This window comes from Thalassovita autumnalis (assembly GCF_001458255.1).
In the GTDB taxonomy this organism is placed as follows: Bacteria; Pseudomonadota; Alphaproteobacteria; order Rhodobacterales; family Rhodobacteraceae; genus Thalassobius; species Thalassobius autumnalis.
Window position 1 is genome coordinate 1 of record NZ_CYSB01000026.1, and the last position, 111,296, is coordinate 111,296.

Here is a 111,296-nt window from a genome sequence, read left to right on the forward strand (position 1 = left end):
CACAAAAATCACAAAAAAGATCAAAAAATAAATGAATTCAATAACATAGAAGGAGAAAGAAAGAGCGGGAATGGCCTAGGACTCATCAAGCCAATGGCAAACATCACGAATCCATCTGCTGCTGTGCAGAATCTCTGGCGACTCTGCCCCAGACTCGGGACCAGATTCCCCTATCGGGCGCCTTTCCTGCCCGGAATCGGCGCGACTCATGCCGTCGTTTCGGCGACTCAGCTCCCCTCCTTCCCGCTATTACCAGTTGATATGAGCCCCTGATCCTACCTACAGCCCGTTAAAGCCCCCTTAATCCCCGCAAAGAACGCGTGTTTTGCGGGCAATTCCCCAAAATCCGCGCCAGAAGCCTTCGCTTCACTGCCGCATTTTGCGTCACTCCACAGGCAAATCGCTGAAAAATGCATCGCGGCCCCGTGTTTTCCGCAATTCAGCCACCAACGAACTGCCCAAAAGCTCAGCAACAGGTTTGGCTGAGCCCACCTGCGGGGATGTCGACGGGGAAACGTTGGAAACGCAGGTGTGTGACGGCCAATCGAATTGGAAGCTCGCAAAAGCCGCCACACGGATCGCAACAACAGTTGCGGGGTCAGGTAAGGCCAAGCCCCCCTCGGACGCAAGCCCCGAGGGACGTCGGGCCCGGTCAAACACGCGCGCCCCGCTGGAGGTTTACATGAAACTCTTGAAATCCACCCTCGCCGGTTCGCTGGTCTTTGCATCGCTGACCGCTTCGGCCATGGCCGCAGAAGACACCATTAAAGTGGGCGTGCTGCATTCGCTGTCGGGCACCATGGCCATTTCGGAAACCACGTTGAAAGACACCATGCTGATGCTGATCGATCAGCAGAACGCCAAAGGGGGCCTTTTGGGCAAGCAGCTGGAAGCGGTTGTGGTTGACCCGGCATCGGACTGGCCGCTGTTTGCGGAGAAGGCCCGTGAGCTGCTGACCGTGCATGAGGTTGACGTGATCTTCGGCAACTGGACCTCGGTGAGCCGTAAATCCGTGCTGCCGGTGATCGAAGAGCTGAACGGCCTGCTGTTCTACCCGGTTCAGTATGAGGGCGAAGAAAGCTCCAAGAACGTGTTCTACACCGGCGCCGCCCCGAACCAGCAGGCGATCCCGGCCACCGACTACTTCCTGGATGAACTGGGTGTTGAGAAATTTGCGCTTCTGGGGACCGACTATGTCTATCCCCGCACCACCAACAACATTCTGGAAAGCTACCTGAAGGGCAAAGGCATCGCCGACAGCGACATCTTTGTGAACTACACCCCCTTCGGTCATTCCGACTGGTCCAAGATTGTGGCGGACGTTGTGGCCCTGGGCGCGGACGGCAAGAAGGTCGGCGTGATCTCAACCATCAATGGCGACGCCAACATCGGCTTCTATAAAGAACTGGCCGCTGCCGGCATTTCCGCGGATGACATTCCGGTTGTTGCCTTCTCGGTTGGCGAAGAGGAACTGGCAGGTCTGGACACCTCAAACCTGGTGGGTCACCTGGCCGCCTGGAACTATTTCCAGTCGGCGGATGCTGAGGTGAACGCCTCCTTCGTGGAAACCTGGAAAGCCACCATGGGTGAAGAGCGTGTGACCAACGACCCGATGGAAGCCCACTACATCGGCTTTAACATGTGGGTGAACGCGGCCACCGCTGCGGGTTCGACCGATGTGGACGCCGTTCGTAGCGCCATGTACGGCCAGGAATTCCCGAACCTGACCGGCGGCACCGCGGTGATGCTGCCAAACCACCACTTGGCCAAGCCGGTGCTGATCGGTGAGATCCAGGAAGATGGCCAGTTCGACATCATCAGCCAGACCGCCGAAGTGCCAGGTGATGCCTGGACTGACTTCCTGCCGGAATCGGCTGTGCTGAAGTCGGATTGGAAGGACCTGGGCTGCGGTATGTACAACACCGAGACCAAGACCTGCGTTCAGACCCTGTCGAACTACTAAGACAGACGCGAAGCGGATCAACGGGAGGGGGCAAAAGTCCCCTCCCACACGACAGCCCGCACCCCAGACGGAAGTTCCCCCGACATGAGACATATATATGTGGCGATCTGGGCCTTCGCGGCCCTGCTGATCAGCTGTGTCAGCCTAAGCGCTGAAACCGCCGACCACCCCGCCATCCAGCCCCTGCTGCAGGAACATCAGGCGGTGATTGCAAAATCCTCACGCAAGACCATTGGACCGGCCATTGACGCGATTGCCGGCAGCGGCCTGCCACAGGCGCAAAAGGTGCTGCAGGTCTGGGCGGCCAAGAACATGTGGATGCGTAAATCGGACGGGGTCTTCTTTATCGGGGAGAAGGTTGAAGGAAAGACCTATCGCCTGACAGATTTTGACAGCGGCGCTGTGGTTGGGGAGTTTCAGAAAGGGGATCTGAAACAGCTAAAGCCCAACAGCGGCATTCGCGCCCTGATCGGCACAGCACTGGTACAGTTTCAGCTGAGCGATCCCGATCCCGTGGCCCGCGCAGATGCGCTGCAGTCTATTGCCCGCGATCCATCAGCGGATCAGCTGACGCCATTGCGCGGATCGATTGCCAGCGAGGCGGATCCAGCATTGAAGGCGCAAAAGCTACGGCTGGAACGGTTGCTGACCATCCGGTTTGGCGCCAGCGATGCAGAACGTATCAGCGCGATTGAGGATATGGCAGGCGATTTGGGCGTGGATCTGCGCGCCACGCTGAACCCGGTGCTTGCCACCACCCGCGAAGCAGCCACCACCCTGCCCAGCGCCAATATTGCTGGGGTCCTGATCCCCGGTGAAGGAATTTCGCGGGATGAGGCCTACGCCCTCCTCGTCGCCAATGATCTGGCGCCAGCGCAGATCAGCAGCGATGACATGCGCACTGCCTTGGCCGCACATATAGATGGCGGGCGGGTGGCAGATGTACCTGTGGCCCAGCTGAATGATCCCGCAATGCGCGCCCGTGCCTATGCCAGCCTAGCCGCTGAGGGCAAAGTGCCGCCATTGGTCAGCGACGCCGATGTTGCGGCCTCGCTCAGCGCCCATGTGTTTTATGACCGCTATCTGGATCCCGCCGCCCCGGTGACCGAAGCCGCCGCCAAGGCGCTGAAGGACATTGAGCTGAAGGTGGGCGTCAACCAAGCGCTGGATCTGGGGCTGGATGCGCTCTCGCTCGCGTCAATCTACTTCCTTGCGGCCATCGGATTGGCGATCACCTTTGGCGTGATGGGCGTTATCAACATGGCCCATGGTGAGTTTATCATGATGGGCGCCTACACTGGTTATGTGGTGCAGCAGTTTGTGCCCGATCACACCCTGTCGATCATCTTGGCCATTCCGCTGGCCTTTGCTGTGACCTTTGCCGCCGGTGTGGCGATGGAACGGTTGGTGATCCGCCACCTCTATTCCCGCCCGCTGGAAACCCTGCTGGCCACCTTCGGCATTTCCATTGCGCTGCAACAGCTGGCCAAGAACATCTTTGGCACGCAGGCCCGCCCGCTGACCGCCCCCGGCTGGCTGGATGGCGCTTGGGTAATGAACGATGTGGTGTCGATCAGCTACATCCGTATCGCGATCTTTGTGCTGGCGCTGATTTTCCTCTGCGTATTCCTGTTCATCATGAAACGCACCCGCCTTGGGTTGGACACCCGCGCGGTCACACAGAACCCGGGCATGGCAGCCCAGATGGGGATCAACCCCGGCCGGGTGAACATGCTGACTTTCGGCCTCGGCTCCGGCATTGCGGGCATCGCGGGGGTTGCGATCGGGTTGTTTGCCAAAGTCACCTCAGAACTGGGCAGCGATTACATCGTGCAAAGCTTCATGACCGTTGTGGTCGGCGGCGTTGGCAACATCTGGGGCACGCTGGCGGGCGCGGCGATGATCGGTTTCCTGCAGAAAGGGATCGAGTGGATGAACCCGTCAAACACATTGGCGGCACAGACCTACATGATCATCTTCATCATCATTTTCATTCAATTCCGGCCCCGGGGCATCATCGCCCTGAAAGGCCGCGCGGCGGGGGATTGATCGATGGACCTATTGACCAAGGACAGCCCCCGAACCGCACGGGTGCTTACTCTCACCACATTCACATCCGGAGGCCCCGCATATGCAGCGTAGTTTCATTGCACGGAACCCTTCGGTTCTGATCTTCCTCAGCCTCTTGGCGCTATTCACCCTGGTGGTCACCGTCCTAAGCGAAGGTGTGGGCTCTGGCCTGATCTCCACCTCCTTCATCAAGACATTGGGCAAAACGCTGTGCCTCTGCCTGATCGCCGTTGCGATGGATCTGATCTGGGGCTTTGCTGGCATCCTCAGCCTGGGTCATTTCGCCTTCTTCGGGCTGGGCGGTTACATGATCGGCATGTGGCTTATGTATGAGCGCACCCGCCTTATCGTGGTTGACTCCCTCAGCCAGACTGAAATACCGCCAACCGAGGCCGAAGTGGTGGATGCCATTGGCACGCAGATCTTCGGCGTTGTCGGTTCCTCTGAGTTTCCGCTGATCTGGGGGTTTGCCGACAGTCTGACATTGCAGCTGATGTTGGTCGTGCTGGTGCCGGGCCTTCTGGCGCTGGTGTTTGGTTGGCTGGCCTTTCGCAGCCGCGTCACTGGCGTCTACCTGTCGATCCTGACGCAAGCCATGACGCTGGCCCTCGCGCTCTACCTGTTCCAGAACGACAGCGGGCTGCGTGGCAACAACGGGCTGTCCGGATTGCAGAACCTGCCCGGTGTCACCGCCTCACAGGATCTGGTTTCACTCTGGTTCCTCTGGGCCTCAGCCTTTGCGCTTGGGGCGGGCTATCTGCTGGCAGCTTGGGTGGTCTCGGGCAAGTTCGGCTCGGTCATTCGTGGCATTCGGGACAATGAGGCGCGGGTGCGTTTTCTGGGGTATTCGGTGGAGGCCTATAAGCTGGCCATTTTCACCCTCACCGCCTGTATCGCCGCCATTGCCGGTGCGCTCTATTATCCGCAGGCGGGCATCATCAACCCGGCGGAAATTGCGCCGATCGCTTCGATCTATCTGGCGGTTTGGGTCGCCATCGGCGGACGTGGTCGGCTGTATGGCGCGGTTATTGGCGCCGCGTTTGTCAGCCTGCTCAGCACCTGGTTCACCGGTGGGCAGGCCCCGGATCTGCCGCTTGGGTTTTACACGGTCAAATGGGTCGACTGGTGGCTGGTGCTGCTAGGCCTGTCTTTTGTGGCCGTCACCCTCTTTGCGCCAAAAGGCATTGGCGGTCTGATCGATCTGATCGCCCAGCGCGCGAGTAAGAAGGAGACAGGCCAATGAGCATGCTTCTGGAGGTTTCCGGCGTCTCGGTCAGCTTTGATGGGTTCAAGGCGATCAACAACCTCAGCTTCAACATCGGATCGGCAGAGTTGCGGGCGATCATCGGCCCCAACGGGGCGGGCAAGACCACCTTCATGGATATTGTCACCGGCAAAACCCGCCCTGACGAAGGCCGGGTGATCTGGGGTGAAAAATCCGTGTCCCTGCTGAAAATGTCCGAGGCGCAGATCGCCCAATCCGGCGTGGGGCGCAAATTCCAGAAACCCACCGTGTTCGAAGACCAGACCGTGCAGGAAAACCTGCTGGTCGCGCTGAAGAAACCGCGCGGCTGGCTGGCGGTGCTGGGCTATCGCCCCACGGTGGAGGATCTGGGCCGTGTCGATGCCTTGGCCGAGGAGATTGGGCTAACCGATCAGCTGTCCCGTCTGGCGGGGGAGTTGAGCCACGGCCAGAAACAATGGCTGGAAATCGGCATGCTGCTGGCACAGGAGCCGCGCCTGTTGCTAGTGGATGAACCCGCCGCGGGCATGACGGTCACCGAACGCCAGCACACCACGGATATTCTGGTCGAAGCGGCCAAAACCCGCGCCGTGGTGGTGGTGGAACATGACATGGAATTTGTCCGCCGCCTCAACTGCAAGGTCACCGTGCTGCATGAAGGCAGCGTGCTGGCCGAAGGCTCTCTGGACCATGTGACCGCAAACCAAGACGTGATTGACGTCTATCTGGGACGTTAAAGATGCTGACACTTGAAAACCTGACCCTGCACTATGGCCATTCACAAATCCTGAACGATGTCTCGCTGGAGGCGCTGCAGGGTGAGGTCACTTGCCTGATGGGCACCAACGGTGTGGGCAAGACCAGCTTGATCAAAGCGATCTCAGGCACCCATCCCCGATCAGGGGGCGACATGGCACTGGCGGGCGAAGGGTTGCCCGTTCTGCCGCCCCATGCATTGGCCCGCAAAGGCATCGCCACGGTGCCACAGGGGCGCGATATCTTCCCGCTGCTGACGGTCACCGAAAACCTGGAAACCGGCTTTGCCTGCCTGCCGAAGGATCAGCATTTCATTCCAGATGAGATCTATGAACTGTTCCCGGTGCTGAAAAAGATGAGCAACCGGCGCGGCGGCGATCTGTCTGGCGGGCAGCAGCAACAGTTGGCAATTGCCCGCGCGCTGATCACCAAACCCAAGCTGCTGTTGCTGGATGAACCAACGGAGGGCATTCAGCCCAATATCATCCAGCAGATCGGTGAGGTGATCAAACTGCTGCGCGCACAGGGGAACATGGCGATTGTGCTGGTCGAGCAGTACTTTGATTTCGCCTATGATCTGGCGGATCGCTTCTATGTGCTGCGCCGGGGCGAAGTGATCCTGAACGGGCGCAAAGACGAGCTGAGCCGTGACGCAGTGCTGGCGGGCGTTTCCGTCTAACAGGAAAAGCCGCCCCGAATCAGGGGGCGGCTTTGTAACACCGTATTGGGGCTGCTTTAGACAGTGCCGCCAAGCGACCCTTCAAGCTGGGCCATTTCCTGACCACCCGCCATCAGATCCTGCAGCTCCTCGGCCGAGATTTCACCGCGTTTGGCGGTACCCAGCGTCTGACCGCGGTTCAACACGGTGAACCGATCGCCAACCGCCAGCGCATGGCGCACGTTATGGGTGATGAACACCACGGCGATGCCCTGCTTGCGCACCTTGTCGATGGTGGCCAGAACATTGGCGGTCTGACGCACCCCAAGGGCCGAGGTTGGTTCATCAAGGATCAGAACCTTGGCGCCAAAATGCACCGCACGGGCAATCGCCACGGTCTGACGTTCACCGCCCGACAAGGTGCCCACTGCCTGATCCGGGCCGCGCAGGTTGATGCCCATTTTTTTCATCTCGGCCATGGTGACCTGATTGGCCTTGTCATGATCAAAGAAGTTGAAGGGCCCGATCTTCTTCAGGGGTTCATTGCCCATGAAGAAGTTGCGGCTGACCGACATCAGCGGGATCATCGCCAGATGCTGGTGCACCGTGGCAATCCCCGCCGCAATAGCATCGCGGGGATCTTCGAACTTCAACGGCGCCCCTTCAAAGTAGATCTCCCCCGCGGTGGGTTTGTGCACCCCCGACATGGTTTTGATGAAGGTCGACTTGCCCGCGCCGTTGTCACCCAACAGGCAGTGGCATTCACCCGGATAGACATCCACCGACACACCCGCCAGCGCGATGACTGAGCCGAAGTGCTTTTCGATGTTCTTCATCTGGATGATCGGCGCGCTGGGGGCGGGATCACCGTGATGGAATTGGGTATCCTCAGTCATCTCAACGCTCCCCGGTGATCATGCGACGGATGTAGGTGTTCAGGATTACAGCCGCCAATAGGATCAGCCCCAGGAACACCCGGAACAGCGAGCTTTCGACCCCGGCAAAGAACAGACCCTGCTGCACCACACCAAAGATCAACGCGCCCAGCGCCGCACCGATGACGGATCCATATCCACCGGTCAGCAAAGCGCCCCCGATGACCACGGCAATGATCGCCTCAAACTCTTTCAGCAGACCACGGTCAGCCCCGGCCGAACCAAACTCCATCACCTGACAGGTGGCGAAAACGGTGGCGCAGAAGGCGGTGAACATGAACATCAGGATCTTGACCTTGTTCACCGGCACACCCGAGTTGCGCGCGGCCTCAGCATCGCCGCCTGCGGCGAAGATCCAGTTGCCGAATTTGGTCTTGGTCAACAGGACATGGCCAAACACGATCAGCGCCAGCGCCCAGACGATCAGCATCGGCACGCCATCCACAATCGGCTGACCAGCACGGGTGCCGCGCTCAAAGGTGGCGATGATGCCGGCGTCGCCCAGCCACTGGAACAGCCCGGTCAGGATTTTGCCGCCAAACAAGGCCGCCAGCCAGTCGCCCTCGGCCACGTCTTTGATGCCGCCGATGATGGTTTTGCGCTCAATGGTCTGCGGGAAGTAGATGGTGAAGCCGCGCAGAATAAACAGGAAGGCCAGCGTCACGATGAAGCTGGGCAATCCGGTGCGCACCACGATGAACCCGTTCACCGCGCCCAGCGCCGTACACAGAACAAAGGTCACGATGATGGCCATCCAGACAGGCCAACCCAGCGTGACCGAAAAGATGGCGATCATCATGCCGGCGAAACCGATCATGGAGCCAACAGACAGGTCAAATTCACCCGCGATCATCAGCAGACAGGCGCCGACGGCGATGATCATGAACTGGGCCGAGACCTGGCTCCAGTTCAGCACGCCCTGGGAATTGAACATGCCGCTGTCGAAGGCAAAAACCAGGAACAGGGCAAAGACGATGATGGTGCCGACGATGCCGCCCAATTCGGGTCGGATCATCGCTTCGCGGAAGCGAGAGCGCGACTTGATACGCTCATCCAGCTCCGGCGCAATATTCTGTGCGTCAGACATTGAGGCCTCTTAATCCAGTCATCCTTGGTCAGGATGGAAAAAGGGCGGCCAAAAACTTGCTTGGCCGCCCAAGGGGGGAGGAATTAGCGGTATTCGCCTGCGAAGGCTTCTACCTTCTCCAGACCATCAGCGGTTACGAAACCGGGGCCGGAGTTGATGTTGTTGCCGGGCAGAACGCCATAACGGTGGTAGTTGGCCAGAACAACAACCGGCAGGTAGGCCTGCAGGAAGGGCTGCTGGTCGATACCCCAGTTGATCACGCCGCCTTTGATGCCTTTGACGATCTCTTCGCCCAGGTCAAAAGTGCCGAAGTAGATGTCGCCGGCCAGGCCGTTTTCATCCAGCGCCAGCAGAGTCGGATCTGCCGAGGTCGGGCCGAGGGTCAGAACCGCATCGGTGGCCGGGTTGGCCGACAGATAGGCCTGCACCTTGTTTTTGATTTCGGCCGGGTCCTGACCGGAATCGATCATCTGGTTGCCCAGATCTACACCCAGACCATCTGCAAAACCCTGGCACCGCTCGGTCGAGGAGGGCGAGGAAATGTAGTGGTTCACACAGAGGAAGGAGGCAACGCCGTCGCCTTTGGCCTTCAGACCAGCCGCATAACCCGCGTCATATTCAGGCTGACCGACATACATCAGCGCGCCCACTTCGCGGGCCTGCTCGGGCGTGCCCGAGTTCATGATGATCACGTCAACGCCGCTGTCGACCGCTGCGCGGATCGGGCCGGACAGAACGTCATAGTCCGACAGTGTAGTGATGATGCCATCGGGGCCAGAGGCCGCAGCCTGTTCGATGATACGCGCCATGTCGGCCAGGTCGCCGGTCGGCGGGTTGCGATACTCAACCTCAACGCCCATCTGGTCACCGGCCAGCGCGATGCCGTTCTTGATGGTGTTCCACCAGCTGTCGCTGTCAGGGGCGTGGCTGACAAGAATGTATTTCTCGCCCTCAGCCGAAGCGGTGGTCGCAGCCATCAGGGGTGCGGCAACCAGCGCTGAGGCCAGCGCAAACTTTTTGATCAGTGAAGTCATGTGTTCCTCCCAGTTTCACTGTTGTGACTCATGGGCCGCCCTCCCCGGCTGCCCAATCGACTCAAATTAAACCATAGCCCGCACAAATTTGCAACCGGTTGCAAAAGAGATCGTAAAATGGCGTTGAATTGGCACTGTGCATTGTGTGTTTTCGCTTTGCTTCTGCAGGCTCAGAGGGCGGCCAGTGGCACCCATGTGCGCGCGGCGTCAGAGGCACGGATGGCCGCCACCACGCGATTCACCTCATGGCCATCGCGGAAGCTGGGCCAGATCGATGTGCCGCGATCAATCGCTGTCAGGAAGTCTTTGGCCTCGATCAGAATCTGATCCTGATAGCCAGTGCCATGCCCCGGCCCCTGACAGAAGGGTTCATAATCAGGATGCGCCGGGCCGGTCAGGATCTTGCGAAAGCCCTGCGTCGCCTCCGGCCCCTCACGCAGGTAGAGCCACAGTGCGTTCTGATCTTCCTGATCAAACCGTATCGCCCCTTTGGTGCCAGTGATTTCATAGGCGTAGCCCATTTTACGGCCCGTTGCGACGCGGCTGAAATACATCTGCCCCATCACCCCGTTTTCAAACCGGCACATCACCTGGGCATGGTCGTCATTGTCCACAACGCCCCCCGGCCGGTCACGATGCACGGTTTCCGCCATGCCCATGACCTCGGCAATAGGGCCCATCAGAGCAAGCGCGGCGTTGATCATATGCGGCGCCAGATCCCCCAAGGTGCCATTTGCGGCCCCAGAGGTGCGCCAAGTGGCCGGTGTGTCGGGATCTGCCAGAAAATCCTCGGTATGTTCGCCGCGGAACCAAGTCACCTCACCGATCGCGCCTTCGGCCAGTAGCTGACGGGCATATTGGCTGGCCGGGGTGCGGATATAGTTGAAGCCAACCATGTTCACCACACCTGCCGCCTCGGCCGTGGCGACCATGCTGGCGCTATCTTCCAGCGATGCGCCCAGGGGTTTTTCGCAAAACACCGGCTTGCCTAGGGCGATCGCCGCTTCGGCAATGGCGCGGTGATGGGCCTGCGGGGTGGCGATCACAACGGCCTCCACCGCCGGGTCTGCGACCAGCACGCGCCAATCCTCAGTGGCCCGGTTGAACCCAAACGCGTCGCGATACCCTGCGGCACTTTCGGGCGAGGAGGCGCAGATCATCTCCAACCGCGGGCGCAGCCGGGTGTTGAACACGGGACCAACAGCCGCCATCGCGACCGAATGGGCCTTGCCCATGTAGCCGCCGCCACAAATGCCGATGCCGATCTGGGTATTCGCGGATTGGGTCATGGCCCCACCTCCAAAACAGGACGCGTGCAAAATCATTTTGCAACCGGTTGCACATTTTGTATCTTCCGATTCGAAATCCGGCAAGAATGATTTTGCGCCACCCGTGCAGTTGCCCAGAGCGAGGAGCCCAGGATGCATATCCCACCCCATGACAACCAGAACCAAGCCATTGTGGATGTCGATCACCCGCTGGTGCCGCTGAACTACTTCAACATCGTCAAATTGCAGCGCGGTGAAAGCTTTGACAGCCAGGTCGCCGGCTATGAAACCTGCATTGTGCCCGCCACCGGCACCGTGGATGTCGACGTTGACGGCGCGCGCTATCCAGCCCTTGGCAATCGCGGCGTCGATGTCTGGGATGGGGAGCCTGAGGGCGTTTATGTGCCGGTTGGCGCCAAGGTGCGCCTGACCTGCGTCAGCGACAATGCCGAGGTGTTCATTGCCGGCGCCAAATACGACAAGGTGTTGGAACCCTTTGAGGTGCGCGGCGACGGCATCGATCTGGTGCAATACGGGTCGGATTACACCAAAACCCATCGCAAGATCAAACACATCCTTGGCGCCGAGCACCATGATAAGGTGGGCCGCCTGCTGGTCAGTGAACTGTTCACCGTCGGTCAGGGCGGCTGGTCCGGCTTTCCCAGCCACAAACATGACACCGACCGCCTGCCCGAAGAAACCCGGCACGATGAAACCTACAACTTCCGCTTCCGGCCCAACTACGGCTCGGGCATGCAGATGCTGCAGCGCGAGGACAACAAACCGGGCGATGCCTACCATGTGATGGATGGCTCCACGATGCTGATCGACAAGGGCTATCACCCCTGCGCGGTGCTGCCGGGCTATGAGATGTACTATTTCACCATTCTGGGCGGCGAGAGCCAGCGCAGCCTGAAACAGTACTTCCAACCCACCCATGAGGAACAGCTGCACACGATTCCCGGCATCATGGATATGGTGGCCAAGTTCAAATAGGCGGAACGCCATCTGAATCACAAAAACTAACGATTTAACTCAACGCGTTACGCCCCGGGCGTGGCGCGTTTTATTTTGTCATCATTGACAATATACCTCAAATAATTAATTGTCACTTATGGCAATAAACTATCGGAGGGCCCAATGCCCCGCCCCAGCATGAAAGATCAAAGGTCCGAAGAGATCCTGGATGCCTATCTGACCTGCGTTGCCCGCTTTGGTCTGGAAGGCGCCACGCAGGAGCGGATCGCGGCCGAAGCCGGCGTCAAACGCCCCCTGCTGCGCCACTATCTGGGCAACAAGGATCAGATGATTGATGCGCTGGCTGACCATGTCATCAGCAGCTTTGATCTGGCCTCGGATGTCATCGGCGCCGAACTTGCCGCGCTGGATACGCCGCAGGATCTGGTTGCCATGCTGTTTACTGACCGCGGCGCCCATGATCCGCGCTACCTGCTGGCCTGGCAGGCGCTGGCCATCGCGGTTGCCGATCACCCGCATATGCGCGAACCGCTGCTGGCCAGCATGCAGCGCTTCCTGACCATGTTGCAGAACACGCTGGCCCGTATCGTGCCCAGCGCCCCCACGGTGCAGATCAACGCCGTGGCGCAGGGCATATCAGCGCTGTTCATCAATGCCGATTCCTTCACGCCACTGGGTCCGCCCGCCGCCTGGCGCGCCGAAACCCAAGAAGCCGCCATGCTGCTGGCCAGCACCCTCACCTCCCACACATCGGAGGCCTGACCATGACGAAATCCCGAATGATCAACTATATCGCCCTGCCCGGCCTGCTGGTGGCGGCGGTGCTGGGCCTCTACTGGGTCTGGGGGCTGATGTTCCTGTGGTGGCTGGTCCCATCACTGCAATCGGGTCGCGCCCATCTGATCACTGAGGTCTGCCGCGACGAAGATCCGATCCTGTTTTGGGCTGTGATCCTGCTCTGGGCCGCCTTTGGCCTGATGATGATCGCCGCCAGCCTGTTTCCTGCCTACGCCATCTGGCTGGTCTGACCCTCAGACCGCCGCAGCCAAAGGAAAGTCCCATGTCGACGATGTATCATCACCTCCCGGTGGAAGCTTACACTTCACAGGAATGGTTTGACCGCGAACAACGTCTGATCTTTTCCCGCAGCTGGCGCTTTGCCGGTCTGGTTGAGGATGTGCCGGGCCCCGGACATTACATTTCGGTGCAGGCCGGGCTGAACAACCTGTTCATCGTCATGGGCCGCGATCACCGTCTGCGCGCCTTTCACAACATCTGCCGCCATCGCGGCACCCAACTGATCCGCGCCGTGGGCAAAACCCAGAAGGCGCTGACCTGCCCCTACCATGACTGGACCTATGATCTGGAAGGCAACCTGATCTCAGTTCCGGATGAAGAGCGTGAGTTCCCCGGCGGCGTCGACAAAAGCTGCCTTGGGCTGAAACCCGCATCGGTCGATGTCTGGCGCGGCATGCTGTTTGTGCACCCCGATCCCAATCCGCCCAGCCTGGCGGAATGGTTTGGGGCGGTGGATCCGCATCTGGGCCCGCACGACCCGAATGAACTGGTCGAATATGAAGAGGCCCGCAGCAGCTATGACATCAAGGCAAACTGGAAGATCGTCGTAGAAAACTACATTGACGTCTATCACCTGAGCCACCTGCATTCCGATACATTGCACATGTATGACCACGCCAAAGCCAAGTTCGGCTGGGAAGGGCCGCATTACCATTTCTGGGAACCCCCTAGTGCGGACTATGCAAAGAATCTGGAAAAGAACCTGCCAACCCCCCGCGTGATCCCGGAACCTCATGTGGGCGCCTGGGTGCCGATGCTGTTCCCCGGCATTGGCCTGGGCGCCAGCGAGGAAAGCTGGAACCTGTTCATCATCACCCCGCTTGGCCCAGACCTGACACGGATCGAAAACCGTTCCAAACTGGCCGATGCCTCATCCTGGGAATACTCCAAACAGCAATGGTCCTCCTGGTCCTTCTGGAAGGATTTTGGCGGTGCGAAATACAAAGGGGAGGATGCCCAGGGCGAAGACGATCCCATGGCCTCGCGCGATTTCACCGCCGAAGATGTCTATGCCTGCGAACAGCAGCAGAAGGCGCTGACCAGCCCCTATCTGGAAATCGGCCCCGCGGCCAAAGGCGAAAGCCCGATCCTGATGCATCAGCAGGCGGTGCTGGAATTCATGGAAGCACAAGAGAAACGTTCCTGACGTGATGGAAGGCCGCATGGTACAAACCGATTCCTTCCGCATTTTGCCGCATTTTAGCTGGCCCGCGATCCATGCGCTGGACACCGTGCTGGGCTATCCCAGAAGGGGGCGGATCGATGCGTGACTTTCACCCATTGCGCCTGTCAGAGGTGCGACCAGAAATCGAAGGCGCTGCAACCTCGTTGATCTTTGACGTGCCACAGGACCTGCAGGCCACATTCCAGTGGCAGGCGGGGCAACACCTGACCCTGCGGTTCATGATCGATGGGGTTGAGGAACGGCGCAGCTACACCATTTCAAACCCGCCCTGGGCACCGCTGCGGATCACGGTGAAGCAGGTGTATAAAGGCAAGGTTTCGCACCATGTGGCCGGGCTGGCGCCGGGTGACACGGTTGAGGTCATACCCCCCTTCGGCAGCTTTTGCCTGACACCACAGCCCATGGGGCGTCGGACGCATTATTTCTTTGGTTCAGGCAGTGGCATCACCCCGCTTTTTGCGATGATCAACGCCGTCTTGCAGGAAGAGCCCTATTCGGTGGCGCATCTGATCTATGGCAACGCCGATGAGCCCAGCATCCTGCTGCGGGAAGAGTTGGAGGCGCTGCAAGACCGCCATGGCGATCGCTTCACCTTGCGCCATGTCATTTCAAGCCCATCGATGTGGAGCTGGTTCAGCCCCTGGCGCAAGGGTCGCGTGGACAAAGACGCCATCGCTGCCGCCATCGAGGAAACCCCACCCGAGGCGCAGGATGTGCAGTATTGGATCTGTGGCCCCGGTGCGATGAACCGAGATGTGAAAACGGCGCTGATGTCGATGGACGTACCCGACACCCGCATCCATATGGAAAGCTTCGGCGGCACGGAAGCTGAGAATGATGGCGTCACCGGTGTCAAGGCAACGGCCACCGTGCGCCTGGACGGGGCCGACCACCAGATCGCCATGGCTGCGGATCAAACGCTGCTGCAGGCGTTGCAAGCGAACGGCCTGTCCGTCCCCTACAGCTGCCAGTCGGGCGTTTGCGGTGCTTGCCGCTGTCAGGTGACCGAAGGCACCGTTCACATGCGCAACCGCATGGCCCTGGAGGATGCAGATATCGCCAATGGCGCCGCGCTCAGCTGTCAAAGCTTGGCAACAAGCGAAACACTCGGCGTCAATTTTGACCGCTGATCGGGCAGATGTGCGTTTTCCTGCCGCCGGGTCGAAAATAGGTACGACAACACTGCCGTTGATGGTAATGCAGATGCATGTCTAGCAAGCTTCCCGTCTCCGCCAGAGAGTTCTTTAACGATGATAATGCCAACGTCGGCTTCAATCGGCTGTGGTTCAATATGATGCGGGCGCATCGCCATTTTTACCCGGTGATCACCAAGGCGCTGAAGGCACACGGCCTCAACGATCCGATCTGGTATGAAATCCTGCTGCAAATCCATCGCGGCGGTCCCGATGGCAAGCTGATGGGGGAGATTGAGACAGAATTGTTCCTGCCGCAATACGCCCTGTCCCGCCATGTTTCACGGTTGGAAAAAGCCGGCTTCCTGCGGCGCGAGTTCATCGCTGACGGCCGCCGCAAGCAGGTGCTGTTTCTGACCAACAAAGGCGTCGATCTGCATGGGGCGGTCTGGCAGACCTACCATGATGCCATGCAGGACATGTTGGCAGATCGGGTCAGCAGTGACGAAGCCTATGAGGCGGCGCTGACCCTCATCAAACTGCTGCCCGGTGGTGAATTCATAGGGCATAAACAGGACTAAAGGCCCGCAACCAAAGAAAAACCCCGCCTTACGCTGCTCACCAACGACTCCTAGCAGCGGCTAAAAGCTGAAGCATTTCCATTTTGTTAACTGGAGAAGTGGTGCCTCAAGAGGGACTCGAACCCCCGACCTTGTCCTTACGAAGGACCTGCTCTACCAGCTGAGCTATTGAGGCACTTGGTGGCGGGGCTATAGCACCCCGACCGGTCTGGGAAAAGACCTATTTTGATCCGTCATTTGCGGCCTGACGGGGGGTGTCAGGGTCATCGATCACGTGATCTGTCGGCATCGGAATGATCTCAGCCTCTGACACATCGGCGACGTCCGGCGCGGGATCATCCTGCGCAGGTTCTGCCGCCTCAACCGCCTCGGGCGAGGCAGCCTCTTCCAGTGCGCCAACGATTAGGGGCAGCATCTGCACGCCCGTGGCACTGTCCACCGCACCCGCAGGTGGCACCTGCCAGCTGAGCGTATCAAAGGCCTGACAGTTTTCGCAGACCGGCGCCCAATCGCTGTGGATGTTGTGGCAGTTGGTGCAGACCCATTGCGGACCGCGCGGCGCATTGAGAGCCCGGGCCAGCCAGCCCTTCACCACCGTATCCGAACTGCCTTCGCCGCGCTCAACCGCCGCCATGATGGTCAGGGCGCGGCTGTCGGGATCTTCGCTGATCAGATCACCCAGTGCCTTGCGGGCCGCGGGGAAATCTTCGGCAGCGATGTTCAATTCGGCCAGCACCAGTTTGCTTTCGCGATGCTCCGGCTTCAGACGCAGGAGCGGCTGGAACCGTTTCAAACGCTCGGCCGGGCTTTCCTCCGGCGCGATGGCTGCAAAAGCGGCGGCCAGATCGGGATGCGGCTGCGCCTCCCAGGCTTTCTTCAGCAGTTTGACGGCTTTGCGCCCCTGACCCTTTTCGATCAGGCTGCGCGCGGCCAGCGCGGCGGCCGGCACCAGATCGGGCGACAGGCGGTTGGCCTCCACCGCAGCTTCCAGCGCTTCGGCGCTTTCATCCGTGTCCAGCACGGCCTTGGCCGCAGACAGCGCCAGCACCGCATCGCGCCGTTTGTGCACATCACGCGGCAGACTGCCCTGTTTCAACTTCAGTGACAGGGTTTCACGCGCGCCGGACCAATCCTGCGCCCGCGTTTGCAGGTTCAGCAGGGTATCCTGCACCTCAACATGTTTGGGTTTCAGCGCGATGGCCTTTTCCGCCAATTGGCGCGCCACCACTTCTTCGCCAGCGGCCAGTTTCTGTTTCATGATGCCCCGCACGCCGACAAAACGGGTGCTGTCATCGCTGAGCAGGCGTTTATAAACCTCTTCGGCCTTTTTGCTGTCGCCGGCCATTTCCGCAGCTTGGGCGGTCAGCAGGTTGGTCAGTTCTGGCTTGCCCAGAAACTTCTCCGCCTTCGCGGCTTTGCTCATCGCGACGCGCGGCTCGCCTGAGGCGAGGGCCATCATGCCTTCGGTCAGGGCTTGATAGCCTTTGCGTTCGCGGTTGCGGTCGAAATAGCGGCTCAGCGCGGTTTCATCCCCGTTGATGAACTTCAACAGCGCCACAGTCAGCGAGGCCAGTTTCAACAGCACCCAGAGGGAGATCAGCAGCACCGCCAGACCGATCACCGTTGCCAGTGGGGTCAGCGTGATTTCGGTGCCCATCAGGGCAATCCGCACGCCGCCTTCGATCTGCATCAGGTAATCCGCGCCAAAGGTAACTGCCGCCACGAGGAGGACAAAAACAACAATCTTGATAAGCGACCAGAGCATGGGTTCCTCCTCAGTTGGTCATCACGGACTGGCGCAAAGCGTCCAGCGCGGTGAGGGCGTCAGCACGTTTTGCCGCATCGCCCAGCCAGGGGGCGATCGCGCCCGCTGCAGCCTCTGGCAGGCTGGTCAGCTCAGCCATGGCGGTGCCCAGATCGGCCGCAGTCAGCGCGGCCTCAGCCCGTGACAGGATCGCATCTGCGCTATCGCCTTCCTGCGGCGTCAGGGAGCGCACGCCCAACTGATGACGCAGGAAATTGGTCACACCGCTGCCACCGTTGGCACTGTTATCTGCCGCCAGCGCGGCGCGTGCGGCATCGGGGAAACTGATCTGCAAGGCGGCCAGCGTCGGTACGCCCGCTTGCAGGCTGTTCAATGCTTCAGGCACCGTGACACCAGCTCCCTCCAACGCGGCTATGGCAGCCCCCAAGGGCAACCCGCCGTCCACCGCCTGGGTCAGCAACGACAGGGCATCGCGGGCCGCGGCTGTTTGCGCATCCACCTCCGCAGTGGCCCGCAGGGCGGCGCTTTCGGCCAGTTTTTCCTCAACCTCAGCACGTTGCTGGGCCATTGCGGTTTGCAGCGCTTTCAACTCACGCTCATAGGCCGCGATGGCCTCTGGCGCCAAATTGTCGGCGATGGGCCGCTTTTCCAGATCCCCGATAAGGGCCGAAAGCATCTCAATCCGGGTTTCATGTGTGGCCAGCTGCTGCGCCTGCGCGGCCATAGGCGCATTGAGCGCGGCAACCTCCGCCGTCAGATCCGGCGGCAGGGACAGGTTGGCCAGTTTTGCCTCCAGCGCGGCTACCGCTTCGGTCTGGGCGGCCAGATCTGCAAGGATCTGCTGCTGAACCGTGTCATCCTGCCCACCAATGCCATTGGGGAACAGGAACAGCGCCACACCAGCGCCCAGCGCTGCCGCTGCAACGCCACCAAGAAAGACTGGCACGAAACCACGTTTGGGTGCAGCTGCCTCTACAGGTGCTTTTTCAGGCAAATCCGCAGGGGTTTCTGGGGCGGCTTCAGCCGCTGCGCCCTCATCAGCGACGGCACCGTCTACCTCTGGCGCGTCAGGCTGAGGCGCCTCATCCCCCTCTGCTGACCCTTCTGCCGGGTCATCCGTCGGGTCATCCAAAACAACGGCATCTTCAATGACATCCCGTTTGGGATCGTCGGTTTCGGAGTCTGTGCCACCGGCGGAGGTCTTGGGTTCGGACACCTGGGCCTTCCTTTCGAATCTCAAAAATCAAAACACATCTACTGATGTAAGGTTACCGCTGCCGGATTTCACCCTCAAGGCGCTGCACTGCGGCCATCAGTCTCTGCACTGCGGCAGCCATCGCATCTGCTGTCGGATTGGGCAATATGTGACGCTGCACCGCTTGCAACGCCCCCAGTTCCACATCAGCGGCGGGGCTGATCGCGGCAACGAACAGGGGCGCGGTTCCTTCCATCTGCTGACACTCTGCCAGCAACAGCGCTGCCGTGCGCGGGGAAAAAATCGGCAAAATCACCGGTTCTGTACCGGAAAGCAGCGATTTCGCCGCCGCAGACAGGGGCATGACAATCTGTTCGTAGATCACCCTGCCCTTGGTCGGAATGCCTGCCGCGGTCAGGCGCTGCGCCAGATCCCCACGGGTGTGGCGGCCATGCAGATGCACCAGATCGCCGGTAAGGTTCCCCGCCTGATGGTCGGCCAAAATCCGCCGGAACAACGCCTCCGCATCCCCATCCGCCTGCACCACGCGGTATCCCGCCGCTGCGGCCGCGCGGCCCGTGGCTGCCCCCACCACATAGGCTAGCCGTCTCTGCCCCGCAGGCGCTGCCGCAACACCGTTTCGGGAAGTGAAAATCACCGCCTGATCCTCAGTCAGATCTGGCAGATCTGGTGCAGCCAATGGCACGATCTGCAACAGGGGGGAGGTCACAATCGGCGCATCAAACCCTGACCTGCGCAGCAATGCGGCAAATCGGTCTGCCCCCTCTTGGGGCCGGGTCAACAGAAGCTGTGCCATTTCGACCGCCGGGATTGTTTGAACCTCCTTGCGGTGTTACCTGCGAGAGGATCTTCTTGCAACGGTGAGGGCGGAGGCCATGGGTGGCACGCTGACAGTCTTGGGTTTGGAAAGCAGCTGCGATGACACGGCGGCGGCTGTGGTGCGCCACACCCCCGGTGAGATGCCGGACATTCTGGCCTCCACCGTCTATGGCCAGACAGATCTGCACGCGGCCTTTGGCGGCGTTGTGCCGGAAATTGCCGCCCGCGCCCATGCCGAAAAACTGGATGTGTCGGTCAAACAAGCGATGGAGGCTGCGGGCCTTGGTTTCGATGCGATTGACGCCATTGCGGTGACCGCCGGCCCCGGGCTGATCGGCGGCGTGCTGTCCGGTGTAATGTGCGCCAAGGGGCTATCGGCTGCCCTAGGTAAACCGCTGATCGGGGTAAACCATCTGGCGGGCCACGCGCTGACGCCGCGGCTGACCGATCAAACCGAATTTCCCTATCTAATGCTGCTGGTGTCTGGCGGGCATTGCCAGTTCCTGCTGGCCCATGGACCTGAGGAGTTCACCCGCCTTGGCGGCACCATCGACGATGCGCCGGGCGAAGCTTTTGACAAAACCGCCCGTCTGCTGGGGCTGCCGCAGCCCGGGGGGCCTTCGGTGGAACAAGCCGCGAAATCCGGCAATTCAAAGCGCTGGCGCCTGCCGCGTCCGCTGTTGGACCGGCCCGGCTGTGACATGTCCTTCTCGGGCTTGAAAACCGCCATCCTGCGGGCGCGGGATGAGGTTGTGGCGGCCAAAGGTGGATTGACCGAACAGGACCGCAGCGATCTGGCGGCAGGGTTTCAGGCAGCCGTGACCGACGTGTTGGCCGAAAAGACCCGCCGCGCACTGCAGCTATATCTGGCGGAAAACCCGTCCACCCCCACCATCGCTGTCGCCGGCGGTGTGGCCGCGAACCTGGCCATCCGCAGCCGGCTGCAGGAGGTCTGTGCCGAATTTGGCGTCGCCTTCACTGCGCCGCCGCTGGCGCTGTGTACGGACAATGCCGCGATGATCGCCTACGCGGGCATGGAGCGGTTTCGCGCCGGGCATAGCGATGACATGACGCTAACCGCGCGCCCACGTTGGCCGTTGGACAAAAAGGCCCCGGCCCTTTTGGGATCGGGCAAGAAAGGGGCAAAGGCATGATTGCGGTTTGCGGTTCTGGCGCGTTTGGTACTGCGCTGGCCATTTCGATCGCCGCCAAAGGCACCAAGGTGTTGATGTGGTCGCGCGACGCAGAGCATGTGGCCGAAATGGCAACGGCCCGCGAAAACACCCGCCGCCTGCCCGGCCTGCCCTTCCCCGACACGTTGCAGGTCACAGCGGATATCAATGATATCCCGGTGGGCATCCCCGTGCTGCTATCGATACCCATGCAAAAGCTGCGCGATATGATCGGAGCCCATGGCGCCGCGCTAGAAAGTCGCCCGCTGGTCGCCTGCTGTAAAGGGGTGGAGCTGACCTCGGGCCTTGGTCCGACCTCCTTGCTGAGCGAATTGATCCCCTCGGCCACGCCTGCGATCCTGACCGGCCCCAGCTTTGCCGCTGACATTGCCCGTGGCCTGCCCACCGCCGTCACATTGGCCTGCGCCGATGCCGATCTGTGCAAGGATCTGCAGGAACAGCTGACCACCCCCACCCTGCGGCTTTACCGCACCACAGACACCACCGGGGCCGAGCTGGGCGGCGCGTTGAAAAACGTCATCGCCATTGCAGCCGGCACCGTCATGGGGGCAGGTCTGGGCGAAAGCGCACGGGCCGCGATCATGACGCGGGGCTACGCCGAAATGCAGCGTATGGCGCTGGCGCTAGGGGCACGGCCGGAAACACTGGCGGGGCTGTCGGGCTTTGGTGATCTGACGCTGACCTGCACCTCGGCCCAATCGCGCAACTACAGCTTTGGCCTGTCACTGGGCCGCGGCGAAGGATTTGACGGCTCCATCACCGTGGAAGGTGCCGCTACCGCCCGTGCAGTTCTGAAACGCGCCAGCGACATGCAAATCGATATGCCCATCACCAGCGCCGTTGTTGCGCTTCTGGAGGGGCACCATGACCTACGCGACCTGATGGACAGGTTGCTTTCCCGACCATTGAAGGAGGAATGAATGCTCATCGCACTGATCGCCAAGGACAAGCCCGGCGCGCTGGAAATCCGCAAAGCCAACCGCGAAAGCCACATCGCTTATCTGAAAGAAACCGGCGTTGTCGCACAGGCGGGCCCGTTGCTGGATGGGGACGAACAGATGTGCGGCTCGCTCATCGTGTTGGATGTGGCTGATATGGCTGCCGCCGAAGACTGGGCCGCGAATGACCCCTATGCCAAGGCCGAACTCTTCGCTAGCGTAGAGCTGATCCACTGGAACAAGGTAATTGGCTGATGCGCTACTGGCTGTTCAAATCTGAACCCTCCACCTGGAGCTGGGACCAGCAGGTCGCCAAGGGTGAGGCGGGCGAAGAATGGGACGGCGTGCGCAATTACCAAGCGCGCAACTTCATGCGCGACATGAACATCGGCGACCGGGGCTTCTTCTACCACTCGCAGAAGGAAAAATCGGTCGTCGGCATTGTTGAGGTCTGCGCCGAGGCGCATCCTGACAGCACCACGGACGATGATCGCTGGGAATGCGTCGACATCAAAGCAGTCATGCCGGTGAAAACGCCGGTCACCTTGGATGAGATCAAAGGCGACGAGCGGCTGGCCGAAATGGTGCTGGTCAAAAATTCCCGCCTGTCGGTGCAGCCAGTCACCGCCGAAGAATGGCAGGTGATCTGCCAGAAAGCCGGGATCGAGGCCTGAGCGGGCGCCTAAATAATGGGCAAACCCTCTAGCCAGACGGCGCAATTTGTCTAAGCTTTCCCAAGCAGGCAACGACCTGCACCCTCTGGTTTAATCAGAGGGGACCAATAGGAGGGACATATGATGGAATTGATTTCAGTCGTAGCAGCCGCAGCGGCCAGCTACATTTTCGGCGCCATCTGGTACATGAGCCTGGCCAAACCCTGGATGGCCGCGTCAGGTGTGAAACTTGGCGAAGATGGGCAGCCAGAAAACCGATCAAACCCAGTACCTTACATCGTTTCATTTGTCTGCGCGATCATCGTTGCGGGCATGATGCGTCACGTTTTTGCACTGGCAGGCATCGATGAGTTGGCGAAAGGTCTGGTTGCCGGATTGGGCATTGGCCTGTTTCTGGCGACCCCATGGATTGCGACCAACTACACCTTTGCTGATCGCCCCAAGGCGCTGATCGTGATTGACGGCGGCTATGCCACAATCGGCTGCGCGGTCATGGGCGCCGTTCTGACGCTGCTCTGAGTGCTTTGTGAAATGGGTCGGGGGCCTAAGAGGCCGCCGACTCCACTGCCTTGCAGATCTGGGTGATCACCGCATCCAGCTTGCCCTGATCATTGGCTTCGCCCATCACACGGATCAACGGCTCGGTGCCGGATTTGCGGATCAGCAGACGGCCATCGCCGTTCAGCTGCTTTTCACCATCAGCGATCGCCTGCTGGACCTGATCTGCCTCCAGCGGGGTTTTGCCCGCAGCGTAGCGCACGTTGCGCAGGATCTGCGGCACCGGGGTGAACACCTGCGCCAATTCGCTGGCTTTCTTGCCGGTTTCCACCATCGCCTTCATGAACTGAAGGCCTGCAATCAGACCATCACCAGTGGTGGCGTAGTCGGTCATGACGATATGGCCGGATTGCTCACCGCCCAGCGCAAAACCGTTTTTACGCATGCTTTCAACAACATAACGGTCGCCAACCGCGGTGCGTTCCAGATGGATACCCTCATCCCGCAGGAAGTTTTCCATGCCAAGGTTCGACATCACGGTGGCTACCAGCGTGTCGCCCTTCAACCGGCCTTCGCGCTTCCAGGAGGAGGCGATCAGCGCCATGATCTGGTCGCCATCGGCCTGTTCGCCGTTTTCATCCAGAATGATCACACGATCCGCATCACCATCCAGACAGATGCCCAGATTGGCCCGCACTTCGCGCACTTTGGCCGCCGCAGTTGCGGTGCTGGTTGAGCCGCAGTTTTCGTTGATGTTATGGCCATTCGGGGTCACGCCCACCGGGATCACCTCAGCGCCCAATTCCCACAGGACCGCAGGCGCGGCTTTGTAAGCGGCACCATTGGCGCAATCCAGCACCACACGCAGCCCATCCAGACGCAGCGAATTGGGGAAGGTGGTCTTGGCATATTCCACGTAGCGGCCCAGCGCGTCATCAATCCGCTTGGCGCGGCCGATGTTCTGGGGGGCCGCCAGTTCCACGCCTTCGTTGAGCAGCCGCTCAATCTCAACCTCAGCCTCATCCGACAGTTTGAAGCCATCAGGGCCAAAGAACTTGATGCCATTGTCATAGGCCGGGTTGTGGCTGGCCGAGATCATGACGCCCACATCGGCACGCATCGAATGGGTCAGGAACCCAACCGCCGGTGTTGGCATCGGGCCCAGCAGCAGAACGTTCATCCCCGTGGAGGTGAACCCAGCCGTCAACGCGTTTTCCAGCATGTAGCCCGACAGACGGGTATCTTTGCCGATCACCACCCGGTGTTCCTGCTGATCGCGGCGGAAATAACGCCCGACAGCCGCACCCAGCCGCATCGCCAGTTCGGCTGTCATTGGGGGGGTATTGGTCAGTCCGCGCACCCCATCGGTGCCAAAAAGAGAGCGTTTGGTCACTGCAACAACCTTCGGTCTATGATTGATTAACGCCTTCCTAAGCAGCCGCGCGACAGCTGTCCAGCGCCTCGGCAGAAACGCGCCGGAATGCGCTGGAGCTTTGTTTCAAAGCGTTACAGACCCGCTTGCGCCCGCTGCTGAGGCCAAATGGCAAAAGGCCGATCCCAATGGATCGGCCCCTGTCCCAGTCACCCCCAAAGATCCACCCGTGGAACGGATGACGGTTGCGGGGGTTATACCGGCTTTGCCCCCCTGCCCCAAACGGCAAGTTCAGACAAAACGGTTAAAATTCAGCGAGATAACCCGCGCCCTCAACCGTAGATCGCTTCTTTGCCGAAGTGTTTGACCAGCATGTAGTAGACAACCGCGCGGTATTTGTTCCGCTCGGACCGGCCATAGGTTTCGATCACGTTATCAATGGCTTCCATCAGTTGCGGGCCATCCTCCAGCGCCAGTTTGCGGATGAGGAAGTTGTTTTTCACAGTCTCCAGCTCACTCGGCTGGCTGGCCGCCACGGTCGAGGCATCAGCATTGTAAATTGCTGGTCCACAGCCAATGGTTACCTTCGTTAGAAGGTCCATATCTGGCTCCATGCCGCATTTTTCCTTCAGGTCCGCCGCATATTGCGCGATCAAATCGTCCCGTTTGCCCATTGTCTTCTCCTGAATTGGGGCAATGCCCCGTCCCAAACTATGACTGAAACGCTAGCGCCCCACCCGCCACAGCAAAAGGAAAACTTCGGCTATATTTTCCCCGTCAGGTTTGACCCGCCCCAACGCTACCCAAATGCCCTCTTGCGCCCTGCCCTATTTCGACGACACTCGCCCCCTGGAATGAGGGAGCGGACCAATGGCAAAATGGGGCATTGTTGGATCGGGGTTCATCACCAGGGCCATGCTGGACGCAATCGCGCTGAACGAAGGCTCCACCGCGCAGTGCATTTTCGGCCGCTCTGCTGAAACCCGCGATGCGCTTCAGGCGGAATAGGGCATCGCCCATGCCACCGACTCCTACCACGACCTGCTGCGAGATCCTGAGGTTGAGGCGGTCTATATCGGCCTGCCCAATCACCTGCACAAAGACTACAGCCTAGAAGCTTTGGCCGCTGGCAAACCGGTGCTGTGTGAAAAATCGCTGACCGTCACCATGAGCGATGCCGCGGCATTGGTGGCCGGGGCGGAAAAGGCCCGAACGTTTTTTGCCGAAGGGCTGATGTACCTGTCCCATCCCATTCATCACAAGCTGCTGGATCTGCTGCGCTCCGGCCGGTTTGGTCAACTGCGCCATGTGCAGGGGTTTTACGCCGCCGATATCTGGCAAGTGGTGAACCCAGCCGGTGGCGGCACGCTTTACAATCTTGGTTGCTACCCGGCGTCGCTATTGCATCTGGTGGTGCAGGCCATGTGTGGAGAGGATGCCTTTGCAAACCGTCAGCTGCAGGCCAACGGCAATGCCGGGCCAGATGGCAACCTGCGGGACTCGGCTGTCACGGTGCGCTTTGACAATGGCGTTCTGGCCACGCTGCACTCCACCGATGGCTATGGCATGGCCCATGAGTTTACCATCGCCACCGATCTGGGCACCCTGCGGTTTGACAGCAACCCGTGGCTGCCAACGCCGCAGGGCAACAGTTTCACCTGGACCCCTTATGAGGGCACGCCCGAGCGGTTTGTGGCAGACAGCGGATATGACGCGTTTTTCCATCAATTACAGATGGTTGAGGCCGCAATGGCTGCTGGGGAAACGCAAGCCAAACGCCCCTCCCCCAGGTTGCGGGATTCAGCTGAGATCATGCAGTTCCCGACCGATTGGCAGGCCGCCGCAACCACCTAGATTACGGCAGCGTCACCCCTTTTTTGCGGCCATGATCGGTACGACGGTCCAGCACCCTATCCTGGTTCGCCCAGCGATCGATGATCTGATAGGCGCCCTGGCATTTGGCCATCGCAATCTCACCCGCCGCCAATTCACCATGTCGGGTGTGCAACCGTTCGTGCCGCAACAGCGCCCGCACCATACTGTCCCAGCGCACCCGCAATTCGGGCGGCAGGTCGTCCAGCCGGGTGTGGCGCGGCATTTCAATTGTCTGGGTCACCGTGATCTCACATCTGTCCGTCCAGGACACCCACCACTGCGCATAGCCCCAGTAGCTGCGCGGCCCCTTACGGCGCAGTTCCCGGCGCAGCCCATCCGACGTCAGGGCTGAGACATCGTAATAGGTAATCTCTTCAGTGATCTTCGGTTTTTTGCCTGTCTCAGCGCTTGCAGAAACAACAACGGCGGCCCAAAGGACCGCCGCTGTCATAACTGTAAGAACCGAAGGCTTCATCGCTCCGGCCCACCGCATCAGTAACGGTAGTGTTCCGGCTTGAACGGGCCTTCCGGGGTTACACCGATGTAGGAGGCCTGATCCGAGGTCAGCTTGGTCAGCTTGGCGCCAACTTTGGCCAGGTGCAGGGCTGCAACCTTTTCATCCAGATGTTTGGGCAGGATGTAGACTTCGTTTTCGTAGTCATCACCTTTGGTGAACAGCTCAATCTGGGCCAGTACCTGGTTGGTGAAGGAGGCCGACATCACGAAGGACGGGTGACCGGTGGCGTTGCCGAGGTTAAGCAGACGGCCTTCGGACAGCAGAATTATCCGGTTGCCAGCAGGCATTTCGATCATGTCGACCTGTTCTTTGATGTTGGTCCACTTGTGGTTTTTCAGGGCAGCAACCTGAATTTCGTTGTCGAAGTGGCCGATGTTGCCAACGATCGCCATATCCTTCATCTCGCGCATATGCTCGATACGGATGATGTCTTTGTTGCCGGTTGTGGTGATGAACACGTCTGCGTCCAGCGATTCTTCCAGCAGAACAACTTCGAAACCGTCCATGGCCGCCTGCAGCGCGCAGATCGGATCCGCTTCGGTCACTTTAACACGGGCACCAGCACCGGCCAGCGAAGCAGCGGAGCCTTTGCCAACGTCGCCGTAACCACAGACAACAGCAACCTTACCGGCCAGCATGGTGTCGGTGGCGCGGCGGATGCCGTCGACCAGCGACTCTTTACAGCCGTATTTGTTGTCGAACTTCGATTTGGTGACCGAGTCGTTGACGTTGATTGCAGGGAACGGCAGCTGACCGTTTTTCTGCAGTTCATAGAGACGGTGCACACCAGTGGTGGTTTCTTCGGAAACACCCATGATCGCGTCGCGGGTTTTGGTGAACCAACCGGGGCTGGCTTCCATACGTTTTGCGATCTGTGCTTTGATCACCGCTTCCTCTTCGGACTGCGGCACCGGAATGATGTCTTCGCCAGCTTCGGCGCGGGCGCCCAGCAGCACGTAGAGCGTTGCGTCGCCGCCATCGTCCAGGATCATGTTGGGGCCATCAGCGAACAAGAAGGACTTGTCCAGATAATCCCAATGCTCTTCCAGCGTCTGGCCTTTGATCGCAAAGACCGGAATGTCAGCGGCAGCAATGGCAGCAGCGGCGTGATCCTGGGTGGAAAAGATATTGCAGGAGGCCCAGCGCACATCGGCGCCCAGAGCAACCAGAGTCTCAATCAAGACAGCGGTTTGAATGGTCATATGCAACGACCCGACGATGCGCGCACCTTTCAGCGGTTTGCTGTCGCCGTATTCTTCCCGAAGCGCCATCAGGCCGGGCATTTCGGTTTCCGCGATATCCAGCTCTTTACGACCAAACTCGGCCAGGCTGATATCCTTTACAATATAGTCGTTTGCCATTGCGGGGGTTCCTTGCAAAAAATCACTGAAAGGCAGATAGCACTCGACCTATACCCAGACAACGAGTCTTTCGGATGTCTGGGCCAATCTTTCTTAGCTTTTTACGCCAGCAGGGGCGATTTCACTGTTCGAATTCCAGTGTTTGCCAGTTGCCATGATGCAGGCAAGGCCGTCCGCACGGGTGATGAACACGGTGAAACTGCCCGAGTTAGGCGAAGTCCAGACTTCCAGCAGCTGCTGTGGGTTTTGCAAACCACCGCCCGAAAGCTGTTCGTTGTACTTCTTCTTCAGGTCTTCGACCAGAATGGCGCGTGGCAGGCATTTGGTGCCTTGGGCCTGTGCAGCAGTGGTGGTGGCGGTCAGGGTGACACCGGCAACCAATGCGGCGGCAAAGGCGGGGAGGGGGGTCTTCGAGAACATAACGCAACACTCCTTTGTAAGGGCCCGATGCTGACGGAGACATCGCCAGGGAGGGAAGCGGTGCCGAGGGAGGGAGGAGGGGTCTCAGCATCGGGCTCACTTAAGTTATACGTCTCAGAGCCCAATTTTTCTTGCTCTCTTAGGGATACGCGACGGGAAAATGACGTATTTTCCGACAAGTGACGAAGCTTTGACGCCGACCAAGCGCCTATTTCCCTCAGGTAAGCCGTTGCGAATAAAGCACCTTATTTTCCAGCATACTTTCGTATGGGGCGCTATCCCAATTAGACAGACGAATTTCAGATTCATCTCTTACGGGAGGAGTTTTCCTGTGATTTAAACGATCGGTTTGCGACCACAGGGCGAATTCAGCTTTCCAGATCAGTATTAGGTGGTTCGTAGCCAATCCAGCTGCCGCCGGTGGCAACCACACAGGACTGTCCGTCCGGGTGGGTGATAAAGATGGTAAAGCTGCCGGAATCGCCAGAACTCCAGATTTCCAACAGTTGTTGCGGGTTCTGCAGACCGCGGCCCAGCAGATCCTCACCATAGCTGCGCATCAGATCTTGCACCAAGGCATCGCGCGGCATGCAGCTCGGCGGCGCAGCGTTCTGGGCAAAGGTGGGTGGGGCAAGCGCAGCGGTGCCAAAGACCGCCGCAGTGGTGATCAGACGTTTGAACATGACGTGTTCCTTTCCAGTTTGGGTTCAGATCCCGATCCCTCGGGCGCCGGACCACCTGTCCGGCCGTCTGATCTATATGTGGGGTCGCAAAGGGGGATTTGCGAAACACGCGGCTACACGTCCCTGTGCTTCATTTGAAACATTCATGACGCTGAGCGGCCGACATTGCACCGGGCAGGGCAGGGCGCTACCACTGTTCCAATAAAGTGAAGGACACCCCAAATGGCCGCAAAAGCCCCCCGCGCCTGGCAACGTATGCTGTCCGGGCGCCGTCTTGACCTGCTGGACCCAACCCCGGTGGATGTAGAGATCGAAGATATCGCCCACGGCCTAGCCTTTGTGGCGCGCTGGAACGGGCAAACTCAGGGGGATTTTGCCTATTCTGTGGCCGAACATTCGCTGCTGGTCGAACAGCTTTATGGCCGTATGTACCCCGGCCAGCCAGTGAAATGGCATCTGGCCGCGCTTCTGCACGACGCACCGGAATATGTGATCGGGGATATGATTTCCCCGGTGAAGGCCGCCGTTGGCCCCGGCTATGATGAGTTGGACAAACGACTGACCGCCGCCATTCACATTCGCTTTGGCCTGCCCGCCGCCATCCCGATAAAGGTGAAAAAGCAGATCAAACGCGCCGATAAGGTCAGCGCTTGGATGGAAGCCACACAGATCGCAGGTTTCACTGAGGCGGAGGCGAACAAGTTCTTCGGCAAGGTCGATCCGGCGCTGATCGACGGGTTGTCGATCCAGCTGCGGCCCCCTGTTGAGGTTCGGGCAGAGTTCACCGCGCGGCATGAAACATTGCTCAATGCGTTCTAATCTGACCATCCGCCCACCTGTTGGTTTTGACACCGGCCCGATGGCGCGGCTGCTGTCCGAGATCATCAGGGCAGGGGGCGCCACCGCGCGGACACAGGAGGTCACAGCCACCGACATGGCCGTAATGATCGCCAAAGACGCGGATCGCTCAGCCTGGTTTGTCGCTGAATCCGCGGGTGAGATTGTCGGTTTTCAGCACGTATCCCCCTATCCCGGTCTGCCAGCGGAAGCCTGTGATATCGCCACCTTTGTGCAGCAAGGGCGGCAGCAACTCGGCGTTGGATCAGCCCTGTTCAGCGCCACATCGCAGGCGGCGCGGAATCTGGGATATGCTTGGATCTGCGCCTGTATCCGCACCGACAACGCGGGCGGGCGCGCCTATTATCAAAGCCGTGGGTTTCGCGACTATCAGCTGATGTCTGGGGTAGCGCTGGCCGATGGGCACGTGGTGGATCAGATGCTGACCCGGTTTGATCTGGACTGATCAGGGTCGATCGTAACTCGTTAACCTTCTCCTTTGGCATAGCACCGTAGATTTACGGAGCATTCGGCACGGCGATTGCAGACTGTCTGGCACGGTCGCCTCTCTCTGCTCTCCTCCGTCCCGGTGACCGACTGGAGTATGTGTTATGTCCACTCAACTACTGGCGTTGGCCGCGGGGTATTTCCTGTGCAGCGCCGCTGCCGAAGAACAGGTGTTGCCCAAAGCCAAGATCGATGAGTGCAACGCAATTTACACCCAGCTGAAGCTGAGCTTCACCGATGTCGCCACATTGGATGAATTCATGGCCTTGCTAGAAAGTGACCGCGCCGCAGTCAACCAACAGGGCTATGCGGGCTATGTCAGCTGGGTCGAAGACAACCCCGAACTGGTGGCCGAACTGCGCGCTGAGGCCCAGTTGAAACTGCTGAGTTTCAATTTTTAGGTAATCTAAAAACGCATTAGGCGGCCCCGCGAAGGGACCGCCACTGAACAGGTCAAGGAACCTGGGCAGGCTCAGGACCCGTTAATCTGCAACGCTCAGCATGGAAAAATTTGCGTTCTCAGCAGTTGGGAGCGCGCAGGTAAGGCTGGTTGCCTTTTCAAGCGTGCCCAGCTGCTGAGAGCGTGAATTTCTCCATGCCCTCCGGGTGCCTCCTATTTTGACGCTGCCGGCGTTATATTGCCTTGAAATAGAACCACTATTCCTGCGGCCTTATGCCTTGTCAGCCCCAAAATAGGAGGCACTGAGCATTGCCCATTAATGGGTCCTGAGCCTAGAACCCGTCCAGATACTGAGCCAAGGTGTTGAAGGCGCCATAGAAGGCCATGTTGTCGACCACCAGATCCTCCTCAGTGATCAGGTCGCCATAGACCGTGATCGTGCCCAGATGATCGCCATCATGCGCACCGCCATTGCCGCCCTGGTTCGAGGTCAGGGTGATCACGCTGTAATCAAAGACCCCATCTTCATCGAAATCGACCTGCTCCACCGAGGCATCCACGGTGTGGCCGCGAATGACGATCTGATCCCCCTCTTCGAAACTGAAATCCGTGATCACCTCATCGCCAATGGCATCGACCCAGTGGTCATGGGGATTGTCGTTTTCACCCGCCACCCCGCGCCAATCAATCCGGCCGTTTTCTTGCGTGTGCTTGCGGGCAATCTCCTCGGTAGCGTTGATGTCCAGCCGGAAGAAGAAGGTATCCGCCCCAGCGCCGCCGGTCATCACATCATTGGCATCCATGAAGGGCTGATCTGGGTTATAGGTCGGCAACTCAGGATCCTGCGCGATCACCGGCTCGCCGGCGTCGGAACGGCTGAACAGGAAATCATCTCCCTCACCGCCATCCAGAATATCGCTGCCAAAGCGGCTGATCAGACGGTCATCATCTTCGCCGCCAACCAGCGCGTCATTGCCGTGGCCATCGACCAGACGGTCATTGCCGGATCCGCCAAGGATCTCATCATTGCCGTCGCCGCCAATCAGGCGATCATTGCCGGCATCACCCTGCAGCAGGTCATCGCCGTCCCCGCCGTTGACCCGGTCATCGCCATCCCCGGCCATCACCGCATCATTGCCGTCGCCACCGCCGATCCTGTCATTGCCACTGCCGCCAAGGATCTGGTCATTGCCATCCCCACCCCAGAGCCGATCATCACCGCTGCCGCCATCCAGAAAATCGTCGCCCTCACCACCGGCAAGGCGGTCATCCCCTTCGCCACCATAAAGCTGATCCGCGCCATCACCGCCGCGCAGCGTGTCATTGCCAGCGCCACCCAGCACGACATCATCGCCATCGCCGGCATGCACCCGGTCATTGCCGCTGCCGGCATCCACAATATCGTCACCGCTGCCGGCGTGAACGCGATCGTCCCCCTCACCCGCCAGCACCACATCGTTGCCGCCACGGGCAATCAACCGATCATTGCCGCCCTCGCCTTTGATGAGATCTGCGGCCTCTGTGCCGCGCAGTTTTTCCGCCAATGTCGATCCCGTCAGCGTCACCAGAGTGTCAGGCAACCCCTCCGGAAACAACGTTTCCAAAGTCCAGTTAGATGCAGTCATGTCTTCCCCTGAGTGTTTGTCTACTCTCCCCAAGGTTGCCGGGATCACTGTACTTGGAACAATACGGGAAAAAGGAGGGGGCGCAGTGGCAACAAATTGGCGACCCTGCGGTAACACCCTCATAAACAAATCAAATTACGGAAGGTAGAAACACAAAAAGCCGCCCAGACGGCGGCTCTTTGACAGGGTCGCTATCTCCCTTTGGGGGAGTCGTCCCGCCGAAACGGGGGTCAGCGGGGGCTGCGTTTGGCGAGGATCCGCTGCAGCGTGCGGCGGTGCATGTTCAAGCGACGCGCCGTTTCCGAGACGTTGCGGTCACACAGTTCATAGACCCGCTGGATATGTTCCCAGCGCACGCGGTCAGCGCTCATCGGGTTTTCCGGCGGCGGCGGCAGCTCATCATCCGAAGCCAGCAGCGCATTGGTGATATCCGTGGCATCCGCCGGTTTGGACAGATAATCCGTTGCGCCGATTTTCACCGCAGCCACCGCGGTGGCAATCGCGCCATAGCCGGTCAGTACCACGATGCGGCAATTGGGGCGCTTTTCCCGCAGCACCTCAACCACATCCAACCCGTTGCCATCTTCCAGACGCAGGTCGCAGACCGCATAGGCCGGGGGCCGGGCGGTTGCGATCGCTTTACCAGCCGCAACGGAGCCTGCGGTCTCCACCTCAAAGCCCCGCTTTTCCATCGCTTTGGCCAGTCGCTTCAGAAACGGCTCGTCATCGTCGAGCAGCAGCAGCGATTTATCTTCGCCGATTTCCTTGTCCAGATCCGCCATGATCAGCCTACCTTCGCGCGTGTTCTGTTAGAATCGTTCTATAGGGCCACTTGGCTTGCGTCAAACTTGGCTCACCTCCGGCGGCCCTAACTGGTTTATGCTCAACTGTTTTCGATGAAACAGGCCACGGAGTCCGCCATCTTCTCGGCCGTCATGTCGCGACGATAAAACTCGGCAAATCCGGTCTCAGGGAACATCAGATAGGTGAAGGTCGAGTGATCCATCAGGTAATACTCGTCATCCCCATCCTTGGGCGTCTGTTTCTTGTAATAGGTCTTATAAGCCCGCGAGGCCGCTTTAACCTGTTCCGGCGTGCCGGTCAGGCCAACCATACGCTCATGCATGTAGCTGGCATAATCGCTGACCATTTCCGGCGTATCACGTTCAGGATCCACCGAAATAAAGACCGAGTTCACATCATGCCCGCGCTCTTCCAGCAGCGCCACCGCCTCACCGTTGCGCGCCGCATCCAGCGGGCAGACATCGGGGCAGAAGGTGTAGCCGAAATAGACCAGCGTCGGCGCGGTGATCACATCCGCATCAGTCACGGTTTCACCAGCGCCATTGGTCAACTCAAACGGGCCACCAATATCCCCGCCAGCCACAGCCGAGGCGCGGCAAGCTGCCAAAGCGTCCCCAGATTGCATCGTGGCGTACCAGGTGCCCCCCAACAGAGCGACAGCAGCGACAACAGCGGTAGAAGCGATCAAAGCGCGGTTCATTTGGTTTTCCTTTATAGGTGCGACATCGTATTGATTGGTCTGAGAGGCATATTTAACAGTAAGCTGCAAAGATCAACGGGACGAAGGCGCGCAGATGGCTGAAACGAAGTTTGACGTGCTGAAAGGCCGTGATCGGGGCAATTGGATCAAGCTCAGAACGATCACTTTATTGCGATGGGGCGCCATCAGCGGCCAGATCGTTGCCATTCTTGTGGCGCAAGAACTGTTTAATCTGGATCTGGAAATCGGCCTGTGCCTGATGGTGATTTCGGTTTCGGTCATTGGCAACCTGATCGCCATGGTGATCTTCCCCGAGGCCAAGCGCCTGTCGGAAAGCGAAAACCTTCTGATGGTGCTGTTTGACCTGCTGCAGCTGTCGCTGCTGCTTTACCTGACCGGTGGGCTGCACAATCCTTTTTCCATCCTGATCCTTGGCCCCGTGATGGTGTCGGCCTCGGCCTTTACGCTGCGCTCCACCATCTTCCTAGCAATCGTCACCATTCTGGCCGTCACGCTCTTGGCCGAGATACATCTGCCCCTGCGCACGCAAGAAGGATTCATTCTGCGAATCCCCGATCTCTTTGTATTTGGCAATTGGATTGCCATTGTGATCGCGGTTCTGTTTCTGGGCATCTACTCACGCCGGGTGACGGTGGAGATGCACGCCATGTCGGACGCGCTGCAGGCCACCTATATGGCGCTCAGCCGTGAACAGAAGCTGACCGATATCGGCGGGGTTGTGGCCGCTGCCGCGCATGAGTTGGGCACGCCACTGGCCACCATCAAACTGACCAGCGCCGAACTGATTGAGGATCTGGCCGACCGCCCGGATCTGCAGGAAGATGCCAAGCTGATCCGCGAACAGGCTGACCGTTGCCGCGACATCATGCGGTCTATGGGCCGGGCTGGCAAAGACGACCTGCACCTGCGCCGCGCCCCGCTGGAGGCCGTGCTGCGCGAAGCGGCGGAGCCTCATCTGGACCGCGGCAAATCCATTCATTTTGACGCCATCGCCCTGACAGATGAAGACTACGAACAGCCCATCGTTCTGCGCCGGCCCGAGGTCATTCACGGGCTGCGCAATCTGATCCAGAATGGCGTCGACTTTGCCCGTGAAAATGTCTGGATCGAAACCGAATGGTCGGCGGATCAGATCTATGTGCGGATCATGGATGACGGCGAAGGCTATCCGCCGCATCTGATTGGCCGGATCGGTGATCCCTTCATGCGCCGCCGCCGCAACCCCGGTGAGCCGCGCAAACGCCCAGAATACGAAGGCATGGGGCTGGGCCTGTTTATCGCCAAGACCCTGTTGGAACGCTCGGGGGCGGAACTGACCTTTGCCAATGCCAGCGATCCCTTTGGTGAGGCCCCCGCCGACCCAACCAGGCGCGGTGCGGTGGTGGAGGTGGTCTGGCCACGCGCCAAAATCGACGGGCAGCCGCGGTCCGGCGAAGAGGGCTATCTGGGGCCAAACCAGCCACTGGAAATCTAAGCATCGCAGGGTGTTTCGACCTCTCGCGCGCCGCGTTAACCATTTGTTAACTTCCGGGAACAACCCTTAAGGGCAGACGCCCTGAGGTTTCCCATGATGTATTTTATCGATGTCGTTTATGTTGGCGCCACTGCTTTGCTGGCCTCAGGCTTGTCCTATCGGCTGCTGGAATGGCAGTCCAAAAAGAACCTGCCCCCGATCACAAGGATCGAACCTGAAACGATTTTCCTGTTTGAAGGGGACCGTTTGATTGACACCAGCGACTGCGCCGAACAGCTGCTGGCGATGCATCATATCGAAGGTCGCAGATGGTCAGACCTGCGCAGCGTGCTTGCCGAACGGTTTCCCAATTTTCCTGAATCAGCGCCGCAATCTGCGACAGTTTTGCCCATGATCATCGATTCTCAGGATCATGGTCGCGCCAGTCGCATCCAGATTGAACAGGTGCGCACGCGGCTGCGGGTTTCTCTCATTGAGCACACTGAAAAAGACGAAAACACCGCTGAACGCTACCAGCGGCGGATCTGGGAAGGACAGGTAGAGACCCTACGCAACGCCACTCACCACGCCCCCTATCCGATCTGGCAAAGCGATCATGCCGGACGCATCCTCTGGGCCAATACGGCGTATGAGGATCTGATCACCGCATGTGGCCACACCTTCGAAAGCGAGGATGGCAGCCACACCCTGCCCGCAGTCTTCGATCTGCCCGCATCGCCCGTGTTGCATCGCCACCGATACCGGACTTCGGTCACGCTGAATCCAGGACAAGAGGTGTTGTGGTACGATGTGAATTCGATCCGTGAGGACCGCTTCACCATGCATTATGCGATCGACATCAACGCAGTCGTGCAGGGTGAAGCCGCGCAGCGGACCTTTGTGCAGACCTTGACCAAGACCTTTGCCCAGCTGTCGATCGGTCTTGCGATATTTGACCGAAAACGGGTTTTGACCCTGTTCAATCCCGCCCTGACGGATCTGACCCACCTGCCGCCCGGATTTTTATCCAACAAGCCGAGTTTGCACAGTTTCTTTGACCAGCTGCGAAACGCCCAGATCATGCCGGAACCGCGCAGCTACGCGGAATGGCGGGACGATCTGTCAGATCTGGCCAATGCCGCAGCAGATGGGCAATATCAGGAAACCTGGAGCCTGCCGTCCGGACAGACCTACCGCGTCTCGGGCCGCCCGCATCCCGACGGGGCAATTGCCTTCTTGTTCGAAGATGTCAGCGCCGAAGTGTCACTCAATCGGCGTTTCCGCACCGATATGGAGTTGAACCAAGCCGTTCTGGATCTGATCCCACAGCCGATCGCGCTGTTTTCGTTCCAAAACACCCTGCAATTTCGCAATCAGGCCTACCGGGATCTTTGGCCGGATGAGCCAGATGTCGATGATGCGGAGGTCAGTATTGCAAACAGCCTCGCGCATTGGTGCCGCCACAGCAAAAGTGGCGCCAGTTTCGCCTCCCTGGCCGAAGGATTGGCGCATGACGGTCCGATCAGTCTGGATCAGGCGTCGCTGCGCCTGACGAATGGCAGGTCTCTGCGGGTGATGGTGGATCGCCTGGCCGGTGGCGCGCATATGTTGTGGTTTTCCGATGCGGAAAACTGCAAACCCCGGTTGGAGCTGGTCAAAACCGCCTGACCGGTCCCCCCGGTTTCCCTTGCAGCCACCGGTGCAACGGGTAATCTCGCGCCATGCTCAAACTGCACCTTTCCTCCGCCGAGGCCACCGCTGATCTGGCCCGTGCCATTGCACCCCTGTTACAGCCAGGTGATGTCCTGCTGCTGGAAGGCGGCATCGGCGCCGGCAAGACCCATTTCGCCCGTTCTTTGATCCAGTCACTTCTGCTGGAGCCTGAAGATGTGCCCTCACCCACCTTCACCTTGGTGCAGGTCTATGACGGCGAAAGCTGCGAGATTTGGCATAGCGACCTCTACCGCCTGTCTGACCCGGACGAAGCGGTTGAACTGGGTCTGGAGGAGGCTTTTGAAACCGCGATCTGCCTGGTGGAATGGCCTGATCGACTGGCGGATCTGACGCCGCAGTCTGCGCTGAACCTCACCTTCGCCGTCGCCGAAGAGGGCAGCCGTGATCTGACCCTCAGCTGGCAGGATGCCCGCTGGCTAGAACGGCTGAAAGATGTGATCGGATCTGACACGCAGGACGGCGCCGCATGACCCGCTCCGCCGCTGCATTTTTGGCGCAAACCGAATGGGCCGATGCCCGCCGCAGCCCGTTGGCCGGGGATGCCTCAGCACGGCGTTATGAACGCCTGCATCTGGGGCATAGAACCGCCGTTTTGATGGATGCCCCACCAGCCAGCGGTGAGGATATCCGCCCCTTCACCAAAATCGCCCGCCATCTGACCGGGCTAGGCTTTTCAGCCCCCGCCATTCTGGCAGAGGACGCCGCGCAGGGCTTTCTGCTGCTGGAGGATTTCGGCGATGCCTTGCTGGCGCGACTGACAGCGCAGGATCCTGCCTGTCAGACCCCGCTATACACCGCCGCAACAGATGTTTTGATCGCACTGCACCAAAGCCCACCCCCCGATGGGATTGAGGCCTTCACGCCGGATGTGATGATGGATCAGGTGGCCCCATTGTGGGATTGGTATGTGGGGCAGGGTGTGGCGCAACCCGAATTGGCAGAACGGTTTTCGACCCTGTTCCAGCCTATTTTGCGCCAATATGCCAATGATCAGTCGGTGATGATCCTACGCGATTATCACGCCGAAAACCTGATTCACCTCCCCGACAGAACCGGTGTTCGCCAAATGGGGCTACTGGATTTTCAGGACGCCAAAGCCGCACAACCGGCCTATGATCTTGTCTCACTGATGCAGGACGCCCGGCGGGACGTGCCTGAGGCGCTGGAGCGATCAATGATCGACCACTATTTGGCCAATTCCAGCCGGAATAGAGACGATTTTGAAACCAGCTACGCCGTGCTGGGCCTACAACGCAATCTGCGTATTCTAGGGGTATTGACCCGCCTTTGCCTGCATCTGGGCAAGGCGCATTACGTTGATTTTCTGCCCCGCGTCTGGGGGTATGTGCAGCGCAACCTTGCCAATCCGGTACACTCACAACTACGCCCGATACTGGCGGATTTGCCCACCCCCACCGCTGAATTTTGCCAAGACCTGAAAGACCGCGCCGCCACATGCCCAGATCTGTAAACCCCGATACCGTGATGCTGTTCGCCGCCGGGTTCGGCACCCGGATGGGGGCGCTGACGGCGGAGCGGCCCAAACCCCTGGTGCTGGTCGCGGGCCGCGCCTTGATAGATCACGCGTTGGATCTGACTGCCGCGGTAGGGATCAGCAAAACCGTGGTTAATCTGCATTACCGGGGTCAGATGATCCGCGATCACCTGGCAGGGCGTCAGATCCTCTTCGCGGAGGAGCCGGAAATCCTGGAAACCGGGGGCGGATTGAAGGCAGCGCTGCCGCTTTTGGGCCCGGATCCGGTGCTGACGCTGAATTCTGATGCGATCTGGCAGGGCCCAAACCCGATTGAGGCGCTTCTGGCGGCTTGGGATCCCACCCGGATGGATGCGCTGATGATGCTGATTCCGCCCAAACAGGCTCTGGGCTACGCAGGGCTGGGTGATTTTCACATGGCAGAAGGGGGTCAGCTCACCCGCGGGCCCGGTGCGATCTATGGCGGGGTGCAGATCCTTAAAACCGAAGGTTTGTATGAGATCAATCAAAACGCCTTTTCCTTGAACCTGCTTTGGGATCAAATGCTGTCAAAGGGCCGGCTGTTCGGCCTGACCTACCCCGGCGCATGGTGTGACGTTGGCAATCCCGACGGTCTGAAACTGGCCGAAGACCTGATTGGAACCAAAGATGTTTGACCCCAGCCCCCGCCCACGTGTCTACGGCGTGCCTTCGGGCGTTGATTTCCCCAAGGCGCTGGCGAACGGGTTGATGGCGCGGTCAGACCGCAGCCGCCCGGACCAGTTGGCCCGCGCGCAGGTTCTGCTGAACTCCACCCGTATGGCCCGCCGTGTGCGTGAGGTGTTTGATGCCGGCCCCGCGCTGCTGCTGCCACGTCTGGGGTTGGTCACCAATCCGGGCGCCAGTCTGGACACAGGCAAACGCCTGCCCGACATACCCGAAGCTGTTTCCCCCCTGCGACGACGGTTGGAGCTAACGCAGCTGGTCGACCGCCTGCTGGACAGCCAGCCGGATCTGGCGCCGCGGGCCTCGCTCTATGATCTGTCGGACAGTCTGGCCGCCCTGATGGATGAGATGCACGGCGAAGGTGTGGATCCCGATGTGCTGCGCGATCTCGATGTCAGCGATGAAAGCGGGCACTGGAAACGGGCGCTGGGGTTTCTGGACATTGTGCAGCACTTTTTCACCGATGCGCATGAAGCGCCGGACAAGGAAACCCGCGCCCGTATGGTGGTCAACGCGCTGGCTGAGGGATGGGCGGATGCCCCGCCAGAGCACCCGGTGATCATCGCAGGCTCCACCGGGTCGCGCGGCACCACGATGTTGCTGATGAAAGCCGTGGCGCAGCTGCCGCAGGGGGCGATTGTGTTGCCCGGCTTTGATTTTGACATGTCCGCGCAGGGCTGGGCCGATCTGAAAGACGCGCTGACCAGCGAAGATCACCCGCAATACCGCTACGCCAAACTGTTGGAAGAACTGGGCCTGACCCATCGTGATGTCGAACGCTGGGACACTAGCGAAGCGCCGTCAGAGGCGCGCAATAAGTTGGTGTCGCTGGCGTTGCGACCTGCGCCTGTGACCGATCAATGGCTGGAGGAGGGTCCACATCTCACCGGTCTGGATCAGGCATTCGCCGGGGTCACTCTGGTTGAGGCCCAGTCACAACGGGATGAGGCTCTGGCGATTGCTCTGCGCTTACGTCAGGCGGCGGAGGACGGCAAAACCGCCGCCTTGATCACACCGGACCGGATGCTGACGCGTCAGGTCAGTTCGGCCCTCAGCCGGTGGAACATCACGCCCGATGACTCGGCCGGGACGCCATTGCAACTGACCGCTCCGGGGCGCTTCCTGCGCCATGTTTCGGCTCTGTTTCACCGCAAACTGACCTCTGAGGCTCTGCTGGTCCTGCTAATGCATCCGCTGTGTCACACGGGCGGTAAACGCGGCGACCACTTGCTATTGACCCGCGAATTGGAGCTGATGATCCGCCGCCGTGGTATGCCGTTCCCTGATGCCGAGGTGCTGCGCGCCTGGGCCGTCGCGCGGGATGAAGAGATGGCAACGCCTTGGGTCGAATGGCTGATCGCCTGCTTCCTTGAGAAGGACATGGGCGGCAAGGCCATGCTGACCGATCACCTAACTGCCCATCTGGCGCTGGCTGAACGGATCGCCGACGGAAGCGCGCCCGAGAAAGTCAGCGAGCTGTGGCAGGAACAGGCGGGCCGCGCGGCTGAGGCGACGGTCGCCCGACTGCAAGCGGATGCCGATGCCGGGGGGGAACTCAGCCCGCTGGATTACGCCGACCTGTTTGGTGCGGTGCTGTCACAGGGCGAGCTGCGCAACCCCGATGAACCACATCCAAACATCTTGATCTGGGGCACGTTGGAGGCCCGTGTGCAGGGCGCCGATCTGGTCATTCTGGGTGGCCTGAATGAGGCCAGCTGGCCCGAAATGCCCAAACCCGACCCGTGGCTGAACCGCAAAATGCGCCATGATGCAGGTCTGTTGCTGCCGGAACGGCGCATTGGCCTGTCGGCGCATGATTTCCAACAGGCGATTGGTGCGCCCGAGGTCTGGCTGACCCGCTCGGTCCGATCCGAGGATGCGGAAACCGTGCCCTCGCGGTGGTTGAACCGAATGGTTAACCTGATGAACGGTCTGCCGGAACAGGGTGGTGTTGCAGCGCTAGAGGGTGCGCGCGCCCGCGGTCATCACTGGCTGGCGATGGCCCGCAAGCTGGAAGAACCAGGTACAACCGCACCGGCACCGCGCCCGTCCCCACGCCCGCCCGTTGCCGCCCGTCCGCGCCAACTGTCGGTCACGGAAATCCAACGCCTGATCCGCGATCCTTATGCGATCTACGCCAAACATGTGCTGCGTCTGCGCCCGCTGGATCCGCTGATGCGGGCCCCCGATGCCCTGCTGCGCGGGATCGTCACCCACTCGGTTCTGGAACAGTTCATCGATGACACCCAAGCCGATCCCGACGCGATGACTGCCGACCATTTGCGCGGACTGACAGACTCTATTCTGGCGGAAAACGTACCTTGGCCCGACACGCGCACCCTGTGGGAGGCACGTATTCACCGCATTGCCGATTGGTTTGTCGCCACTGAAAAGGACCGCCGTCAACGCGCCACCCCAACCCATTTTGAGGAAAAGGGTGAGCTGCGCATGGCCGAGCATGATTTCACCCTGACCGCCCGCGCCGACCGTATCGACATTGACGACATGGGGCGCGCTCATATCTACGATTACAAAACCGGCACGCCCCCCACCGCCAAGGCACAGATCGCGTTCAACAAACAGCTTCTGTTGGAGGCCGCGATGGTCAGCCAAGGTGCCTTTGAAAAGATCGGCATGGCCGATGTGGCGCGCGCCCTGTTCATTGGCCTTGGCGCCAAACCGGCCGAGGTCCGCGCCCCGCTGGAAGAGGAAACGGTCGAACAGGTTTGGGAAAAATTCGAAAAGCTCATCAGCCGCTATTTCGACCCCGCACAAGGCTACACCGCCCGCCGCGCGCTGTTCAAAGACGATGACTTTGCCGAATATGACCAGCTGGCCCGCTTCGGCGAATGGGATGTGACCAGCAAGGCGCAGGCGGAGGATCTGTCATGAAACGCAATGAGGCGACCGAAAAACAGGTCCGCGCCGCACGTCCAAACCATTCCACCTGGCTGTCGGCCAATGCGGGATCGGGCAAAACCCGGGTGCTGACCGACCGCGTGGCGCGGCTGCTGCTGGAGGACGTGCAACCGCAACACATCCTTTGCCTGACCTACACCAAGGCCGCCGCCTCGGAGATGCAGAACCGTCTGTTCAAACGGTTGGGCGAATGGGCGATGCTGGGTGATGACGCCTTGCGCGCGCAGCTGCTGGATCTAGGCGTGTCCGGCGCCGTCAGCAATGAGGATCTGCGCAACGCCCGCACGCTGTTTGCCCGCGCGATTGAAACGCCGGGCGGGCTGAAGATCCAGACGATCCACTCTTTCTGTTCCTCCCTCCTGCGCCGTTTCCCGCTGGAGGCGCGGGTGTCGCCCCAGTTTGCCGAAATGGAAGACCGCGCCGCCGCGCTGCTGCGGGCCGAAATCGTGCAGGATCTGGCCGAGGGTGAGTATGCCGATGTGGTCAAACGTCTGGCGCAGTTCTTTGGTGGTGAGGACTTCGAAGGGCTGACCGCGGGCATCGTCCACAAACGCGCTGCCTTGGCTGAACCGCTGGATCATGCGGGCGTCATGGCGCTGTTCGATCTGCCCGCTGATTTCGACACTACCTCGCTGGAAAAGGATGTTTTCCTAGGCGCAGAGGATGCGCTGATCGCTGACATCCTGCCCTATCTGGATGCTGGCACCAGCACCGATCAGAAGGCCGCAACCAGCCTGCGATTGATCCCGGAGATGTCACTGAAAACCCTGCCGATGCTGGAAAAGCTGTTCCTTTTCGGCGCTTCTGCCGCCTCACCCTTCGGGGCCAAAATCGGCAAGTTCCCGACCAAGAAAACCCAAGCCAACCTTGGAACCCTGCTGCCCAAGTTGGAGGATTTCATGCGTCGGGTCGAAGATGCCCGCGCCCGTCGTCTCAGCTTTGCCGCTGCTCAGAAAACGCTGGCGCTGCATGACTTCGCTGGGCTGTTCCTGCCTGCCTATGAGCGGCGCAAACAGATGATGGGCTGGCTGGACTTCGACGATCTGATCCTGAAAGCCCGCGATCTGCTGACCGATCCGGCGGTGGCGGCCTGGGTGCTTTACCGGTTGGACGGCGGCATTGACCACATTCTGGTGGATGAGGCGCAGGACACCAGCCCGGCCCAATGGAAGGTGATCGAACTGCTGGCGCAGGAATTCACCTCGGGCGAGGGCGCGCGGACGGACAAGGAACGCACCATCTTTGTGGTCGGCGATAAGAAACAGTCGATCTATTCCTTCCAGGGCGCGGACCCGCGCGAATTTGACCGGATGCAGGCCGAATTTGCCGACCGGTTGGGCGCGACCGAGAAGCCCCTGAACGCGATGGAGCTACAGTTTTCCTTCCGCTCCTCCCACGCGATCCTCAGCCTGGTGGATGAGACCTTCAAAGGCCGCGATCAATCCGGATTCCCCGAAGGGTCCGAACACCGCGCCTTCAAGGATCAGATGCCGGGGCGGGTGGATCTGTGGCCGGTGATCGACCCGACCAAAGACGATAGCGATGAGGAATGGGAAACCCCCGTCGACCGTCTGGGCGCCAAACATCACATGGTGCAGCTGGCCGATCGCATCGCCCGCGAAATCCGCCGGATGGTGGACGAAAAAGTCACTATTCCAGCTGAAATCGGTCATTCCGGCAGCTACCAGATGCGCCCGGTGAGTGAGGGGGATTTCCTCATCCTCGTCCAGCGCCGCTCGGCCCTGTTTGCTGAGATCATCCGCGCCTGCAAAGAACAGCGTCTGGCCATTGCGGGTGCTGACCGGCTGAAGGTGGGCGCGGAACTGGCTGTGCGCGATCTAGCGGCACTGATGTCATTCCTTGCCACGCCGGAGGACAGCTATTCACTGGCCGTCGCGCTGAAATCGCCGCTGTTTGGATGGGGCGAACAACAGCTTTTCGACCTCGCCCATCGCCGCAAGGAACGCCACCTCTGGCAGGCGCTGCGTAACCGGCGGGCAGAGTTCCCTGAGGAGTTGGCCGTGCTGGACGACCTGCGCAGTAAGGCCGATTTCCTGCGCCCCTATGACCTGATCGAGCGGATCCTGACCCGGCATGATGGCCGCCGCAAGCTGCTGGCCCGTCTGGGGGACGAAGCCGAAGATGGCATCAATGCCTTCCTCGCTCAGGCGCTGAGTTATGAACGCAGCGCAGTGCCGTCGCTGATCGGCTTTCTGCAATGGATGGAAACCGATGAGCTGGAGATCAAGCGCCAGATGGATGCGGCCTCGGACCGGATCCGGGTGATGACGGTGCATGGATCCAAGGGTTTGGAAGCGCCGATCGTCATCATGCCTGACACCGGCAAACGGCTGGTGCAGCTGCGCGACGACCTGCTGGAAGAGGACGGGCAGGTGATGTGGCGCGTCAGTTCGGACCAAATGCCGGCCAAAATGACCGCGGCCCGCGATGCCCGACTGGCAGCGGAGGAGGCAGAGCGTGATCGCCTGCTCTATGTCGCAATGACGCGGGCGGAAAAATGGTTGATTGTAGCCGCGGCGGGCGATCTGGGGAAAGACGGCAACGCCTGGTATGACAAGATCGGCGCCGCGATGGACCGGCAGGGCGCTGGCGAACACGACTTCCCTTTCGGCACCGGTAAACGGGTGAGCCACGGCAATTGGTCGACGGAACCGGCGCCTGCAAAACAGGCCGAAACCACACCAGAGGTCACCTTGCCCGCCTGGGCCAGAACGGAGGCCGCAGCGCCTGCGCAGGGGCAGGGCACGCTCAGCCCCTCAGACCTTGGTGGTGCCAAGGCCCTGCCGGGAGACGCCGGGCTGGATGAAGAGGCCGCTAAAAAGCGTGGCCGTCAGATCCACCTGCTGCTAGAGCATCTGCCGGACGTGCCGCAGGCGCACTGGCCCGCACAGGCGGTCAAACTGCTGGCCACGGGCGAGGATGCGGCGGGCGACGACGCGGTGGCAGCCCTGCTGGCGGAAGCAACGGCCGTCCTGACCGACCCCGACCTGCAACACCTGTTCACCGATCAGGCGCTGGCGGAGGTCTCGGTCACCGCCACGCTGAAGGCTCTGCAAGGGCGGCGTATTCACGGCACCATCGACCGCCTCATTATCGATCACGACTCTGTGCTTGCGGTGGATTTCAAAACCAATGCCACGGTGCCTGCGGGCCCTGCCGAATGCCCCCTGGGCCTGTTGCGGCAGATGGCGGCCTATGCCCATGCTTTGCAACAGATTTACCCGGACAAACAGGTGAAAACAGCGCTGCTCTGGACCCGAACCGCACAGCTGATGTTGTTGCCTGAAACATTGGTCACACAATCCCTTGAGGCGCCCCTCTGACCGCTATGTCATCTTGACGCCGCTCAGGCGGATACCTAGGTTCGCCTTCGAACTCAGTCTTTAGGAGAGAACTCATGGCCACCGTCGCTGCCACCGATGCCACCTTTGATGCCGAAGTCAAACAGTCCGATGTCCCCGTTGTTGTGGACTTCTGGGCGGAATGGTGCGGCCCCTGTAAACAGATCGGCCCGGCCCTGGAAGAGCTGTCGGCTGAGATGGAAGGCAAAGTGAAAATCGTCAAAGTTGACGTTGACAGCAACCCGCAGGCCGCTGCCGCCATGGGCGTGCGTGGCATCCCGGCGCTGTTCATCTTCAAAGACGGTCAGGTGATCTCAAACCGTGCCGGCGCCGCACCCAAGGCCGCGCTGCAGAGCTGGATCAACGAGTCGATCTAGGCCCGCACATTTGGGACATCGAAAACACCACAGACCCCCGGCCCGATGGCTGGGGGTTTTGCCTTTCAATGTTCCTCAAATACTCCCGGGGGGAGCGCGACAGCGCGATGGGGCAGCGCCCCGCCGATCGGCCTTAGGGTCAGGACCCATTAATCCTGCGCCGCTGGTTTGAAAGATTTTTTCTCTGACAAGGAACAGGGGCGCAGGATTAGTGGTTCTATTTCAAGGACCTGTGACGCAAGCAGGGGGGAAATCTGTCAAATCCTCCGGACGCGCGAACCGCTGCAAAGCAGCGGCCTTGACCGCTTGGGATTGACCCTGCCAGTCCCTTCGCGATCAAAACCCCTGCTTTTTTGCCGTTCACGCGCCAGCGGTGCAAGATTAATGGGTCCTGACCCTAGATCGGCCAGCCACCGCGGCGGATCGCCTGACGGATCTTATTCTCCGCCTCCTCGCGGCCCGCGTTGATCGACATTTCCTGCCAGAACCACCAGATGTAGCGCGCATACTCCGGTGCCTCAGCCTGCACCGCATCAAAAGCGGCATCGCGTCCGTTGCGGAACACATCCCCGGCAATGTGGTGGAAATCGACCCGTGCGAACAACACGCAAGGTTTGCCGAAGAAATAGCCGTTGAACGCCACTGAGGAGTTCTGCGTCACCACATAGTCACAGCGCGCCAGCATCTCCTCCATCGGGGCCTCACGCAGGCTGAGCCGGGGAAAACGTTTGGCCAATGTCTGCAGCTTGGCGCGCTCAGCGCCTGTCACAATCTCATTGGGGTGCAGCGTCGCAACCACCCGGCGGCCGGGATCACGTTGCAACGTGGCCACCAACATTTCGATGGGGGAACAGGTTTGAAAGGACCGGCGTTCTGCCAGACGGCCCTGCAGCGGCACGTAAACAAACCCATCCCGGCCTATATCCTGCACCGCATCCCCAAACAGGCGTTTGCGCCAGAAATTGTAGAATTTCTGTGCTTCGCCGCCGTCAATCTTCTCGGGTTTGAAGCGGGCTTTGGCGACCCGCCAGTCCCAGCGTTCCGTGGTCGGCTCAATCTGCCAGAACGGGTAGTGATAGACCCGGCGCATGGTCAGGCCGCGTGCGTTCAGCGGCTGATCCATATGAAACATCGCATAGCTGTTACGTGTCTCACTCTGGCTGCGGTCTGACAGTGTATTGCCGTGGATGGCGGTCGAAAACCCACCCTTTTCCAGAACCGTGATCACCTTGTTGATGAAGTTATGTTTGCCCGCCTCCGCAGAGGATCTGAGCCCCGGTTCCAAATAGAAATCAACGTGTTTTTCAACCATCATGTGGCGAAGCTACGGGTTGCGTCCGCGCAGGGCAAGGCTGACGCGCACCTCTTGTGTTGATGCGGCGCAGCTTCCATATAGGCGCAGACGATAGGAGGCAGACATGGCAGACGACAACACATCGGGAACCTTCCCCGGCTGGCACGGCACCACAATCATCGGGGTGCGCAAAGGGGGCGAAGTGGTGATTGCCGGTGATGGGCAGGTCTCGCTGGGCCAGACCGTGATCAAAGGCTCCGCCCGCAAGGTGCGCCGCCTCAGCCCCGGCGGTCATGACGTGATCTGCGGCTTTGCAGGATCCACCGCGGATGCCTTCACCCTGCTGGAACGGCTTGAGGCCAAACTAGAGGCCACGCCCGGTCAGCTGGCCCGCGCAAGCGTTGAGCTGGCCAAAGACTGGCGCACCGATAAGTACCTGAAAAACCTTGAGGCCATGCTGATCGTCACCGACGGGCGCGACATGTTCGTGATCACCGGTGCCGGCGATGTGCTGGAGCCGGAACATGACGTCACCGCGATCGGGTCCGGCGGCAACTTTGCCCTGGCAGCGGCGCGCGGCATGATGGACAGCGACCGCAGCGCTGAACAGGTGGCCCGCGACGCCATGGCGATTGCCGCTGATATCTGCGTTTATACCAACGGCCGGCTGACGGTCGAAACCATCAAGGGCTAAGCCCCGTGACAGGCCGGCGCTTGCTGGCCTTTTTTATTTTCATTGCGAACAGGATATTCACCATGATTGACCGCGACGATATTCGCGCCGCCGTAGGATCTGGCCTGCTGAGTGAGGCACAGGCTGCTTCATTGGCGGCCCTGGCAGACAGCCGCAGGGGGGCGCGAGAAAACCTGGCGCCGGGGGATGAACCGTTTGAGCTGTTCAAAGGCTTCAATGAGATCTTCATCGTCATCGGATTGATGATCCTTGCCGGTGGCTGGATCGCAGTGAATTCGCTTTCAGCTTTGGGTGAGATCACCAATGTTCAGCTGAAAGTTGCCTCAACCGCCGCCGTTGGGGCGGTGATCCTATGGGCGCTGTCGGAATATTTCATTCGCCGCCGCCGGATGGTGGCACCCGCCATTGCCCTTTCCGTGTTTTGGGCCGCCAACGCCGGGTCCGGCATCACCGCCTATTTTGCCCAGCCCTTTATGGTCGCGCAGGAGGATCTATCGTCGCTCCCGCTGCCATTGGCGCTGACCACCGCCGCTGTGGCGCTCTACTGGCTGCGCTTCCGGGTGCCGTTTGCGATGGCATTGATCGCCGTCGGCGTCTTTGCCCTGGCGTTGATGATGGGGGCAAATCGCGCAGGCACGCCGGAAGACATCAGCGATCTGTTCCTGCTGTCTGCGGATGGGCCTTTCGCCTTTATCACCCTGGCGGTTGGGGTGGCGGTCTTCGCCGTTGCGATGATTTTTGACATGTCGGACCCACACCGTGTGACCCGCCGGTCAGCTCAGGGGTTCTGGCTGCATGTGGTGGCGGCCCCTGCATTGGTGAACACCATTGCCCTGTCACTGCTGAACAGCGAAAGCGCCTCGGCCTATACGATCCTGATGATCTGGCTGGTGGGCTTTGCGCTGGTGGCCATTATCATCGACCGCCGGTCATTCCTGATCGCCGCGATTGGCTACACCGTCACGCTGGCAGGCACCGTCTTTGATGGCGAAGGGGCGGCGATGACCATCTTGTTGCTGGGCATCTTCCTGGTGGTTCTGGGGGCCTTCTGGGCGCGGATCCGCGCCGCACTTCTGGCCCCGTTGGAGGCGATCCTGCCGCTGCACCGGCTACCCCCGTCCCATTAAACCGACATTTCGAACACAAAAAAGGGCAGCGCGATGCTGCCCCTTTGTTACAGGTGATTTCTGCGATTATTTCAGTTTCGCCACACCCAGCGGGACGCTGGCAACCTCACACCAGATGTAAACCTCATTGTATTGCGAGATCCCTTTGGTCTTGGGCACCGCATAATACTGTTTGCCCTTCAGACGCAGCAGCGCGCCAAGGTGGCTGTCAGGGTCATAGGTGCCATCTGTGCCAAAACCCACACGCGGGTCAGGACCGCCATCTAGCGAGAAGTCATCGCCCAGCTCGACCACATATTTGTCTTCAATCTCAACAATTTGCACGGATCCGCTGGTCACATGGTTTGACCGGCCCTCAAACGTACCCTTTTCCCCGATCATCGCAGCGGATGCGGAGCGGGCAAGGGTGCTGACGGCGGCGGTGGCGGCGGTGGCGGCAAAAAACTGGCGGCGGTTCATCATTTTCGCTCTCCTCTCATGTAAGCTCCCCCTCATGAGAACAGGCGCGATGCGGCGAAGATAGCCATGCTCACCGCGCTGTGACGGCCCGTTATGGGGTGTGACCCTTTGTGACAGCCCCCCCGGCATGAGCACACGCTTGCCGATCACCTTGCGTTTTCGGCCACCGTGCTTAGGTTCCCCGGTGACAACAAGAAAGCATGAGACACATGACCGATCTGACACCGCGTGAAATCGTATCCGAGCTGGACCGCTTTATCATTGGCCAAAATGACGCCAAGCGGGCCGTGGCCGTGGCGCTGCGCAACCGTTGGCGGCGCAAGCAGCTGTCGGATGATCTGCGCGATGAGGTCTATCCGAAGAACATCCTGATGATCGGCCCCACCGGCGTCGGTAAAACTGAAATCTCCCGCCGTCTGGCCAAACTGGCCCGGGCCCCCTTTATCAAGGTTGAGGCGACCAAGTTCACCGAAGTGGGCTACGTTGGCCGCGACGTGGAACAGATTGTACGCGATTTGGTGGATGCCTCAATCGCCATGACCCGCGAATTGATGCGCGAAGACGTAAAAGCCAAGGCGCGTCAGGCGGCTGAGGATCGTGTGATCACCGCCATTGCTGGCGAAGATGCCCGCGAAGGCACCCGTGACATGTTCCGCCGCAAGCTGATCGCGGGTGAATTGGACACCACCATGATCGAACTGGATCTAGCGGACACCTCAAACCCAATGTCGATGTTCGACATTCCGGGCCAGCCGGGCAACCAGATGGGCATGATGAACCTTGGCGATATCTTCGGCAAAGCCATGGGCGGCCGCACCACCCGGCGCAAGATGACCGTTGCCGAAAGCTATGAGATCCTGATTGGTGAAGAGGCGGATAAGCTGCTGGATGATGAGACCGTCACCAAAACCGCCCTCGATGCGGTGGAACAGAACGGCATCGTGTTTCTGGACGAAATCGACAAAGTCTGCGCCCGGCAGGAGGCCCGCGGTGGCGATGTCAGCCGTGAAGGTGTGCAGCGCGACCTGCTGCCCCTGATCGAGGGCACCACCGTCAGCACCAAACACGGGCCGGTGAAAACCGACCACATCCTGTTCATCGCCTCGGGCGCCTTCCACATCGCCAAGCCTTCGGACCTGTTGCCGGAACTACAGGGCCGTCTGCCCATTCGGGTGGAGCTGCGGGCGCTGACCGAAGAGGATTTCGTGCGCATCCTGACCGAAACCGACAACGCGCTGACCCGTCAGTACACCGCACTGATGGGCACCGAAGAGGTGGAGGTCACCTTTACCGAAGAGGGGATCGCAGCGCTGGCCAAGATCGCCGCTGACGTGAACCAAAGCGTTGAAAATATCGGAGCGCGGCGTCTTTACACCGTGATGGAGCGTGTTTTTGAAGAGCTAAGCTTCACCGCGCCAGACCGGTCCGGCCAATCTGTCACCGTGGATGAAGCCTTCGTGCAGGAAAATCTGGGCGAATTGACAAAATCCGCCGACGTCAGCCGCTACGTCCTCTAGTCAACGCAGTCGAAACGCACTAGCTCTGGGATGTCTTGATGGCACCCGGAGCATTGCTTTGCGTCTTTTTCTGATCTCATTTTTTATCCTCCTGACCGCCTGTGCCGATCGACTGGCGGTGCCTGTCTCAGATGGTCCCTTAGCGGGCGGCGATGAACAAACCATTTTGGTCGCTTCCCTTCGGGACAGCATGGGGACCGACTGGTTCACTGGCGACCGCGCAGAAACTCTCAGCTTCCTTGATGTTGATGTCGCCATTCCGCCGGAACGTGACACAGGTCAGCTGCGGCTGCACCGGCACGCAAATGTCGATCCTGCGAAGTATTTCACCATCACGGACCGGCAGGATTACGACAGCCGCCACGCCTTCAGCCAGGCCATTCAGAACCAGATGAAAGATCTGCCGCGCAGTCAGCAGGATCTGGTGATCTACGTGCATGGCTACAACAACAGTTTTGCCGATGGCGTGTTTCGCGCAGCGCAGATGGCGCATGATTTTGATATCACCGGCGCCATGCTGCATTTCAGCTGGCCCTCAGCCGCCAATTCGCTGGGCTACACCTATGACCGCGACAGCGTGCTTTATTCCCGTGACGGGTTGGAGGAAACGCTGCGCGCCGCCGCCGATGCCAATCCCCGCAGGATCATTCTGATTGGCCATTCGCTGGGCACCATGCTGGTGATGGAGACCCTGCGCCAGATAGAAATCAAAAGCCCCGGCTGGGCCGACCGCACCCTTGGCGGCGTTGTGCTGATTTCGCCGGATCTGGATGTGGATCTGTTTCAGGCACAGGCCCGGCGCTTTGCCGAACTGCCGCAACCCTTTGTTATCTTTGTCTCAAACAAAGACCGCGCGTTGCAGCTAAGCGCCATGATCAATGGCTATCGCCCACGTCTGGGCGGCCTTGAGAGTGCGGAGGAGCTGTCAGAATTTCCGCTGACCCTGATCGATGTCAGTGAATTTGCCGAAGGGCTGGGACCACAGCATTTCACCGTTGGCACCTCACCTGCTTTGATCAAGATCCTGGGCGCCGGCAGCGAGTTGCAATCCGCCTTTGACGAAGATCGTGCGGCGCGGTCTGGTCTGCTGCCGGGCACAGTCATCACCGCCCAACGGGCAACGCAGGTGATCCTGTCACCGCTGTTGTTGACCCAGTGATCAGCGGCTGCGGCGCAGGTAGACGTAATAGGCGCCACTGCCGCCGTGACTAATATGGGCCTCTTGCACCTGCATCACGATGTGGTTCAGCGGCGCCATTTTCAGCCATTGCGGCACATTGTGTTTCAACACGCCATAGCGCACCGGGATCGGCCCACCCTCATCGCGGTGTTTGCCTTTGCCGGTGATCACCAGCACCAGACGTTTGCCCTGGGCATGGGCCCGCTGCACAAAACCGATCAGCGCAGGATGTGCCTTGTCCATGGTCATACCATGCAGGTCGATCCGCCCCTCAGGCACCAGTTTGCCGCGCTTCATCTTGCCGTATTGTTTGGCATCCATCTGCACCGGATCGCGGCGCAGCCCTTCGCTGATCGAAGGGGCCAGACTGTGCCCCGCGCCTGTGCCACCTGCCTTGGAGCCAACCTGAAACATCTCCAGATCAGCCGGGCTGTGATGCGCCTTGGGCTTCTTCATCGGTTTGGGTTTGGGCTTTGGTAGCTCCGCGCGGGGGCGTTCCGGGTGCAAACGCTCGGCGGTTTCCGCCACCTTCTTCCACAGCGCAACCTCTTCATCGTTCAGGCGGCGGCGGCTCATTGCTCCTCCTCCAGAACCGAGGCATAGGCGCGCTGAATAGGCATCAGCACATACATACGGCCGGGATCACGCAGACGGCCTGCCGCCTTGCCCGCGGTATCCCCGGTGCCAAAGAAGATATCGGCCCGTTGCGCACCTTTGATCGCGGATCCAGTGTCCTGCGCGATCATCAGACGGCGCATCGGGCCTTCGCCATCCTTTTCCACCCAGACAGGCGCGCCCAGAGGGGTGTATTTCGGATCAACCGCGACCGAGCGCAGCGCGGTGATCGACCGGTTCATCGCCCCCAGCGGCCCCTTTTCCGGGCTGACGCGGGTCACTTTGCGGAAGAACACATAAGAGGGATTGTGACGCAGCAGCGCCGTGCCATCGATAGGATTGCGGCGCACCCAGTTCTGGATCACCTGGGCAGACACCTGATGTGATTTGTAGATCCCGCGGCGGATCAACTCCTGCCCGATGGAGCGGTACTTGTGTCCATTGTTGCCGCCATAGCCCACCCGCAGATGCGCGCCTGACGGCAGGCGGATACGACCAGACCCTTGGATTTGCAGGAAAAACAGCTCCACCGGGTCATCAACCCAGGCAATTTCCAACCCGCGGCCCTTCATGGTTTCGCCGGTTTCAATCTGTTCACGGGTCAGCCATTGCCCCTTGGCTTCGCGGGGTTTGGCATAGACCGGAAACCGGTACCGCGCTGTGGGGGTCAGGGATCCGTCCAGCTCAGGCTCAAAATAGCCGGTGAACAGCGCCTCTTTGCCCGCCTCTTCGATCAGAACGGGTCGGAAAAACAATTCAAAAAAGGCGCGGGGGTTTTCGATGGTTTCCGCCACAGCACAGAGCGCGGAATAGTCCACCTGATCCATATCCATGCAGGTGTTCAAAAACACCTGCAAAGCGCTGGCGTGGTCGTCCTTTTCCCAGCCTTCAAGGTCCTGAAAACTCAGGACCTTATAAGACAGGTCAGCCTGGGCTGAGGTTGCGGTAAGCAACCCCGCCAGGGACGCCGCCGCCAGTCTTGCGATCATTCGCCTGTGGCCACCAGCTGCCAGTTGGGGTTATCGCTGCCCATCTGGCGGGCAAAGGTCCAAACATCTTTCTGACGTTTGATCTCATCCTTTTTACCCTCGATGATGTCACCTGCATTGTCGCGCACGACCGAGGTCATCTCACCCACGAAGCGGACGGTAATTTCTGCCAGGTTATTGACCGAGATTTCGGCATCCAGCAGCTGCACTTCGCGCACGCCAATGAACTCAGCCTCAACAGACAGGCCCTGGGCGTTGCGGCTTTCGATCACTTCAGCAAAGCTTTCGTAGACGTCGGAGCCGAGGAACGGCTTCAGCTCAGCCAGATCGCCCCGCTCAAAGCCCATCAGGATCCATTCATAAGCCGACCGGGCGCCGCCGATGAAATCCGCCACACCAAAACCGGGTTCAATGCGCTTCATCGCAGCCAGCGCTTTGGCGGCATCGCTGTCTTCGGCAACATGGTCCGTGATGTCGCGGTCAGGGCCGCCTTCGATCACCTCAAATTGGTTCTGACGGCGCGCATTGTTCGGCGCCTCGCGGGTGACCGGTTTCTCAAACCCCTCGCGCGTGCCCAACACATTTCTCAACCGCAAAACCAGAAAGATTGCGATCCCAACCAGTACCAGAGTTTGCAACATCGTGGAGTCCATTCTATCCCTTTCGACGCATGGGCGTTTAAACACCCTGTTAGGAACCTTATGTAGGTGAGGCAGGCGGCCAAGTCCACTGCGGCAACTTACCAGAAAGGGTCAAAATATGTGGCTTCTCTTTGCGTTTATCGGTGTTCCGATCATTGAAATTGCTCTGTTCATTCAGGTTGGCGGTGCAATCGGTACACCTCTGACGCTGCTGATCGTGGTTCTGACGGCGATTTTGGGCACCTACATGGTGCGCCAACAGGGACGTCTGGCGATCGGAAACCTGCAGAGATCCTTTTCTGAACTGAACGATCCCACCGAACCGCTGGCCCATGGTGCCATGGTGCTGATTTCCGGCGTACTGCTGCTGACCCCCGGCTTTTTCACCGATGCATTGGGCTTCGCCCTCTTGGTGCCGGCGATCCGGTCGGCGGTCTTTCGCTATGCCAAATCCCGGGTGAAGGTTCAGACCTTCTCGATGGGCGGAAGCAGCCAAGGTATGGGGCACGCTGCACCGCATCATGATGCCTCATCTGCCGCCGAAGACGTCATTGATGGTGAGTTTACCGAGGTAGATCCCAACAAACGCGCCACCCATCAGCCCTCGGTCTGGACCAAGCATTGAGGCGCATAGGCCTTCCTGTTAAGGAAGGTCGGAAAGTCTATTTTGGGAGAAGAAAATGGCTGACAACGGTGCTGCACAGCCGCAGGCCCCCGCGATCAAGATGAACATCCTGAACCAGTTCATCCGCGACATGTCCTTTGAAAACATCCTGGCCCAAAAGGGCGCCCAGGGTGAGGTTCAGCCGGACGTCAATGTTCAGGTGAACCTGGATGCCAAGAAACGCTCGGCCGAGCATCAGTACGAAGTGGCGATCAAGCTGCAGGTGACCTCGGATAACAAATCCGGCGGTGACAAACTGTTCATTCTGGAACTGGACTACGTTGGTCTGTTCCACATTGAAAACGTCCCCGAGGACCAGCTGCATCCGTTCCTGCTGATCGAATGCCCGCGCCTGCTGTTCCCCTTCCTGCGCCGCATCGTGTCCGACGTGACCCGCGACGGTGGCTTCCCGCCGCTGAACCTGGAAAACATCGACTTCATGCAGCTCTACCGTAATGAGCTGGCGCGCCGCGCACAGGCCGAAGCCCCTGCGAACTAAGCATCGGTTTCTGGTTAAAATTCAAAGGCCTGGCAGATCACCTGCCGGGCCTTTTTTGTTGGCGCTTATTGGCCAAGCTTGGTCCAAAGCGCATCATCGCCCATCTTGGCGACAAATTCGCCATGTGCCTCTTTCTCGGCCTCAGTGATGCGCGGGGGCAGGGGTGCTGGCCGCGGGAACGGGCGCCAATCATCGCCTGAGGCCCCATCACCGCCGCCGGATGTTGCAACGCTCGACAGGGCGAAATCCGGTTGCCGGCCACCGATCATTTCCAGATAGACGTCAGCCAGAATTTCCGAGTCGAGCAACGCGCCGTGCAGCACCCGGTTGGAGTTGTCGATGCCATAACGACGGCAGAGCGCATCCAGCGTCGCTGGGGAGCCGGGGAATTTCTTGCGCGCCATAGCCAGCGTATCCAGCGACTGATCCATCGGCAGGGTGCGGAAGCCGTTGCGCCGCAGCTCTGCATTCAGAAAGCGCATGTCGAACTTGGCGTTATGGATCACCATCTGGGAATCCTGCACAAAATCCAGAAACCCCTGCGCCACCTCTTTGAACGGCGGTTTATCGCGCAGTGTCACCTGCCCGGGTTGGGGATCTTGTGGCGGTTCCAACAGATCCGGGCCGATCCCATGCACACCAAAAGCCTCATTCGGCATCATGCGTTCAGGGTTGCAATAAACGTGATAGGTTTTGCCGGTCGGCATGTGGTTGAGCAGCTCAAGACACCCGATTTCAACGATCCTATCGCTGCCCTCAGCCTCAAATCCCGTGGTTTCGGTATCGAGAACAATCTGACGCATCGCTTAAGCCCCCTTTTCAGCCCCCATACGGGCCCGAATATCGCGCAGCACCTCATGCACCTGTTCGCGGGCATGGTCCAGCGTATCTGTCTCAATCTCATAATCAGCGCGCGCGCGTTTTTCGGCAATAGGCATCTGTTTGGCGCGGATCGCTTCAAACTGTGCTTCGGTCATGGTGCCCCGCGCCATCACCCGCTGTTTCTGAGTGTCGGCATCGACGTAAACTGTAGCGGTGGCATCCATCGCCTGATCACCGCCGGTTTCAAACAGAAGTGGGATGTCAAAGACCAGAATGTCAGCCTCCGCCGCAGCGATAAATTCCGCACGATCTGCACCGACCAAGGGATGGACAATCGCCTCAATCCGTTTCAGCACGCTGGCGTCGGCTGAAATCAGCTGTTTCAGCACCTCACGTGACACAGCGCCGTCAATGATCGCCTCGGGGAAGGCATCTGCCATAGCGGCCACTGCGGCGCCGCCTGCGCTATAGATCCGATGTACGGCGGCATCCGCATCCCAGATCGCGCAGCCCTCAGCGGCGAAAAGCTTCGCCGTGGTGGATTTCCCCATCCCGATGGACCCGGTCAGCCCCAGTTTGAACGTCATCTCAGAAGCACCGCACGGATATCAGCATCCACCACCGGACGCTGACCAAACCAACGCTCAAATCCCGGCACGGCCTGATGGATGAGCATCCCCAATCCATCAACGGTCACGCAGCCCATTTCTTCGGCTTCGCGCAGCAGCCGGGTCTGCAGTGGGTTGTATACAAGGTCAGTGACCAGGGCGCCCTTCTGCAACCCATCCAGCGGCACCCGCAGTTCCTGTTGCCCCACCATGCCCAGGCTAGTGGTGTTCACAACGGTGGCAGAATCCTCCAACATATTGCCGGCCTGAACCCAGTCTACCACCTTGATTTTAGTACCAAAATCAGATTGCAGCGCCTCCGCCCGCACACGTGTTCTGTTGCTAAGGAAAATCTCAGGTACACCGGCATCCAGCAGGGAGGCCAGGACCGCCCGCGCCGCACCGCCGGCCCCCAGAACCGCCGCAGGTCCGGCATTGGCATCCCAATCCGGCGCGTTCTGACGCAGGTTTTCAATGAAGCCATAGCCATCCGTATTGTCGGCATGGATCCGGCCATCCTCCAGGAAGATCAGCGTGTTTGCAGCACCGATAAGCGTGGCACGATCCGTCACCACATCTGCCAGCCGAATGGCGGCCTCTTTATGTGGGACGGTGACGTTGACCCCGACAAATCCCGCCTTGGGCAGCGTCCGCAGGACCTGTTCAAAATCCTCCGGCGCAACATCCATCGGAACGTAGTGACCCGGCAGCCCCATCTTGCGCAGCCAGGTGCCATGCAACAGGGGGGACTTCGAATGCGCTATGGGGGAACCGATCACCCCAGCCAAAGGAATTTTGGGCCCGCTCATTGTTGCAAATCTCCTCGCAGGGTCAGGTAGTTGAGCATTTCCATCAAAGGCAAACCTAGAACAGTGAAATAGTCGCCGTCTACACGTGAGAACAGGCGCACACCTTCACCTTCCAGCTGGTAACCGCCGACACAATGCGAAATCTCCGGCCAGTTGCGATCCAGATAGCCATCCAGGAAATCATCCGAAAACGCCCGCATCCGAAGCCGCACCTGACCGATGTGACGCCAGATCGGCTTGCCGCCCTCACATATAACTGCTGCTGATAACAGCATATGACGCTCCCCGCGCATCTGCTGCAACTGGCTACGGGCCTCTTCAACACTCGCAGGTTTGGACAGTAGCTGCCCACCCAGGTCCAAAACCTGATCACAGCCAATAACGAGCGAATCAGGATTTTTTTCGCTTATTTTCAAGGCTTTCATCTCGGCCAACGTATCCGCAACGTCCCGTGGCGGCGCATTTTCGGCCAGCAGAGAGGCCTTCACCATCTCTTCATCGATTCGCGGCTTGATGATTCGCACTGGAATCCCGGCATTTTCCATCAGCTGGCGCCGAATTTCGGATCCCGACGCGAGTATCAGTTTTTTTTCCATTTTTTTCGCTCATCCGAACGTGTGGATAACCCAGTGGGAAACCATACGAATTCCCCTGTGGAGAGGTTTGGATGGTTCCGTGAACTTTTTCAAGCTGTGAGAAACTCACCCAACTTCAAGGCGAATCCCCATTCCTTCTCCCCTTGGGGCAATGATAACCGCGAAACTGTGGGAATCCGGGGATCTCCCGCCGGACTCCAAAGTTTTCCAACAGAGCTATAAACAGCCAAACCGGACCGCTAAGCTATTGAGAAATAAGTTCAGAATCGGGGCTCTAAGCACCCTGCAGGATTCGGTTTTCCAGACAGTTTTCAACAATGAGAAAATCACGTGAAAAGCCCTTGGGATAAGTCGCTAATCCACAGAAAATCACCTGCCTATTATCAAAATCAAAAAAATCTTTTTCTTAAATTTCTTTAAGAGGGCTCTCAGGCGCATTCTCAGATCGTGCTCATGACCGCCGACAGCATTTCTGAGAATTGACTCAAAATCTCGACGCCCCTAAGAAGGGTTCAACGCCTCGTCCGAGGCAGTGACTTCCACATCATCTCAGTGAGTGCAGCGCCAGATGGCGTTGACGCAGGATTTTTCTATGACTGAACAGCGTCTGAACCTTTCGGATCTCAAAGCCAAAAGCCCCAAAGACCTCGTCTCCCAGGCTGAAGAGCTGGAGATCGAAAACGCCTCGACCATGCGTAAAGGCGAGATGATGTTCCAGATTCTCCGTGAAATGGCGGATGAAGGCTGGATCATCGGCGGTGATGGCGTTTTGGAGGTTCTGCAAGACGGCTTTGGTTTCCTGCGCTCACCCGAAGCGAACTATCTGCCAGGTCCCGATGACATCTACGTCTCACCTGAAATGATCCGCAAATTCTCGCTGCGGACCGGTGACACTGTGTCTGGCGTGATCAAAGCGCCGGAAGAAAACGAACGTTATTTTGCGCTGACCGAGGTTGAGACCATCAACTTCGAAGAGCCGGCCAAAGCCCGTCACAAGATTGCCTTTGATAACCTGACGCCGCTCTACCCGGATGAGCGTCTGCAGATGGAAATCGAAGATCCCACTATTAAAGACCGGTCCGCTCGGATCATCGACCTGGTCGCGCCGATCGGGAAAGGCCAGCGTTCGCTGATCGTGGCCCCGCCGCGGACCGGTAAGACGGTTCTGCTGCAAAACATCGCCCACAGCATCGAGAAAAATCACCCCGAGTGTTATCTGATCGTGCTTCTGATCGATGAACGCCCGGAAGAGGTGACCGACATGCAGCGTTCTGTGAAAGGAGAGGTGATTTCCTCAACCTTTGACGAACCTGCGACCCGCCACGTTGCGGTATCGGAAATGGTGATGGAAAAAGCCAAACGTCTGGTCGAACACAAACGTGACGTTGTGATCCTCCTGGACTCGATCACCCGTCTGGGCCGTGCTTTCAACACTGTTGTGCCGTCCTCGGGTAAGGTTCTGACCGGCGGTGTGGACGCTAACGCGCTGCAACGCCCGAAACGTTTCTTCGGTGCTGCCCGTAACGTTGAAGAGGGTGGTTCGCTGACCATCATCGCGACCGCGCTGATCGACACCGGGTCGCGTATGGATGAGGTGATCTTTGAAGAATTCAAGGGCACCGGTAACTCGGAAATCGTGCTGGATCGCAAGGTTGCAGACAAACGCGTCTTCCCGGCGATGGACATCCTCAAATCCGGCACCCGTAAAGAGGACCTGCTGGTCGATGCGAAGAACCTGCAGAAAACCTTTGTTCTGCGTCGCATCCTGAACCCGATGGGCACCACGGATGCGATCGAGTTCCTGATCTCCAAGCTGAAACAGACCAAGACGAACGGCGAGTTCTTCGATTCAATGAACGGCTAACGCTGTCGGGGGCCCATGATGGACACGATCTTCGCCCTTGCCACCGCCCACGGCAAGGCCGGGGTGGCGGTGATCCGGATCTCTGGTCCGCAGGCGTTTGCAGCTGGCGAACGTCTGGCCGGGCGGCTGCCTGATCCGCGTCGTGCAGGGCTTCGTCTGTTGCGCGATTCTGGCGGAGTTCGGCTGGATGAGGCTCTGATTCTGACGTTTGAAGACCGCGCCAGTTTCACCGGTGAACAGGTGGTGGAACTGCAAATACACGGCTCCGTCGCCGTTGTCGGCGCCGTTTTGCGCGAACTAGGCACAATCGACGGTCTGCGCCAGGCGGAACCGGGTGAATTTACCCGCCGCGCCTTGGAAAACGGTCGTTTGGATCTGGCCCAGGTCGAAGGGCTTGCTGATCTGATCGAAGCCGAAACCGAAGCGCAACGTCGTCAGGCGCTGCGGGTGCTTTCTGGTGATCTGGGCAGTAAGGCCGAGGGATGGCGCAAGGACCTGATCCGCGCCGCCGCCTTGATCGAAGCAACTATCGATTTCGCTGACGAAGATGTGCCGGTTGATGTCTCCCCCGAGGTGACGGAACTGCTTGATCGGGTCATGGCTTCCCTGAGTGCTGAGATCGCAGGTGTCTCCGCGGCGGAGCGTGTGCGTTCTGGGTTTGAGGTGGCAATCGTTGGCGCGCCAAATGTCGGAAAATCTACACTTCTCAATGCGTTAGCTGGTCGTGATGCGGCGATCACTTCGGAATTTGCGGGCACAACCCGGGATGTGATTGAGGTCCGAATGGATATCGCAGGGCTGCCTGTGACCCTGCTGGATACCGCTGGTTTGCGCCAAACCCAGGACAAGATCGAAGAGATTGGCATTCAGCGTGCCCGTGAACGGGCAGGGCTTGCAGATCTGCGGGTTTTCCTGGTGGAGGGCGATCAACGCCCCGATTTCACGCCTGAGGCAGATGATATCGTCTTGAAAGCCAAGGCCGATCTCTTAGATGACAAATCCGGGGCGGTTTCCGGTGTCAGTGGTGACGGTGTGGCGAATCTGATAGATTTGCTGTCTGAAAAACTGTCTCAGCGTACCGCAAACATCGGTATCGCCACTCGCGAACGTCATCGTATCGCGATGGAACGCGCGGTTGAGGCGCTGACTGCAGCCAAAATGTTTGCCGCGATGGGGGAGGATATGACCGAACTTGCCGCGGAAGAAATGCGCACTGGCATTCGGGCGCTGGACGCTCTGGTTGGGCGTATTGACGTTGAAAACCTGCTGGATGAGATCTTCGCCAGCTTCTGTCTTGGGAAGTGAGGAGTGTTTCACGTGAAACAATTCGACTTCGATGTGATTGTGATCGGTGCCGGCCATGCCGGTTGTGACGCGGCCAGCGCCGCCGCGCGGATGGGCGCGCGTACTGCTTTGGTCACGCTGAAACGGGAAGGCATCGGCGTGATGTCCTGCAACCCGGCCATCGGTGGCCTGGGTAAAGGGCATCTGGTGCGCGAAGTGGATGCTTTGGATGGCGTGATGGGCCGTGTTGCAGATGCTGCTGGCATTCAGTTTCGCCTGCTCAACCGTCGCAAAGGCCCCGCTGTGCAAGGTCCGCGCGCGCAATCTGACCGCAAGATCTACCGCGAAACCATGTTGACTGAGATGGAAGCCCAACAGGGGTTGGAGATCGTTGAAGGCGAAGCCACCGATTTCATCATGCAGGGGAACACCGTATCTGGCGTTGTTCTGGCAGATGGGCGTGAGCTGCAGGCCAAGCAGGTTGTCCTGACCACCGGCACCTTCCTGCGTGGCGTGATCCATATCGGTGATGTTCAAAAGCCCGGCGGCCGAATGGGGGATAAACCCTCGGTCAAACTGGCGGAGCGGATCGACAGCTTTGATCTGCCTCTAGGGCGTTTGAAAACCGGCACGCCGCCGCGTCTGGACGGCCGCACGATTAAATGGGATCTGCTGGACAGTCAGCCAGGCGATGATGAACCGGTGCTGTTTTCCTTCATGTCTGATAAGGTGACGGCGCCGCAGATTTCCTGCGGGATCACCCATACCAACGAACGCACGCACCAGATCATCCGCGACAATCTGGATCGATCCGCCATGTACGGCGGGCATATCGATGGGGTAGGGCCGCGCTATTGCCCCTCGATCGAGGATAAGATCGTGCGTTTTGCCGATAAAACCTCGCATCAGGTGTTCCTGGAACCTGAGGGCGCTGACGATCACACGGTTTACCCAAACGGGATTTCGACCTCATTGCCTGAAGAGGTGCAGCTGGACTACGTCCGCTCCATCTACGGGTTGGAGGAAGCTGTGATCCTGCAGCCAGGCTATGCGATTGAATATGACTACGTGGATCCGCGCACGTTGGATGCACATCTGAGCGTGAAAACCGTGCCCGGCCTGTTCCTGGCGGGCCAAATCAACGGCACAACGGGTTATGAAGAGGCCGCGGCGCAAGGGCTTGTTGCCGGTTTGAACGCCGCAGCGCGCGCGTTGGGTAAAGATCCCGTTAGTTTCAGCAGGTCTGACAGCTACATCGGCGTGATGATCGACGATCTTACAACACGCGGCGTGACGGAACCCTATCGGATGTTCACCTCCCGCGCCGAATTCCGGCTGTCCTTGCGGGCAGATAACGCGGATCAGCGGTTGACGCCGAAGGCGATTGAGCACGGCTTTGCCTCATCTGCGCGGCAAGCTGCGTTTGAGGATAAGATGGCCCGTCTGGAGGCGGGGCGGAAACGGTTGGAAGAGGCTTCGTTCACACCGCGGCAATTGGCGGAACACGGGTTCAAAATCAACCAGGATGGCGCGCGCCGCAGCCTGTTTCAGGTTCTGGCCTTCCCAGATGTCGACTTTGCCAAGCTGATAGAGTTGGATGCCACACTGGCGGAGATCGATCCAAACACCCAATCCCAGTTGGAAAAAGATGCGCTTTACGCCAACTATATTCAGCGGCAACAGCGTGATGTTGAGGCGGTGAAACGGGATGAACAGCAGGTCATTCCCGATGATTTCTCTTATGATGTGATTGATGGGCTGTCGAATGAGCTGAAGCTTAAGCTGAACGCAGCACGCCCGGCAAACCTATCCCAGGCGGCGAGAGTTGACGGCATGACCCCTGCGGCATTGACGTTGTTGCTTGCGAAACTTCGGCAAGCCAAGCGGGAGAAACGCGCGTGAGGGACATTGGACTGGATGTTTCACGTGAAACATTGGATCAGCTGGACGCGTATGTTGCGCTGTTGGAAAAGTGGAATCCGCGGATCAACCTGGTGGCCCGCTCCACTTTGAGCCAATTGTGGGACCGGCACTTCGTCGATTCTGCGCAGATTTTCCAATATTCACCGGAGAATACTCAACATTGGGTGGATCTGGGCAGCGGCGGTGGGTTTCCCGGACTTGTGGTCGCGGTGCTGGGGAAAGAGTTGCGGCCGGACATGCGGGTGACGCTGGTCGAAAGCGATACCCGTAAAGCGACCTTCCTGCGCACGGTGATCCGCGAACTTGCTCTGCAGGCCAAAGTGTTGGATTCGCGGATTGAGGCCTTGGATCCTTTACAGGCTGACGTTTTGTCAGCGCGGGCCTTGGCGGATTTGACGGCGCTGCTTGGCTTTGCTGATCAACATATGCGCAAGGACGGCATGGCGCTGTTTCCAAAAGGTGCCACCTGGGAAAAAGAACTGACGGACGCACAGCAATCGTGGCGATTCGACCATGAGCGTTTTACAAGTAAGACAGAAGCTGAGGCCGTCATTTTCAGAATCAGGGAAGTTGCTCATGTCTGATCCCACGCGTTTGCCGGGGCCCAAGATCATCTCCGTTGCCAACCAGAAGGGCGGGGTGGGGAAAACCACGACCACGATCAACCTCGGCGCCGCTTTGGCCGCGCAGGGGATGAAGGTTTTGGTGGTGGATCTGGACCCGCAGGGCAACGCGTCCACCGGGCTTGGCGTGGAAAATGACGCACGTGAATACACGACCTATGAGTTGCTGTTGGACGATGTGGAGCTGACGAATGTTATTCAGGCCACTGGCACCGAAGGTTTGAGCATCATTCCGGCCACTGTGGATCTGAGCTCGGCCGATATTGAGCTGATTTCAAATGAAAAGCGGGTGTTCCTGCTGCATGATGCGCTGCGTCAGCATGCGATGGACACGTTTGAATATGACTACATCCTGATCGATTGCCCGCCGTCGCTGAACCTGCTGACGGTCAATGCGATGGTTGCCTCTCATTCTGTGCTTGTGCCGCTGCAGTCAGAATTCTTCGCACTGGAAGGCCTGTCACAGTTGATGCTGACCATCCGTGAGGTGCGTAGCACGGCCAATCCAGATTTGCGGATCGAGGGGATCGTGCTGACCATGTATGATGCCCGCAACAACCTGTCGCAACAGGTGGAGGCAGATGCGCGCGATAATCTGGGGGAACTGGTGTTTGAAACCGTGATTCCGCGGAATGTCCGCGTTTCCGAAGCGCCATCTTACGCGGTTCCGGTTCTGGAATATGACCCGCAGTCAAAAGGCGCGCAGTCTTACCTGCAGTTGGCTAAGGAGCTGCTGGGTAAAAACGTTAAAATCGCCGCTCAATAAGCAAAAATATAAGAGGAGGCACCATGAGCGATCGTCCTAAATCCCGGGGATTGGGCCGCGGGTTGTCCGCATTGATGGCAGATGTGACACCGCCAGCCGCTGCTGCTGAAGGGCAGGGGGAGGCCACGCGCCGCCCCGATATGATGGTGCCGATTGAAAAGGTCCATCCAAACCCGGATCAGCCGCGCCGGACCTTTACCAAGGAACAGCTGGATGAACTGGCTGCCTCGATCAAGGAAAAGGGCATCATCCAGCCGCTGGTCGTGCGGGCCCGTCCCGGCGATGCCGGTGCCTATGAGATCGTAGCGGGGGAACGCCGTTGGCGTGCCGCGCAGATCGCGATGCAGCACACGATCCCCGTTGTTGTGCGTGACTTCGATGACACCGAAGTGCTGGAAGTTGCGATCATCGAAAACATCCAGCGTGCTGACCTGAACCCGGTGGAAGAGGCCGCGGGTTACAAGGCGCTGATGGACAAGTTTGGCCACACGCAGGAAAAGCTGTCCGAGGTGCTGGGCAAGAGCCGTTCGTACATCGCGAACCTGGTGCGCCTGCTGCAGTTGCCTGATGAGGTGCAGGAGTTTCTGCGCGATGGCAAGCTGAGTGCGGGCCATGCCCGGGCGTTGATTACATCTGACGACGCGGTTTCGCTGGCGAAGAAGGTAATCAGCTCAGGCCTTTCGGTGCGTGAAACCGAAAGACTGGCCAAGAAAACCGTTACCGAACTGTCCGAGATGGATCAGCCCCGGCCGAAGCCCGCGCGTAAATCGGTTGAGAAAGACGCCGACACCCGCGCGTTGGAGGCGGACCTGTCCGCAGCGTTGCGCATGAAGGTCTCGATCGATCATGACGCCGGCGGCGAAAGCGGCAAGCTGGTCATTTCCTATGAGGATTTCGACGGTTTGGATGAGCTGTGCCGCAAGCTGTCTGTGGTCAGCTGACCTGTTTCACGTGAAACAATCCCCTCCGGGCCATTGCGAGCTCAGTGGTCCGGGCGGGTCCAGATGAACAGCATGACGCAGCTAAGCGTCACCGCTTGGATCGCCAGAACATGCCAGGGCAGTTGCGCGATCAGCGAGATGGAAAACACCACCACAACAGAAATTGTTGCGTAGCGTTTGGCGCGGGGATTGATGGCGCCGCGTTCCTGCCATTCCTGGATGGAGGGGCCAAAGGTCGGGTGGCTGAGGAGCCAATTGTGTAGCCGCTCACTGGAGCGGGCGAAACAAAATGCGGCCAAAAGCATGAAGGGCACTGTGGGCAGCAGCGGTAGGAAAACGCCGATTGCTCCAAGTGCCAGGGCGATCAGCCCAAATGCGGCCCAGATAAAGCGCATCTTAGTCCACCAGCAGTTCTTTGATGATCGCATTGAGGACCATCCGGCCCTCCTCTGTCACTTGGACAGAATGCCTCGTTTCGCGGATCATTCCGATCTCTGTCAGATAGCGCAGTTTGTCCGCGTTCAAGGGCTGACCCGCCATGTTTTCGTAACGGCTTTTGTCTAGGCCATCGCTGACCCGAAGCCCCATCATCAGGTATTCACCCGCTTGATCTAGTGGGTCTATCGGGTGGCGTGTTTCCAGCGGGGCCAGAGCTTCGACCGCATGCAGCCATTTGCCAGGTGTGCGTTCCGCATCGGTGGCCATGCGCTGCCCATCCACTGTGATACGGCCATGGGCACCGGGGCCAATGCCGATGAAATCACCGTAGCGCCAGTAGATCAGGTTATGGCGGCTTTCGGCGCCGGGTTTGGCGTGGTTTGAGACCTCATAAGCCTCCATCCCGGCGGCGCCGCAGATCTCTTGTGTGGCGGCATACATATCTGCTGAGGTGTCATCTTCGGGTAGGCCACGCAGCAATCCGCGATCATAGCGGTCACCAAAGGCCGTGCCCTGTTCAATGGTCAGCTGATAGAGCGACAGGTGATCAATCGCCATGCTCAGCGCCTCTTTCAGCTCCGCGCGCCAGTCCTCCAGCGTTTGGTCCAGACGGGCGTAGATCAGATCGAAGCTGACCCGTTCAAACTGATTGCGGGCAATGTCGAAGGCGGCGCGGGCTTCTTCTACGCTGTGAATGCGGCCCAGCCGTTTCAGATCGCGGTCATTCAGGGCCTGAATCCCCATCGAAACGCGCGAGACACCGGCCTGCGCGTAGTCATGAAAGCGGCCGGCCTCAACCGATCCAGGGTTGGCCTCCAGCGTGACCTCCAGGTCGTTTGCCTGCGGCCAGAGCTGGCGGATGCGGTCCAGCACGCCATGCACCACTTCGGGATCCATCAGCGATGGGGTGCCGCCGCCAAAGAAGACTGAGGTCAAAACCCGTTCCGGCAGCTCCGCGGCGTAGCGGTCCAGTTCGGACAGATAGGCCCTAAGCCAGCGTTTCTGGTCTATTTCGCGGGAAACATGCGAATTGAAATCGCAGTAGGGGCATTTGGCCGCGCAGAACGGCCAATGCAGGTAAAGGCCGAAGCCCCCTTGTCGCCAATCCTCTGTGACGAAATCAGCCAAAACAGCCTTTCAGGAAGGCCTGAACAGCGCGGCCACGGTGGCTGATGCGGTTCTTTTCTTCCTTCTCCATCTCGGCGCAGGTGATGTCATAGCCATCCGGCATGAACATCGGATCATAACCAAAGCCGTGTTCGCCACGAATTGGCCAGACCAGATTGCCGGGCATCACCCCTTCGAACACTTCGTCATGACCGTCGGGCCAAGCCAGCACCAGGGTGCAGCGGAACTGGGCCGAACGCGGTGCATCAGGGCCTTTGGCGGTGATTTCATCATTGGCGCGGGTCATCGCGATCATGAAGTCCCGACCAGAGCCTGTTTCGGCCCAATCCGCCGTGTAAACACCCGGCGCGCCGTCTAGCGCGTCGATGGTGATCCCGCTGTCATCGCTGAGGGCAGGGAGGCCGGTCGCCTGCGCGGCGGCATGGGCCTTGATCCGGGCATTGCCGACGAATGTGTCCTCGGTCTCTTCCGGTTCCGGCAGATTCATTTCGGCGGCACCCACCACGGACACGCCGTGGGGGGCCAGGATTTCAGTGATCTCTTGCAGCTTGCCCGCGTTGTGGGTGGCGACAAGGATCTTTTCTCCCGCAAACTTACGCATTGACCGCAGCCATCTGGGCGGCGACCAGCTCGGCTACGCCTTTTTCAGCCAGATCCAGCAGCTGGTTCATCTGGTCACGGGAATAGGTGGCGCCTTCGGCGGACATCTGGGTTTCGATCATCTGACCGTTGCCCAGCATGATGAAGTTACCATCAACGCCGGCCTCAGAGTCTTCGGGGTAGTCCAGATCCAGAACCGGCTGGCCGGCGTAGATACCGCAGGACACGGCTGCAACTGGCGAAATCAGCGGGTCAGAGACGACCTGTCCGGTTTTCATCAGTTTCTGAACCGCCAGTTTCAGCGCAACCCAGCCACCGGTGATCGAGGCGCAGCGGGTGCCGCCATCGGCCTGAATAACGTCACAGTCCACGGTGATCTGACGTTCGCCCAGAGCGGAGCGATCCACGCCAGCCCGCAGGGAACGGCCGATCAGGCGCTGGATTTCAACGGTGCGCCCGCCCTGCTTGCCCATCGCGGCCTCACGACGCATGCGCGAGGTGGTCGAACGCGGCAGCATGCCGTATTCTGCTGTCACCCAGCCCAGGCCTGACCCTTTGATGAAGGGCGGCACACGATCCTCAAGGGTGGCGGTGCACAGCACATGGGTGTCACCCATGCGGATCATGCAGGAGCCTTCGGCGTGTTTGGTCACATTGGTTTCAATGGAAACCGGGCGCATTTCGTTGAGTTCTCTTCCGGAAGGACGCATCTCAAAATTCCTCTGTTCGATTTGCCTGCGGGGATACAGGGCAGAAGGGGCGGCTGGCAAGGGCTGCGGTCGGGTTTGGCGTAAGCGTGATTGACCTTTCTGGACGATCCTCTTTAATGGGGTGCCGAGGATGAGCATGACAGATCGCAGCAAAATTCTAGAAGAGATGAATGACCGCTCGCGCGAAGTGTTTCGCCGCGTTGTTGAGGGCTATTTGACCACTGGGGAGCCTGTGGGCTCCCGTAGCCTGACCCGCGAGATGAGTGAGAAGGTCAGCGCCGCCACCATCCGCAATGTGATGGGCGATCTGGAGTATCTGGGCCTTTTGGACAGCCCCCATGTCAGCGCCGGCCGGGTGCCTACGCAGCAGGGTCTGAGGATGTTTGTGGATGGGCTGTTGGAGGTGCGCGATCTGGACCACACGGACCGGCATGCATTGGATCAGACGGTGACCAGCAATGCAGGCGACGTGCAGGATGTGCTTGATCGGGTCTCCACCGCGTTGTCGGGGGTGACACAGGGGGCCTCACTGGTGTTGGCGCCCAAACATGAGGCCGCGATCAAACACGTTGAATTCGTCTCTCTTGCGGCGGATCGGGCCCTTGTTGTGCTGGTATTCTCAGATGGGCACGTGGAAAACAGGGTCTTCACCCCGCCGCCGGGTCTGACACCCTCGGCCATGCGGGAAGCGGCGAATTTTGTGAATGCCTTTGTTGAAGGCAAGACGCTGAGCGATTTACGCCAGTCGATGAAACAGCAGATCGATGCCCGCCGGCAGGAGATTGACACCCTGGCCCATGCGCTGATCGACAGCGGGCTGGCGGTCTGGGCCGAAGACGGCGACCAACATGAGCGACTCATCGTGCGGGGGCGGTCGAATCTGTTGCAAAATGAAGGTGCCGAAGAGGACCTGAACCGCATCCGCGAGTTGTTTGATGATCTGGAACGCAAGCGGGATATCGCGGATTTCCTCGATTTGACCGAGGCAGGCGACGGCGTTCGCATTTTTATTGGCTCTGAGAACAAACTTTTCTCACTTTCGGGTTCCTCTTTGGTGGTCTCTCCATATATGAACGCTGACCGTAAGATTGTTGGTGCGGTGGGGGTGATTGGCCCCACGCGACTGAACTATGGCCGGATCGTCCCGATTGTGGATTACACGGCGCAGTTGGTCGGGCGGATGATTTCCGACCGCAGCTAAAGTTGGAAAAGGTGGCACATGCCTAGAGAAGACGAATTCCTCGATGATATCGAGACCAGCGAAGCCGAACTGGAAGCTGAAGAGCTGGCCGAAGAAGAGGCGCTGGAGTTGGAAAAAGAAGTGGATGAGCTGGAGGCGCTGCGCGCCGAACGCGACGATTTCCGCGACAAGTTCATGCGTGCCCTGGCCGATGCTGAAAACTCGCGCAAACGTGCCGACAAGCAGCGCCGCGAGGCTGAGCAATACGGTGGTTCCAAGCTGGCGCGGGACATGCTGCCGGTTTACGACAACCTGCAGCGGGCGATGGATGCGGTCAGCGACGAACAGCGCGAAGCCATGGGCGCGATGCTGGAAGGTCTGGAGCTGACCCTGCGCGAGCTGAAGAACACCTTCAAGAAACATGGCATCGAAGTGATCGCCCCGGCTGTGGGTGACAAGTTTGATCCAAACGAACACGAAGCCATGTTCGAAGCGCCGGTGCCCGGCACCAAGGCGGGGGAGATCATTCAGGTCTCGGCCGTGGGCTTCATGCTGCACGATCGCCTGCTGCGTCCGGCACAGGTCGGCGTCAGCTCGATGACGGCATAAAACTCAGTCCCTTGGTCGCAAGTGGCGGATCGGGGATTTTGAGTATTTTTGAAACAGTGAAAGGCGGGGCCGCGAGGCCGCGCCTTTTTCGTTGGTCTGGTGGCAGGCAGATTTCTTGACAGGCCGTCTGAAAATCGGGCCTCTTAGAGCGATGAGATTTTTAGCTTATGCCCTGTTATGCCTCCTGTTGTCCCTCAGCGCGACGAGAGCGCAGCAGTATCCCGCCTATAATGACATCTATGTTAATGATTTTGCTGAACTTTTAGACCTTGGACACGAAAGTATTCTAAGGCGGAATTTGGCCCGTTTGCGCGATGATCACGGGATTGAACTGACCGTTGTGACGATTGGTTCGATGTTGGACTATGGTCATGAGGGAAACATCGAAGTTTTCGCTACCGGCCTGTTCAACAGCTGGGGTGTCGGCGATGCGACCCGCAACGACGGCGCGATGCTGTTGGTGGCGGTTGAGGACCGGGTGCTGCGGATCGAGGTGGGCGCGGGCTATGGTGACAGCAAGGACGTGAGCACCAAGCGGATCATTGATCGCATCATCGTGCCCCAGTTCAGTCAGGACAATTACGCCAATGGCATCATGGAGGGTGCCGACGCGCTGATTGTGGAGCTGAGCGGTGTGGAAGAAGAGGTCTCCTCTGGAGAGGTGATCTATCCACCGGGGTATGAGCCGCCGGGTTTCTTTGAGCGGAACGCCAAATGGTTTTACGCGGCGACAACGCCGGTAGCGGGTATTGGCGCGTTTTTCTTCATGCGTTGGCGCCGCCGCCGGCCACGGATCTGTCCGGTGGACGGTCAGCGCATGCAGCTGGTGCCGGAGGATCTGGACGACGCGCTGCTGAATGACGGGCAGGTGAAAGAAGAGCAGCTGAAGAGCGTTGACTACGACGTCTGGGAGTGCGGCCAATGCGGTCATCGCACAATTGAGGCCTATCGCGGTTGGTTCTCAGGTTATGGGGCTTGCCGGACGTGCAAATATCGCACGCTGGAAAGCGAAAGCACCGTGTTAGAGCATGCTACGACCTCCAGCACCGGGCGGCGGCGGGTGGACTATGAATGCCAGCATTGCGGTGATACCTGGTCGGCGACTGAAATCATTCCGCGCAAGGAGCGCAGCTCTTCGTCGTCCTCCTCGTCTTCCTCGTTCGGGGGCGGCAGCTCATCCGGGGGCGGCAGTTCGGGCAGCTGGTGATCAGCTGCCCTTGAGGTCCTTCAGCTCATAAAGCAGCGCCAGCGCCTCGCGGGGCGACAGGTCATCGGGCAGGATCTGATCCAGTCTCTCTTCCAGCTTGGAAGGACCTTTGGCGGCTGCGGGTGGCGGCGGGGGCGGCGCGGCGGAGAACAGCGGCAGATCATCGATCACCGCCTGTTTTTTGCCGCCTTCACGTTCGCCTTTTTCCAGCGCGTCCAGCACCACACGGGCGCGGGCAACCACCGCATCCGGCAGGCCGGCCAGTTTGGCAACCTGCACCCCGTAGCTGCGATCCGCCGCGCCTTTGCGCACTTCGTGAAGGAAGATGACCTCACCCTCGAACTCCTTCACCGCAACGGTGGCGTTGTCGACGCCTTTCAGCTTCTCCGCCAGATTGGTCATCTCATGGTAATGGGTGGCAAACAGTGCGCGAGACTGGTTCACATCATGCAGATGTTCCAGCGTCGCCCAGGCGATGGAGAGGCCGTCATAGGTCGCGGTGCCGCGGCCGATTTCATCCAGAATGACCAGCGCGCGGTCGTCGGCCTGGTTCAGGATGGCAGCAGTTTCCACCATTTCCACCATGAATGTTGAGCGGCCACGGGCCAGATCATCCGAGGCGCCGACGCGGCTGAACAGCTGACTTACGATGCCGATTTTTGCTGCCTTTGCAGGGACATAGCTGCCGGTCTGCGCCAGAAGTGCGATCAGGGCGTTCTGCCTGAGGAAGGTCGACTTACCCGCCATGTTGGGGCCGGTCAGCAGCCAGATATCGGCGCCTGGTGTGCCATCTGCAAGGTCGCAGTCATTGGCAATGAAGGGCGCCCCCCCCTGTTTGCGCAGCGCCAGTTCGACAACGGGATGCCGTCCACCAGTGATCTGCAAGGTGCGGGAGTCGTCCACCTGCGGTTTGGCCCAATCCTCGGCCCGGGCCAGATCGGCAAGGGCGGTGGCAAGGTCAAGTTCGGCCAAGGCCCGTGAGGCGACGTTCACGTGATCCGCACGGTCCAGAATGGCGCGGGCCAGGCTGTCAAACAGACGCTTTTCAATCTCCAACGCGCGACCACCGGCGTTGAGGATCTTGGTCTCCATCTCCGACAGGGGGACGGTGGTAAAACGCACCTGATTGGCGGTAGTCTGGCGGTGTTTGAACGTGTCCGACAGCGGTTCAGACAGCATCTTGTCAGCGTGGGTGGCCGTCACCTCAACGAAATAGCCAAGCACGTTATTGTGCTTAACTTTCAGGGAGTTGATGCCAGTCAGTTCCTGATATTCGGATTGCATCGCGGCGATGACGGATCGGCCTTCATCGCGCAGCTGGCGCATTTCATCCAGCTCTTCGTCAAAGCCAGGGGCGATAAAGCCACCGTCACGGGCCAGCAGCGGTGGCTCCGCGATCAGCGCGTTTTCCAACAGGTCGGTCAGCTCATCATGGCCCACCAGCGCTTCAGCAGCATTGCGCAGCAGATCGGGCAGGGGCGCGTCCGCAATGCGGTCGCTGATCTGGGCAGCCTGTCCCAGACCGTTGCGGATGGCCGCCAGATCGCGGGGGCCGCCACGCTCCAGACCCAGCCGGGACAGGGCGCGATCAAGATCGGGCACCTTGCGCAGATCATCGCGCAGATCTTCGGCCAATCGGGACTGTTCCAGCGCAAAATCGACTGCAGCCAAGCGATCACGGATCACGTTCAACACCCGCGATGGGCTGGACAGGCGGCGTTCCAGCAGGCGGGCCCCGGCAGCGGTGACGGTGCGGTCAATCGCCGCCAGCAGGGAACCGGCGCGGCCTCCGTTCATCGATTGGGTCAGTTCCAGATTGCGGCGGGTGGCGGCATCGATCTGCATCACCCGCGCCTGAGCTTCGCGCACCGGCTTTTGCAATAGCGGCAGCTTGCCCTTCTGGGTGATCTCCAGATATTCGACCACGGCGCCCATCGCCGACACTTCGGCACGGGTGAATTGGCCAAACGCCTCCAGCGAGCCGACGGAGAACAGGGCGCAAAGCCGTTTTTCCGCCGATGTGCTGTCAAATGCTGCGCGGGACAGTGGTGTCAACGACGTGCCCGATTCAGAGCCTATTTCGGCCAAATCGGCCTCTGAAGCCTCAGAAATCACCAGTTCTGAGGGCATCAGACGTGCTAGCTCCGGCCCCAGACGCACCGGGGGCAGGGGCATCACATGAAATTCGCCGGTGGAGATATCGACCCAGGCCAATGCGGCCTCATCCCGGACCATCGCATAGGCCGCGAGGAAGTTGTGGCGGCGGGCTTCCAGCAGGGAATCTTCGGTCAGGGTGCCGGGGGTGACAAGGCGCACAACGTCCCGTTTCACCACCGCCTTGTAGCCGCGTTTCTTGGCCTCTGCCGGGCTTTCCATCTGTTCACAGACGGCCACGCGGAAACCTTTGCGGATCAGGGTCAGCAGGTAGCCCTCGGCGGCATGTACGGGGACGCCACACATGGGAATGTCGGCACCATTGTGTTTGCCACGTTTGGTCAGTGCGATGTCCAGCGCTTCGGCTGCGGCGACCGCATCGTCAAAAAACATCTCGTAGAAATCGCCCATCCGGTAGAACAGAAGCGCGTTTTCATAGGCTTCCTTGATCTCCAGATATTGTGCCATCATTGGCGTCACTGCTGCTTTGGCCCCGGCCACCCCATGTCCCCCTTGGGTTTCTTTCGCGTGACAATACTGGGACCGCGAAACAGGGGGAAGGGCAGATTGCACGGGTGCGTTCGTTCGGTCCCATTTGAAGGAGTTTCAAATTCCCGTCAGATTGCAGGTTTGCTAGCGATAACAGTAGGGTTTGGGCGGATGAGATCCGCTGCAAGCGGTTGAGGCCGAGGGCCGCAACAGGTATGCAGGCGTGAACTTAGAAATTTTCGGAATGAAAAACCGCCATGACAAAGCAGAAAATTACGTCAAGTGAGGCTTTGGCCTTTCATTTGGAACCGACACCCGGAAAGTGGGAGGTTCAGGCCACCGTTCCGATGACCACCCAGCGTGACCTGTCGCTGGCCTATTCGCCCGGTGTGGCCGTCCCCTGTGAGGCGATCGCCGAAAACCCGGAACTGGCCTATGACTACACCAACAAGGGTAACCTTGTTGCAGTGATCTCCAACGGGACCGCGGTTTTGGGTCTGGGCAATCTGGGTGCACTTGGCTCCAAGCCGGTGATGGAGGGGAAATCGGTCCTGTTCAAACGGTTTGCCGACGTGAACTCGATCGATCTGGAACTGGACACCGAAGACCCGGATGAGTTCATCAAGGCGGTGAAGCTGATGGGGCCCAGCTTTGGCGGGATCAACCTCGAAGACATCAAAGCGCCGGAATGTTTCATTATTGAGCAGAAGCTCAAAGAAGAGATGGATATCCCGGTTTTCCACGATGACCAGCACGGCACCGCCGTGATCTGCGCCGCCGGTCTGATCAACGCGCTGCACCTCAGCGGCAAGAAGATCGAAGATGTGAAGATCGTCCTCAACGGGGCTGGTGCGGCAGGGATCGCCTGTATCGAACTGCTGAAAGCCATGGGCGCGCGGCATGAGAACTGCATCGTGTGTGACACCAAAGGTGTGATTTATCAGGGCCGTACCGAGGGTATGAACCAGTGGAAATCGGCCCATGCTGTCGCAACCAAACTGCGCACGCTCGAAGAGGCGATGGAGGGCGCAGATGTCTTCCTGGGCGTTTCCGTCAAGGGGGCTGTGACGCAGGACATGGTGCAGGCCATGGCTGATGATCCAGTGATCTTCGCGATGGCGAACCCGGATCCGGAAATCACCCCTGAGGAGGCCCATGCGGTCCGCCCTGACGCTATCGTGGCCACCGGCCGGTCTGATTACCCGAACCAGGTGAACAACGTTCTGGGCTTCCCTTATCTGTTCCGCGGTGCGCTGGATATTCATGCCCGTGCCATCAATGATGAGATGAAGATCGCCTGCGCCGAAGCCTTGGCCGAACTGGCCCGTCAGGATGTGCCGGATGAGGTGGCGATGGCCTATGGCAAAACGCTGAGCTTTGGCCGGGATTACATCATTCCCACGCCGTTTGACCCGCGTCTGATCCACATGATCCCGCCGCGTGTTGCCAAGGCAGGGATGGACACCGGCGCGGCGCGCCGTCCGATCATTGATATGGATGGCTATGAGCTGTCGCTGAAATCGCGGATGGATCCGACCGCCAACGTGATGCGCGGTATTCATGCCCGCGCCCGCAAGGCACAGGCGCGGATGATTTTTGCCGAGGGGGATGATCCCCGCGTATTGCGTGCTGCGGTGCAGTACCAGCGGTCCGGCCTGGGCAAGGCGCTGGTGGTGGGCCGTGAGCCCGACGTGAAAGAGAAGCTGGAAGCGGCAGGCATGGCCGATGCCGTGCGTGAGCTGGAGGTGGTGAACGCCGCCAACACCCGCCACCTGGATCAGTACAAAGACTTCCTCTACCAGCGTCTGCAGCGCAAAGGCTTTGACCGCCACGATGTGCACCGTCTGGCCAGCCGTGACCGGCATGTCTTCTCATCTCTGATGTTGGCGCATGGCCACGGCGACGGTCTGATCACCGGCGCAACCCGGAAATCTGCGCATGTGCTGGAACTGGTGAACCACGTCTTTGACGCCGATGCCGCCAACGGCGCGGTTGGTGTGACGGCGCTTTTGAACAAAGGCCGGATTGTGCTGGTGGCGGATACGCTGGTGCATGAATGGCCTGATGAGGAGGATCTGGCGACCATCGCGGAACGCTCTGCCGATGTGGCCCGTCACATGGGGTTGGAGCCGCGCGTGGCGTTTGTCAGCTTCTCGACCTTTGGCTATCCGGTGTCGGAACGCGCGACCAAAATGCATGTCGCTCCACAGGTGCTGGAACGCCGCGGTGTTGACTTCGAGTTTGAAGGCGAAATGACCGTCGACGTGGCGCTGAACCCGCAGGCGCAAGAGGCCTATCCGTTCCAGCGCCTATCTGGTCCGGCCAACATCCTGGTGGTGCCGGCGCGCCACTCGGCCTCGATCTCGGTCAAGTTGATGCAGGAAATGGGCGGGGCAACGGTGATTGGTCCGATCCTGGCGGGCATCGATAACTCGATCCAGATCTGCTCAACCAACTCCACCGCCAATGACATCCTGAATATGGCAGTTCTGGCGGCCTGTAAGGTGGGTTAAGCCCGAACTACTTAAATTGGAAACGCCCGGTAGAGTGATCTGCCGGGCGTTTTCTTTTGCGGCGGGTTAGGGCCACGCCCGGGCAAAAGGCCGCTTGCAATCTCCCCAATTCTCCCGTCAATCTGGCGCTTCACTTCAAAGGGGCGTGACATGGCACTCTGGAACCTTGGCTCAATCAACGCGGATCATTTCTATCGGCTGGATCACATCCCGGCGCCGGGGGAAACGATCCTGAGCGGCGGGCTCAGCACCGGATTGGGCGGCAAAGGGGCCAATATGTCCGTGGCGGCGGCCCGTGCGGGGGGACGGGTGGCGCATATCGGGGCTGTGGGCCGGGATGGCCAGTGGGCGATCGACCGGCTGACTGAATATGGCGTCGACACCCGCCCGATTGCCAAACTGGACGCGCCCACGGGCCACGCCATCATCATGTTGGACCCACAGGGCGAAAACGCCATCATCGTGCATCCCGGCGCCAATGAGGCGATCGGCGAAGATCAGATCGGTCTGGCCCTGTCAGAGGCGGCGCAGGGCGATATGCTGGTGATGCAGAATGAAACCAATGCGCAGGCGTTTTCGGCTGAAACAGGGTCTAAACTGGGGCTGCGTGTTGCCTATGCCGCCGCCCCGTTTGATGCGGATGCCGTACGTGCGGTTCTGCCCTTTATCGACGTTTTGGTGCTCAATGAAATTGAAATGTCGCAGCTGCAGGCCGCTACCGGCCTCAACCCCTCGGCCGAGATGGGGGTGGCCACGGTTGTGGTGACCAAAGGCGAAAAAGGCTGCACGCTTTACGATCAGTCCAATGGCTGGGCGGCGCAGGATTTTCCGGCGATCAAGGTGGATCCGGTGGACACCACCGGGGCAGGTGACACGTTTACCGGCTATTTCCTGGCGGGTCTGGATCGCGGCGCCAGCAATACTGAGGCGATTGAACTGGCGATCAAAGCCTCAGCATTGATGGTCACCCGTCAGGGCACCGCAGATGTGATCCCGGATTTGAAGGACGTGCTGGATTGGCAGCCCGGCGCGGCGTGAGGGGGCCAATGGCCCCGCTCCGTTACTTGTTCGCAAATGGTGCCGCATCACCCCAGAGGGCTTTGACCCGCTGGTCGCGGCCACAGGCATCGCGGTAACGTTTGTAGGCTTTGGATTGTTTGATCGGGCCAAACCGGGTCAGCACAATCTTGGACCCTTTGTAATAATCCTGATGGTAGGCTTCAGCCTCATAAAACCGGTTGGCGTCCAGAATAGGCGTCACGATTTTCTGCCCCAGCGCGCTTTGCGCTTCGGCTTTGACCTTCTCCGCCAGGGCCTTTTCCGATGGTCTAGAGACGAAAACAGCGGTGCGGTAGCTTTCGCCGCGATCACAGAACTGGCCGCCGGCATCCGTGGGATCAACCGAGCGGAAGAACATCTGCAACAGCGCCTCACGGCTGACTTGGGCGGGGTTAAAGGTGATCTCAACCGCCTCATAATGGCCGGTGCCGCCTTTGCCGATCTGTTTGTAAGTCGGGTTCTTAGTGGTGCCGCCGGTATAACCAGAAACCACTTCAATCACGCCGGGGACGCTTTCGAAGTCGCTTTCGACGCACCAGAAACACCCGCCCGCGACAATCAACTCCTCTGTCTGGGCGGCCTGCAGCTTGCCGCATTGGGCGATCAGCCCAACACCAATGGCCAGAGCCAGTAAAGCGGGTTTGAAATCGTTAATGCGCAACATCGGCGGTCCTCCTGATCGGTGCGGTTAAGCTTGCAGATGTTGGGCGTGGGCGAAAGATAGGCTCACAGAAGCTTGAGGCGGTGTGAATTGGCCTTGGGATCCAAAATCCACTTTCCCCCACCCGGCCCGCAGATTAGCCTGTCCCAGCAAGTAGGAGGCACCATGCAAGAAGACCACGTCAGCACCCATCAGGCCGAAGAAGATGCCCGCAACGAACAGATCCTGATTTACCTGAACGGTAAGATTGTCCCCAAGGCCGAGGCGGTGGTTTCGGTTTATGACAGCGGGTTCATGCTGGGTGATGGTATCTGGGAGGGGCTGCGCCTCTACAACAACACATGGGCCTTTCTGGACGATCATATGGACCGGTTGTTTGAGGCATCGCTGGCGGTGGATCTGGACATTGGCATGACCCGCGAACAGGTGATTTCGGCCTTGTTAGAGACGCAAAATGCCAATCGCATGACCCACGACGCCCATGCCCGGCTGATGATCACCCGTGGGTTGAAGGTGCGCCCGTTCCAGCATCCCAGCCTGTCGCAGACCGGGCCGACGGTTGCGATCATTATGGAACATTCCAAACCCTCGATCCCGCGCCCTATTCGGCTGGCCACGGTGCCGCATCAGCGCGGGCTGCCGATGACGCAGGATCCGAAACTCAACTCTCATTCAAAGCTGAACTGCATTTTGGCCTGCATCGCCGCCGAAAAGGCTGGCGCGGATGAGGCGCTGATGCTGGATGTGCATGGCTTTGTGAACACCACCAACGCCTGCAACTTTTTCATTGTACGGAAGGGGGAGGTTTGGACCTCCACCGGGGATTATTGCATGAACGGCATCACGCGGCAGAAGGTGATCGACCTCTGCCGCTCTAACGGCATCCCGGTGCATGAGAGGAATTATTCGCTGGTCGATACCTATGGCGCGGATGAGGCGTTTCTGACCGGCACCTTTGGCGCGCAAACGCCTGTAGGGGACATTGACGGCCGCCAGATCGGTGATGGCCAGATGGGGCCGATGACCAAGAAGATCCGCGCGCTTTACAAAGAGCTGATCGAACGGGAATGCGCCTGATGCGGATCGCGATGTGGTCTGGCCCGCGTAATCTGTCCACTGCGATGATGTACAGTTTCGGCGCCCGTCGGGACTGTGCCGTGGTGGATGAGCCTTTCTATGCCGCCTATCTGAAAATGACCGGGATTGAGCATCCTATGGGGGATCAGGTGATGGCCTCCCAGCCGCAGAATCCTGCGGTGGTTGCGCAGTCTCTTCTAGACCCTATTCCGGCAGGAAAGCCGCATTTTTATCAGAAACACATGTGCCAGCATATGATCCCCGGCGTACCGCGGGACTGGATGCGCCAGGTGACCAATGTCTTTCTGATCCGCCACCCGGCGCGGGTGATTGCCAGCTTTGGGGCTAAATATGACAACCCCACGCTCAGCGACATTGGCTTCACCCAACAGACGGAGCTGTTTGAGGAGGTGTGCCATTTCGGTGAACCCCCCGTGGTGATCGACAGTGACGATATCCGCCGCGATCCTGAGGGCATGTTGCAGCGGCTCTGCGCGGCTATCGATCTGCCCTGGGATCCCGGAATGCTCAGCTGGCCAGTGGGAGGGCATCCGGATGATGGGGTTTGGGCCGCGCATTGGTACGGCGCGGTACATCGTTCAACCACCTTCGCGGCGCCGGATGCGGACATACCGGAACTGCACGGTGCAGCGGCGGAGTTGCTGGAGCAAGCCTTGCCTCATTATCAGCGATTGGCGGAAATTCGGCTGGGTTAGAGCCTATTGCGCGTTCAGGCGACGTTGCACAGGATGTGCAGCTCGCCGTCGATCACCTTGCCGGTTTGGTGAAACCCAAGGTGTTCGTAAAACGCCATGTTGGAGTTTTCGCTGTCCACCACAGTGGCCGCCAGCCGCGGCAAGCCCCAGGCGTGGGCCTGTGCCCGCGCGGCCTCAATCGCGGCTAGACCGTAGCCTTTGCCCTGTTCCTCTGCGGCAATCATCAATCGCCAGAGGAAAGCCGCATCCGGATCGTCCTGCGGATCCAGTTCTGCGGCCTGATGGGGATGCACCATCGCCATCAGCCCCACCGGCTGATCCTCAACCCACAGACCCCAGACATAGCTGCCCGGTTCATAAGCAGCCTGCGCCAGGGTGACGGCATTGGGGGCGACGAGGTTCTGCTGCCAGTCCTTAACCTTGAGGCGGATCAGCGGGTTTACCGTGTCGCGGGTGATCTCTCGGAGTGCAAGCATATCACCAGCCTAGTGGCCCGTGACTGCCGCTGGCAAGGGCTTACAGCAGCTCTTTGAGCTTCAGCGCGATGGCAGGATTGCCGGAGACCTTCAGCTTGCCCATCATCACGGCGGTCATCGGGTTCAGGTTTCCGGTGACCAGCTTGGCCAGATTGTCCAGCGACAGTTTCAGGGTGCAATCGGTGTCCCGATTTTCCAGACCGACGTGACCATCCGCGATCACCACCTGACCCAGATCACCGCAGTCAAATTTCAGGCTGTCGGCAAACCCACTGTGGGTCACACCCTTCTGCACCAGTGCAGCAATCTCTTCCAAGGTCATCGGTTTCCCCCCAAATAAAAACGCCCCCCTGTGCTAGGGGGGCGTCTCAAATCCAACAACACTGACGCATGGTCAGCCTGTTACATGACCAAGGGTCAGTCTTTCAGGCGACGGTCCCGTGCGGCCAGCAGTTTCAGGCGCAGGGCGTTCAGCTGGATGAAGCCGGCGGCGTCTTCCTGGTTGTAGGCGCCTGCATCCTCTTCGAAGGTCACGTGGGCCTCGGAGTAGAGGGAATGATCGCTGTCGCGCGCCACGGTGAAGACCGAACCTTTGTAAAGCTTCAGGGTCACGGTGCCGGTGACATGCTCTTGCGACTTGTCGATCAGCGCCTGCAGCATCTCACGCTCGGGCGAGTACCAGAAGCCGTTGTAGATCAGCTCCGCGTAGCGCGGCATGATCGAATCCTTCAGGTGGCCTGCGCCGGAATCCAGGGTGATCTGTTCGATGCCACGGTGCGCCTGCAGCAGGATGGTGCCGCCGGGGGTCTCATAGACGCCACGCGACTTCATGCCGACAAAGCGGTTTTCAACGAAGTCCAAGCGACCAATGCCGTGCTTGCGGCCATAGTCGTTCAGCGCGGTCAGGATGGTGGCGGGGCTCATCGCTTCGCCGTTGATGCTGACGGCGTCGCCTTTTTCAAAACCGATGGTGATGATTTCAGGCGTGTCAGGCGCATCTTCCGGCGCAACGGTGCGCTGGTAGACGTAATCGGGGGCTGCTTCGGCCGGATCTTCCAGCACTTTGCCCTCAGAAGAGGTGTGCAGCAGGTTGGCGTCAACGCTGAACGGCGCCTCACCCCGTTTGTCCTTGGCGATCGGAATCTGGTGCTGTTCAGCAAATTCCAGCAGCTTGGTTCGGCTCGACAGATCCCATTCACGCCAGGGCGCGATTACGGTGATGTCGGGGTTCAGCGCATAGGCTGCCAGTTCGAAACGCACCTGGTCGTTGCCTTTGCCGGTGGCCCCGTGGGACACGGCATCAGCACCGGTTTCAGCGGCGATTTCCACCAAACGCTTGGAGATCAGCGGACGTGCGATCGAGGTGCCCAGCAGGTATTCACCCTCATAAAGGGCGTTGGCGCGGAACATCGGGAAGACGAAGTCACGTACGAACTCTTCGCGGACGTCTTCAATGAAGATGTTTTCCGGCTTGATACCCAGCATCTCGGCCTTTTTGCGGGCGGGCTCCAGCTCTTCGCCCTGACCGAGGTCAGCAGTGAAGGTGACAACTTCGCAACCGTATTCGGTTTGCAGCCATTTCAGGATGATCGAGGTATCGAGGCCACCGGAGTAGGCCAGGACAACTTTCTTGGGCGCGGACATGACGACCTCTGACACGTTAGAATCTGTTTAATCGCAAGCGCGATAGCGGGTTTTGGACCCAAGGGCAAGGTGGCGTGGGGTCTGTCGGGGTGTGGACGGGTTGTTGTGGCGCAAAGGTTGTGGTTTTGTCCGCGCAAACGACTTTGAGGTTAAGGTGCTTGGATTAAGACTCTTTATGCTCTCGGCGCGGATGGTGGCTAACAACTGGCAGGCGGCGCTGCAGATTGTTGTATTGCCGTTCAGTCTTGTAGTGATTTCAGCGATTGCATTGGGTTTGGTGACAGGGGTCGATGTGGCTTCAATTTGGGCTGGCAATATCAATGCCGAAAACACCGATGGTCCCGTATTGGTGGCTTTGTCACTCTTCGGGCTCGCTTATGCCGTTATGTGTACCTGGATCGCTGTCTATTGGCACCGTTACATCCTGTTGGAAGAGTTGCCCAAGGGGTTTGTCTATCAGGTCGATTGGACTGCAATCTGGGCCTACTTGGTGAAGGGCTTTGTGCTGTCAATGATGACCCTGATTCCGGTGTTGATTTTGGTCGTCCTAATAACCGTCGTGTTAGCTGGTGCCGGCAGTTCCACCGATTTTCTTGGACCGATTGCTGGCGTAGTTGTACTTGTCTTGTTTATGCGTTCATTTATCGTTTTGCCCGGGCTCGCAATTGGGCGAAAAATGACATTGCGGGAAGGTTGGCAGGCCGGTGCCGGCCATATGCCTGCCTTTGTTCTCATTGCAGTTATTGAGCTGCTCATCGGCAAAGCCAATGAAGCGATTCCAACCTCGCTGGTTCCAGCTGTACCGCTGATTGGATTTGTTTTGTCCTTAGTGCTTGGAATTTGCCTTCTCCTGATCAGTGTCAGCGTTCTCACCACACTCTATGGGTACTTTGTCGAGAAACGTGCGATCCCCTGATCCCGTATACTTCGGCACAGTTGCCCCAAAGCGCTTGCCTTTGGGGCAGGGGTGTTTCAAGACAGGCGCATGAGCGATTTTCTGAAAAAGGCCCGCGTGGCCGAGCAGCAGATGCGGGCCCTGTTCCCGGCGACGCCACTCCAGCGCAATGATCACCTGTCGTCGATTTACGGCGCAGAGATTTGGTTGAAACGCGAAGACCTGAGCCCGGTGCGCAGCTACAAGATCCGTGGCGCGTTGAACGCCATGGGTAAGGCCTTGGCGCGCGATCCTGCGCTTGAGGTGTTTGTCTGTGCCTCCGCCGGCAACCATGCGCAGGGCGTGGCCTATGTCAGCAAGCATTTCGGCGTGAAGGGCGTGATTTTCATGCCGGTCACCACGCCGCAGCAGAAGATCGACAAAACCCGCATGTTCGGCGGTGAAAACGTCGAAATTCGCCTTGTTGGGGACTATTTTGATGCCTGTCTTGAGGCCGCTCAGGACTATTGCAAAGAGGCGGGCGGCTATTTCCTGTCCCCCTTTGACGATCTTGATGTGATTGAAGGCCAGGCCAGCGTTGCGGCGGAAATGACCGCGCAGCTGGGGCGGGTGCCGGATATGGTGGTTCTGCCTGTGGGCGGTGGTGGCCTGTCGGCGGGGGTGACTCGCTACATGGCGGAGGTCGCACCGGGCACGGATTTGCGTTTTGTTGAACCGTCAGGCGGGCAAAGCCTGCGCGCGGCCCTTACCGAAGGCCATCCGGTGAAGCTGAACCATGTCGACAGTTTTGTGGACGGCGCGGCGGTGGCGCAGATCGGCCAGCATCCTTTTGCGGTGCTGAAAGACACGCCTTTGGTCAAGATGCTGGATGCGCCCGAAGATCGGATTTGCACCACTATCATTGAGATGCTGAACCTAGAAGGCATCGTGCTGGAACCTGCCGGTGCCCTGTCTGTGGATGCGCTGAAGGATCTGAAGGATGAGGTTAAAGGCAAAACCGTGGTCTGCGTCACCTCTGGTGGCAACTTCGATTTTGAACGCCTGCCTGAGGTCAAGGAACGGGCACAGCGTTATATGGGGATCAAGAAATACCTCATCCTGCGCCTGCCACAGCGCCCCGGCGCGTTGAAGGATTTCCTGAATATACTGGGACCCGAAGACAATATCGCGCGCTTTGAGTATATGAAGAAAAACGCCCGCAACTTTGGTTCGGTCCTGATCGGGATCGAAACCACCGAGGCGGCGAATTTTGAAGCGCTGTTTGCCCGCCTGGAGGACAGCGATTTTGTCTACTCTGACATCACCGAAGATGAGAGCATCGCAGAGTTTGTGATTTAATGCATTCCGGTCAGGCGGCGACGTGGACCGACCATTCGCCGTCAAAAACTGAGATGGAGCGATCAAAACACTGCAGCAGCGCATGGAGTGGCGCGGCGGCCTCCTGCGTGTCTTTCAGATGCAGGGTGTTGAGGCCTTGAACGTGCCGCTCCACCTCACGGCATTTGTCGGCCAGATCGGCAAAGCCCAGGTTCATTGCCGCTGACTTCAGCCGGTGCAGATCCGCCTCAACCGTCAGCGGATCAGGCGCCTGTAGCTTTTCCACAATCGGATGCAGCTCATCCAGCAGCTGCTCCATCACCTCAGAAAACTCAGCCGCACCCAGTTCGGTGTAGAGTTCCTGTACCCGTTCCCAATTGATCATGATGCCCTCCATCCAGTAATCAATCTCTGGTTGAGCGAAGCTTCTCAGCGAATCGTTAAGCCTTTATGAAGACGCGGGCGTATTGCGGGGGGTGCTCTGGGGCGGAGGCCGTGGTCAGAGCAGCTGGGCCAGGAAATGGCGATCGCCGGGATTGCCCAGCAGGGTCACGGCCTCCTCAATCGGTAGCCAATGGGCACTGTGGCCGGGTTCCAGCGGATCACTGTGACGGCGCACGGGATGGGCCAGATAGATGGTGCAGATCTTCTCCGCCCAGAGGTCATATTCCGGCATGAAGGTGTAGCGGCGAAACGCACCCAGACGGCGGGGATAGGCAATGGACCAGCCGGTTTCTTCAAACACCTCACGATGCAGGGCGATCTGCGGTGATTCCCCCGCATCGATGCCGCCGCCGGGCAGCTGAAACTCGGGCTCAGGGTCCTGTTGATGGGTCAGCAACACCTGCCGGCCACGGGGCAGGATCACATAGGCGCCGGGGCGCATTGTGTAACGTTTGTCGGGTCTTGGCGCCGTGCCAAAGCGTCGGATCATCGCGGCGAGTCCTTCTGTTTCTACGGGTCGAACCGGGTCTGGAATGGCCGCCCCTTGGACTGGCGCTTGTCCTGCCTATATTCAGCCTGTATGCCATGCCACCAAATTCTTGAGCCACAGACTGCCGCGCCCTCTATGCCAAGCGTCGGCGTATAAGGAAACCCCATGTCACTTGGATCGAAACTCGCCTGGGACGACACCGTTCTGCCGTTCCAGTTGGACCACGCCGATATTCGCGGTCGCGTCGCCCGTTTGGACGGTGTGCTGAGCAATGTGCTGAAGCAGCATGACTACCCCACCATTGTTGAGGCGCTGGTGGCTGAAATGGCCCTGCTGACGGCATTGATCGGTCAGACGGTTAAGCTGCGCTGGAAACTGTCGCTGCAGGTGCAGTCGGACGGTCCCGTGCGGATGATTGCCACCGACTACTATGGCCCCACCAACGAGGGCGAACCGGCCCGTATTCGCGCCTATGCCAGCTTTGATCCGGATCGGTTGACCGATTCTGCCCCGTTTGAACAGCTGGGCAAAGGCTATTTCGCGATCATGATCGATCAGGGCCAGAACATGACCCCCTATCAGGGGCTGACCCCGCTGGCGGGCGCGTCACTGGCGGAATGTGCCGAAGCCTATTTCGCCCAGTCCGAGCAGCTGCCGACCCGGTTCCAGCTGTCCTTTGGTCAGTCGGTGGAGCCCGGTGTGGGCGAACATTGGCGCGCCGGTGGCGTGATGCTGCAGCATATGCCGAAAGCCTCGCCCTTCGCCAAAGGCGAAGAGGCGACCGGCGATGATGGCTTGATGCATGCCCGCGATCTGGTGGATGGCGAAGACGGTGAAAACTGGAACCGTGTGAACATCCTGCTCGACTCGGTCGAGGAGCTGGAGCTGATCGGCCCGCAGGTGACCCCGGCGACGCTGCTGACCCGCCTGTTCCATGAGGAACAGCCGCGCGTCTATGATCTGCAGCCGGTGACCTTTGGCTGCACCTGTTCTGAGGATCGCGTGCGTCAGTCGCTGTCGATCTACTCGGCCAAGGACATCGAGAAGATGACCACCGATGCAGGCCGTGTCACAGCGGATTGCCAATTCTGCGGAGCCCATTACGATCTGGATCCCAAGACGGTCGGATTGGAGGCAGCAAAGGCCAATGGCAACACATGATCCCCTTGTGGGTGTGAAACAGGCGCTGGGCCGACCCAGCGCCGAGTCCTCTGATTTTGACCTGAACCCCGATGTTTCCCTGCCCGCAGGGCGCAAGCTGCGCCCTGCGGCTGTGCTGGTGGGGTTCATTGATCGTGGCGCTGGCCCCCATGTGGTGCTGACCAAGCGTTCATCCCGGCTGAAACATCATCCTGGTCAGATCGCCTTCCCGGGTGGGAAAGTGGATGAGGGCGATGTGGATGTGGTGGACACCGCTCTGCGCGAAGCCTGGGAAGAGGTGGGGTTGCGCCGTGATCAGGTGGAGGTCTTTGGCACGCTGCCACGGCATGAAACGGTCACCAGCTTCACTGTGACGCCAGTTTTGGGCCGAATTAGTGACGACTTTGCGCCCGTAGCAGAACCAGGCGAAGTGGATGAGATCTTTGAGGTGCCGCTGGCCCATCTGGCGGATCCGGCCAATTATCTGGTGCAGTCGCGGCGCTGGCGCGGGCAGCGGCGGTATTACCATACGGTTCCTTGGGGGCCCTATTACATCTGGGGGGCAACGGCCCGGATGCTGCGCGGCCTGGCGGAGCGGATGGTATGAAGGTCACCGGCGATTGGTTGATTGATCCGGCCACGCAGGCGGTCTGCGCCATGCTGAGTGATGCTGGCTATCAGGCGCATTTTGTTGGCGGCTGCGTGCGCAACGCTTTGATTGGCGCCCCGGTCAGTGATCTGGACATCGCAACAGATGCGCGCCCTGAAAAAGTGATGGAACTGGCCGAAGCAGCCGGGCTAAATGCCATCCCGACGGGCATCGATCATGGCACGATTACAGTGGTTTCGGGTCGAATCCCGCATGAAATCACCACCTATCGCAAAGACGTGGAAACCGACGGCCGCCGCGCTGTTGTGGCCTTTGCTGATACGATGGTCGAAGACGCCGAGCGGCGCGATTTCACCATGAACGCGCTTTATTGCGATGCCGACGGGCTGGTGGTGGATCCGCTGGGGCAGGGGCTGGCCGATCTGGAGGCGCGGCATCTGCGATTTATCAACGACCCGGAAATGCGGATCCGTGAGGATTACCTGAGGATCCTGCGCTATTTCCGGTTCCATGCCTGGTATGGCGATCCGTCCGAGGGTCTGGATCCCGAAGCCCTGGCCGCAATTGCGGCGAATTTGGCTGGAATAGAGACACTTTCGCGCGAACGGGTGGGGGTAGAACTGATCAAGTTGCTCTCTGCGCCGGCACCGGAACAATCGGTTGCCGCGATGCGCCAGTCCGGGGTTTTGGCCATGGTGTTGGACGGTGTGGACGATCGGGCGCTGGCGCCTTTGGTCCATCTGGAGGCTCAGGCCGGCCTGGATCCCGATGGCATCCGGCGCCTGGCTGCCCTTGGCGGGCAGGGTGACGGGCGCGAATTGCGCCTGTCCAATGCGCAGCGCAAACATTTGGCGCTCTATCGCGACCAGATAGGCAGCAGTGAGGGCCCCGGCGCGCTGGGCTATCATCATGGCGCAGCCTTGGCGCGTGACATTCTGGTGTTGCGGGCCGCGATGCTGGAAATACCCCTGATGCCGGGGGCGTTCGCCGCTGTGGATCGCGGTGCCGGGGCGGCGTTTCCGGTGAAGTCAGCGGATCTGATGGACCGGTTTCAAGGCCGGGCATTAGGGGATGAGTTGCGTCGGTTGCAGAGCCTTTGGATCGCGTCTGATTTTTCTGCTACTCGGGATCAGTTGTTGGGCCAAGCCCCATAGAGTGCACCTGCGCAAAGCGCCTGTGCGGGGCGGTTTAGCGCTTGCCCTTTTGGGGCGCGTGCTATCTGAATGCGGGCCATAGATACCCTATCCAAATTTGAGCCCGGTGGATCGACTTGCGCAGAGCACGCAACATCCGCTAGCCCCCCATAGCCCGCCGACGTCTGGTGGGTTCAGGCAGCCAAGGCGCACATATTTTTGGATCTTACCAAGCCAAAGGTTTCCGATGTCCCGTCTGTTGTCCCGTCTCAATATGTTTGACCCGTTTGCCCGCGCAGAAGGGCCGCCGCCGGACACCCTGTTTGCCTTTGTACGCTGGTCGCTGAAAGGCGCCGGGCCTGCGCTGAGCCTGGCGATTGTGCTGGCGGTTCTGGCTGGCGGGCTGGATGCGACGACCGCGTACCTCCTGGGGTGGGTGATCGATATGGCGACAGCCAGCACGCCTGAGGCTTTCTTTACCGATGCCAGCTGGCTACTGATCTTCATTCTGGTGTTTTTCCTGGTGTTTCGCCCGGTCATCCTGGGCCTTTCGGCCCTAGCGACGGGCTATATCGTGACGCCAAATATCAGCCCGCTGATCCTGTCGCGGCTGCACCGCTGGACGCTGGGGCAATCGGTTGATTTCTTTGACAATGACTTCGCCGGGCGGATTGCGCAGAAACAGATGCAGACGGCGAATGCGCTGACGCAGGTGGTGTCTGAGGTCATTCAGGTGGTGGCCTTTGTCTTCGCAGCGGCCGCAGCGTCCTTCGCGGTGCTTTTCGCCATCGATTGGCGCATGTCGCTTGCCTTTGTCCTGTGGTTTGGCCTCTACGCGATGGTGCTTCGGATCTATCTTCCGCAGGTGCGTGCCTATGCCAAACGCCGGGCTGGGGCGCGTGCGACGGTCAGTGGTCAGGTGGTGGACACTGTGACCAATATCAAAACCGTGAAGCTGTTTGCCCATGCCGATCACGAAGATCAGGCCGCATTAGACACGATGCGGCACTACCGCGATCTGTCACTGCAGTTCGGGTTCCTATCCGCGACGTTCCGGACGGTTCTTATGCTGGTGGGGGGCACCATTCCGGTGCTTCTGGTTGGCTTGGCGCTGCTTTTCTGGTCGCGGGGGCAGGCCAGCGCCGGTGACATCGTGGCAGCCGGTGCCGTGGCGCTGCGGCTGTCACAGATGACCGGCTGGTTCAGCTTTGCCCTGATGGGGCTATATGCCAGCGTTGGCGAAGTTGAGGATGGGATGAAGACCCTAACCAAGCGGGATCGGCTGGAAGATGCCGCGGATGCCACCCCGCTGTCAGTCACCGCGGGGGAGATTGCCTTTGACAAGGTGAGCTTTGCCTACGGGCGTGAAATCGGCGGGGTCAGTGATGTCAGCCTGACGATCAAACCGGGCGAAAAGCTGGGCATCGTCGGCGCGTCGGGGGCGGGTAAGTCAACTTTGGTGTCGCTGCTGCTACGGCTCTATGACAGCGAAAATGGCGCCGTTTCCATTGACGGGCAGGATCTGCGCGGGGTGACACAGGAAAGTCTGCGTCGGCAGATTGGCATGGTCACGCAGGAAACCGCGATGTTCAATCGCTCGGCGCGTGACAATATCCTTTATGGCCGCCCAGAAGCGGATGAGGCCGCCCTGATCGGTGCAGCGGAACAGGCCGAAGCGCATGCGTTTATTCTGGGCCTGCGTGATGGCGAAGGCCGTGAGGGCTATGACGCATTCCTTGGCGAGCGCGGTGTAAAACTCTCCGGTGGACAGCGGCAGCGGATTGCCCTGACCCGGGCGATTATCAAAGACGCGCCTATTCTGGTGCTGGATGAGGCAACCTCAGCCCTGGACAGCGAAGTTGAGGCCGCCATCCAAACCGCGCTGGAGCGGGTGATGGAGGGTAAAACCGTACTGGCCATTGCACACCGCCTGTCGACGATTTCGCAGATGGATCGCATCATCGTGCTGGATCAGGGTCGCATCGTCGAAGAGGGCACCCATGCGGAGCTGCTGGCGCAAAAGGGGCTTTATGCCCGCTATTGGGATCGCCAGTCCGGTGGTTTCCTAGGCGCGGATGACACGGTCGGCCAACCCAAGGCGGCTGAGTGAACGGCTGAGGTGAACGGGCCCTATCCGCAATAGGGGCTAGTGCAACCGGGGCGCTTTGGCTATGAGCGCCCCATGCAGACATATCAGATCACACGTTTGGGCCATCAGGGTGATGGCATTGCGCAAACCGATGCCGGGCCGGTGTTTGCACCGATGACCCTGCCGGGCGAAGAGGTTACCGGCACGTTGGATGGGCAGCGGCTGCGCGATGTGCGCATTGTCACCCCGTCTGAGGATCGGGTTTCTGCCGACTGCCGTCATTACAAAAGCTGTGGTGGCTGTCAGTTGCAGCATGCCTCGGATGCATTTGTCGCCGACTGGAAGGTTGGGGTCGTGCAACAGGCGCTGGCGGCGCAGGGGCTTGAGGCCACGTTTCGCCCGATCCTGACCTCACCGCCGCAGACCCGCCGCCGCGCCAGCCTGTCGGTCCGGCGCACCAAGAAGGGCGCGATGGCCGGGTTCCACGCCAAGGGGTCCGATGTGATCGTGCAGGTGCCTGATTGTCAGCTGCTGCATCCCGAACTGATGCAGGCCATGGCTGTTGCGGAAAAGCTGGCGATGATCGGCGGCAGCCGTAAGGGTGAGTTGAGCGTTCTGGCCACCATGTCTGAAACAGGTTTGGATCTGGCAGTGACTGGCGGCAAGCCGCTGGATGAACAGCTGCGGATCGATCTGTCAGCTGAGGTAGAGGCCTTTAAACTGGCCCGGCTTGCCTGGGATGATGAGGTGGTCGGCCAACGTGAGCCGCCATTGCAGGTCTTTGGCAAGGCGCATGTGTCGCCGCCGTCTGGGGCGTTTTTGCAGGCGACCCCGCAGGGTGAATTGGATCTCTTGGCCACTGTGAAGGAAATCGTTGGTCCGGCAAAACAGGTCATCGATCTTTTTGCAGGGTGCGGCACCTTTGCCCTGCCTTTGGCGGAAACGGCGGAGGTGCATGCGGTCGAAGGGGAAAAGGCCATGATGGCCGCTCTTGATCTGGGTTGGCGCCGGGCGCAGGGGCTGAAAAAGGTCAGCCATGAGGCGCGTGATCTGTTCCGCCGCCCGTTGATGCCGGATGAGCTGCAAAAGACCGATGCTGTGGTGATCGACCCGCCCCGTGCCGGGGCCGAAGCGCAGGTGCGTGAACTGGCAGCCTCGGCGGTGCCGGTGATTGCCTTTGTGTCCTGTAACCCAGTGACATTCGCGCGGGATGCTAAGATTCTGCTGGCCGGGAACTATCAGTTGCACTGGGTGCAGGTGGTGGATCAGTTCCGCTGGTCATCGCATGTGGAACTTGTCGCAAAGTTTACCAGAAAAGCCTGAAGCGGCACGAATTGTGCTACGGCACAGGTGTGAAATGCGTTATACACTTGGGTAAAACACAAGAATGAAATTCTGAGGCAAGCAGACATGCGAAACATCAAGGTGGCGGTTCTGACCGTGGCGCTTATGGCGCTGGCGGCCTGTTCCTCGGGGTCGAAATTCCGCAGCTATCATGGCCCGGAAGTGACCCGCATCATCGTGCAGAAAAGCGATCGGATGATGTATCTGATGCACCATGACAAGGTGCTGAAATCCTTCGATATCGGTTTGGGCTTTTCGCCCGAAGGCGACAAGCTGCGGGAAGGGGATGGGAAAACGCCCGAAGGCACCTATTTCATCAATCGCCGCAACCCAAACAGCAAGTTCCATCTGTCGGTTGGGATCAACTACCCCGACACCCGCGATATGGCCGAAGCCCGCGCAGCCGGGGTGGATCCAGGCGGCGATATCTTCATCCATGGCCGTCCTGAGAAATACCGCAACGGGGTACAGGACTGGACTGCGGGCTGCATCGCTGTGACCGACCGCGAAGTTGAACTGATCTACGCGATGGTCAAAAACGGAACGCCGATCACGATCAACCCGTGATCTGAGCGGCGGACCCGATCCCGTCAGATACGAAAAAGGCGCCTGCGGATTGCGGCGCCTTTTATCGCTCTGTGATTGCTCTTTAGCTTTGCGGCGGTGTGGTGTCGGCGTCAGGGATCGGTGCGGACAGCACCTGTGTCGCGCTCGAATCACCCATAACCAGGGTCCACCAGATCTTGCCGTTGACTTCTTGATGCCAGGCGAAGCCCAGGTCGCTGGCTTCGGGGGCCACGATGACACGGCGGGTGTCCGGCTGTTCCATCCAGGCGGCGAGGGTTTCAATCTCGGTCTCATAAGTTTCCGAGATGTTTTCGCCCACCAACGCACCAGTGTAGCCCACCCGGGCCACCCGATCCAAGGGGGAGGAGCCGTCAGAGCCAAAGTGCCAGGGGCGGTTTTGGATCGCCATGTCGCGGGCATGTGTTGCGGCCGCCGCATTCAGTTGGGCGTTCATTTGGACCGGTGTGGCGCCGGCAGCTTGGCGCAGCGCGTTAACCGAATCCAGCATGCGGAACTGAATCGCCGAGGTTTCACCAGCGCGGATGCGATAAAGCTGCGGCAGCGGTTTGCCGTCAGACCCCAGCTGTTGCGTTGTCTCAACACAGGCGGCAAGGCTGACTGCGGCCAGGGTAAGCAAGCTGAATGAACGCAACATTTGAACGCCTCGGGTAATTTCAATTGTCAGAGACCTACAGCGCAAAGCGTGGTTATTCAAACCCACATAAGCGTGAAACTGCATGATGACAGGTCTTTGATTTGCGACTGCGGCATTCCCGCCATAATATCCGCGACAAAAGCCGATCTGCGGCTCAGGAGGGTTCTACATGACGAAGCTACCGTCAAAGTCATCGCCGTTTTTGCTGAATCGACGCGGGTTTATGGCTGGAAGCGCCGCTTTTATTGGTGCGCCAGCGATTGCCCAAAGCGTTGCCGAAGCGGACACCACTGAAATTGAGGCTGAGGTGTCGCAGACCGTGCGGCGCAACATTTCAAGTTTCCGGTCGCTGGACTGGCGTCCTTACTTCAGCAACCTGCGCAAAGGCGCCGTGCTGGTCGATATCGATTCGCGCGCGCTGCATTACTGGTCCGAGGATGGTGAGACCTACAAACTCTACCCCTCCTCTGTGCCATTGACCGAGGATCTGACCCGGCGCGGCCGTACCTCTGTTGTGCGCAAGGTCGAAGGGCCCAGCTGGCGCCCGACACCATCGATGAAAAAGCGTAACCCGGAGTGGCCGGACTTTGTGGGCCCGGGCCCGGATAACCCGCTTGGCACCCATGCGCTGTATCTCAGCTGGACCTACTATCGGATCCACGGCACCCATGACACGCGCAAAATTGGCCGTCGTTCGTCAAACGGGTGCATTGGTTTGTTCAATGAACACATCGAAGAGTTGTTCGCCATGACCAAAGTGGGAACGCAGGTGTTGCTAATTTGACCACAAAATGACTGTCACCGCTGCGAACCCCGGAAACGGGGTTTGCATTTATTAGGTAATTGATGTTTAGACAATTCTACAAGGACGTCTTGCGCTTGGTTTCAGGCAATCATTTTGACCAAGCTAATATCTCTGGAGGATACTATGAAAAAACTCGTTCTCGCCGCTGCTCTGACCGCCGCCGCTTCGACCGCCTTCGCTGGCAACATGGAAGCCCCTGTGATGGAGCCGGAAGTCATCGTTGAAACCGCGACTTCGTCGTCGTCGGCTGGCATCATCGTACCGCTGGTTCTGCTGGCTGTTGTTGCTGCTGCTGTTGCTGACTAATTCGTCAGTTCAGACGCTTAAAAATTTTAAAGGCGGTGGAATTATCCACCGCCTTTTTCATGTCTACTGCCTTGTGACGGGATCGCAGTTTAACCCTTTGGGTCGATCCAGCCCTTCAGGTTGTCTTCGACGATCTGCGCCAGGGCATCCATATGGTCATCGCGATCATTGAGGCAGGGGATATAGGTGAAATGTTCACCACCGGCCTCTTCGAAGCTTTCTTTGATCTCTTCGTTGATCTCTTCCAGCGTTTCGATGCAATCGGCTGAGAAGGCAGGCGCCACCACGGCAATGTGTTTCTTACCCTCTTCCTTGGCCAGACGCGCCACCTCTTCCACGGTGTAGGGGCGCAGCCATTCTTCGCGGCCGAAAACCGACTGGAAGGTGGTTTTAATCTGCGTGTCATCCCAGCCCAGCCGCTCTTTCAGCAGGCGGGTCTGTTTCTGACATTTGCAGTGATAGGGATCGCCCTGCATCAGATAGCGTTTCGGCATGCCGTGATAGGACACCACCAGCATTTCCGGCTTGCTCTCCGCGGCGGCATAGGCCTCCTCGATGGAGGTCGCCAAGGCCTCAATATAGGCGGTGTTGTCAAAATACTCCGGCACGGTGCGGGCGGCGGGCTGATAGGTCTCTTTCATCAGCGCGCGGAAGAACTGATCGTTCGCCGTGGCCATCGTGGCGCCCGCATATTGCGGATAGAGCGGGAAGAACAGGATCTTGGTGCAGCCCGCGGCCACCATTTCACGCACCTTGGAGTCGGTCGACGGGTTGCCGTAGCGCATGCAGAAATCGACCATGACACCGTCGCCATAGCGGTCCTGCATCCGTTTCGCCATCGCGGCGGTCTGGTCCTTGGTAATGGTCAGCAGCGGGCTTTCGTCTGCCTCTTCGTTCCAGATAGACCGATAGGCCTCACCCGAAGAAAACGGCCGTTTTGTCAGAATGATCAGCTGCAACAGCGGCTGCCATTTCCAGGACGGCAGATCGATCACGCGTTTGTCCGACAGGAACTCATTCAGATAGCGGCGCATCGACCAGTAGTCGGTGTTATCTGGGGTGCCCAGATTTGCCAGCAATACGCCGATTTTCGGTGTTGGAACCTTGGGGTGATCCTGATCGGCATGTTCCGGTTTGGTGGCTGTAGTCTGAGCGTCCAGCATCATCGCGTCCTTCGTCGTCTACCTTGTCGCCAGTGCGGCGTTCGTTAGGGACATAAACGCTTCGCGCCACAGGTCAATCCGGCAGCTTGGTTTCCTGTGTTCCTAACGCTTCGGCAAGACGCTGTGTCGCAGATCCGGGACGCAACGGTTGTGGCTGGCTGTCATCTGGGGCCCAACCGGTGAGGAAGACCAGCTCATAGGTGGCGTGAATGCGGCCATCCCCGTCGGCATGGTGATCCTGATAGATCTCGGCGGCACGGCGCAACACAGCAGGTTTGGTTGGATGACGCAGCCGGGCCTGTAGCGCGTTGGCCTCGCCCATCGCGCGGAGGTCCCGCATAAGGTGAAAGGCGGTTTGGTAGCTGACATCCAGCGCCAGATTGTCCGCTACCGGCAGGGCAAGACCGGCCCGTTGCAACAGTGCGCCAAGATCGCGAATCTCTGCCATAGGCACCACGCGGGGCGACAGGCCACCGGCCACAGCAACTTCAGCCTCAGCCAGGGCGGCGCGCAATTCGGCAAGGGTTTGGCCACCAAAGCCAACCCCCAGGAAGAACCCATCAGGGCGCAACGCGCGACGGCATTGGATCAACTGACCCACCGGATCATTGGCCCAATGCAGCGCCATGGCATGGATCACCAGATCATAGGCGCCGACCTCCAGATCCAAGATCTCATCGTCGCTGACAACCCGTGCCTCGGGGAAGGCCGCCTGCCAGAGCGCAGGAAACCCAGTGACCACGGCGCGATTCGTAAACGTTCTGTTAACCATTTGCAGACGATGCTGGACCTCTTCGATCGCAGCCTCCTGCAGGAACAGTGCAGGGGCATCGGCTTTTAGGGCACGGGCGCGGTTGCGGGTCAGTGCGGCGCGGTCTGTCAGGCGCGGCGTCTCACTGGCCGAAGGGGGTGGCATCTGGAAATCACTCATGGGGCGTAGATAGAATGGCTTGGCCCACAATTCAAACAGCGCTGCGGGTGATTTACCCGCCCCGGTGTCTTGGCTGCGGTGGAATGGTGGAAAGTGAGGCCGGACTGTGCCCGACTTGCTGGCGTGAGGTGCAATTCATCGGCGGGTTGGTCTGCGATCAATGCGGCGTGCCGTTGCCGGGCGAATCGGATCAAGCAGAACGGTGTGATGACTGTCTGCGGGTGGAACGCCCCTGGCAGCGGGGGCGCGCCGCGTTGCTGTATGAAGGGCAGGGGCGGCAGTTGGTTATGGCACTAAAACATGGTGATCGTCAGGACATCGTACCAATTGCCGCCCGATGGATGGCGCAGGTGGCGGTGCCGGTGCTGCTGCCCGAGACGCTGATCACCCCGGTGCCGCTGCATTGGACACGGATGCTCAAACGGCGTTTCAATCAGGCGGCGCTGCTGGCGGAGGCCTTGGCGCACTATACCGGCCATGCCTATTGCCCCGATCTGGTGCAGCGGTTGCGCGCTACGCAATCGACCAAGGGGCAGGGGCGTGAGGCGCGATTTGCTGAGATGCAGGGCGCCTTTCGCATTCATCCCCGCAGGCGGCACCGGCTGATAGGTCGTCCGGTCTGTCTGGTGGATGATGTGATGACCAGCGGGGCCACCCTGGCCGCGGTGTCTGAGGCCTGCCTTGCAGCGGGTGCATCTCACCTATCCGTTCTGTTACTGGCGCGGGCGCAAAAATCTCCCTACATATCTGGAAACGCCTGAGAACATGACAGATCAGGCCCGATTGTAGGAAACGCCAGATGCCGAATGTAGAAATCTACTCCTCCCCGCTTTGTGGGTTTTGCCATGCCGCCAAACGCCTGCTGAAGGAAAAGGGGGTTGAGTTCACCGAATACAACGTGCTGACCGACCCGGCGTTGAAGCCGAAAATGATTGAGCGCGCCAATGGCGGCCGCACCGTGCCGCAGATCTTTATCGATGATGTGCATGTGGGCGGTTGCGATGACCTTTATGCGCTGGAAAGCGCGGGCAAGCTTGACCCGATGCTGGCGGCCTGAGGCATGATCACCAAGACCGCACTTGTGCAACTCAACGCCTCGGATGATCCGGCAGCAAACCTGCCGATCACCCAAGGCTTCATCCGTGAGGCGGCGCTGGGCGGCGCGCAGTTTGTGCTAACGCCAGAGGTAACGAATTGCCTGTCCTCATCGCGCCGCCATCAGCAAGAGGTGCTGCAGCATCAGGATGAGGATCAGACCCTCAAGGGCCTGCGCGACTCTGCGGCTGAGCATGGTATCTGGCTGTTGATCGGCTCCCTCGCGCTGAAAACGCAGGATGCGGATGGCCGGTTTGCCAATCGCTCATTCCTGATCGCGCCGGATGGCAGCATCAAAGCCTGGTATGACAAGATCCACATGTTCGATGTGCAGGTCAGCCCGACCGAGACCTACCGCGAATCCGATGGTTATCGCCCGGGCAGCCGTGCGGTGACCGCTGAGGTGCCCTTTGGCAGGCTGGGCATGACCATCTGCTATGATGTGCGCTTCCCCTATCTGCATCGCACCCTCACCGACCATGGTGCCACCATCCTGACCGCCCCGGCGGCCTTCAGCCCGGTCACCGGTCAGGCCCATTGGGAACCGCTGTTGCGCGCCCGGGCGATTGAAAACACCGCCTATGTTCTGGCGCCTGCGCAATGCGGCAGCCATGACAGCCACAATGGCAAGGTGCGGAAAACCCACGGACATTCCATTGCGATTAGCCCTTGGGGCGAAGTTCTGGCAGAGGCGGGCGATGAGCCTTGCGTCACCTTCGTGGATCTTGATACCAGTGCTGTCGAAGAGGCGCGGCAGAAGGTTCCGTCCCTCACCCACACGCGAGAGTTCGAAACCCCGTGAGCAGCGACCCATACCCTTTGGCCATTGCGCTGTTCAGCGAATTGCTGACGGCGGATCAGCTGGTGCGCAACCGGCTGTCCAAAGTGCTGCCTAAGGGCATGGAAATCTCACATTTTTCGGTACTGAACCAATTGGCCCGGGCTGGCGATGAACGCACCCCGGCGCAGTTGGCCAAAAGCTTCCATGTGACGCGCGGCGCGATGACCAACACGCTCAGCAAGTTGGAATGGGCGGGATATGTTCACATTCGTCCCGACTGGGATGATGCCCGGCGCAAGATGGTGGCGATCAGCCCGGCCGGACGGCAGGCGCGGGATGCGGCTCTTGCGGCGATTTCCCCGATGATCAGTGAACTGGTCAGTGAGCTGGGCGAAGACAAGGTGCGGGCGGTGCTGCCGATCCTGCGCGAACTGCGCCTGAAGCTGGAAGACGACTGATCCTCACAGGCTGGGTTGCATGGCCCGGGTTTGATGCATCCGATTGTTCAGCTGTGCCTGCAGCATGGCACTTTGTAAGCTTTCACGCCGTAGTGGCGTGCGCAGTTTCACATCGCAAAGATCCAGCGCCTCAAGGCCAAAAATATCGTGTGACTGCTGGGTGCAGATTACGATCACCGGCAGGTTTGGGATCAGGTGGCGCATGTTGCGCAGCGTTTCCAGCACCGTGTCCCGGTCCAGAAGGTCATCCAGAAAAACGGTCAGGGCTGCCCATTGCGCGGCGGTTTGCACCACGGTTGTAATGGCAGCGTCAAAATCTGAGGTGCCAGCCACCTCCAGATTGATCGCTTCCAGATGTTCAGCCAGCGCAAGGCGCTGCACATCGCAGGCGCAGACCAATAAAACCGGGAGGCTTGGGGCGGTGTCAGTAGGCATGGCAAACGTCCAATCTCAATTCGCAAAACTCAGGAAAAGTCTTAAAGAGATCAGGCTTTAGCTCAACATCGCAGGAGTGCAGTTACACTGCACTCTTGTATAGGTACGTTGTGGCCGCGCCTACTTTAGCACATCCGCCAGATTGCGCCCCACAAACTCGGTGATGGTGAGCTGCACAATCCCCGCTTTGCTGAACGGATCCTCAGCCATCAGGGCCTCAACCGCACTGCGTGAGGCGCCTTGGGCAATGATGACCCCACCGGTGCGCGGCACCTTGGCGCCTGAGGCCAGAAACAGACCATCCTCATACCCCTTGGCGACAAACGCCATATGTGCGTCCAGATGCGGCGCCACAGCCTCCATCTCAACGGTGTATTCAATGTCGATCACAAACAGGGTGTGACCCTCAGGGATAAAACCCATTTCACTTGCCTTTCAATGTTCCAAAAATGCTTAAAAAATTGGCTATGGCTTCACGCTGGCGGTGACATAGTTCACCGACAGATCGCGGTCTGAAATTTTCCACTGCCAGCTGACCGGGTTGAACACAAACCCTTTGCGATCCACGGGTTCCAGGCCCGCGTTCTGGATTAGGCTGACCAGTTCATCTGGGGTGATGAACTTGTGCCATTCATGGGTGCCTTTGGGCAGCCAGCGCATGATGTATTCCGCGCCGACAATGGCCATGGCAAAGCTTTTGGGATTGCGATTGATGGTGGAACAGACCATCAGCCCCCCGGGTTTCAGCAGCTGCTGGCAGGCGGTCAGATAGGCCTGCGGATCGGCGACGTGTTCCACCACTTCCATGTTCAGCACCACGTCAAACTGTTCGCCAGCTTCAGCCAGCGCCTCGGCGGTCACGTTGCGATAATCGATCTCTAGCCCCGATTGTTCGGCGTGGACCTGGGCCACCGGAATGTTGCCAGCTGCCGCATCTGCACCCACCACGGTAGCGCCCAGCCGGGCCATCGGTTCACTTAGCAATCCACCACCACAGCCGATGTCCAACAGACGCAGCCCTTCAAAGGGGCGATCGGTGCTGAGGTCGCGGTTAAACTCACTTGCGATCTGGCGGGTGATGTAGTCCAACCGGCAGGGATTCATCAGGTGCAGCGGCTTGAACTTGCCTTTGGGATCCCACCATTCCGCCGCCATGGCTTCGAATTTGGCGACTTCTGACGGGTCAACGGTGGTCTGAGCGGTTTGCATTCTGCTCTCCATATGCTCTTTTAGGTCTGCGCCACTATATAGGACGGTTATGGACAGATTCTCGGGCCAAAAAAGCGCAGTACATTACCTGCATCCGCCGATTGATCCTTTCGATCAGCGTATGCTGGACGTGGGCGATGGTCACAAGGTTTATCTGGAACAATCCGGCAATCCGCAAGGGGTGCCGGTGGTGGTCCTGCATGGGGGCCCCGGTGGTGGCTGCAGCCCGGCGATGCGGCGCTATTTTGATCCGCGCTACTACCGAATCATCCTGTTTGATCAGCGCGGCTGTGGCCGGTCGCGCCCGCATGCCTCGGTCGAGAATAACACCACCTGGCATCTGGTGGCGGATATTGAGTTGATCCGCGAAACGCTTGAGATTGACGAATGGTTCGTGTTTGGCGGCAGCTGGGGGGCAACCCTGGCGCTGATCTACGCCCAGAGCCACCCGGAGGCGGTCAAAGGGCTGATCCTGCGCGGCGTCTTTCTGGCGACGCAGAGTGAGCTGGATTGGTTCTATGGCGGCGGCGCCGGCAAGTTCTGGCCTGAAACCTGGGCGCGGTTTGCCGATCTGATCCCGGCGGAGGAACAGGATGATTATATCGCGGCCTATCACAAGCGGCTGTTTGGTCCTGATCTGCAGGTGCAGACCAAATACGCCAAGGCCTGGGCGGAATGGGAAAACGCCCTAGCCTCGGTCTATTCCAACGGCTATGGCGGCGACAGCCCGGGGGAATATGCCCGTGCCTTTGCCCGGCTGGAAAACCACTATTTCCGCCATGGCGCCTTCCTGGAGGAAGACGGCCAGATCTTGCGGGATCTGCCCAAGATCGCCCATATCCCCGGGGTGATTGTGCAGGGGCGCTATGACATGATCTGCCCGCCCGAGGCCGCGTGGAAACTGGCGCGCGGTTGGCCAAATGCGGATCTGCGTATGATCCGCAACGCTGGTCATGCGCTCAGCGAACCGGGCATCAGCGCTGAATTGGTCCGCGCGATGGATCAAATCGCCGAAGAGGGCGGGCTGGACTAAGCCGGCCTTCCGATCCCCTTAATACTGGTTTCCTTGCGCATCTGCGCTAGGCTCTCTGGTGTCGAGACGCCAGCGAGAGGAGCCAGCATGAGCGACAAACCCAGCGTAGAAACCCGCCCGAACGGCCCCTTGGTGGTCAAAGGGGTAACGCGCATGACCGGCCCGGATGGGTCTGAGGTTGAGGTCAAAGAGGTCATGGCGCTGTGCCGCTGTGGCCAGTCGAAATCAAAACCCTTTTGTGATGGTTCCCATGTCGCGGCCGGGTTTGACGATGGGGTCGGCAAACCCTCGGGACGGGATCGGTTGATTGCTTATGAGGGGGCCGAGGCCACGGTGACTTATAACCCGATGCTGTGTTCCCACGCGGCGGAATGCGGGCGTTTGGCCAGTCACATTTTCAATCCGGCGCAGAAACCCTGGGTGCAGCCCGACAGGGGCACAGTGGATGAGGTGCGCGCAGTTGTTGCCGCCTGTCCGTCCGGGGCCCTTGCGCTGGGCAGCGCTGAGGCGCGTGAACATCTGATCTCTGAGGTCACACAGGTGGCGATTGAGAAAAACGGCCCCTATTGGGTGCATGATGTCACCGCCCCCGCACCGCCACAGGGTGAGGGGATGAGTGCCGATAAATACGTGCTGTGCCGCTGTGGTCAGTCGGGGAACAAACCCTTTTGCGATGGTTCCCATCGGGATCTGAAATGGCGTGACGACTGATCTGCACGGCTGGCCTGCAAAGTGGCCATATCGCAGTGGTCTTTGACCAGCCAACTGAGGCCAAAGGCCCAGATCCCCATCGCCTCAATCCAGAAAACAAGATTGTGGCGCAGCACGAACTGCTGCGCTGCCTCAGGGCCGATCAGTTTTGTGATGGAGGCCAGCGTTGCCAGAACACCACCGCAAAGGATCAGCCAGCCGCAGCTGCGAAACAGTAGGCTGGCCCAGGCCGGTGCCCCAATGGGGAAACGGATCAGGCACAGGTAGGCCAGCCCGGCCAGAAACAGAATCGCCGACAGGTAATGCCCCATCGCTGCGGGTTTTACCCCGATCAGCGTGCGGGTCAGGCTGTGGGTCCCGGCGCCGCTTTCGTTGGGAAACAGGGCGACACCCAGTGCCGCCATCCCGGCCACCGGCACCAGCGCACTGCCCGCCGAGGAGGCCAGCCGTAACGGGCGCACCTGTGTGCACAGAACAATGCCCGTAGCAAAAAGCGCCCCCACCAAAAGGTCGCGCAGGGCGGAATGATAGTAGTCACTGACCGAGGGCAGCACCCCCACATCTGACATGATCCCCCCGAAGACCAGCAGCATCGGCAGCGCCAGACCCAGATAGCCCAGGGTTTGGCGGCAGCGATGATGGGCCTGCAGCAGTTCCAGTGTCAGGTCATTGGGCACAGTATCCTCCGGCTCAGACGGGCGCGCCTTGCAGCGGCCCCCCTCAGTTGTCCGGGGAATTGCTTAACAACCGGTGAATCTTAACGATCGTTACTGGTGGCTTGGTTACAGTTTACGGCGGATCAGGACCGATTTGACCATGTCAAACTGGGCTTGCCCCTTGACCAGCCACGATATTCCGAAGGCCAGAATGCCCAGGGCTTCGATCCAGAAGATTAACCGCAGCTCAACCACCCAGGCAGCCAATGGCGCTGGGCCGTTAAGTTTGATGAGTGAGGCGATGGTCGCCACCACGCCGCCCAGCACGATGAAGCCGCCACAGGCGCGATAGATGTGGCGGCGAAATGGTTTGGCTGTGCGGGCGAATTTCACCAGACAGAAATAGGTCAGCGACCCCAGAAAGATCACCCCCGACAGATAGTGCCCCATCGCGGCAGCGCTGAAGCCGATCAGTTCTTGTGACAGGGTTTCGGGGTTGATGCGCCCGCCGGCCTCATTCGGGAACAGCGCCACGCCAAAGGCGGCGATGCCGGCAATTGTGGTGACAATATCGTCCGAAAACCGTTCGCCTTCTTTCAGGGGGTGACCCTTGTAGGAAATCAGGAACACGCCGATGGCAAAGAGGCAGCCCACAAAAATGTCGCGCATCACGGAATGATAATAATCGCTGACCGACGGCAGAATCCCTGTTCCCGCCAGCAATCCGCCCAGGATCAGCACAAGCGGCAGGCCAACCCCCAGCCATCCCAGCGCCTGACGCACCCGCAGATAGGACATGACCAGCTCATCTCTTGTGTGTTCGGGCATTGGCTTGTCCTTCAAATCGTTTAACAATTCCACGATGGCATTTAGGGTGGCAGGTCAATGCAGGGCAAGCACGAGAAACTGCATCTGGGCAGGACTTGATTTACCCGGGAAAGGGGCGTATATCGCCCTCAACAGCGGCGCGTTGAGATCAACGCTCCACCGGGAAAGATCGACGGGCCGCGGGCCCGTTTTTTTGTGTTTGGATGATATGACCAACGACCTGATAGCCAAAGCCGCGATGGATCGGCGCCTTGCAGAAATCATCTCCCCTGTTGTGGAAGACATGGGATTTGAACTGGTGCGCATCCGTCTGATGAGCGGCAAGACCGCCACCCTGCAGATCATGGCAGAGCGCCCTGAAGGTGGCATCGAAGTGGACGAATGTGCCAAGATTTCCACCGCCGTATCGGCCATTCTGGACGTGGAGGATCCGATTCTGGATCAATACGTTCTGGAAGTGTCGAGCCCCGGCATTGACCGCCCGCTGACCCGTCTCAAGGATTTTGAGACCTATGAGGGCTATGAGGTCAAGATCGAGACCACCGAACTGATCGATGGGCAGCGCCGTTTCAAAGGTGTGCTGGCCGGCGTTGAGGGCGATGAGGTTCTGATCAACCTTGAGCGTGGCGACGAAGAAGTGACCGTAGGTCTGAACTTTGACTGGCTGTCTGATGCCAAACTGGTTCTGACCGATGAGCTGATCAAGGAAATGTTGAAGCAGCGCAAAGACGCTGGCCTGATCAACGAAGAAGAATTTGACGAGATCGAAACCGACGAATCCGGTTCTCAGGAGGACGAATAAAGATGGCAATTACCTCTGCAAACCAGCTGGAGCTTTTGCAAACCGCTGAGGCCGTGGCCCGCGAAAAGATGATCGACCCCGGTCTGGTGGTTGAAGCGATGGAAGAATCGCTGGCCCGTGCGGCCAAGTCGCGTTACGGCGCCGAAATGGACATCCGCGTCTCGATCGACCGCAAAACCGGCCGCGCCACCTTCACCCGTGTGCGCACCGTGGTCGAAGATGAAGAGCTGGAGAACTACCAGGCAGAAATGACCGTTGAGCAGGCCAAACAGTATATGGCTGACCCGGTTGTTGGCGACACCTTCGTTGAAGAAGTGCCGCCGGTTGAACTGGGCCGGATCGCGGCACAGTCGGCCAAACAGGTGATCCTGCAGAAGGTGCGCGAAGCTGAGCGCGACCGTCAGTTCGAAGAATACAAAGACAAGGTTGGAACCATCATCAACGCCACCGTCAAACGCGAAGAGTTTGGCAACGTTGTTGTGGATCTGAACGGCCGTGGCGAAGGGTCGCTGCGTCGTAACGAAAAGATCGGCCGCGAAAGCTACCGCCCGAATGACCGCGTGCGCTGCTACATCAAGGATGTACGCCGTGAGCCGCGTGGCCATCAGATCTTCCTCAGCCGGACTGCACCGGAATTCATGGCTGAACTGTTCAAAATGGAAGTGCCGGAAATCTATGACGGCATCATTGAGATCAAAGCCGTGGCCCGTGACCCCGGTTCGCGCGCAAAGATCGCGGTTGTGTCCTTCGACAACTCGATTGATCCGGTTGGTGCCTGTGTGGGTATGCGCGGCAGCCGTGTGCAGGCCGTTGTGAACGAGCTGCAGGGCGAAAAGATCGACATCATCCCGTGGAACGAAGATGTTCCCACTTTCCTGGTGAACGCGCTGCAGCCGGCAGAGGTTTCCAAGGTTGTTCTGGATGAAGACGCCGAGCGCATCGAAGTTGTTGTGCCTGACGATCAGCTGAGCCTGGCCATTGGCCGTCGCGGTCAGAACGTGCGTCTGGCCTCGCAGCTGACCGGTCTGGACATCGACATCATGACCGAATCGGACGAATCGGCACGCCGTCAGAAAGAGTTCGAAGAGCGCACCAAGCTGTTCGTGGACACGCTGGACGTGGATGAGTTCTTTGCGCAGCTGCTGGTTGCCGAAGGTTTCACCAACCTCGAAGAGGTGGCTTACGTTGAAATCGACGAACTGCTGGTCATCGACGGTGTAGACGAAGACACCGCCAACGAACTGCAGGCCCGTGCCCGTGACTATCTGGAAGCGCAGGCCAATGCCGCCATCGAACGCGCCAAGGAACTGGGCGTCGAAGACAGCCTGTTTGGCTTCGAAGGTCTGACCCCGCAGATGATCCAGGCGCTGGCCGAGGATGACGTGAAGACCCTTGAGGACTTCGCCACCTGCGCGGACTGGGAACTGGCTGGTGGCTGGACCACCGTCAACGGCGAACGCGTCAAAGACGAAGGCACGCTGGAGCCCTTCGGCGTGACGCTGGAAGCGGCACAGGACCTGATCATGACCGCCCGTATCACCCTGGGCTGGGTTGACCCAGCTGAGCTGGAAGCTGAGGCCGAAGAGGCCGAAGGCGAAGACGGCGCAGAGGAGGCCGAGGCCTGATTTTCAGGCCTCGGAGGCTTGTCGCATGAGCCGCGGCGGAAAAAATAAGGATCGCAGTGAAGGTCCTGAGCGCAAGTGTGTTGTAACCGGCGAGGTACAGCCTAAATATGGGTTGATCCGCTTCGTCGTGGGTCCGGACGGTGATATCGTTCCGGATCTGGCCGAAAAGCTGCCGGGGCGCGGGATCTGGGTCAGTTCTGACCGGGCCGCGCTTTCTCAGGCGACGAAGAAAGGTGTCTTTGCCCGCGGTGCAAAACAGCAGGTGAAGGTGCCTGACACCCTGCCTGAGCTGGTGGAAGCGGGCCTCGTACGGCGCGTTATCGATCTGATCAGTCTTGCCCGTAAAACTGGCGAGGCGGTCACCGGCTTTGAAAAGGTCAAGGACTGGTTGGTCAAGGATTACGCCGAAGTGCTGATCCAGGCCTCAGACGGATCCGGCCGCGGCAAGTCGAAACTGCGCACACCGGAAGGTGGTTCGTTCATTGGCTGGCTCACCGCAGATGAGCTGGGACAGGCTTTTGGGCGACAAACTGTAATTCATGTGGCCCTAGGCGCTGGTGGTTTGACCCAGCGTGTAGTAGAGGAAGCCGCAAGACTTAAGGGTATACGCACCCAGGGCGGCGACGATGACCGCCGGAAAGGATGAAGAGAGCCAGATGAGCGAGAACGACGGTAAAAAGACTTTGGGAGTTCGTGGCGGCCCGCGCGCCGGTAATGTGAAGCAGAGCTTCAGCCATGGCCGTACCAAAAACGTCGTGGTGGAAACCAAGCGCAAGCGCGTGGTGGTTCCCAAGCCCGGCGCCGCTAAACCCGGTGGTGGCCGCCCCGGCCAGGCTGGGGGCGATCCCTCGAAACGTCCGGCGGGTATCTCCGACGCGGAAATGGAGCGCCGTATGCGCGCGCTGCAGGCGGCCAAAGCCCGTGAGGTAGAGGAAGCTGCAAAACGCGAAGCCGAAGAAAAGGCCCGCGAAGAAGAGCGCCGCCGCCGCCGCGAAGAAGCGGAAGCCAAAGAACGCGAAGAGCGTGAGCGCGAAGCTGCTCTCAAGGCCAAGGCCGAAGAGGAAGCGCGCAAGAAGAAAGAGGCCGAAGAGGCCGCCAAGCGCGCTGCTGCTGAAGCAGCTCAGCCCAAGAAAGAGGCTGCCGCACCCGCGCGCAATCTCAAGGCTGCGCCGTCGTCCGCTACGCCCGAGCGCAAGAAAGAGCGTGATGATCGTGGTCGCGGCAAAGGCCGTGGCGACAACCGTCGTTCCGGTAAGCTGACCGTCAACCAGGCCCTGACCGGTGGCGAAGGTGGCCGTCAGAAGTCGATGGCTGCGATGAAGCGTAAGCAGGAACGTGCCCGCCAGAAGGCAATGGGCGCACCGGTTGAGCGTGAAAAGGTTGTGCGTGACGTGCAGGTGCCTGAGGCCATCGTGGTTTCGGAACTGGCGAACCGCATGGCTGAACGTGTGGCTGACGTTGTGAAATCGCTCATGAAAATGGGCATGATGGTCACGCAGAACCAGACGATTGACGCCGACACTGCAGAACTGATCGTTGAAGAGTTCGGCCACAATATCCAGCGTGTTTCGGATGCAGACGTCGAAGACGTGCTGCAGCAGGTTGAAGAGAGCGATGATGATCTGAAGCCGCGTCCGCCGGTTGTGACCATCATGGGCCACGTTGACCACGGTAAAACCTCGCTTCTGGATGCGATCCGTAATGCCAAGGTTGTGTCCGGCGAAGCCGGCGGCATCACCCAGCACATCGGTGCGTATCAGGTGACCACCGACAATGGCGCGGTTCTGTCGTTCCTGGATACGCCGGGCCACGCGGCCTTCACCTCGATGCGCTCGCGCGGTGCTCAGGTGACAGACATCGTGGTTCTGGTTGTGGCGGCCGATGATTCGGTCATGCCGCAGACTATCGAAGCGATCAACCACGCCAAAGCGGCCGAAGTGCCGATGATCGTGGCGATCAACAAGATCGACCGTCCGGCCGCCGATCCGCAGAAAGTGCGTGCGGAACTGCTGCAACACGAAGTGATCGTTGAAGAAATGTCCGGTGACGTGCAGGACGTTGAGGTGTCGGCCATCACCGGTCAGGGCCTTGATGAACTGCTGGACGCCATCGCGCTGCAGGCTGAGATCCTGGAACTGAAAGCAAACCCCGACCGCGCCGCCGAAGGTGCCGTAATCGAGGCGCAGCTGGATGTTGGCCGCGGTCCGGTTGCCACTGTTCTGGTGCAGAAGGGTACGCTGAAGCAGGGCGATATCTTCGTTGTGGGTGAGCAGTACGGTAAGGTCCGTGCGCTGGTCGACGACAAAGGCGCCCGCGTCAAAGAAGCTGGCCCCTCGGTGCCGGTTGAGGTGCTGGGCCTGAACGGGACCCCCGAAGCGGGTGACGTTCTGAACGTTGTTGAAACCGAAGCTCAGGCGCGTGAGATTGCGGAATACCGCCATAACGCCGCCAAAGAGAAACGTGCCGCCGCTGGCGCTGCTGCAACGCTGGAACAGCTGATGCAGAAAGCCAAAGAAGATGAGAACGTGCAGGAACTGCCGATCCTCGTCAAAGCGGATGTGCAGGGTTCGGCCGAAGCCATCGTTCAGGCGATGGAAAAGATCGGCAACGAAGAGGTGCGCGTGCGCGTTCTGCACTACGGTGTGGGTGCGATCACCGAAACCGATGTTGGTCTGGCAGAAGCCTCGGGCGCGCCGATCATGGGCTTTAACGTCCGTGCCAACGCATCGGCCCGCAACACCGCCAACCAGAAGGGTGTGGAGATCCGCTACTACTCGGTGATCTATGACCTGGTGGATGACGTGAAAGCGGCGGCCTCGGGCCTGCTGTCGGCCGAGATCCGCGAAAACTTCATCGGTTACGCGCAGATCAAAGAGGTCTTCAAGGTTACCGGTGTTGGCAAGGTTGCCGGCTGTCTGGTCACCGAAGGTGTGGCACGTCGTTCCGCAGGCGTCCGCCTGCTGCGCGACAACGTGGTGATCCACGAGGGCACGCTGAAGACGCTGAAGCGCTTCAAGGACGAAGTCAAAGAAGTGCTGTCCGGTCAGGAATGCGGCATGGCGTTTGAGAACTACGATGATATCCGCCCGGATGACGTCATCGAAATCTTTGAGCGTGAAGAGATTGAGCGCAAGCTGGACTAACAGCTTGCCTCACGGCCCGGATGGCCGACGAAAAGAAAAGGGAAAGCCAGACGGCTTTCCCTTTTTTCGTTTATGGATGTTGGTGCAGCGCGTGTGGCGTTAAGCAGCGTGTGACTTGACAGGTGTGCCTGCGAACAGGCGGTTGCCAACGCGCACCATCATCTTTCCGCCGGGCAGATGCTTGACGAAGCAGCCCTGCACGGAAACGTATTTTCCGATTACGATTGTTTTAATCATGTCTCAAATCCCCACCAAAGACCGCACAAAAATACACGAAACATGCTTAAAAAATAGAGGAAATGATAACTTTGGCCCTTGGTCTATACCGACGGGTACAGACCATACGCGGCGTCAGGTTGACGTGAACGTAAATTATTGTGCCATCGCAGGGACTTGCGTGGACCTTACAGCCAGTCGCGCAGGATAGGGATCAGCGGGATATCTGCGGGCGGCATCGGGTAATCGCGCAGATCGGTGGGCCGGACCCACTTCAGAACCTGCCCTTCGCGTGGCTGCGGGATACCTTCCCACTTGCGGCAGGCAAAGAGCGGCATCAGCAGGTGGAACTTCTCATAGGAGTGGCTGGCAAAGGTCAGCGGCGCCAGGCAGCTTTCCCAGGTGTCGATGCCCAGCTCTTCCTGCAATTCGCGGATCAGCGCATGTTCCGGGGTTTCGCCCGGCTCCACCTTGCCGCCGGGAAATTCCCACAGGCCGGCCATGGATTTGCCTTCGGGCCGTTGGGCCAGCAGGATCCGCCCCTCTTTGTCGATCAGCGCCACGGCTGAGACCAGTACGGTGTTCACCGGCGCAGGTGTTGGCGCAGGTGTTTGGGCAGCGGCTTGATCAGACATGAGGAGCGGTTCCTTGGTGTTTTGACGCCCTTACGAGCGGTAGTCAGCGTTGATGGTGATATAGCCGTGGGTCAGGTCGCAGGTCCATGCGGTAGATGCGCCGTCCCCCAGTCCCAGATCCACCGCAATGACCAGATCCTGCGCCTTCATATAGGCGGCACCGGCCTCTTCGGTGTAGCTTGCGGCCACCCAGCCCTTTTCCGCCACCAGAATGTCACCGAACCGGATGGTCAACAGATCGCGGTCTGCCGCGGCTCCGGATTTGCCGATCGCCATGACAACCCGGCCCCAGTTGGGATCTTCGCCCGCGACGGCGGTTTTGATCAGCGGTGAGTTGGCAATTGCCATCGCATGAGTGCGGGCATCCGCATCCGTGGCCGCGCCGGTCACCTGAACCTCAACAAACTTGGTCGCGCCTTCGCCGTCACGCACCACCTGATGGGCCAGATCCAGCATCACCTGATGCAGCGCCTCCGCAAAGGCGGCATTGCCATCGACATTGACGCCAGTGGCCCCGGTGGCCGCCAGCAGCAGCGTGTCCGAGGTGGAGGTGTCGCTGTCCACGGTGATGTTGTTGAAGGTCTGATCGGTGTGACCGCTCAGCAGCGCCTGCAGCGCCGGACGCGACGCCTGCGCATCGGTGAAGATATAGACCAGCATCGTGGCCATATCAGGCGCCACCATGCCGGATCCTTTGGCAATGCCCGCGATGGTCACCGGGGTGCCGTCAATCTCAACCGTGGTGGTTGAGCCTTTGGCAAAGGTATCGGTGGTCATGATCGCCTGGGCGGCAGCCTCCAGTGCGCCGGCCTCTTGGGTGGCGGCCAGTTCGGCGATCTTGCTGGTGATACGGTCATGCGGCAGACGTTCGCCAATCACCCCGGTGGAGGAGGTGAACACGCGTTCCTCAGGCAGACCGGTTTCGGCCGCTACTGCCGCGCAGATCGCCGCGACGGAACCTTCAC

The 111,296-nt window shown here is 59.5% G+C and carries 116 protein-coding genes and 1 tRNA gene (1 of these 117 running past the window's edge); 69 read left to right on the forward strand and 48 right to left on the reverse strand.

Going from position 1 to position 111,296, the window contains the following annotated elements:
• From TL5118_RS21525 to urtE, 6 genes are all read left to right on the forward strand, one after another.
• Positions 1-273: hypothetical protein (locus tag TL5118_RS21525; RefSeq protein WP_207383444.1), on the forward strand; the 273-nt coding region annotated here is incomplete at its 5' end.
• 409 nt (positions 274-682) lie between these two features.
• On the forward strand, positions 683-1,963 hold the full coding sequence (urtA, locus tag TL5118_RS08090; RefSeq protein ID WP_058243829.1) for an urea ABC transporter substrate-binding protein: 1,281 nt from the start codon (positions 683-685) through the stop codon (positions 1,961-1,963).
• A gap of 84 nt (positions 1,964-2,047) precedes the next feature.
• Positions 2,048-4,012, forward strand: a complete 1,965-nt coding sequence (gene urtB, locus TL5118_RS08095; RefSeq protein ID WP_058243731.1) for an urea ABC transporter permease subunit UrtB — start codon at positions 2,048-2,050, stop codon at positions 4,010-4,012.
• An 82-nt stretch (positions 4,013-4,094) separates the two neighbouring features.
• Positions 4,095-5,276 (forward strand): urea ABC transporter permease subunit UrtC, encoded by a 1,182-nt coding sequence (gene urtC, locus TL5118_RS08100; RefSeq protein WP_058243732.1) that lies wholly within the window; start codon positions 4,095-4,097, stop codon positions 5,274-5,276.
• Positions 5,273-6,013, forward strand: coding sequence for an urea ABC transporter ATP-binding protein UrtD (gene urtD / locus TL5118_RS08105; protein ID WP_058243733.1), 741 nt, complete (start codon positions 5,273-5,275; stop codon positions 6,011-6,013). Before urtC ends, urtD begins: the two co-directional genes overlap by 4 nt.
• 2 nt (positions 6,014-6,015) lie before the next feature.
• Positions 6,016-6,711: an urea ABC transporter ATP-binding subunit UrtE gene (urtE, locus tag TL5118_RS08110; RefSeq protein ID WP_058243734.1), complete on the forward strand. Its 696-nt coding sequence runs from the start codon at positions 6,016-6,018 to the stop codon at positions 6,709-6,711.
• A 56-nt stretch (positions 6,712-6,767) separates the two neighbouring features.
• On the opposite strand, the gene TL5118_RS08115 is transcribed toward urtE, so the two are convergent.
• The 4 genes from TL5118_RS08115 to TL5118_RS08130 all read right to left on the reverse strand — a co-directional run bounded on the left by TL5118_RS08115 (position 6,768) and on the right by TL5118_RS08130 (position 11,035).
• A complete protein-coding gene (locus TL5118_RS08115; RefSeq protein WP_058243735.1) occupies positions 6,768-7,586 on the reverse strand; it encodes an ATP-binding cassette domain-containing protein in 819 nt (272 codons plus the stop codon).
• Between the two features lies 1 nt (position 7,587).
• Complete coding sequence (locus tag TL5118_RS08120) at positions 7,588-8,712, reverse strand: ABC transporter permease (protein WP_058243736.1); 1,125 nt, start codon at positions 8,710-8,712, stop codon at positions 7,588-7,590.
• A gap of 83 nt (positions 8,713-8,795) precedes the next feature.
• Positions 8,796-9,746 carry a sugar ABC transporter substrate-binding protein gene (locus TL5118_RS08125; protein ID WP_058243737.1) on the reverse strand — a complete coding sequence of 317 codons (951 nt, stop codon included), beginning with the start codon at positions 9,744-9,746 and terminating at the stop codon, positions 8,796-8,798.
• A gap of 170 nt (positions 9,747-9,916) precedes the next feature.
• Positions 9,917-11,035: a Gfo/Idh/MocA family protein gene (locus tag TL5118_RS08130; protein ID WP_242601756.1), complete on the reverse strand. Its 1,119-nt coding sequence runs from the start codon at positions 11,033-11,035 to the stop codon at positions 9,917-9,919.
• Positions 11,036-11,167: 132 nt separating this feature from the next.
• Here TL5118_RS08130 and TL5118_RS08135 point away from each other — a divergent pair, with 132 nt between their 5' ends.
• The 6 genes from TL5118_RS08135 to TL5118_RS08160 all read left to right on the forward strand — a co-directional run bounded on the left by TL5118_RS08135 (position 11,168) and on the right by TL5118_RS08160 (position 15,969).
• Positions 11,168-12,010, forward strand: coding sequence for a 5-deoxy-glucuronate isomerase (locus TL5118_RS08135; protein ID WP_058243739.1), 843 nt, complete (start codon positions 11,168-11,170; stop codon positions 12,008-12,010).
• A 144-nt stretch (positions 12,011-12,154) separates the two neighbouring features.
• Positions 12,155-12,754, forward strand: a complete 600-nt coding sequence (locus TL5118_RS08140) for a TetR/AcrR family transcriptional regulator (protein WP_058243740.1) — start codon at positions 12,155-12,157, stop codon at positions 12,752-12,754.
• Positions 12,755-12,756: 2 nt separating this feature from the next.
• On the forward strand, positions 12,757-13,020 hold the full coding sequence (locus TL5118_RS08145) for a hypothetical protein (RefSeq protein WP_058243741.1): 264 nt from the start codon (positions 12,757-12,759) through the stop codon (positions 13,018-13,020).
• A 32-nt stretch (positions 13,021-13,052) separates the two neighbouring features.
• Entirely contained in the window at positions 13,053-14,216 is a 1,164-nt protein-coding gene (locus TL5118_RS08150) for an aromatic ring-hydroxylating oxygenase subunit alpha (protein ID WP_058243742.1), read from the forward strand.
• A 116-nt stretch (positions 14,217-14,332) separates the two neighbouring features.
• The gene (locus tag TL5118_RS08155; RefSeq protein WP_058243743.1) at positions 14,333-15,385 is read left to right on the forward strand and encodes a 2Fe-2S iron-sulfur cluster-binding protein; all 1,053 of its coding nucleotides are present in this window, start codon (positions 14,333-14,335) and stop codon (positions 15,383-15,385) included.
• Positions 15,386-15,462: 77 nt separating this feature from the next.
• On the forward strand, positions 15,463-15,969 hold the full coding sequence (locus TL5118_RS08160; protein WP_058243744.1) for a MarR family winged helix-turn-helix transcriptional regulator: 507 nt from the start codon (positions 15,463-15,465) through the stop codon (positions 15,967-15,969).
• Positions 15,970-16,068: 99 nt separating this feature from the next.
• Here TL5118_RS08160 and TL5118_RS08165 read toward each other — a convergent pair.
• The 4 genes from TL5118_RS08165 to TL5118_RS08180 all read right to left on the reverse strand — a co-directional run bounded on the left by TL5118_RS08165 (position 16,069) and on the right by TL5118_RS08180 (position 19,746).
• Positions 16,069-16,144 (reverse strand) — tRNA-Thr (locus TL5118_RS08165).
• Between the two features lie 45 nt (positions 16,145-16,189).
• Complete coding sequence (locus TL5118_RS08170; protein ID WP_058243745.1) at positions 16,190-17,734, reverse strand: heme biosynthesis protein HemY; 1,545 nt, start codon at positions 17,732-17,734, stop codon at positions 16,190-16,192.
• Positions 17,735-17,744: 10 nt separating this feature from the next.
• Entirely contained in the window at positions 17,745-18,950 is a 1,206-nt protein-coding gene (locus TL5118_RS08175; RefSeq protein ID WP_058243746.1) for a COG4223 family protein, read from the reverse strand.
• A gap of 52 nt (positions 18,951-19,002) precedes the next feature.
• Positions 19,003-19,746 (reverse strand): uroporphyrinogen-III synthase, encoded by a 744-nt coding sequence (locus TL5118_RS08180; protein ID WP_058243747.1) that lies wholly within the window; start codon positions 19,744-19,746, stop codon positions 19,003-19,005.
• Between the two features lie 79 nt (positions 19,747-19,825).
• Here TL5118_RS08180 and tsaD point away from each other — a divergent pair, with 79 nt between their 5' ends.
• The 5 genes from tsaD to TL5118_RS08205 all read left to right on the forward strand — a co-directional run bounded on the left by tsaD (position 19,826) and on the right by TL5118_RS08205 (position 23,093).
• Complete coding sequence (gene tsaD, locus TL5118_RS08185) at positions 19,826-20,923, forward strand: tRNA (adenosine(37)-N6)-threonylcarbamoyltransferase complex transferase subunit TsaD (protein WP_058243748.1); 1,098 nt, start codon at positions 19,826-19,828, stop codon at positions 20,921-20,923.
• A complete protein-coding gene (locus tag TL5118_RS08190; RefSeq protein ID WP_058243749.1) occupies positions 20,920-21,882 on the forward strand; it encodes an NAD(P)H-dependent glycerol-3-phosphate dehydrogenase in 963 nt (320 codons plus the stop codon). The genes tsaD and TL5118_RS08190 overlap by 4 nt, the downstream gene beginning before the upstream one ends.
• Positions 21,883-22,155, forward strand: a complete 273-nt coding sequence (locus TL5118_RS08195; RefSeq protein WP_058243750.1) for a YciI family protein — start codon at positions 21,883-21,885, stop codon at positions 22,153-22,155.
• The gene (locus TL5118_RS08200; RefSeq protein WP_058243751.1) at positions 22,155-22,574 is read left to right on the forward strand and encodes an EVE domain-containing protein; all 420 of its coding nucleotides are present in this window, start codon (positions 22,155-22,157) and stop codon (positions 22,572-22,574) included. Before TL5118_RS08195 ends, TL5118_RS08200 begins: the two co-directional genes overlap by 1 nt.
• 120 nt (positions 22,575-22,694) lie before the next feature.
• Positions 22,695-23,093 (forward strand): DUF1761 domain-containing protein, encoded by a 399-nt coding sequence (locus TL5118_RS08205; RefSeq protein WP_306345419.1) that lies wholly within the window; start codon positions 22,695-22,697, stop codon positions 23,091-23,093.
• Positions 23,094-23,118: 25 nt separating this feature from the next.
• On the opposite strand, the gene glmM is transcribed toward TL5118_RS08205, so the two are convergent.
• Both glmM and TL5118_RS08215 read right to left on the reverse strand, forming a co-directional pair.
• On the reverse strand, positions 23,119-24,465 hold the full coding sequence (gene glmM / locus TL5118_RS08210; RefSeq protein ID WP_082626299.1) for a phosphoglucosamine mutase: 1,347 nt from the start codon (positions 24,463-24,465) through the stop codon (positions 23,119-23,121).
• Positions 24,466-24,776: 311 nt separating this feature from the next.
• Positions 24,777-25,118, reverse strand: coding sequence for a DUF2853 family protein (locus tag TL5118_RS08215; protein ID WP_058243752.1), 342 nt, complete (start codon positions 25,116-25,118; stop codon positions 24,777-24,779).
• Positions 25,119-25,314: 196 nt separating this feature from the next.
• On the opposite strand from TL5118_RS08215, the gene TL5118_RS21360 reads away from it, so the two are divergent.
• Both TL5118_RS21360 and TL5118_RS08220 read left to right on the forward strand, forming a co-directional pair.
• The gene (locus TL5118_RS21360) at positions 25,315-25,452 is read left to right on the forward strand and encodes a hypothetical protein (protein WP_165590031.1); all 138 of its coding nucleotides are present in this window, start codon (positions 25,315-25,317) and stop codon (positions 25,450-25,452) included.
• Positions 25,453-25,518: 66 nt separating this feature from the next.
• Positions 25,519-26,298, forward strand: a complete 780-nt coding sequence (locus TL5118_RS08220; protein WP_242601760.1) for a Gfo/Idh/MocA family protein — start codon at positions 25,519-25,521, stop codon at positions 26,296-26,298.
• A gap of 1 nt (position 26,299) precedes the next feature.
• On the opposite strand, the gene TL5118_RS08225 is transcribed toward TL5118_RS08220, so the two are convergent.
• The 4 genes from TL5118_RS08225 to TL5118_RS08240 all read right to left on the reverse strand — a co-directional run bounded on the left by TL5118_RS08225 (position 26,300) and on the right by TL5118_RS08240 (position 29,300).
• Positions 26,300-26,812, reverse strand: a complete 513-nt coding sequence (locus TL5118_RS08225) for a DUF922 domain-containing protein (protein WP_082626301.1) — start codon at positions 26,810-26,812, stop codon at positions 26,300-26,302.
• On the reverse strand, positions 26,812-28,197 hold the full coding sequence (gene ahcY / locus TL5118_RS08230) for an adenosylhomocysteinase (protein ID WP_058243755.1): 1,386 nt from the start codon (positions 28,195-28,197) through the stop codon (positions 26,812-26,814). Before ahcY ends, TL5118_RS08225 begins: the two co-directional genes overlap by 1 nt.
• Positions 28,198-28,290: 93 nt before the next feature.
• The gene (locus TL5118_RS08235; protein WP_058243756.1) at positions 28,291-28,617 is read right to left on the reverse strand and encodes a hypothetical protein; all 327 of its coding nucleotides are present in this window, start codon (positions 28,615-28,617) and stop codon (positions 28,291-28,293) included.
• Positions 28,618-28,985: 368 nt separating this feature from the next.
• Complete coding sequence (locus tag TL5118_RS08240) at positions 28,986-29,300, reverse strand: hypothetical protein (protein WP_058243757.1); 315 nt, start codon at positions 29,298-29,300, stop codon at positions 28,986-28,988.
• Between the two features lie 222 nt (positions 29,301-29,522).
• Between TL5118_RS08240 and TL5118_RS08245 the strand changes: the two genes are divergently transcribed.
• From TL5118_RS08245 to TL5118_RS08255, 3 genes are all read left to right on the forward strand, one after another.
• Positions 29,523-30,119 (forward strand): HD domain-containing protein, encoded by a 597-nt coding sequence (locus tag TL5118_RS08245; RefSeq protein ID WP_058243758.1) that lies wholly within the window; start codon positions 29,523-29,525, stop codon positions 30,117-30,119.
• On the forward strand, positions 30,109-30,603 hold the full coding sequence (locus TL5118_RS08250) for a GNAT family N-acetyltransferase (protein WP_058243759.1): 495 nt from the start codon (positions 30,109-30,111) through the stop codon (positions 30,601-30,603). Before TL5118_RS08245 ends, TL5118_RS08250 begins: the two co-directional genes overlap by 11 nt.
• 145 nt (positions 30,604-30,748) lie before the next feature.
• Positions 30,749-31,045, forward strand: a complete 297-nt coding sequence (locus TL5118_RS08255) for a hypothetical protein (protein ID WP_058243760.1) — start codon at positions 30,749-30,751, stop codon at positions 31,043-31,045.
• A gap of 331 nt (positions 31,046-31,376) precedes the next feature.
• Here TL5118_RS08255 and TL5118_RS08260 read toward each other — a convergent pair whose 3' ends face one another.
• From TL5118_RS08260 to TL5118_RS08270, 3 genes are all read right to left on the reverse strand, one after another.
• Positions 31,377-32,669, reverse strand: a complete 1,293-nt coding sequence (locus TL5118_RS08260) for a calcium-binding protein (RefSeq protein WP_165590032.1) — start codon at positions 32,667-32,669, stop codon at positions 31,377-31,379.
• 230 nt (positions 32,670-32,899) lie between these two features.
• Positions 32,900-33,451 carry an ActR/PrrA/RegA family redox response regulator transcription factor gene (locus TL5118_RS08265; RefSeq protein ID WP_058243762.1) on the reverse strand — a complete coding sequence of 184 codons (552 nt, stop codon included), beginning with the start codon at positions 33,449-33,451 and terminating at the stop codon, positions 32,900-32,902.
• 101 nt (positions 33,452-33,552) lie between these two features.
• Positions 33,553-34,173: an SCO family protein gene (locus TL5118_RS08270; RefSeq protein WP_058243763.1), complete on the reverse strand. Its 621-nt coding sequence runs from the start codon at positions 34,171-34,173 to the stop codon at positions 33,553-33,555.
• A 94-nt stretch (positions 34,174-34,267) separates the two neighbouring features.
• On the opposite strand from TL5118_RS08270, the gene regB reads away from it, so the two are divergent.
• From regB to trxA, 8 genes are all read left to right on the forward strand, one after another.
• Complete coding sequence (regB, locus tag TL5118_RS08275) at positions 34,268-35,668, forward strand: sensor histidine kinase RegB (RefSeq protein ID WP_058243764.1); 1,401 nt, start codon at positions 34,268-34,270, stop codon at positions 35,666-35,668.
• A 93-nt stretch (positions 35,669-35,761) separates the two neighbouring features.
• The gene (locus tag TL5118_RS08280) at positions 35,762-37,315 is read left to right on the forward strand and encodes a PAS-domain containing protein (protein WP_082626303.1); all 1,554 of its coding nucleotides are present in this window, start codon (positions 35,762-35,764) and stop codon (positions 37,313-37,315) included.
• A gap of 53 nt (positions 37,316-37,368) precedes the next feature.
• Positions 37,369-37,851: a tRNA (adenosine(37)-N6)-threonylcarbamoyltransferase complex ATPase subunit type 1 TsaE gene (gene tsaE / locus TL5118_RS08285; protein ID WP_058243766.1), complete on the forward strand. Its 483-nt coding sequence runs from the start codon at positions 37,369-37,371 to the stop codon at positions 37,849-37,851.
• On the forward strand, positions 37,848-38,852 hold the full coding sequence (locus tag TL5118_RS08290) for an aminoglycoside phosphotransferase family protein (RefSeq protein WP_058260779.1): 1,005 nt from the start codon (positions 37,848-37,850) through the stop codon (positions 38,850-38,852). The genes tsaE and TL5118_RS08290 overlap by 4 nt, the downstream gene beginning before the upstream one ends.
• Positions 38,837-39,532 (forward strand): nucleotidyltransferase family protein, encoded by a 696-nt coding sequence (locus tag TL5118_RS08295; protein ID WP_058243768.1) that lies wholly within the window; start codon positions 38,837-38,839, stop codon positions 39,530-39,532. The genes TL5118_RS08290 and TL5118_RS08295 overlap by 16 nt, the downstream gene beginning before the upstream one ends.
• Complete coding sequence (addB, locus tag TL5118_RS08300) at positions 39,525-42,473, forward strand: double-strand break repair protein AddB (protein WP_058243769.1); 2,949 nt, start codon at positions 39,525-39,527, stop codon at positions 42,471-42,473. The genes TL5118_RS08295 and addB overlap by 8 nt, the downstream gene beginning before the upstream one ends.
• Positions 42,470-45,844, forward strand: coding sequence for a double-strand break repair helicase AddA (addA, locus tag TL5118_RS08305; protein ID WP_058243770.1), 3,375 nt, complete (start codon positions 42,470-42,472; stop codon positions 45,842-45,844). The genes addB and addA overlap by 4 nt, the downstream gene beginning before the upstream one ends.
• A gap of 74 nt (positions 45,845-45,918) precedes the next feature.
• A complete protein-coding gene (trxA, locus tag TL5118_RS08310; RefSeq protein WP_058243771.1) occupies positions 45,919-46,239 on the forward strand; it encodes a thioredoxin in 321 nt (106 codons plus the stop codon).
• A gap of 397 nt (positions 46,240-46,636) precedes the next feature.
• On the opposite strand, the gene TL5118_RS08315 is transcribed toward trxA, so the two are convergent.
• Positions 46,637-47,554, reverse strand: coding sequence for a UDP-N-acetyl glucosamine 2-epimerase (locus TL5118_RS08315; protein WP_058243772.1), 918 nt, complete (start codon positions 47,552-47,554; stop codon positions 46,637-46,639).
• A 103-nt stretch (positions 47,555-47,657) separates the two neighbouring features.
• Here TL5118_RS08315 and hslV point away from each other — a divergent pair, with 103 nt between their 5' ends.
• Together hslV and TL5118_RS08325 are read left to right on the forward strand one after the other, a co-directional pair.
• Positions 47,658-48,227 carry an ATP-dependent protease subunit HslV gene (gene hslV / locus TL5118_RS08320; protein ID WP_058243773.1) on the forward strand — a complete coding sequence of 190 codons (570 nt, stop codon included), beginning with the start codon at positions 47,658-47,660 and terminating at the stop codon, positions 48,225-48,227.
• Between the two features lie 62 nt (positions 48,228-48,289).
• On the forward strand, positions 48,290-49,354 hold the full coding sequence (locus TL5118_RS08325) for a hypothetical protein (RefSeq protein ID WP_058243774.1): 1,065 nt from the start codon (positions 48,290-48,292) through the stop codon (positions 49,352-49,354).
• 66 nt (positions 49,355-49,420) lie between these two features.
• Here the strand turns inward: TL5118_RS08325 and TL5118_RS08330 are convergent, their stop codons facing one another.
• On the reverse strand, positions 49,421-49,816 hold the full coding sequence (locus TL5118_RS08330; protein ID WP_058243775.1) for a DM13 domain-containing protein: 396 nt from the start codon (positions 49,814-49,816) through the stop codon (positions 49,421-49,423).
• 206 nt (positions 49,817-50,022) lie between these two features.
• On the opposite strand from TL5118_RS08330, the gene hslU reads away from it, so the two are divergent.
• Positions 50,023-51,330 (forward strand): ATP-dependent protease ATPase subunit HslU, encoded by a 1,308-nt coding sequence (gene hslU / locus TL5118_RS08335; RefSeq protein ID WP_058243776.1) that lies wholly within the window; start codon positions 50,023-50,025, stop codon positions 51,328-51,330.
• Positions 51,331-51,388: 58 nt separating this feature from the next.
• The gene (locus TL5118_RS08340) at positions 51,389-52,489 is read left to right on the forward strand and encodes an alpha/beta hydrolase (protein ID WP_058243777.1); all 1,101 of its coding nucleotides are present in this window, start codon (positions 51,389-51,391) and stop codon (positions 52,487-52,489) included.
• On the opposite strand, the gene TL5118_RS08345 is transcribed toward TL5118_RS08340, so the two are convergent.
• From TL5118_RS08345 to TL5118_RS08355, 3 genes are read right to left on the reverse strand one after another with little or no spacing between them, the layout of a single operon-like run.
• The gene (locus TL5118_RS08345; RefSeq protein WP_058243778.1) at positions 52,490-53,086 is read right to left on the reverse strand and encodes a Smr/MutS family protein; all 597 of its coding nucleotides are present in this window, start codon (positions 53,084-53,086) and stop codon (positions 52,490-52,492) included.
• Positions 53,083-54,114: a murein transglycosylase A gene (gene mltA, locus TL5118_RS08350; protein WP_058243779.1), complete on the reverse strand. Its 1,032-nt coding sequence runs from the start codon at positions 54,112-54,114 to the stop codon at positions 53,083-53,085. The genes TL5118_RS08345 and mltA overlap by 4 nt, the downstream gene beginning before the upstream one ends.
• The gene (locus tag TL5118_RS08355; protein ID WP_058243780.1) at positions 54,111-54,767 is read right to left on the reverse strand and encodes a Tim44/TimA family putative adaptor protein; all 657 of its coding nucleotides are present in this window, start codon (positions 54,765-54,767) and stop codon (positions 54,111-54,113) included. Before TL5118_RS08355 ends, mltA begins: the two co-directional genes overlap by 4 nt.
• 106 nt (positions 54,768-54,873) lie before the next feature.
• Between TL5118_RS08355 and TL5118_RS08360 the strand changes: the two genes are divergently transcribed.
• Positions 54,874-55,380: an FxsA family protein gene (locus TL5118_RS08360; protein WP_058243781.1), complete on the forward strand. Its 507-nt coding sequence runs from the start codon at positions 54,874-54,876 to the stop codon at positions 55,378-55,380.
• A 55-nt stretch (positions 55,381-55,435) separates the two neighbouring features.
• A complete protein-coding gene (gene secB / locus TL5118_RS08365) occupies positions 55,436-55,918 on the forward strand; it encodes a protein-export chaperone SecB (protein ID WP_058243782.1) in 483 nt (160 codons plus the stop codon).
• Between the two features lie 65 nt (positions 55,919-55,983).
• On the opposite strand, the gene dnaQ is transcribed toward secB, so the two are convergent.
• The 4 genes from dnaQ to TL5118_RS08385 are packed head-to-tail and all read right to left on the reverse strand — an operon-like array spanning position 55,984 to position 58,753.
• Positions 55,984-56,721 carry a DNA polymerase III subunit epsilon gene (dnaQ, locus tag TL5118_RS08370; protein ID WP_058243783.1) on the reverse strand — a complete coding sequence of 246 codons (738 nt, stop codon included), beginning with the start codon at positions 56,719-56,721 and terminating at the stop codon, positions 55,984-55,986.
• Positions 56,722-56,724: 3 nt separating this feature from the next.
• Positions 56,725-57,327 carry a dephospho-CoA kinase gene (gene coaE, locus TL5118_RS08375; protein WP_058243784.1) on the reverse strand — a complete coding sequence of 201 codons (603 nt, stop codon included), beginning with the start codon at positions 57,325-57,327 and terminating at the stop codon, positions 56,725-56,727.
• Positions 57,324-58,157: a shikimate dehydrogenase gene (locus TL5118_RS08380; RefSeq protein WP_058243785.1), complete on the reverse strand. Its 834-nt coding sequence runs from the start codon at positions 58,155-58,157 to the stop codon at positions 57,324-57,326. Before TL5118_RS08380 ends, coaE begins: the two co-directional genes overlap by 4 nt.
• Complete coding sequence (locus TL5118_RS08385; protein ID WP_058243786.1) at positions 58,154-58,753, reverse strand: Maf family protein; 600 nt, start codon at positions 58,751-58,753, stop codon at positions 58,154-58,156. The genes TL5118_RS08380 and TL5118_RS08385 overlap by 4 nt, the downstream gene beginning before the upstream one ends.
• 592 nt (positions 58,754-59,345) lie before the next feature.
• On the opposite strand from TL5118_RS08385, the gene rho reads away from it, so the two are divergent.
• From rho to TL5118_RS08420, 6 genes are read left to right on the forward strand one after another with little or no spacing between them, the layout of a single operon-like run.
• Complete coding sequence (gene rho, locus TL5118_RS08395; protein ID WP_058243788.1) at positions 59,346-60,617, forward strand: transcription termination factor Rho; 1,272 nt, start codon at positions 59,346-59,348, stop codon at positions 60,615-60,617.
• A gap of 18 nt (positions 60,618-60,635) precedes the next feature.
• Entirely contained in the window at positions 60,636-61,922 is a 1,287-nt protein-coding gene (gene mnmE, locus TL5118_RS08400) for a tRNA uridine-5-carboxymethylaminomethyl(34) synthesis GTPase MnmE (protein ID WP_058243832.1), read from the forward strand.
• 3 nt (positions 61,923-61,925) lie between these two features.
• Positions 61,926-63,803: a tRNA uridine-5-carboxymethylaminomethyl(34) synthesis enzyme MnmG gene (mnmG, locus tag TL5118_RS08405; RefSeq protein WP_082626305.1), complete on the forward strand. Its 1,878-nt coding sequence runs from the start codon at positions 61,926-61,928 to the stop codon at positions 63,801-63,803.
• Positions 63,800-64,408, forward strand: a complete 609-nt coding sequence (gene rsmG / locus TL5118_RS08410; RefSeq protein ID WP_058243790.1) for a 16S rRNA (guanine(527)-N(7))-methyltransferase RsmG — start codon at positions 63,800-63,802, stop codon at positions 64,406-64,408. The genes mnmG and rsmG overlap by 4 nt, the downstream gene beginning before the upstream one ends.
• Positions 64,401-65,213 carry a ParA family protein gene (locus TL5118_RS08415; protein WP_058243791.1) on the forward strand — a complete coding sequence of 271 codons (813 nt, stop codon included), beginning with the start codon at positions 64,401-64,403 and terminating at the stop codon, positions 65,211-65,213. The genes rsmG and TL5118_RS08415 overlap by 8 nt, the downstream gene beginning before the upstream one ends.
• Before the next feature lie 23 nt (positions 65,214-65,236).
• On the forward strand, positions 65,237-66,154 hold the full coding sequence (locus TL5118_RS08420; RefSeq protein WP_058243792.1) for a ParB/RepB/Spo0J family partition protein: 918 nt from the start codon (positions 65,237-65,239) through the stop codon (positions 66,152-66,154).
• Between the two features lie 41 nt (positions 66,155-66,195).
• Here the strand turns inward: TL5118_RS08420 and TL5118_RS08425 are convergent, their stop codons facing one another.
• Genes TL5118_RS08425 through rph form a run of 4 tightly spaced genes read right to left on the reverse strand, consistent with a single transcriptional unit; the run spans position 66,196 to position 69,030 of the window.
• Positions 66,196-66,549, reverse strand: coding sequence for a YbaN family protein (locus tag TL5118_RS08425; protein ID WP_058243793.1), 354 nt, complete (start codon positions 66,547-66,549; stop codon positions 66,196-66,198).
• A 1-nt stretch (position 66,550) separates the two neighbouring features.
• Positions 66,551-67,720: a radical SAM family heme chaperone HemW gene (hemW, locus tag TL5118_RS08430; protein WP_058243794.1), complete on the reverse strand. Its 1,170-nt coding sequence runs from the start codon at positions 67,718-67,720 to the stop codon at positions 66,551-66,553.
• A complete protein-coding gene (rdgB, locus tag TL5118_RS08435) occupies positions 67,713-68,321 on the reverse strand; it encodes an RdgB/HAM1 family non-canonical purine NTP pyrophosphatase (protein WP_058243795.1) in 609 nt (202 codons plus the stop codon). Before rdgB ends, hemW begins: the two co-directional genes overlap by 8 nt.
• Entirely contained in the window at positions 68,314-69,030 is a 717-nt protein-coding gene (gene rph, locus TL5118_RS08440; RefSeq protein ID WP_058243796.1) for a ribonuclease PH, read from the reverse strand. Before rph ends, rdgB begins: the two co-directional genes overlap by 8 nt.
• A 136-nt stretch (positions 69,031-69,166) precedes the next feature.
• Between rph and hrcA the strand changes: the two genes are divergently transcribed.
• From hrcA to TL5118_RS08455, 3 genes are all read left to right on the forward strand, one after another.
• Positions 69,167-70,231, forward strand: coding sequence for a heat-inducible transcriptional repressor HrcA (gene hrcA / locus TL5118_RS08445; protein WP_058243797.1), 1,065 nt, complete (start codon positions 69,167-69,169; stop codon positions 70,229-70,231).
• 18 nt (positions 70,232-70,249) lie between these two features.
• Complete coding sequence (locus TL5118_RS08450) at positions 70,250-70,819, forward strand: nucleotide exchange factor GrpE (protein ID WP_058243798.1); 570 nt, start codon at positions 70,250-70,252, stop codon at positions 70,817-70,819.
• Between the two features lie 151 nt (positions 70,820-70,970).
• Positions 70,971-72,026 (forward strand): TPM domain-containing protein, encoded by a 1,056-nt coding sequence (locus tag TL5118_RS08455; RefSeq protein ID WP_082626306.1) that lies wholly within the window; start codon positions 70,971-70,973, stop codon positions 72,024-72,026.
• On the opposite strand, the gene mutS is transcribed toward TL5118_RS08455, so the two are convergent.
• The gene (gene mutS, locus TL5118_RS08460; RefSeq protein WP_058243800.1) at positions 72,027-74,651 is read right to left on the reverse strand and encodes a DNA mismatch repair protein MutS; all 2,625 of its coding nucleotides are present in this window, start codon (positions 74,649-74,651) and stop codon (positions 72,027-72,029) included. It lies immediately after the preceding gene.
• 275 nt (positions 74,652-74,926) lie between these two features.
• Between mutS and TL5118_RS08465 the strand changes: the two genes are divergently transcribed.
• Complete coding sequence (locus tag TL5118_RS08465; protein ID WP_058243801.1) at positions 74,927-77,182, forward strand: NADP-dependent malic enzyme; 2,256 nt, start codon at positions 74,927-74,929, stop codon at positions 77,180-77,182.
• 150 nt (positions 77,183-77,332) lie between these two features.
• Positions 77,333-78,220, forward strand: coding sequence for a ribokinase (locus TL5118_RS08470; RefSeq protein WP_058243802.1), 888 nt, complete (start codon positions 77,333-77,335; stop codon positions 78,218-78,220).
• A 22-nt stretch (positions 78,221-78,242) separates the two neighbouring features.
• Here TL5118_RS08470 and msrA read toward each other — a convergent pair whose 3' ends face one another.
• A complete protein-coding gene (gene msrA / locus TL5118_RS08475) occupies positions 78,243-78,905 on the reverse strand; it encodes a peptide-methionine (S)-S-oxide reductase MsrA (RefSeq protein WP_058243803.1) in 663 nt (220 codons plus the stop codon).
• A gap of 162 nt (positions 78,906-79,067) precedes the next feature.
• Between msrA and TL5118_RS08480 the strand changes: the two genes are divergently transcribed.
• Together TL5118_RS08480 and TL5118_RS08485 are read left to right on the forward strand one after the other, a co-directional pair.
• Positions 79,068-79,979 (forward strand): D-amino acid aminotransferase, encoded by a 912-nt coding sequence (locus tag TL5118_RS08480; RefSeq protein ID WP_058243804.1) that lies wholly within the window; start codon positions 79,068-79,070, stop codon positions 79,977-79,979.
• Positions 79,979-80,695 carry a sulfotransferase-like domain-containing protein gene (locus TL5118_RS08485; RefSeq protein WP_058243833.1) on the forward strand — a complete coding sequence of 239 codons (717 nt, stop codon included), beginning with the start codon at positions 79,979-79,981 and terminating at the stop codon, positions 80,693-80,695. The genes TL5118_RS08480 and TL5118_RS08485 overlap by 1 nt, the downstream gene beginning before the upstream one ends.
• 14 nt (positions 80,696-80,709) lie before the next feature.
• Here TL5118_RS08485 and TL5118_RS08490 read toward each other — a convergent pair whose 3' ends face one another.
• The 3 genes from TL5118_RS08490 to TL5118_RS08500 all read right to left on the reverse strand — a co-directional run bounded on the left by TL5118_RS08490 (position 80,710) and on the right by TL5118_RS08500 (position 82,815).
• Complete coding sequence (locus TL5118_RS08490; RefSeq protein WP_058243805.1) at positions 80,710-81,171, reverse strand: GNAT family N-acetyltransferase; 462 nt, start codon at positions 81,169-81,171, stop codon at positions 80,710-80,712.
• Between the two features lie 40 nt (positions 81,172-81,211).
• Positions 81,212-81,493 carry an SCP2 sterol-binding domain-containing protein gene (locus tag TL5118_RS08495; protein ID WP_058243806.1) on the reverse strand — a complete coding sequence of 94 codons (282 nt, stop codon included), beginning with the start codon at positions 81,491-81,493 and terminating at the stop codon, positions 81,212-81,214.
• A 95-nt stretch (positions 81,494-81,588) separates the two neighbouring features.
• On the reverse strand, positions 81,589-82,815 hold the full coding sequence (locus TL5118_RS08500) for an argininosuccinate synthase (RefSeq protein WP_058243807.1): 1,227 nt from the start codon (positions 82,813-82,815) through the stop codon (positions 81,589-81,591).
• Positions 82,816-82,906: 91 nt separating this feature from the next.
• On the opposite strand from TL5118_RS08500, the gene TL5118_RS08505 reads away from it, so the two are divergent.
• Both TL5118_RS08505 and ilvA read left to right on the forward strand, forming a co-directional pair.
• Positions 82,907-83,731 (forward strand): hypothetical protein, encoded by an 825-nt coding sequence (locus TL5118_RS08505; protein ID WP_131727425.1) that lies wholly within the window; start codon positions 82,907-82,909, stop codon positions 83,729-83,731.
• A gap of 69 nt (positions 83,732-83,800) precedes the next feature.
• The gene (gene ilvA, locus TL5118_RS08510) at positions 83,801-85,048 is read left to right on the forward strand and encodes a threonine ammonia-lyase IlvA (RefSeq protein ID WP_058243809.1); all 1,248 of its coding nucleotides are present in this window, start codon (positions 83,801-83,803) and stop codon (positions 85,046-85,048) included.
• 10 nt (positions 85,049-85,058) lie between these two features.
• Here the strand turns inward: ilvA and TL5118_RS08515 are convergent, their stop codons facing one another.
• Both TL5118_RS08515 and TL5118_RS08520 read right to left on the reverse strand, forming a co-directional pair.
• Positions 85,059-85,412: an Hpt domain-containing protein gene (locus TL5118_RS08515; protein ID WP_165590033.1), complete on the reverse strand. Its 354-nt coding sequence runs from the start codon at positions 85,410-85,412 to the stop codon at positions 85,059-85,061.
• Positions 85,413-85,526: 114 nt separating this feature from the next.
• On the reverse strand, positions 85,527-85,961 hold the full coding sequence (locus TL5118_RS08520) for an NUDIX hydrolase (protein WP_058243811.1): 435 nt from the start codon (positions 85,959-85,961) through the stop codon (positions 85,527-85,529).
• 165 nt (positions 85,962-86,126) lie between these two features.
• On the opposite strand from TL5118_RS08520, the gene hslO reads away from it, so the two are divergent.
• The 6 genes from hslO to TL5118_RS08550 all read left to right on the forward strand — a co-directional run bounded on the left by hslO (position 86,127) and on the right by TL5118_RS08550 (position 92,844).
• On the forward strand, positions 86,127-87,122 hold the full coding sequence (hslO, locus tag TL5118_RS08525; RefSeq protein ID WP_058243812.1) for an Hsp33 family molecular chaperone HslO: 996 nt from the start codon (positions 86,127-86,129) through the stop codon (positions 87,120-87,122).
• On the forward strand, positions 87,109-87,708 hold the full coding sequence (locus TL5118_RS08530; RefSeq protein ID WP_058243813.1) for a CoA pyrophosphatase: 600 nt from the start codon (positions 87,109-87,111) through the stop codon (positions 87,706-87,708). Before hslO ends, TL5118_RS08530 begins: the two co-directional genes overlap by 14 nt.
• Positions 87,705-88,865, forward strand: coding sequence for a CCA tRNA nucleotidyltransferase (locus tag TL5118_RS08535; protein ID WP_058243814.1), 1,161 nt, complete (start codon positions 87,705-87,707; stop codon positions 88,863-88,865). Before TL5118_RS08530 ends, TL5118_RS08535 begins: the two co-directional genes overlap by 4 nt.
• Before the next feature lie 226 nt (positions 88,866-89,091).
• Positions 89,092-90,954, forward strand: coding sequence for an ABC transporter ATP-binding protein (locus TL5118_RS08540; RefSeq protein ID WP_058243815.1), 1,863 nt, complete (start codon positions 89,092-89,094; stop codon positions 90,952-90,954).
• A gap of 72 nt (positions 90,955-91,026) precedes the next feature.
• Positions 91,027-92,256: a class I SAM-dependent RNA methyltransferase gene (locus TL5118_RS08545; protein ID WP_058243834.1), complete on the forward strand. Its 1,230-nt coding sequence runs from the start codon at positions 91,027-91,029 to the stop codon at positions 92,254-92,256.
• 87 nt (positions 92,257-92,343) lie between these two features.
• Positions 92,344-92,844, forward strand: a complete 501-nt coding sequence (locus tag TL5118_RS08550; protein ID WP_058243816.1) for a L,D-transpeptidase family protein — start codon at positions 92,344-92,346, stop codon at positions 92,842-92,844.
• Between the two features lie 82 nt (positions 92,845-92,926).
• Here the strand turns inward: TL5118_RS08550 and dalA are convergent, their stop codons facing one another.
• The gene (dalA, locus tag TL5118_RS08555; RefSeq protein ID WP_058243817.1) at positions 92,927-93,499 is read right to left on the reverse strand and encodes a divisome-associated lipoprotein DalA; all 573 of its coding nucleotides are present in this window, start codon (positions 93,497-93,499) and stop codon (positions 92,927-92,929) included.
• A gap of 169 nt (positions 93,500-93,668) precedes the next feature.
• Between dalA and TL5118_RS08560 the strand changes: the two genes are divergently transcribed.
• Positions 93,669-94,283, forward strand: a complete 615-nt coding sequence (locus TL5118_RS08560; protein WP_058243818.1) for a L,D-transpeptidase — start codon at positions 93,669-93,671, stop codon at positions 94,281-94,283.
• A gap of 144 nt (positions 94,284-94,427) precedes the next feature.
• Entirely contained in the window at positions 94,428-94,610 is a 183-nt protein-coding gene (locus TL5118_RS08565; protein ID WP_058242508.1) for a hypothetical protein, read from the forward strand.
• A gap of 89 nt (positions 94,611-94,699) precedes the next feature.
• Here the strand turns inward: TL5118_RS08565 and hemH are convergent, their stop codons facing one another.
• Complete coding sequence (gene hemH, locus TL5118_RS08570; RefSeq protein WP_058242509.1) at positions 94,700-95,773, reverse strand: ferrochelatase; 1,074 nt, start codon at positions 95,771-95,773, stop codon at positions 94,700-94,702.
• Between the two features lie 73 nt (positions 95,774-95,846).
• The gene (locus tag TL5118_RS08575; protein ID WP_058242628.1) at positions 95,847-96,689 is read right to left on the reverse strand and encodes a methyltransferase domain-containing protein; all 843 of its coding nucleotides are present in this window, start codon (positions 96,687-96,689) and stop codon (positions 95,847-95,849) included.
• Between the two features lie 29 nt (positions 96,690-96,718).
• Here TL5118_RS08575 and TL5118_RS08580 point away from each other — a divergent pair, with 29 nt between their 5' ends.
• From TL5118_RS08580 to TL5118_RS08595, 4 genes are read left to right on the forward strand one after another with little or no spacing between them, the layout of a single operon-like run.
• Positions 96,719-97,465, forward strand: a complete 747-nt coding sequence (locus TL5118_RS08580; RefSeq protein WP_058242510.1) for a ComF family protein — start codon at positions 96,719-96,721, stop codon at positions 97,463-97,465.
• Between the two features lie 38 nt (positions 97,466-97,503).
• Entirely contained in the window at positions 97,504-97,761 is a 258-nt protein-coding gene (gene grxC / locus TL5118_RS08585) for a glutaredoxin 3 (protein WP_058242511.1), read from the forward strand.
• Between the two features lie 3 nt (positions 97,762-97,764).
• Positions 97,765-98,601 carry a carbon-nitrogen hydrolase family protein gene (locus tag TL5118_RS08590; protein WP_058242512.1) on the forward strand — a complete coding sequence of 279 codons (837 nt, stop codon included), beginning with the start codon at positions 97,765-97,767 and terminating at the stop codon, positions 98,599-98,601.
• Entirely contained in the window at positions 98,598-99,038 is a 441-nt protein-coding gene (locus TL5118_RS08595) for a MarR family winged helix-turn-helix transcriptional regulator (protein ID WP_058242513.1), read from the forward strand. The genes TL5118_RS08590 and TL5118_RS08595 overlap by 4 nt, the downstream gene beginning before the upstream one ends.
• Before the next feature lie 3 nt (positions 99,039-99,041).
• Here TL5118_RS08595 and TL5118_RS08600 read toward each other — a convergent pair whose 3' ends face one another.
• The 3 genes from TL5118_RS08600 to ubiG form a co-directional block, all read right to left on the reverse strand.
• Positions 99,042-99,473 carry a DNA-binding transcriptional response regulator gene (locus TL5118_RS08600; RefSeq protein ID WP_131727426.1) on the reverse strand — a complete coding sequence of 144 codons (432 nt, stop codon included), beginning with the start codon at positions 99,471-99,473 and terminating at the stop codon, positions 99,042-99,044.
• A 120-nt stretch (positions 99,474-99,593) separates the two neighbouring features.
• Entirely contained in the window at positions 99,594-99,896 is a 303-nt protein-coding gene (locus TL5118_RS08605; RefSeq protein WP_179945277.1) for a YciI family protein, read from the reverse strand.
• A 42-nt stretch (positions 99,897-99,938) separates the two neighbouring features.
• Entirely contained in the window at positions 99,939-100,682 is a 744-nt protein-coding gene (gene ubiG, locus TL5118_RS08610; RefSeq protein ID WP_058242515.1) for a bifunctional 2-polyprenyl-6-hydroxyphenol methylase/3-demethylubiquinol 3-O-methyltransferase UbiG, read from the reverse strand.
• Positions 100,683-100,731: 49 nt separating this feature from the next.
• Here ubiG and pip point away from each other — a divergent pair, with 49 nt between their 5' ends.
• Both pip and TL5118_RS08620 read left to right on the forward strand, forming a co-directional pair.
• A complete protein-coding gene (gene pip, locus TL5118_RS08615; RefSeq protein ID WP_058242516.1) occupies positions 100,732-101,715 on the forward strand; it encodes a prolyl aminopeptidase in 984 nt (327 codons plus the stop codon).
• 87 nt (positions 101,716-101,802) lie between these two features.
• The gene (locus TL5118_RS08620) at positions 101,803-102,426 is read left to right on the forward strand and encodes a CDGSH iron-sulfur domain-containing protein (RefSeq protein ID WP_058242517.1); all 624 of its coding nucleotides are present in this window, start codon (positions 101,803-101,805) and stop codon (positions 102,424-102,426) included.
• Here the strand turns inward: TL5118_RS08620 and TL5118_RS08625 are convergent.
• Both TL5118_RS08625 and TL5118_RS08630 read right to left on the reverse strand, forming a co-directional pair.
• Positions 102,363-103,103 carry a hypothetical protein gene (locus tag TL5118_RS08625; protein WP_058242518.1) on the reverse strand — a complete coding sequence of 247 codons (741 nt, stop codon included), beginning with the start codon at positions 103,101-103,103 and terminating at the stop codon, positions 102,363-102,365. The two genes, TL5118_RS08620 and TL5118_RS08625, sit on opposite strands and share 64 nt — an antisense overlap.
• A 105-nt stretch (positions 103,104-103,208) precedes the next feature.
• On the reverse strand, positions 103,209-103,910 hold the full coding sequence (locus TL5118_RS08630; protein WP_058242519.1) for a hypothetical protein: 702 nt from the start codon (positions 103,908-103,910) through the stop codon (positions 103,209-103,211).
• 208 nt (positions 103,911-104,118) lie between these two features.
• Here TL5118_RS08630 and rimP point away from each other — a divergent pair, with 208 nt between their 5' ends.
• Genes rimP through infB form a run of 4 tightly spaced genes read left to right on the forward strand, consistent with a single transcriptional unit; the run spans position 104,119 to position 109,480 of the window.
• Positions 104,119-104,712, forward strand: a complete 594-nt coding sequence (gene rimP, locus TL5118_RS08635) for a ribosome maturation factor RimP (RefSeq protein WP_058242630.1) — start codon at positions 104,119-104,121, stop codon at positions 104,710-104,712.
• 2 nt (positions 104,713-104,714) lie between these two features.
• On the forward strand, positions 104,715-106,337 hold the full coding sequence (nusA, locus tag TL5118_RS08640; RefSeq protein WP_058242520.1) for a transcription termination factor NusA: 1,623 nt from the start codon (positions 104,715-104,717) through the stop codon (positions 106,335-106,337).
• A 25-nt stretch (positions 106,338-106,362) separates the two neighbouring features.
• Positions 106,363-106,983: an RNA-binding protein gene (locus TL5118_RS08645; RefSeq protein ID WP_058242521.1), complete on the forward strand. Its 621-nt coding sequence runs from the start codon at positions 106,363-106,365 to the stop codon at positions 106,981-106,983.
• A gap of 10 nt (positions 106,984-106,993) precedes the next feature.
• A complete protein-coding gene (infB, locus tag TL5118_RS08650) occupies positions 106,994-109,480 on the forward strand; it encodes a translation initiation factor IF-2 (RefSeq protein ID WP_058242631.1) in 2,487 nt (828 codons plus the stop codon).
• Positions 109,481-109,579: 99 nt separating this feature from the next.
• On the opposite strand, the gene TL5118_RS21365 is transcribed toward infB, so the two are convergent.
• The 3 genes from TL5118_RS21365 to argJ form a co-directional block, all read right to left on the reverse strand.
• Positions 109,580-109,717 carry a hypothetical protein gene (locus TL5118_RS21365; RefSeq protein ID WP_165590034.1) on the reverse strand — a complete coding sequence of 46 codons (138 nt, stop codon included), beginning with the start codon at positions 109,715-109,717 and terminating at the stop codon, positions 109,580-109,582.
• A gap of 167 nt (positions 109,718-109,884) precedes the next feature.
• On the reverse strand, positions 109,885-110,283 hold the full coding sequence (mutT, locus tag TL5118_RS08655) for an 8-oxo-dGTP diphosphatase MutT (protein ID WP_058242632.1): 399 nt from the start codon (positions 110,281-110,283) through the stop codon (positions 109,885-109,887).
• A 78-nt stretch (positions 110,284-110,361) separates the two neighbouring features.
• Positions 110,362-111,296, reverse strand: partial view of a bifunctional glutamate N-acetyltransferase/amino-acid acetyltransferase ArgJ gene (argJ, locus tag TL5118_RS08660; RefSeq protein ID WP_058242522.1) — the 3' portion only. Its footprint extends 292 nt past the window's final position; 935 of the gene's 1,227 nt are visible here — the last part of the coding sequence; its start codon lies off the right edge, out of view; the stop codon is at positions 110,362-110,364.

Excerpts from the sequence above, each read along its gene's own strand:
- urtA (WP_058243829.1), top strand. The coding sequence starts at position 683 with ATGAAACTCTTGAAATCCACCCTCGCCGGTTCGCTGGTCTTTGCATCG.
- urtB (WP_058243731.1), top strand. The coding sequence starts at position 2,048 with ATGAGACATATATATGTGGCGATCTGGGCCTTCGCGGCCCTGCTGATC.
- urtC (WP_058243732.1), top strand. The coding sequence starts at position 4,095 with ATGCAGCGTAGTTTCATTGCACGGAACCCTTCGGTTCTGATCTTCCTC.
- urtD (WP_058243733.1), top strand. The coding sequence starts at position 5,273 with ATGAGCATGCTTCTGGAGGTTTCCGGCGTCTCGGTCAGCTTTGATGGG.
- urtE (WP_058243734.1), top strand. The coding sequence starts at position 6,016 with ATGCTGACACTTGAAAACCTGACCCTGCACTATGGCCATTCACAAATC.
- TL5118_RS08115 (WP_058243735.1), bottom strand. The coding sequence starts at position 7,586 with ATGACTGAGGATACCCAATTCCATCACGGTGATCCCGCCCCCAGCGCG.
- TL5118_RS08120 (WP_058243736.1), bottom strand. The coding sequence starts at position 8,712 with ATGTCTGACGCACAGAATATTGCGCCGGAGCTGGATGAGCGTATCAAG.
- TL5118_RS08125 (WP_058243737.1), bottom strand. The coding sequence starts at position 9,746 with ATGACTTCACTGATCAAAAAGTTTGCGCTGGCCTCAGCGCTGGTTGCC.
- TL5118_RS08130 (WP_242601756.1), bottom strand. The coding sequence starts at position 11,035 with ATGACCCAATCCGCGAATACCCAGATCGGCATCGGCATTTGTGGCGGC.
- TL5118_RS08135 (WP_058243739.1), top strand. The coding sequence starts at position 11,168 with ATGCATATCCCACCCCATGACAACCAGAACCAAGCCATTGTGGATGTC.
- TL5118_RS08140 (WP_058243740.1), top strand. The coding sequence starts at position 12,155 with ATGCCCCGCCCCAGCATGAAAGATCAAAGGTCCGAAGAGATCCTGGAT.
- TL5118_RS08145 (WP_058243741.1), top strand. The coding sequence starts at position 12,757 with ATGACGAAATCCCGAATGATCAACTATATCGCCCTGCCCGGCCTGCTG.
- TL5118_RS08150 (WP_058243742.1), top strand. The coding sequence starts at position 13,053 with ATGTCGACGATGTATCATCACCTCCCGGTGGAAGCTTACACTTCACAG.
- TL5118_RS08155 (WP_058243743.1), top strand. The coding sequence starts at position 14,333 with ATGCGTGACTTTCACCCATTGCGCCTGTCAGAGGTGCGACCAGAAATC.
- TL5118_RS08160 (WP_058243744.1), top strand. The coding sequence starts at position 15,463 with ATGTCTAGCAAGCTTCCCGTCTCCGCCAGAGAGTTCTTTAACGATGAT.
- TL5118_RS08170 (WP_058243745.1), bottom strand. The coding sequence starts at position 17,734 with ATGCTCTGGTCGCTTATCAAGATTGTTGTTTTTGTCCTCCTCGTGGCG.
- TL5118_RS08180 (WP_058243747.1), bottom strand. The coding sequence starts at position 19,746 with ATGGCACAGCTTCTGTTGACCCGGCCCCAAGAGGGGGCAGACCGATTT.
- tsaD (WP_058243748.1), top strand. The coding sequence starts at position 19,826 with ATGGGTGGCACGCTGACAGTCTTGGGTTTGGAAAGCAGCTGCGATGAC.
- TL5118_RS08190 (WP_058243749.1), top strand. The coding sequence starts at position 20,920 with ATGATTGCGGTTTGCGGTTCTGGCGCGTTTGGTACTGCGCTGGCCATT.
- TL5118_RS08195 (WP_058243750.1), top strand. The coding sequence starts at position 21,883 with ATGCTCATCGCACTGATCGCCAAGGACAAGCCCGGCGCGCTGGAAATC.
- TL5118_RS08200 (WP_058243751.1), top strand. The coding sequence starts at position 22,155 with ATGCGCTACTGGCTGTTCAAATCTGAACCCTCCACCTGGAGCTGGGAC.
- TL5118_RS08205 (WP_306345419.1), top strand. The coding sequence starts at position 22,695 with ATGATGGAATTGATTTCAGTCGTAGCAGCCGCAGCGGCCAGCTACATT.
- TL5118_RS08215 (WP_058243752.1), bottom strand. The coding sequence starts at position 25,118 with ATGGGCAAACGGGACGATTTGATCGCGCAATATGCGGCGGACCTGAAG.
- TL5118_RS21360 (WP_165590031.1), top strand. The coding sequence starts at position 25,315 with ATGGCAAAATGGGGCATTGTTGGATCGGGGTTCATCACCAGGGCCATG.
- TL5118_RS08225 (WP_082626301.1), bottom strand. The coding sequence starts at position 26,812 with ATGCGGTGGGCCGGAGCGATGAAGCCTTCGGTTCTTACAGTTATGACA.
- ahcY (WP_058243755.1), bottom strand. The coding sequence starts at position 28,197 with ATGGCAAACGACTATATTGTAAAGGATATCAGCCTGGCCGAGTTTGGT.
- TL5118_RS08235 (WP_058243756.1), bottom strand. The coding sequence starts at position 28,617 with ATGTTCTCGAAGACCCCCCTCCCCGCCTTTGCCGCCGCATTGGTTGCC.
- TL5118_RS08240 (WP_058243757.1), bottom strand. The coding sequence starts at position 29,300 with ATGTTCAAACGTCTGATCACCACTGCGGCGGTCTTTGGCACCGCTGCG.
- TL5118_RS08245 (WP_058243758.1), top strand. The coding sequence starts at position 29,523 with ATGGCCGCAAAAGCCCCCCGCGCCTGGCAACGTATGCTGTCCGGGCGC.
- TL5118_RS08250 (WP_058243759.1), top strand. The coding sequence starts at position 30,109 with ATGCGTTCTAATCTGACCATCCGCCCACCTGTTGGTTTTGACACCGGC.
- TL5118_RS08255 (WP_058243760.1), top strand. The coding sequence starts at position 30,749 with ATGTCCACTCAACTACTGGCGTTGGCCGCGGGGTATTTCCTGTGCAGC.
- TL5118_RS08260 (WP_165590032.1), bottom strand. The coding sequence starts at position 32,669 with ATGACTGCATCTAACTGGACTTTGGAAACGTTGTTTCCGGAGGGGTTG.
- TL5118_RS08265 (WP_058243762.1), bottom strand. The coding sequence starts at position 33,451 with ATGGCGGATCTGGACAAGGAAATCGGCGAAGATAAATCGCTGCTGCTG.
- TL5118_RS08270 (WP_058243763.1), bottom strand. The coding sequence starts at position 34,173 with ATGAACCGCGCTTTGATCGCTTCTACCGCTGTTGTCGCTGCTGTCGCT.
- regB (WP_058243764.1), top strand. The coding sequence starts at position 34,268 with ATGGCTGAAACGAAGTTTGACGTGCTGAAAGGCCGTGATCGGGGCAAT.
- TL5118_RS08280 (WP_082626303.1), top strand. The coding sequence starts at position 35,762 with ATGATGTATTTTATCGATGTCGTTTATGTTGGCGCCACTGCTTTGCTG.
- tsaE (WP_058243766.1), top strand. The coding sequence starts at position 37,369 with ATGCTCAAACTGCACCTTTCCTCCGCCGAGGCCACCGCTGATCTGGCC.
- TL5118_RS08290 (WP_058260779.1), top strand. The coding sequence starts at position 37,848 with ATGACCCGCTCCGCCGCTGCATTTTTGGCGCAAACCGAATGGGCCGAT.
- TL5118_RS08295 (WP_058243768.1), top strand. The coding sequence starts at position 38,837 with ATGCCCAGATCTGTAAACCCCGATACCGTGATGCTGTTCGCCGCCGGG.
- addB (WP_058243769.1), top strand. The coding sequence starts at position 39,525 with ATGTTTGACCCCAGCCCCCGCCCACGTGTCTACGGCGTGCCTTCGGGC.
- addA (WP_058243770.1), top strand. The coding sequence starts at position 42,470 with ATGAAACGCAATGAGGCGACCGAAAAACAGGTCCGCGCCGCACGTCCA.
- trxA (WP_058243771.1), top strand. The coding sequence starts at position 45,919 with ATGGCCACCGTCGCTGCCACCGATGCCACCTTTGATGCCGAAGTCAAA.
- TL5118_RS08315 (WP_058243772.1), bottom strand. The coding sequence starts at position 47,554 with ATGATGGTTGAAAAACACGTTGATTTCTATTTGGAACCGGGGCTCAGA.
- hslV (WP_058243773.1), top strand. The coding sequence starts at position 47,658 with ATGGCAGACGACAACACATCGGGAACCTTCCCCGGCTGGCACGGCACC.
- TL5118_RS08325 (WP_058243774.1), top strand. The coding sequence starts at position 48,290 with ATGATTGACCGCGACGATATTCGCGCCGCCGTAGGATCTGGCCTGCTG.
- TL5118_RS08330 (WP_058243775.1), bottom strand. The coding sequence starts at position 49,816 with ATGATGAACCGCCGCCAGTTTTTTGCCGCCACCGCCGCCACCGCCGCC.
- hslU (WP_058243776.1), top strand. The coding sequence starts at position 50,023 with ATGACCGATCTGACACCGCGTGAAATCGTATCCGAGCTGGACCGCTTT.
- TL5118_RS08345 (WP_058243778.1), bottom strand. The coding sequence starts at position 53,086 with ATGAGCCGCCGCCGCCTGAACGATGAAGAGGTTGCGCTGTGGAAGAAG.
- mltA (WP_058243779.1), bottom strand. The coding sequence starts at position 54,114 with ATGATCGCAAGACTGGCGGCGGCGTCCCTGGCGGGGTTGCTTACCGCA.
- TL5118_RS08355 (WP_058243780.1), bottom strand. The coding sequence starts at position 54,767 with ATGGACTCCACGATGTTGCAAACTCTGGTACTGGTTGGGATCGCAATC.
- TL5118_RS08360 (WP_058243781.1), top strand. The coding sequence starts at position 54,874 with ATGTGGCTTCTCTTTGCGTTTATCGGTGTTCCGATCATTGAAATTGCT.
- secB (WP_058243782.1), top strand. The coding sequence starts at position 55,436 with ATGGCTGACAACGGTGCTGCACAGCCGCAGGCCCCCGCGATCAAGATG.
- dnaQ (WP_058243783.1), bottom strand. The coding sequence starts at position 56,721 with ATGCGTCAGATTGTTCTCGATACCGAAACCACGGGATTTGAGGCTGAG.
- coaE (WP_058243784.1), bottom strand. The coding sequence starts at position 57,327 with ATGACGTTCAAACTGGGGCTGACCGGGTCCATCGGGATGGGGAAATCC.
- TL5118_RS08380 (WP_058243785.1), bottom strand. The coding sequence starts at position 58,157 with ATGAGCGGGCCCAAAATTCCTTTGGCTGGGGTGATCGGTTCCCCCATA.
- TL5118_RS08385 (WP_058243786.1), bottom strand. The coding sequence starts at position 58,753 with ATGGAAAAAAAACTGATACTCGCGTCGGGATCCGAAATTCGGCGCCAG.
- rho (WP_058243788.1), top strand. The coding sequence starts at position 59,346 with ATGACTGAACAGCGTCTGAACCTTTCGGATCTCAAAGCCAAAAGCCCC.
- mnmE (WP_058243832.1), top strand. The coding sequence starts at position 60,636 with ATGGACACGATCTTCGCCCTTGCCACCGCCCACGGCAAGGCCGGGGTG.
- TL5118_RS08415 (WP_058243791.1), top strand. The coding sequence starts at position 64,401 with ATGTCTGATCCCACGCGTTTGCCGGGGCCCAAGATCATCTCCGTTGCC.
- TL5118_RS08420 (WP_058243792.1), top strand. The coding sequence starts at position 65,237 with ATGAGCGATCGTCCTAAATCCCGGGGATTGGGCCGCGGGTTGTCCGCA.
- TL5118_RS08425 (WP_058243793.1), bottom strand. The coding sequence starts at position 66,549 with ATGCGCTTTATCTGGGCCGCATTTGGGCTGATCGCCCTGGCACTTGGA.
- rdgB (WP_058243795.1), bottom strand. The coding sequence starts at position 68,321 with ATGCGTAAGTTTGCGGGAGAAAAGATCCTTGTCGCCACCCACAACGCG.
- rph (WP_058243796.1), bottom strand. The coding sequence starts at position 69,030 with ATGCGTCCTTCCGGAAGAGAACTCAACGAAATGCGCCCGGTTTCCATT.
- hrcA (WP_058243797.1), top strand. The coding sequence starts at position 69,167 with ATGACAGATCGCAGCAAAATTCTAGAAGAGATGAATGACCGCTCGCGC.
- TL5118_RS08450 (WP_058243798.1), top strand. The coding sequence starts at position 70,250 with ATGCCTAGAGAAGACGAATTCCTCGATGATATCGAGACCAGCGAAGCC.
- TL5118_RS08455 (WP_082626306.1), top strand. The coding sequence starts at position 70,971 with ATGAGATTTTTAGCTTATGCCCTGTTATGCCTCCTGTTGTCCCTCAGC.
- mutS (WP_058243800.1), bottom strand. The coding sequence starts at position 74,651 with ATGATGGCACAATATCTGGAGATCAAGGAAGCCTATGAAAACGCGCTT.
- TL5118_RS08465 (WP_058243801.1), top strand. The coding sequence starts at position 74,927 with ATGACAAAGCAGAAAATTACGTCAAGTGAGGCTTTGGCCTTTCATTTG.
- TL5118_RS08470 (WP_058243802.1), top strand. The coding sequence starts at position 77,333 with ATGGCACTCTGGAACCTTGGCTCAATCAACGCGGATCATTTCTATCGG.
- msrA (WP_058243803.1), bottom strand. The coding sequence starts at position 78,905 with ATGTTGCGCATTAACGATTTCAAACCCGCTTTACTGGCTCTGGCCATT.
- TL5118_RS08480 (WP_058243804.1), top strand. The coding sequence starts at position 79,068 with ATGCAAGAAGACCACGTCAGCACCCATCAGGCCGAAGAAGATGCCCGC.
- TL5118_RS08485 (WP_058243833.1), top strand. The coding sequence starts at position 79,979 with ATGCGGATCGCGATGTGGTCTGGCCCGCGTAATCTGTCCACTGCGATG.
- TL5118_RS08490 (WP_058243805.1), bottom strand. The coding sequence starts at position 81,171 with ATGCTTGCACTCCGAGAGATCACCCGCGACACGGTAAACCCGCTGATC.
- TL5118_RS08495 (WP_058243806.1), bottom strand. The coding sequence starts at position 81,493 with ATGACCTTGGAAGAGATTGCTGCACTGGTGCAGAAGGGTGTGACCCAC.
- TL5118_RS08500 (WP_058243807.1), bottom strand. The coding sequence starts at position 82,815 with ATGTCCGCGCCCAAGAAAGTTGTCCTGGCCTACTCCGGTGGCCTCGAT.
- ilvA (WP_058243809.1), top strand. The coding sequence starts at position 83,801 with ATGAGCGATTTTCTGAAAAAGGCCCGCGTGGCCGAGCAGCAGATGCGG.
- TL5118_RS08515 (WP_165590033.1), bottom strand. The coding sequence starts at position 85,412 with ATGATCAATTGGGAACGGGTACAGGAACTCTACACCGAACTGGGTGCG.
- TL5118_RS08520 (WP_058243811.1), bottom strand. The coding sequence starts at position 85,961 with ATGATCCGACGCTTTGGCACGGCGCCAAGACCCGACAAACGTTACACA.
- hslO (WP_058243812.1), top strand. The coding sequence starts at position 86,127 with ATGTCACTTGGATCGAAACTCGCCTGGGACGACACCGTTCTGCCGTTC.
- TL5118_RS08530 (WP_058243813.1), top strand. The coding sequence starts at position 87,109 with ATGGCAACACATGATCCCCTTGTGGGTGTGAAACAGGCGCTGGGCCGA.
- TL5118_RS08535 (WP_058243814.1), top strand. The coding sequence starts at position 87,705 with ATGAAGGTCACCGGCGATTGGTTGATTGATCCGGCCACGCAGGCGGTC.
- TL5118_RS08540 (WP_058243815.1), top strand. The coding sequence starts at position 89,092 with ATGTCCCGTCTGTTGTCCCGTCTCAATATGTTTGACCCGTTTGCCCGC.
- TL5118_RS08545 (WP_058243834.1), top strand. The coding sequence starts at position 91,027 with ATGCAGACATATCAGATCACACGTTTGGGCCATCAGGGTGATGGCATT.
- TL5118_RS08550 (WP_058243816.1), top strand. The coding sequence starts at position 92,344 with ATGCGAAACATCAAGGTGGCGGTTCTGACCGTGGCGCTTATGGCGCTG.
- dalA (WP_058243817.1), bottom strand. The coding sequence starts at position 93,499 with ATGTTGCGTTCATTCAGCTTGCTTACCCTGGCCGCAGTCAGCCTTGCC.
- TL5118_RS08560 (WP_058243818.1), top strand. The coding sequence starts at position 93,669 with ATGACGAAGCTACCGTCAAAGTCATCGCCGTTTTTGCTGAATCGACGC.
- TL5118_RS08565 (WP_058242508.1), top strand. The coding sequence starts at position 94,428 with ATGAAAAAACTCGTTCTCGCCGCTGCTCTGACCGCCGCCGCTTCGACC.
- hemH (WP_058242509.1), bottom strand. The coding sequence starts at position 95,773 with ATGCTGGACGCTCAGACTACAGCCACCAAACCGGAACATGCCGATCAG.
- TL5118_RS08575 (WP_058242628.1), bottom strand. The coding sequence starts at position 96,689 with ATGCCACCCCCTTCGGCCAGTGAGACGCCGCGCCTGACAGACCGCGCC.
- TL5118_RS08580 (WP_058242510.1), top strand. The coding sequence starts at position 96,719 with ATGGCTTGGCCCACAATTCAAACAGCGCTGCGGGTGATTTACCCGCCC.
- grxC (WP_058242511.1), top strand. The coding sequence starts at position 97,504 with ATGCCGAATGTAGAAATCTACTCCTCCCCGCTTTGTGGGTTTTGCCAT.
- TL5118_RS08590 (WP_058242512.1), top strand. The coding sequence starts at position 97,765 with ATGATCACCAAGACCGCACTTGTGCAACTCAACGCCTCGGATGATCCG.
- TL5118_RS08600 (WP_131727426.1), bottom strand. The coding sequence starts at position 99,473 with ATGCCTACTGACACCGCCCCAAGCCTCCCGGTTTTATTGGTCTGCGCC.
- TL5118_RS08605 (WP_179945277.1), bottom strand. The coding sequence starts at position 99,896 with ATGGGTTTTATCCCTGAGGGTCACACCCTGTTTGTGATCGACATTGAA.
- ubiG (WP_058242515.1), bottom strand. The coding sequence starts at position 100,682 with ATGCAAACCGCTCAGACCACCGTTGACCCGTCAGAAGTCGCCAAATTC.
- pip (WP_058242516.1), top strand. The coding sequence starts at position 100,732 with ATGGACAGATTCTCGGGCCAAAAAAGCGCAGTACATTACCTGCATCCG.
- TL5118_RS08620 (WP_058242517.1), top strand. The coding sequence starts at position 101,803 with ATGAGCGACAAACCCAGCGTAGAAACCCGCCCGAACGGCCCCTTGGTG.
- TL5118_RS08630 (WP_058242519.1), bottom strand. The coding sequence starts at position 103,910 with ATGCCCGAACACACAAGAGATGAGCTGGTCATGTCCTATCTGCGGGTG.
- rimP (WP_058242630.1), top strand. The coding sequence starts at position 104,119 with ATGACCAACGACCTGATAGCCAAAGCCGCGATGGATCGGCGCCTTGCA.
- nusA (WP_058242520.1), top strand. The coding sequence starts at position 104,715 with ATGGCAATTACCTCTGCAAACCAGCTGGAGCTTTTGCAAACCGCTGAG.
- TL5118_RS08645 (WP_058242521.1), top strand. The coding sequence starts at position 106,363 with ATGAGCCGCGGCGGAAAAAATAAGGATCGCAGTGAAGGTCCTGAGCGC.
- infB (WP_058242631.1), top strand. The coding sequence starts at position 106,994 with ATGAGCGAGAACGACGGTAAAAAGACTTTGGGAGTTCGTGGCGGCCCG.
- TL5118_RS21365 (WP_165590034.1), bottom strand. The coding sequence starts at position 109,717 with ATGATTAAAACAATCGTAATCGGAAAATACGTTTCCGTGCAGGGCTGC.